Annotated in this window: 70 protein-coding genes, 2 tRNA genes, 3 rRNA genes and 1 riboswitch (1 of these 76 running past the window's edge); of the genes, 47 read left to right on the top strand and 28 right to left on the bottom strand. The window is 34.2% G+C overall.

The window, feature by feature from the left end; all coding sequences use genetic code 11:
- Positions 1–377 precede the first annotated feature (377 nt).
- Positions 378–1,457 (top strand): protein kinase domain-containing protein, encoded by a 1,080-nt coding sequence (locus tag LNQ49_RS22700; RefSeq protein ID WP_229991218.1) that lies wholly within the window; start codon positions 378–380, stop codon positions 1,455–1,457.
- A gap of 188 nt (positions 1,458–1,645) precedes the next feature.
- Here the strand turns inward: LNQ49_RS22700 and LNQ49_RS22705 are convergent, their stop codons facing one another.
- Together LNQ49_RS22705 and LNQ49_RS22710 are read right to left on the bottom strand one after the other, a co-directional pair.
- Positions 1,646–2,026: a hypothetical protein gene (locus tag LNQ49_RS22705; RefSeq protein WP_229991219.1), complete on the bottom strand. Its 381-nt coding sequence runs from the start codon at positions 2,024–2,026 to the stop codon at positions 1,646–1,648.
- Positions 2,027–2,050: 24 nt separating this feature from the next.
- The gene (locus tag LNQ49_RS22710; RefSeq protein ID WP_229991220.1) at positions 2,051–2,764 is read right to left on the bottom strand and encodes a helix-turn-helix domain-containing protein; all 714 of its coding nucleotides are present in this window, start codon (positions 2,762–2,764) and stop codon (positions 2,051–2,053) included.
- 476 nt (positions 2,765–3,240) lie between these two features.
- Between LNQ49_RS22710 and LNQ49_RS22715 the strand changes: the two genes are divergently transcribed.
- On the top strand, positions 3,241–3,816 hold the full coding sequence (locus LNQ49_RS22715; RefSeq protein WP_229991221.1) for a Crp/Fnr family transcriptional regulator: 576 nt from the start codon (positions 3,241–3,243) through the stop codon (positions 3,814–3,816).
- Positions 3,817–3,879: 63 nt separating this feature from the next.
- Positions 3,880–5,004 (top strand): serine hydrolase domain-containing protein, encoded by a 1,125-nt coding sequence (locus tag LNQ49_RS22720; RefSeq protein ID WP_229991222.1) that lies wholly within the window; start codon positions 3,880–3,882, stop codon positions 5,002–5,004.
- A 96-nt stretch (positions 5,005–5,100) separates the two neighbouring features.
- Here LNQ49_RS22720 and LNQ49_RS22725 read toward each other — a convergent pair whose 3' ends face one another.
- Complete coding sequence (locus tag LNQ49_RS22725) at positions 5,101–6,135, bottom strand: hypothetical protein (protein WP_229991223.1); 1,035 nt, start codon at positions 6,133–6,135, stop codon at positions 5,101–5,103.
- Between the two features lie 539 nt (positions 6,136–6,674).
- Here LNQ49_RS22725 and LNQ49_RS22730 point away from each other — a divergent pair.
- The 11 genes from LNQ49_RS22730 to rrf all read left to right on the top strand — a co-directional run bounded on the left by LNQ49_RS22730 (position 6,675) and on the right by rrf (position 31,465).
- Positions 6,675–14,096, top strand: coding sequence for a SpvB/TcaC N-terminal domain-containing protein (locus tag LNQ49_RS22730; protein ID WP_229991224.1), 7,422 nt, complete (start codon positions 6,675–6,677; stop codon positions 14,094–14,096).
- Between the two features lie 18 nt (positions 14,097–14,114).
- The gene (locus LNQ49_RS22735; protein WP_229991225.1) at positions 14,115–14,348 is read left to right on the top strand and encodes a hypothetical protein; all 234 of its coding nucleotides are present in this window, start codon (positions 14,115–14,117) and stop codon (positions 14,346–14,348) included.
- Between the two features lie 365 nt (positions 14,349–14,713).
- Positions 14,714–14,965 carry a hypothetical protein gene (locus tag LNQ49_RS22740; RefSeq protein WP_229991226.1) on the top strand — a complete coding sequence of 84 codons (252 nt, stop codon included), beginning with the start codon at positions 14,714–14,716 and terminating at the stop codon, positions 14,963–14,965.
- A gap of 72 nt (positions 14,966–15,037) precedes the next feature.
- Complete coding sequence (locus tag LNQ49_RS22745; protein WP_229991227.1) at positions 15,038–15,466, top strand: hypothetical protein; 429 nt, start codon at positions 15,038–15,040, stop codon at positions 15,464–15,466.
- Positions 15,467–15,599: 133 nt separating this feature from the next.
- On the top strand, positions 15,600–16,073 hold the full coding sequence (locus tag LNQ49_RS22750; RefSeq protein ID WP_229991228.1) for a hypothetical protein: 474 nt from the start codon (positions 15,600–15,602) through the stop codon (positions 16,071–16,073).
- Between the two features lie 29 nt (positions 16,074–16,102).
- Positions 16,103–25,330, top strand: coding sequence for a Tc toxin subunit A-related protein (locus LNQ49_RS22755; protein ID WP_229991229.1), 9,228 nt, complete (start codon positions 16,103–16,105; stop codon positions 25,328–25,330).
- Between the two features lie 972 nt (positions 25,331–26,302).
- Positions 26,303–27,816: ribosomal RNA gene (locus LNQ49_RS22760) — 16S ribosomal RNA — on the top strand.
- Between the two features lie 123 nt (positions 27,817–27,939).
- Positions 27,940–28,013: transfer RNA gene (locus LNQ49_RS22765), tRNA-Ile, on the top strand.
- Positions 28,014–28,121: 108 nt separating this feature from the next.
- Positions 28,122–28,195, top strand: a tRNA-Ala gene (locus LNQ49_RS22770).
- Positions 28,196–28,325: 130 nt separating this feature from the next.
- Positions 28,326–31,209: ribosomal RNA gene (locus LNQ49_RS22775) — 23S ribosomal RNA — on the top strand.
- 146 nt (positions 31,210–31,355) lie between these two features.
- Positions 31,356–31,465: ribosomal RNA gene (gene rrf / locus LNQ49_RS22780) — 5S ribosomal RNA — on the top strand.
- Together the 16S, 23S and 5S rRNA genes with 2 tRNA genes alongside form the textbook arrangement of a ribosomal RNA operon.
- Positions 31,466–32,169: 704 nt before the next feature.
- Here the strand turns inward: rrf and LNQ49_RS22785 are convergent.
- The 6 genes from LNQ49_RS22785 to LNQ49_RS22810 all read right to left on the bottom strand — a co-directional run bounded on the left by LNQ49_RS22785 (position 32,170) and on the right by LNQ49_RS22810 (position 41,262).
- Entirely contained in the window at positions 32,170–33,594 is a 1,425-nt protein-coding gene (locus LNQ49_RS22785; protein ID WP_229991230.1) for a SusD/RagB family nutrient-binding outer membrane lipoprotein, read from the bottom strand.
- Positions 33,595–33,606: 12 nt separating this feature from the next.
- Positions 33,607–36,786, bottom strand: coding sequence for a SusC/RagA family TonB-linked outer membrane protein (locus tag LNQ49_RS22790; RefSeq protein WP_229991231.1), 3,180 nt, complete (start codon positions 36,784–36,786; stop codon positions 33,607–33,609).
- A 608-nt stretch (positions 36,787–37,394) separates the two neighbouring features.
- A complete protein-coding gene (locus tag LNQ49_RS22795) occupies positions 37,395–38,423 on the bottom strand; it encodes a rod shape-determining protein (RefSeq protein ID WP_229991232.1) in 1,029 nt (342 codons plus the stop codon).
- Between the two features lie 228 nt (positions 38,424–38,651).
- Entirely contained in the window at positions 38,652–39,419 is a 768-nt protein-coding gene (locus tag LNQ49_RS22800; RefSeq protein WP_229991233.1) for a LytR/AlgR family response regulator transcription factor, read from the bottom strand.
- Positions 39,419–40,441 carry a sensor histidine kinase gene (locus tag LNQ49_RS22805; protein WP_229991234.1) on the bottom strand — a complete coding sequence of 341 codons (1,023 nt, stop codon included), beginning with the start codon at positions 40,439–40,441 and terminating at the stop codon, positions 39,419–39,421. Before LNQ49_RS22805 ends, LNQ49_RS22800 begins: the two co-directional genes overlap by 1 nt.
- Positions 40,442–40,515: 74 nt before the next feature.
- A complete protein-coding gene (locus LNQ49_RS22810; protein WP_229991235.1) occupies positions 40,516–41,262 on the bottom strand; it encodes a hypothetical protein in 747 nt (248 codons plus the stop codon).
- Positions 41,263–41,536: 274 nt separating this feature from the next.
- On the opposite strand from LNQ49_RS22810, the gene LNQ49_RS22815 reads away from it, so the two are divergent.
- The 8 genes from LNQ49_RS22815 to LNQ49_RS22850 all read left to right on the top strand — a co-directional run bounded on the left by LNQ49_RS22815 (position 41,537) and on the right by LNQ49_RS22850 (position 50,984).
- Positions 41,537–41,848, top strand: coding sequence for an ArsR/SmtB family transcription factor (locus LNQ49_RS22815; protein ID WP_229991236.1), 312 nt, complete (start codon positions 41,537–41,539; stop codon positions 41,846–41,848).
- A 5-nt stretch (positions 41,849–41,853) separates the two neighbouring features.
- Entirely contained in the window at positions 41,854–42,354 is a 501-nt protein-coding gene (locus tag LNQ49_RS22820; RefSeq protein WP_229991237.1) for an SRPBCC family protein, read from the top strand.
- Positions 42,355–42,698: 344 nt separating this feature from the next.
- Positions 42,699–43,286: a hypothetical protein gene (locus tag LNQ49_RS22825; RefSeq protein ID WP_229991238.1), complete on the top strand. Its 588-nt coding sequence runs from the start codon at positions 42,699–42,701 to the stop codon at positions 43,284–43,286.
- A gap of 381 nt (positions 43,287–43,667) precedes the next feature.
- Positions 43,668–46,490: a TonB-dependent receptor gene (locus LNQ49_RS22830; RefSeq protein ID WP_229991239.1), complete on the top strand. Its 2,823-nt coding sequence runs from the start codon at positions 43,668–43,670 to the stop codon at positions 46,488–46,490.
- Positions 46,491–46,518: 28 nt separating this feature from the next.
- The gene (locus LNQ49_RS22835; protein WP_229991240.1) at positions 46,519–47,727 is read left to right on the top strand and encodes a DUF4876 domain-containing protein; all 1,209 of its coding nucleotides are present in this window, start codon (positions 46,519–46,521) and stop codon (positions 47,725–47,727) included.
- Positions 47,728–47,737: 10 nt separating this feature from the next.
- Positions 47,738–49,249 (top strand): DUF6850 family outer membrane beta-barrel protein, encoded by a 1,512-nt coding sequence (locus tag LNQ49_RS22840; protein ID WP_229991241.1) that lies wholly within the window; start codon positions 47,738–47,740, stop codon positions 49,247–49,249.
- Between the two features lie 123 nt (positions 49,250–49,372).
- Positions 49,373–50,422: a cytochrome-c peroxidase gene (locus tag LNQ49_RS22845; protein ID WP_229991242.1), complete on the top strand. Its 1,050-nt coding sequence runs from the start codon at positions 49,373–49,375 to the stop codon at positions 50,420–50,422.
- 415 nt (positions 50,423–50,837) lie between these two features.
- Positions 50,838–50,984 (top strand): hypothetical protein, encoded by a 147-nt coding sequence (locus LNQ49_RS22850; protein WP_229991243.1) that lies wholly within the window; start codon positions 50,838–50,840, stop codon positions 50,982–50,984.
- Positions 50,985–51,047: 63 nt separating this feature from the next.
- On the opposite strand, the gene LNQ49_RS22855 is transcribed toward LNQ49_RS22850, so the two are convergent.
- Together LNQ49_RS22855 and LNQ49_RS22860 are read right to left on the bottom strand one after the other, a co-directional pair.
- Positions 51,048–53,741, bottom strand: coding sequence for a carboxypeptidase-like regulatory domain-containing protein (locus LNQ49_RS22855; RefSeq protein WP_229991244.1), 2,694 nt, complete (start codon positions 53,739–53,741; stop codon positions 51,048–51,050).
- A 48-nt stretch (positions 53,742–53,789) separates the two neighbouring features.
- On the bottom strand, positions 53,790–54,638 hold the full coding sequence (locus LNQ49_RS22860) for a GLPGLI family protein (RefSeq protein WP_229991245.1): 849 nt from the start codon (positions 54,636–54,638) through the stop codon (positions 53,790–53,792).
- A gap of 118 nt (positions 54,639–54,756) precedes the next feature.
- Between LNQ49_RS22860 and LNQ49_RS22865 the strand changes: the two genes are divergently transcribed.
- Together LNQ49_RS22865 and LNQ49_RS22870 are read left to right on the top strand one after the other, a co-directional pair.
- The gene (locus LNQ49_RS22865) at positions 54,757–56,229 is read left to right on the top strand and encodes a sensor histidine kinase (protein WP_229991246.1); all 1,473 of its coding nucleotides are present in this window, start codon (positions 54,757–54,759) and stop codon (positions 56,227–56,229) included.
- The gene (locus LNQ49_RS22870; protein WP_229991247.1) at positions 56,219–56,902 is read left to right on the top strand and encodes a response regulator transcription factor; all 684 of its coding nucleotides are present in this window, start codon (positions 56,219–56,221) and stop codon (positions 56,900–56,902) included. Before LNQ49_RS22865 ends, LNQ49_RS22870 begins: the two co-directional genes overlap by 11 nt.
- A 131-nt stretch (positions 56,903–57,033) precedes the next feature.
- On the opposite strand, the gene LNQ49_RS22875 is transcribed toward LNQ49_RS22870, so the two are convergent.
- The 4 genes from LNQ49_RS22875 to LNQ49_RS22890 all read right to left on the bottom strand — a co-directional run bounded on the left by LNQ49_RS22875 (position 57,034) and on the right by LNQ49_RS22890 (position 64,472).
- Complete coding sequence (locus tag LNQ49_RS22875) at positions 57,034–58,542, bottom strand: efflux transporter outer membrane subunit (protein ID WP_229991248.1); 1,509 nt, start codon at positions 58,540–58,542, stop codon at positions 57,034–57,036.
- Positions 58,543–58,551: 9 nt separating this feature from the next.
- On the bottom strand, positions 58,552–61,665 hold the full coding sequence (locus tag LNQ49_RS22880; protein WP_229991249.1) for an efflux RND transporter permease subunit: 3,114 nt from the start codon (positions 61,663–61,665) through the stop codon (positions 58,552–58,554).
- Positions 61,666–61,698: 33 nt separating this feature from the next.
- Complete coding sequence (locus LNQ49_RS22885; RefSeq protein ID WP_229991250.1) at positions 61,699–62,805, bottom strand: efflux RND transporter periplasmic adaptor subunit; 1,107 nt, start codon at positions 62,803–62,805, stop codon at positions 61,699–61,701.
- A 1,028-nt stretch (positions 62,806–63,833) separates the two neighbouring features.
- Positions 63,834–64,472 (bottom strand): peroxiredoxin-like family protein, encoded by a 639-nt coding sequence (locus LNQ49_RS22890; RefSeq protein ID WP_229991251.1) that lies wholly within the window; start codon positions 64,470–64,472, stop codon positions 63,834–63,836.
- Positions 64,473–64,814: 342 nt separating this feature from the next.
- On the opposite strand from LNQ49_RS22890, the gene LNQ49_RS22895 reads away from it, so the two are divergent.
- A complete protein-coding gene (locus tag LNQ49_RS22895) occupies positions 64,815–65,729 on the top strand; it encodes a DMT family transporter (RefSeq protein ID WP_346432489.1) in 915 nt (304 codons plus the stop codon).
- Positions 65,730–65,804: 75 nt separating this feature from the next.
- Here LNQ49_RS22895 and LNQ49_RS22900 read toward each other — a convergent pair whose 3' ends face one another.
- Together LNQ49_RS22900 and LNQ49_RS22905 are read right to left on the bottom strand one after the other, a co-directional pair.
- Positions 65,805–68,057: a T9SS type A sorting domain-containing protein gene (locus tag LNQ49_RS22900; protein ID WP_229991253.1), complete on the bottom strand. Its 2,253-nt coding sequence runs from the start codon at positions 68,055–68,057 to the stop codon at positions 65,805–65,807.
- Positions 68,058–68,087: 30 nt separating this feature from the next.
- Positions 68,088–69,299: a cell surface protein gene (locus tag LNQ49_RS22905; protein WP_229991254.1), complete on the bottom strand. Its 1,212-nt coding sequence runs from the start codon at positions 69,297–69,299 to the stop codon at positions 68,088–68,090.
- Positions 69,300–69,427: 128 nt separating this feature from the next.
- Positions 69,428–69,611: riboswitch (cobalamin riboswitch) on the bottom strand.
- Positions 69,612–69,872: 261 nt separating this feature from the next.
- On the opposite strand from LNQ49_RS22905, the gene LNQ49_RS22910 reads away from it, so the two are divergent.
- The 6 genes from LNQ49_RS22910 (at position 69,873) to LNQ49_RS22935 (ending at position 79,476) form a co-directional block, all read left to right on the top strand.
- Positions 69,873–70,250 carry a hypothetical protein gene (locus LNQ49_RS22910; protein ID WP_229991255.1) on the top strand — a complete coding sequence of 126 codons (378 nt, stop codon included), beginning with the start codon at positions 69,873–69,875 and terminating at the stop codon, positions 70,248–70,250.
- Positions 70,251–70,334: 84 nt separating this feature from the next.
- Complete coding sequence (locus tag LNQ49_RS22915) at positions 70,335–74,714, top strand: CusA/CzcA family heavy metal efflux RND transporter (RefSeq protein ID WP_229991256.1); 4,380 nt, start codon at positions 70,335–70,337, stop codon at positions 74,712–74,714.
- 4 nt (positions 74,715–74,718) lie between these two features.
- A complete protein-coding gene (locus LNQ49_RS22920) occupies positions 74,719–75,849 on the top strand; it encodes an efflux RND transporter periplasmic adaptor subunit (RefSeq protein WP_229991257.1) in 1,131 nt (376 codons plus the stop codon).
- Between the two features lie 550 nt (positions 75,850–76,399).
- The gene (locus LNQ49_RS22925) at positions 76,400–77,380 is read left to right on the top strand and encodes a helix-turn-helix domain-containing protein (RefSeq protein ID WP_229991258.1); all 981 of its coding nucleotides are present in this window, start codon (positions 76,400–76,402) and stop codon (positions 77,378–77,380) included.
- Entirely contained in the window at positions 77,381–78,385 is a 1,005-nt protein-coding gene (locus LNQ49_RS22930) for a helix-turn-helix transcriptional regulator (RefSeq protein ID WP_229991259.1), read from the top strand.
- A 155-nt stretch (positions 78,386–78,540) separates the two neighbouring features.
- Positions 78,541–79,476, top strand: coding sequence for a PorP/SprF family type IX secretion system membrane protein (locus LNQ49_RS22935; RefSeq protein WP_229991260.1), 936 nt, complete (start codon positions 78,541–78,543; stop codon positions 79,474–79,476).
- A 93-nt stretch (positions 79,477–79,569) separates the two neighbouring features.
- Here LNQ49_RS22935 and LNQ49_RS22940 read toward each other — a convergent pair whose 3' ends face one another.
- Complete coding sequence (locus LNQ49_RS22940) at positions 79,570–80,628, bottom strand: linear amide C-N hydrolase (RefSeq protein ID WP_229991261.1); 1,059 nt, start codon at positions 80,626–80,628, stop codon at positions 79,570–79,572.
- A 186-nt stretch (positions 80,629–80,814) separates the two neighbouring features.
- Here LNQ49_RS22940 and LNQ49_RS22945 point away from each other — a divergent pair, with 186 nt between their 5' ends.
- The 7 genes from LNQ49_RS22945 to LNQ49_RS22975 all read left to right on the top strand — a co-directional run bounded on the left by LNQ49_RS22945 (position 80,815) and on the right by LNQ49_RS22975 (position 87,465).
- Positions 80,815–81,708, top strand: coding sequence for a helix-turn-helix domain-containing protein (locus tag LNQ49_RS22945; RefSeq protein WP_229991262.1), 894 nt, complete (start codon positions 80,815–80,817; stop codon positions 81,706–81,708).
- A gap of 104 nt (positions 81,709–81,812) precedes the next feature.
- The gene (locus tag LNQ49_RS22950) at positions 81,813–82,730 is read left to right on the top strand and encodes a DUF6268 family outer membrane beta-barrel protein (protein ID WP_229991263.1); all 918 of its coding nucleotides are present in this window, start codon (positions 81,813–81,815) and stop codon (positions 82,728–82,730) included.
- A gap of 71 nt (positions 82,731–82,801) precedes the next feature.
- On the top strand, positions 82,802–83,215 hold the full coding sequence (locus LNQ49_RS22955; RefSeq protein ID WP_229991264.1) for a DUF2141 domain-containing protein: 414 nt from the start codon (positions 82,802–82,804) through the stop codon (positions 83,213–83,215).
- Positions 83,216–83,253: 38 nt separating this feature from the next.
- A complete protein-coding gene (locus tag LNQ49_RS22960) occupies positions 83,254–83,976 on the top strand; it encodes an ABC transporter ATP-binding protein (protein WP_229991265.1) in 723 nt (240 codons plus the stop codon).
- A 14-nt stretch (positions 83,977–83,990) separates the two neighbouring features.
- Positions 83,991–84,956: an HlyD family secretion protein gene (locus LNQ49_RS22965; protein ID WP_229991266.1), complete on the top strand. Its 966-nt coding sequence runs from the start codon at positions 83,991–83,993 to the stop codon at positions 84,954–84,956.
- 10 nt (positions 84,957–84,966) lie between these two features.
- On the top strand, positions 84,967–86,106 hold the full coding sequence (locus LNQ49_RS22970) for an ABC transporter permease (RefSeq protein ID WP_229991267.1): 1,140 nt from the start codon (positions 84,967–84,969) through the stop codon (positions 86,104–86,106).
- 15 nt (positions 86,107–86,121) lie between these two features.
- Positions 86,122–87,465 carry a TolC family protein gene (locus LNQ49_RS22975; protein WP_229991268.1) on the top strand — a complete coding sequence of 448 codons (1,344 nt, stop codon included), beginning with the start codon at positions 86,122–86,124 and terminating at the stop codon, positions 87,463–87,465.
- Positions 87,466–87,701: 236 nt separating this feature from the next.
- Here the strand turns inward: LNQ49_RS22975 and LNQ49_RS22980 are convergent, their stop codons facing one another.
- From LNQ49_RS22980 to LNQ49_RS23025, 10 genes are all read right to left on the bottom strand, one after another.
- Positions 87,702–88,913, bottom strand: a complete 1,212-nt coding sequence (locus LNQ49_RS22980) for a hypothetical protein (RefSeq protein ID WP_229991269.1) — start codon at positions 88,911–88,913, stop codon at positions 87,702–87,704.
- Positions 88,914–88,956: 43 nt separating this feature from the next.
- A complete protein-coding gene (locus LNQ49_RS22985) occupies positions 88,957–89,391 on the bottom strand; it encodes a hypothetical protein (protein WP_229991270.1) in 435 nt (144 codons plus the stop codon).
- Between the two features lie 128 nt (positions 89,392–89,519).
- Positions 89,520–90,233 carry a hypothetical protein gene (locus tag LNQ49_RS22990; RefSeq protein ID WP_229991271.1) on the bottom strand — a complete coding sequence of 238 codons (714 nt, stop codon included), beginning with the start codon at positions 90,231–90,233 and terminating at the stop codon, positions 89,520–89,522.
- Positions 90,234–90,251: 18 nt separating this feature from the next.
- Positions 90,252–90,656 carry a hypothetical protein gene (locus LNQ49_RS22995; protein WP_229991272.1) on the bottom strand — a complete coding sequence of 135 codons (405 nt, stop codon included), beginning with the start codon at positions 90,654–90,656 and terminating at the stop codon, positions 90,252–90,254.
- Between the two features lie 219 nt (positions 90,657–90,875).
- Complete coding sequence (locus LNQ49_RS23000) at positions 90,876–91,649, bottom strand: TIR domain-containing protein (RefSeq protein WP_229991273.1); 774 nt, start codon at positions 91,647–91,649, stop codon at positions 90,876–90,878.
- A gap of 334 nt (positions 91,650–91,983) precedes the next feature.
- Positions 91,984–92,715 carry a YARHG domain-containing protein gene (locus LNQ49_RS23005; protein WP_229991274.1) on the bottom strand — a complete coding sequence of 244 codons (732 nt, stop codon included), beginning with the start codon at positions 92,713–92,715 and terminating at the stop codon, positions 91,984–91,986.
- A 132-nt stretch (positions 92,716–92,847) separates the two neighbouring features.
- Positions 92,848–93,480 (bottom strand): hypothetical protein, encoded by a 633-nt coding sequence (locus tag LNQ49_RS23010; RefSeq protein WP_229991275.1) that lies wholly within the window; start codon positions 93,478–93,480, stop codon positions 92,848–92,850.
- A gap of 147 nt (positions 93,481–93,627) precedes the next feature.
- Complete coding sequence (locus LNQ49_RS23015; protein ID WP_229991276.1) at positions 93,628–94,428, bottom strand: DUF5694 domain-containing protein; 801 nt, start codon at positions 94,426–94,428, stop codon at positions 93,628–93,630.
- A gap of 450 nt (positions 94,429–94,878) precedes the next feature.
- On the bottom strand, positions 94,879–96,426 hold the full coding sequence (locus tag LNQ49_RS23020; protein WP_229991277.1) for a hypothetical protein: 1,548 nt from the start codon (positions 96,424–96,426) through the stop codon (positions 94,879–94,881).
- A 439-nt stretch (positions 96,427–96,865) separates the two neighbouring features.
- Positions 96,866–97,603 (bottom strand): hypothetical protein, encoded by a 738-nt coding sequence (locus LNQ49_RS23025; protein WP_229991278.1) that lies wholly within the window; start codon positions 97,601–97,603, stop codon positions 96,866–96,868.
- 504 nt (positions 97,604–98,107) lie between these two features.
- Between LNQ49_RS23025 and LNQ49_RS23030 the strand changes: the two genes are divergently transcribed.
- From LNQ49_RS23030 to katG, 9 genes are all read left to right on the top strand, one after another.
- Entirely contained in the window at positions 98,108–99,628 is a 1,521-nt protein-coding gene (locus LNQ49_RS23030; RefSeq protein ID WP_428978347.1) for a catalase, read from the top strand.
- A gap of 102 nt (positions 99,629–99,730) precedes the next feature.
- A complete protein-coding gene (locus tag LNQ49_RS23035; protein WP_229991279.1) occupies positions 99,731–100,255 on the top strand; it encodes an ankyrin repeat domain-containing protein in 525 nt (174 codons plus the stop codon).
- Positions 100,256–101,257: 1,002 nt separating this feature from the next.
- Positions 101,258–107,716 carry a T9SS type B sorting domain-containing protein gene (locus LNQ49_RS23040; RefSeq protein ID WP_229991280.1) on the top strand — a complete coding sequence of 2,153 codons (6,459 nt, stop codon included), beginning with the start codon at positions 101,258–101,260 and terminating at the stop codon, positions 107,714–107,716.
- A 61-nt stretch (positions 107,717–107,777) separates the two neighbouring features.
- Complete coding sequence (locus LNQ49_RS23045; protein ID WP_229991281.1) at positions 107,778–108,707, top strand: PorP/SprF family type IX secretion system membrane protein; 930 nt, start codon at positions 107,778–107,780, stop codon at positions 108,705–108,707.
- A 12-nt stretch (positions 108,708–108,719) separates the two neighbouring features.
- Positions 108,720–110,657 carry an OmpA family protein gene (locus tag LNQ49_RS23050; protein WP_229991282.1) on the top strand — a complete coding sequence of 646 codons (1,938 nt, stop codon included), beginning with the start codon at positions 108,720–108,722 and terminating at the stop codon, positions 110,655–110,657.
- 214 nt (positions 110,658–110,871) lie between these two features.
- On the top strand, positions 110,872–111,522 hold the full coding sequence (locus tag LNQ49_RS23055) for a response regulator transcription factor (RefSeq protein WP_229991283.1): 651 nt from the start codon (positions 110,872–110,874) through the stop codon (positions 111,520–111,522).
- A gap of 218 nt (positions 111,523–111,740) precedes the next feature.
- Entirely contained in the window at positions 111,741–112,682 is a 942-nt protein-coding gene (locus tag LNQ49_RS23060) for a hydrogen peroxide-inducible genes activator (protein WP_229991284.1), read from the top strand.
- Between the two features lie 284 nt (positions 112,683–112,966).
- Entirely contained in the window at positions 112,967–113,395 is a 429-nt protein-coding gene (locus LNQ49_RS23065; protein ID WP_229991285.1) for a lipocalin-like domain-containing protein, read from the top strand.
- A 390-nt stretch (positions 113,396–113,785) separates the two neighbouring features.
- Positions 113,786–115,343, top strand: partial view of a catalase/peroxidase HPI gene (katG, locus tag LNQ49_RS23070; protein WP_229991286.1) — the 5' portion only. 659 nt of this gene lie beyond the right edge of the window; 1,558 of the gene's 2,217 nt are visible here — the first part of the coding sequence; the start codon lies at positions 113,786–113,788; the stop codon falls past the right edge of the window.

Consider the following 115,343-nt stretch of genomic DNA (forward strand, 5'->3'; position numbering starts at 1 on the left):
GCAAAATCGTGGCATTTAAGTTTTTAAAAATTAAAAATGCAGGGAATTGTTTAAGGCAATCAGAGACAGACCCTACATATAGCTAAGCCAATTTCTTCAAATCTTCCATAAAATTATAGAAATTTGTATCGTGGAGCTCATAGGGATTGAAGGTAAATTTAACAAAATATACCTTTTTTATGCATTTTTCTTCTATTTAACAAGTAAATATTTCAAAAAAAAAAGTAATGGTGTCCGTAGAATTACTTTAGTGCCCAGCTTATAAATTTCATGGAGTCCACTTCTCAAAGGTTTTAAACGATTTTTCCTATATTAGCTATTGTATACTGACAAAACCAATTTGGAAATGATTTTTAATTAAAAAATTAAATTTAATTATGAGTGAAATAGACTTCTACGACCAGCCCTTGAAGTATAAAAAAATGTTGATCGAAAACAGAACAGAAATTAGGGGTAAATTTGATAGCCTTCTGGGTGGGATATGTGGCGAAATTTATGTCTATGACCAAGGAAAAGTAACCTATCCGCGTTTCATATGTGTAAAGGTCCCTAAAAAACTGAAAAATGACCCCGGCTATACACAGACTATCAGCCGTTTTATTCGCGAACTGAAACTCCAGCACTCTTTTTACGGAAGTTCTTTTGTCTGCTGCGCTTTTGACTTTCATACCGTTGCAAATACTCCAAGCGCATCTTACCGTTATTGGACTGGTGATTTAGGTTATTTTTTAAAAGAAAGACTGCTTAGCCGCATAAGCAGATTATCACTGCTTGCCTACGCCTGCGAAGGCCTGATCCACTGTTACAGCAAAGGCCTCACTTCTCACCAGGATTTAAAACCAGCCAATATTTTAGTTAAAGAGATGAAAAAAATATATGAAGGACTGGATGATCTCGATATCCATCAACTTGCTCTTATCGCAGATTTCGGACTGGCAAATGCTTCGGTTGATGATGAAGTCTTTCAGGGATCAAGACCTTACATGGCACCCGAACAATGGAACCTGCAAACGCTGTCAAGCGCTACAGATGTATTTGCCCTTGGGGTAATTTTTTATGAGATGATGACTGGCGGGCTGCATCCGGTTGGGATAGAGCTGGAAGACTACTGGCCGGAACCGCAGGATGGAAACAGCACAAAATGGATGCGGGATGATTCTTGGAAAAAATGGATAAAAAATGGTTGTGCGATAACTGAAACTGATATTGCTATTGAACCTGAAATTCAATCGTTCATCAGCCAGATGCTGTCTTTTGATCCTTTGCAGAGGCCCGCAATCGAAGATGTACAGCAATTTCTGCTGGAATGCATCAAATCTGAGTGCATTCATAGCTTTGCAGGAGCATCAGGCTATATAAAGGGCAGCAGGCAGCAGTATTCAGACAGTACCGAGCAGGAGGGTTCTGTCTACCTAAATTCCAAGTTCGAGGCTTTAATGAATGAGTTCAAGAACTAAAAACAAACGATTCTTCAACAACGTGGATCGCTCCATTTCTAAAATATAAAAGAAGACCTCCAAAGTCTTCTTTTATATTCAGGGAGCGGGATTTATGTTATAAATCATAGTGATAATAGCACCACCGAAAGCTTCGTTTGCCCCTGTAAAATTGCTAAGATTGGGCATACTGCATCATTTCTGCAATTTTATTCCTCTTCATATTCCCTTAGTTTTTCCGCAAATTCTGCATTCATTTCTCTAGTCTTTTCATCCACTTTTGCTTTTGAAATTGTTTGGATCAGCCCTGAAACAGAATTTAGAATAACAGCATCACTTGCATTATTTTGAAGTTGATCCAATATTATATATGCTCCGATGACTGAAGCATGTTTGCAGTTAGCCTTTAAGGAAGAAATCATTACCTTATCAGGGAATTTTTCCAATTGTTGGTCCGTGTATGCAGATTCCAAGTTTTTCATTTCGCTGATTAACTCAACTCGAGATAACGAAGCTAATTTCTCTTCGACAGTTTTCAAGTATTCTTCCAGCCATACATTGACATCATTTCCTAATTCTATTCTATCCATTGTATTTATTTGTTATTCTTTAATTTAGCTTGCAGTACTGCTTTTTTGAACTTCGGTCATTTTCTCTTTAATGGATTCTTTAAGTTCTTTAACCGCATCATAAAAGCCTGTCCCCTTCATTAGCTTAAAGACCTCTTCTTTTAATGAATCGAGATAATTCCCTTTGAGGGAATATTCAAACTTGTCCTTATTCTCTGACTGTTCATATACATCATAAACGATTGCTTTGTAGTGGCTTATTAAACTATGGAGCTCACCTAAAAATTCTTGATTTTTGGTAATAATATCGTAATAAATGTGCTGCAGCTCCCTTTCGATAAACTGTATAAAGTCTCTGTTTAAACCATACTTTCTCCTTATTAATGAGGTTATTTCCAGAAAGGACATGATATCTCCCCTTCCACCACACTTTTGCTGTATGCAAAAACAATCCTCAAAACCAACATCAGCATCCTTTAAGAATTCCTTTAAATACAACGTTTGAAAAACACAGCCTGAAATCAGCCCTAGTAGTGCAAATGAAGTTTTATCATCATCTTGAAGCAATACTTCATACTTGATCGAAGGAAGCATCCTGATTCCTCCTTCCCATTTATGCTCGGAAATTGCGATTTTATGATAATTCACCCATAAGTCATCTACGAAAAAATCAGGACTGTCTTCAATTTCTATAAGGTCAATACATAGATGTCCTATCTCATGCCACAAAACACGCTCTAAATCAGTTCTAATTTCCATTTGATGATCTTTAAAGTGACTAATATAGGAATTTTACACTATCGATCTGTAAAATATACCAAAATACCAACTTTAAAAGCATTCGCTGAAATTCCATTGGCTAATACCAACAAATAGGTATCAGTTTGTACATTTTTAAGCTTTTGATACCTTTCTCACTTTTTCTTATGCGAATTTTACATTTAAATAATTCAAATCACATTTTATAAAAAAGTTTTTATTACTAGCTGTTGTTGAAAAAACAACATCATTGACATTGTTTGTCTTTATAATGAGATTCAGTTTTTTATTATTTTAGAACAATTGTTTCCAAGTGATTCGGCTATTAACCAGATAAAAGTATAAAGTTGTAGATGTTGCAGGATTGCCATGTATGAGCTTCGTCTGTAGAATGTTGTTCCAAAGGGAGAATTACATTGAGGTAAGGTTTCAGGGTACAATGTATTTAAGTAATTCATATTTTTCTAAAACAAATAATGTATATCAATCCACAAAATCAATTAAATAAGGCTATGAAAAACCCTAGAGGAGTGCTAATACGATTATTGATGGATTTAGGTACAGAAATGACAATAAAGGCAGGTGAACCTGTGATAAAAGCTGGCCAGCGGTGCAATTTCTTTTTTATAGTGTTGTCGGGAAGCTTCAGGGCCTACCGGCTTGTGGAAGATAAGGAAATGATTATCGGGTTTAGTTTTACCGGAGACATCGACACTGCTCCTTACGCGTTTATTACCGATACCTCCAGCACAGAAACTATTGAGGCTATTACAAACAGTACGATCATCAAAGTAAATCGCAGTAAGCTCGAACACCTAAAGAGTATGCATCCTGAAATGAGGGATTTTATAGAAAATCTTTTGGCACATTACATTGAGGTACTTGTAAGCCGGCATATTGAATTTAAGACCTATACGGCCGAGCAGCTCTACCACCAGTTGTATCGCAGGCAGCCTGAGAAGGTACAACAGATCCTGCTTAAATATATTGCCTCGTATTTGGGAATCTCGCAGGAGCGGCTCAGCCGTATCCGCGCAAAATCTTTGAGTTGACTTAGGTCAATTTTTATGGGTAAACGTTAAAGTACATTTGTGATCAATCAAAAAATGAATATCATGAAAATCGCAAAATTATTGGCAGTCGCCTTATTATCTTTTATCACCTCATGCAGCAATGACGATTCAAAATCCTCACCTGATAAAAAAATCCTCACACAGCAAAAACTTGATGCAGCATTGTCCAACTTCCCCGGCGTAAGCCTTAGTGTAAAGACAGCTTCCGAGAGTTATACACTAGTTGCAGGAGATGCGGTAACTAATGAAAAGCCGATGGCCACTTCTGCACTTCACTATATGCAGAGTATTTCAAAAACCTTTACTGCAGTTGCTGTCCTAAAACTGAAAGAGGAGGGCAAAATTAATCTCGATGCAAAAGTAAATACCTATCTTCCTAACATTTGTAATAATCTGCCAAACGGAAATATCATTACGGTAAGGCAACTGCTTAATATGACATCAGGACTTCCTGATTATTTAGATAACGATCAGTTTTTAAATGATGTTGTTACAGGGCCACTGCCTATGACGAGCGAACAAGTATTGAGCTATGTATACGATCAACCAGCAAAATTTGCACCCGGCGCCTCATTTGGTTATTGCAATATAAATTATCACTTGCTGGCTATTATTATTGACAGGGTTACTCCAAACGGGCATCGAAGGTATATTACGGACAAAATAATTAACGCCATTGGACTTTCCAACACATATTATATAGCAGGCTCGGCAAGCACTGTAGCTCCCGAAGGGACGACAGATAACTATCTAGAAATAGACGGCACTTTTAGTGATGTGAGCGAATTGCAGTTGGGTACAGTACTTACCTTCATTGGCGATGACGGTATTGTTGCTTCCGTTCAGGATATAGCTGGATTTTACTACAAGCTACTCCATGACAAAACGGTACTGTCACCCGCATCGTTGGAAGAAATGAAGGCTGCGGTTAGTTATCAGAGTACGCCGATATATGGCTTAGGGCTGCATTTTTATAAAACCAATGGCGGCCTGCAGGCAGTCGGCCACGAGGGTAGTGGTGCTGGTGCCGGTGCCTATGCTTTTTATTTTCCTTCCAAAAATACCAGCGTCGTCCTGTGTACAAACGTGGGAACGCTTACCGATACTAAAAAAGAGGAACAGTTACTGGCATTGTGGGAGGAAATTATAGGTATATTGCTTGAGTAAAAACTAATTTAAACCGTCGCATCGCGTTCTTGTCTGAATAAAAAAATTGCAGAGTATAGATGTATGTCTTCTGGAAGAATGTACTACAATGCAGTTTTAAATTTTGACAGGGGGATTTTCAAATTTAATTTTATTCAAATCGATAGTATCAGTCTTTTGGACATTCATTTCGTATGATATCTCTATTTCATTTTCTGATACAAATTCTATTTTCTTGTCACATCCTGTAGCGCAGGATTCTACGGTAATTGGGAAATATAATTTTTTATTCTTGTCATATCCTATAATGTTATTACGAAAATAGGTGACAATTTTAAAATCTTTATTTTCAATGACTTCATCATTATCATAATTTCCATTATATTGAAATAGATTTTCAGAATAATAAGTACTTTTAATAATAGAGGGATAAAAAGATTCTGCACCTTTAGGATAGTTATCAGAATGCCATTTTTGCTCAAAGTTCCTATAGTGATTGATATCTTTTTCTTCTGAAGATGGGGTATAAATCCATTTACTTTTTTGAGCAAACAGATATAATTCTTTTTTGATTGTAATGTTATGATTTAATACTGTGTTGTCTAAGAATTCACCTTCAACAGCATTATCAGATCTTAAAGTAGGTTCTCCATCATACTTTAATGTATAAAATTTCAGGGTATCCATGTTTAACATTATAAAACTTAAGTATAATCCAGGATCTCCATTACCTAAGGGGGATTCCATTAAGGCAAATAGAAAATAATCTACATTTTGAATCTTTTTTCTTAAAATGTGTTGTGGGTCAATCGTAACATGATTGTATTTAGCAACTAGCAAAGTATCATTCTGAATCAATTGTAGATTCTCTTTGTCTTTTTTATACTTTGAAACTATCAATATATTTTTATCTCCAACAAGTAAAAAACTATCCTCATCGCTAACATCACTACCTGATATTTTAATTATTTCGGTATTATCCTCATTGTTGAAAGAGAATATAATAGCTGTTTTTTCTCTTTCGTCGCTATTTTCTTTGGTATTTTTACTTTCTTCCTTTTCTTTATCAGAAATCTTTTCAGCATCCTTACAAGAAGAAAAAGCAATGAGGCATAGAAGAATTACAACTAGTTTACTTTTAATTATTTTCAATTAGTTTTTAGTTTTAAGATTATTAGCAAGATAAAATTTATTTTATAATTTAATTAAAAATAGAGAATCAAAAAGTTCTTCGATTGAATACTAAAGGGCATTGGTTATCCTGAAGTCATTATTCTTTAAGCTGTTTATTTGATATTAAGATAATAGGGATTTTATGTTGAGGAAATAATAGAAATACGGGAGTAGAAGTTATGTAATTTGGGTAGATATTAAAACAGGTATTTTTACGTGATTTTATATAGTTTTCTTTTTTTAAATTTGATAAGTACTTATTTGTTAAATGGTTATGCCCTTTGTTCTTCTAGGAACTCTTTTTTACACTATTTAATTCTTGTAATTTTTTTTTATTCTTTATTTGCCAGCCCATTATCAATAAGTTAGTCACGATTAAGGAAGTGCACAAGAATTAATAACAATACAATGAACAGCCATAACAACGCATTAAAAAAATATAACGTGTTGTAATTCCATCTACAAGTCGATAAAGTTATTCCTCATTTATTTCTGCCCCAAAACTTAAATAAAAAGAAATGAAAGAACAGACTCAAAAAAACTCTGGCAATGAATTCTTCCAAACAGATGGAGGAAAAACCAAATCCAATGCAATAGAAATACCATCAATTACTTTACCAAAAGGAGGTGGTGCTTTAAAGGGAATCGATGAAAAGTTTACTGTTAACGCTGTTAACGGCACATCTTCATTTTCAATTCAGCTTCCGTTTTCATCTGCAAGAGGTGCATCACCTTCATTAAGTCTTTCTTATAATTCAGGTGCTGGTAATGGTATTTTTGGATTAGGTTGGAGTTTAAGTTTAGGAGCAATTAAGCGAAAAACAGACAAAGGACTGCCTCAATATCTCGATTTAATAGATTCGGATACTTTTCTGTTTTCGGATGCGGAGGATTTAGTTCCTGAGTTTACAAAGGATTTGAATGGAAGTTTTCAGTTAGATGTTAATGGTGATTATATTATACACGAAAGAATCTCATCTGATGGACTATTTATTATAAGAAATTATAAACCAAGAATTGAAGGTCTCTTTGCTCGAATTGAGCGCTGGACAGAAAAGGCGAACAGAAGAATTAAATGGCGAGTAATTTCAAGAGATAATGTCACGACTCTTTACGGATGGACTGATAATTCGATTATTTCAAATCCAGAAGACTTGACAAAGATTTTTGAATGGCTCCCCGAATTCGTTTTTGATGATAAAGGAAACTGTAGTCAATATATTTATAAAAAAGAAAACGACATTGGATTTGATGATTCTTTATTGCATAACAAAAATCGATTTAAAGATGGTAAAATTACTTATACCAATCTTTATTTAGAAAAAGTATTGTATGGTAACAAAACACCATATAAAAAGTTTGATGATGTATTCCCAAGTAAATCTGATTATTTGTTTTCAACAGTTTTTGATTATGGCGAGTATAATGATGTTGCCCCTTTCGATAAAATAAAAGATTGGGCCTTCAGATTGGATGCTTTTTCAGATTACAAATCAGGATTTGAAATTAGAACTACAAGACTATGTAATAGGGTTTTACTATTTCACCATTTTACCAATTCTGGTGAATACGAAGGTTTGGTTAAATCCCTCAATATGGGATATGACACTGCAACAGAGCAGGATTTTACATTTCTGAAATCCATTACTTCAATTGGTTATATCAAAAAAATAGATGGTTCTTATTCTTATAAAAAAATTCCTCCTATGGAGTTTGATTACCAAAGACATGAATGGAATGATGTTGTTAAATCCATTGATGCAGGACATTTAGTTCATGCACCATCAGGTTTGGACGAACAGCAATATCAATTTACCGATTTATTTAATGAAGGGTTATCAGGTATTCTAACAGAACAAGCGAATGGATGGTATTACAAACACAATCTGGGTGATGGAAAATTTGAACATGCAAAATTAGTCTCTCCAAAACCCACTTTTTCCGGATTGGGAGGTCAGATGCAATTGGCAGATTTAGATGCTGATGGTGGTAAACAATTAGTCAGTTTCAATGCCGGACCTAAAGGGTATTTTGAATTGGATGATGATGATGCATGGCAGGGATTTCGCTCGTTTAAGTCAATTCCAAATATTGATTTTAATGATTCCAATACCCGAATGCTGGATTTGAATGGCGATGGTAAACCCGAAGTGATTATTTCAGAAGATCAGGTTTTTACATGGTATGCTTCTGAAGGTAAAAAAGGTTTTTCAGCTGCACGAAAAACACCCAAGTCGTTTGATGAAGAAGCTGGCCCTCACATTGTTTTTGCAGATGCAAAGCAAACGATTTATTTAGCGGATATGTCAGGTGATGGTATGACTGATATTTTACGGATTCGAAATGATGAAATCTGTTATTGGCCAAATATGGGTTATGGAAAATTTGGTGCAAAAGTAGCGTTGGATAATCCACCAATTTTTGATAGTGAGAACGATTTTAACCCTTCCTTTATAAAACTAGCGGATATTGACGGTTCTGGAACAACAGACATCATCTATTTGGGTAAAAACAAATTTACTTGCTGGAAAAACCTAAGTGGTAACCGTTTTAGTACAACCCCGTTTGAAATCGAGTCTTTCCCTGAAATCCATTCTCATGCTAAAATTACAGTAACTGATTTGTTGGGCAATGGTGTTGCTTGTATTGTATGGTCGAGTGCATTATCAAAAAACACTTCATCTCCATTAAAATATATTGATCTAATGAACAGTAAGAAACCACACATCATGGTTTCTTATAAAAACAATTTTGGGAAAGAAGTTTCATTGGAATACACACCCTCTACTAAATTTTACATCGAAGATAAGTTGGCAGGAAAACCTTGGATAACCAAATTACATTTCCCTGTGCATTGCGTTTCCAAAACCACAACCGAAGATAAAATATCAGGTTGTAAATTAGTAAGTGAGTACAAATACCATCATGGTTATTACGATCATTCGGAAAGGGAATTTAGAGGTTTTGGCATGGTAGAACAAATTGATGCCGAGAGTTTTGAACATTGGAAAAAGAGTAATGCCACTAATATTGTAGAAAAGTCATTACATCAAGAGCCAGTCGTTTCCAAAACCTGGAATCATACTGGGGCTTTTTTGCAAAAGGATAAAATCCTGACTCAATTTTCGAAAGAATATTGGTATGAAGAAATGCTTCGAAATGGATTTGATGTTATCCATCATGAAATAGCCCTGCCTGATGCCAAATTGATAGTTGCCCCTGAGATTGAACCAGCAGTACTTAATCATCTTTCTGCTCATGAATGGCGTGAAGCATTCCGAGCTTGTAAAGGCATGAGTTTACGATCTGAAATTTTTGCAAAAGATGCTGTTAAATTTGAGAACACAACCGAAGCCAAAAGGAAAGAGCTTATTCCTTTTTCTGTAGCTTCACATAATTATGTTATCGAATTACTACAGCCAAAAGGAAAAAACAAACATGCTGTTTTTATAGTTAAAGAAAATGAAGCTATAACTTATAACTACGAACGAAACCCAGAAGATCCACGAATTGCTCATAACTTAAACATTAAATTAGATAAATATGGCAATGTATTAGAGTTTGCTGCGGTTGTTTACCCACGATTGCTAACCGATGTAACGCTTCCCGCTGAAACACAGCAAGAGCAAAGTAAAACGGTTATTATCTATACACAAAATCAGTTTACAAATGATGTCATAAATGTTGATACGCTCCGATTGCGATTACCTTCAGAGTCTAAAACATACGAACTAAAAGGTGTACCAAAATCAAATGAATTTTATATTCTAAATGATTTTGATGAAATACTGACCGAGGCAAAATCAGCAACAGCTTTATATCATGAAATAGATAAACCAACAATTTCTGGTTTATCGCAAAAAAGATTGATAGAACATATAAAAACGATTTACAGAAGTAATGATCTGAAAAGCCCTTTGTCTTTGTATAAATTAGAATCCTTAGCCATACCTTTTGAAAGTTATCAGTTGACATATACTCCCGATTTATTGCGACATATTTACCATGAAAAAGCAGATGACTGGGCATTGCAAAATTTAATGTTAGAAGGCAAGTTTTCGCATGCATTAAATGAAAGTGGTTTAGAAGATGCTAATTGGTGGGTACGTTCTGGTACGATACAATTTCTTGCAGATTTAGAAGCTGTGATAGATGCAAGCAATAGATTTTATGTTCCAATATCATACACTGACCCTTATAACGCAATAACAAAAGTAAAATACTATGGTAGTTATTTTCTGTTTATAGAAGAGACTGAAGATGCAATAGGAAATACTGTTAAAGTGAACTTGTACAACTTTCGAACGCTATCGCCTCAGCGAATGAGTGATATAAATACTAATTTAACAGAAGTAATAACAGATGAATTAGGTTTGATAAAATCCGTTGCAATAATGGGTAAAGGAAATGAAGCCGATTCACTGATGGATTTAACTGAAACAACGGATGCAACTGAATCAATATTGATTAATAACTTCTTCCAGACTTCCGACTCTACTGACTTAACTAATATTGGAAAAGATTTATTAAATCGTGCAACGTCAAGATTTGTTTATGACCTTGACACTTATATAAAATCAGGTAAGCCTGTTGTAGTAGCATCCATAAGCAGAGAGCAACATTATAAACAAAATAACAATTCACCTGTTCAAATCGGCTTTGAATACTCTAATGGTTTAGGTGAAGTAATAATGAAAAAAGTACAGGCAGAACCTGGACTCGCTAAAAAAGTTATTGCCCTTCCAGATAATACTATTACTATTTCGGAAACAGATACATCAGTCAGCATTCCTAAGCAACTTCGTTGGATAGGTAATGGTAGAACCATCAAAAACAATAAAGGCAATGCTGTAAAACAATATGAACCTTATTTTTCGGTAACCCATCAATTTGAAGATTTAAAAGAACTGGTCGAAACTGGAGTAACACCAATCATGTATTATGATGCAGCTGGACGATTGATAAAAACAGAAATGCCAAACGGTACATTGTCAAAAGTTATTTTTGATAGTTGGAAAGTAAGTAAATATGATCCTAACGACTGCATATTGGAATGCGAATGGTATAAAAAAAGAACCAATATTTTACATCCAGAATTTATCAATGACTCCAAAGAACAGCAAGCGGCATTAAAAGTCGAAAAGCATGCAGACACTCCAAGTATTCAATATTATGATACATTAGGAAGACCAATTCTATCTGTTGAAAATAATAGAAACGCAGTAACTAGCATTGATGAATTACAATATACCCAATTAAAATTAGACACCGAAGGAAACCTGCATTCAGTAACCGATGCGCGTGGTAATGTAGTAATGCGCTACAAGTATGATATGCTGGGAAGCAAAGTATATCAACAAAGTATGGATGCAGGACAGCGCTGGTTATTAATAGATGTTTTGGGCAATCCATTACGCACTTGGGATGAACGCAATCATGAATTTCAATATTTTTACGATACACTACAAAGACCCTTATATAATAAAATTCTAGGAGGCGATGGAGATGTAAGTTTAAATCACGTATTTGATAAAATAATTTATGGAGAAACACAACCTAATGCTCAACTCAAAAATTTAAAGGGACAGGTTTGGCAACATTATGATACAGGAGGTGTAATGGAAACACCAAGCTATAATTTTCAAGGCAAACCAACAAGTACAAAAAGAACACTTTTTAAAAAATATAAGGAAGTTGTCAATTGGATCGATGATAATTTGGTTGATGATTTAGAAAATCAATCTTTTACTTTTATTACAGAAATTGATGCCTTGTCACGTATTACAAAGCAAATTGCACCCGATGGAAGTATCATTACTCCTTCTTACAATGAATCTGGTTTATTAGATGGCGAAAGTGTATTGCATCCCGATAAAGTACAGGCAAATACCTATATCAAGAATATTGATTACAATGAAAAAGGGCAACGGAATAAAATTGTTTACGGAAATAACGTAACCAATAAGTTTTATTATGATAAAGAAACGTTTTACTTGAAACGTTTGGAAAGTAAACATCAAAATAATGACCCTTTACAAGATTGGTTTTATACTTATGACCCTGTCGGAAATATTACTCATATCGAAGACAGAAACATACCTACTGTATTTTTTAACAACCAAAAAGTAACTGGTGTTTCAGAATACACTTATAATTCGTTATATCAATTGATAACAGCAAGTGGAAGAGAAAATAATGCAGCACTTACACTTAATGGGCAAGACAACTGGAATGATGCTCCTTTTATGCACCAATTTAATCCCGGTGACCCAATGGCTGTTCGGAATTACACTCAAAACTACCGTTACGATAAAGTCGGGAATATGATGCAGATGAAACATGTTGCTGCGGGTAATAATTGGACACGCGAATATACTTATGAAACGAGTAATAATCGTTTGAAAATGACACAGGTTGGTAGTGAAATGTTTACTTATCCTCATCATGCGCAACACGGTTTTATAACCACATTGCCCCACTTACAGGAAATGGGATGGAATTACAAAGAAGAATTAATCAAGACCATTAAACAAAAACGTACCGATGGTGGTACACCAGAAACGACGTATTATCAATACGACGGACAAGGACAACGTATTAGAAAAATAACAGAAAACACTGCCAATGAAGGAGAAACACCTAAATTAAAAAATGAGCGTATTTATGTATCGGGTTACGAATTGTACAAAAGCCATAGTGGTTCCGATGCCGGATTAGAAAGAATCAGTTTGAGTTTAATGGATCAAGGGCACCGTTTTGTAATGGTAGACATGGAAACTGAACCAAAGTACATACTTGGTATTCCCTTTGGTAGAACATCAACTCAATTTACCATACGTTACCAATTGTACAACCATTTGGGTTCCTCAGCTTTAGAACTTAACGAAACAGGTGATATCATCTCTTACGAAGAATACCATCCCTTTGGAACAACCGCGTTTCAAGCTATGAACGCAGCCATTAAAGCGGCAGCTAAACGCTATCGTTACACAGGAATGGAACGTGATGAAGAAACGGGATTGGAGTATCATAGTGCACGATACTATTTGTCTTGGCTCGGAAGGTGGCTTAATCCAGATCCTATTGGAATTGGGGGAGGAATAAATGTATTTACTTACTCATATAACAATCCAATCAAATATAATGATGTCGGAGGAAATCAAGCTTCAGCTCTTTGTTTAGCAGGTGGTCCCGAAACACCTTGGTGCTGGGCAGGGATTACAATTGATGCTTGGGATCTTTTATTTGGAGCTGCTGTTGTAACAACAGTCGTGGTCGTCACCACTCATCCTCCCGAACCATTGCGTTTGCAGGGACCAGAAATAGAAGATTTTCCACCTTTTGTCTGGCCAATACCACCAGCACCACCGGTTGCACCGCCTAGACCAGCGCCACCAGTTGCTCCACCAAGTCCTGCACCACCAGTTGCACCGCCTAGACCGGCGCCACCAGTTGCGCCACCAAGTCCTGCACCACCGGTTGCACCGCCTAGACCAGCGCCACCGGTTGCACCACCTAGACCAGCGCCACCAGTTGCACCACCTAGTCCTGTACCTCCAGTAGCGCCTCCACTTCCTGTACCACCGATAGCCGGACCAAGCCCAACATTGCCAAGACCTCGTACTAGTCCTCGTCCTAATCCAAATCCGAGACCTGTACCGAGAATACCTCCAAGAGAAGATGACGGTAGACAATGTCTTCCTTGCACTCCTGTACCCGTTGGGGGAATTGCATTTGAATATCATAGTCAAGCAGCTGGTAACGACCCACATAATGGAATGATAAACCATACGCATCATTTCAAAATGAACCAAAGCCCCCCTATTGCAGGTTGTAGATGTTTTTGGAAAAGAGATTTTGTTGAGCCAACACTAAATTATTCACCATTACCTGGTGCAGTACCTGTTCAACCCGCAGGAGGAGGAGGAATAGCACCTTAATCCTAAGAAATAATTATTATGAGATATAAGAAAAATAAAATTCAAGTTAAAGACGGAGATAATGTCAGCATTTACATTGGCAATTTTAGAAGACTTGGTAAGGTTATAAAAATTATTGAGCCAAAATCTGATGATAGCCGAATTTGGTCATTGGAAGAAGGAGGAGTATTAATCGAAGTGGAAGATTTTGGTTTAGTTTCAATTCATTTGCTCGAAGATGATAATGATATACAATTTGAAAGTCGTGAATAATTATGACTAAAATAAGAGTTAAATATTAGCATTTCGATAATAAAATTCTATGGCGTGGATTTACAATCCGTGTCTACAAGCAAAACATATTAATAATTAAACTTAAGAAAAATGAAGTGCAAAAAACATAAAATGATGAATTCAGAAGATTAAGATTTAAAACCAATTAAACTAATACAAAAATGAGTTAGTATCAATTGATTATTGTAGAATGATTAGGCATAATGCTAATAAAAAAAATCTTCTTTAATCTTTTAGAAAACACAATATGCAAAACTATTAAGAATTCATAATTACATTCTTAGTTAAGTATTTGAAAATGAATTTTTTAATATAATTAATCAATTAACTTAAATTATTTAGATATGAAAACAAATGAATTACAGAATGATGCCTTCTTTACTGTCTCACTTGATGGTATAAAGCTTACAAAAGAACAAATTAACAACATCGACAAGGGAATAAAACGAGTTGTTATGAGCGAGATTGCGCAAATAGATCATGAAGGAGATTTAATTGTGAACAGAAAATTAGAATTAAATCCACGATTAAAAGGGCTTAAGCTTCCTATACTTTTGGGTATTTGGATGGAACCATTCAATAATTTGCGAAAATGAACTATTGATGGTTTTTAATAATTAATCACTCTTATCAGAACCAGTGTTCTGATAAGAGTTAAAATAGAAGATATGGAACCTACTAATAATTCTACACCAAAGGAAAAACAAAATTTAACGTGTCCCAGTTACGTATGTAAACCCGGAGCGAAACTATATGGGATAGTTAACGCAGATGGTCTTATCGACTATCTAAAAGAACCGATAGAAATTGATGAGACTTTCATAGCTATGGCTCTTAAGGGCAGAGAACCGGAAAAACGATTTCGATTTTCTGGTACATGTGCCAAATCTGGTTGTAAACAATGGGATTCAGGAGAACATGAATGCGGGCTTATTAATTCTGTAATAGATGTCATTGGTAATGATGAATCGTCAGAATTACAATATTGCGGAATCAGGTCTAAATGTAGATGGTATGAACAAAAGAAAGGCCTTGCTTGCTCGCAGTGTAATGAAGTGATTCGGAATATAGAAATGAAAATTGTTGAGGCTGATTGATAATCAATAGTCTTGATGTATATGCTAAGGTAGATCCGATAGCGCGAATTTGTAATTCGTGTCCAGAAACAAAGCACTTCCACTAAGTCCTATGATTTAGCAAAACGGAGAATAATTTTAAAACCTGAAAACGATGAAACCAACAAACGACAAAAAAACGCACCAAAATACATTACCAGTAAATGACAAAATATTCCAGGCAGTATATGATTCACCCTCTTCATTACCGGGAAAGCAAAAATGGATAACAAAAGAAGAAGATGTCCGTATGATAGAAAAACTATTAGGCATGCCAGACAAGACCATTGGCGCTCCGCTTTGGGTAAGTGGAGATACTAAAAAATGTCCAAAATGCAGGCGCGAAATCAATTGGTTAGACATTGTTTCCTCCGCAGTAGGTAGTATTCATGCTAAAGAAATGATTGCACAAGTTATTCTTGGTGAAACCAAATTTGTGAATGTTGAAGTTCCAAGAGCTATAGCAAACCTGCATTGCTTCAAATGTAAAACGGCTATTGAAAATATTCGCAGCTTTAAATGCCATAATTGGGCTTATGCAAAACCTGCGTTGCTTAAAGTGTTGCAGGAGATGGAAAAAAAGCAATAACTGATTCAGAAAACATATAAAAAAATATCATGGCAACACAATCTGACAACCAAAATTCAAATAAAAAAAAACTTGATTTTTTTAAATTCGATTTAAAAGCCGGAAACCAACTCAAAACATTCGATGCTATTTATAAAATACATCATGCGAATTGGGATGAGGTAAAAAGTGAACTATCCAAAGACAAAAGTTTTACACCAGTAATGGTAAAAAATCTTGAGTTTACACACTATTTGTCTAAATGGAGTAATGATAATAAAGCTGTTGTTGAGTTTTTTCAGAAAGATGATAAGTTGCTTTCGATGCGTGATATTGCTTTGAATTTTAATGAAGAGACTTTTATCCAAAAAGTAAAAAGTATTTCACCAGCAAAATCAAATGAGGATAAAAAAGCATTTGCTATCGATTTACATCATAAACTTTTTGAATTTGAACCTACTGCGGTTGTCGTTAACATGATAAAAGATCCACAAGTGGCTGTATTAAATACAGCTGTGGGGACAAAAGTTGCTGCATTGTTAGAAAAAAGTCCAAATTTTAATATCAGAACCACTTCAATATATGAAGTATTCAAAAATAATGAGGCATTCAAAAAAATACCAGCCGACTTGCAACAACCTATTCAAACTGCATTAAAAACTTTACAAAGAATTGTTGCCATTAGTCCCATCGCGAATGCTATTCCAGTTTTGTATGATGCCAAACTCCATACTGCATTTCAAATTTCAAATGTACCACCTGCTCAATTCAAAATCGCAATGAGTGGTAAAGGATTAGATGAAACAGTACTGCTACAAATTCATACGAATGCGCAGCATTTGCGTGTACGTAATGAACATGCCTTAATAGCGTTAAAAGAAGCCAGTCAGAATACTGGTATTGACATGCTTGACCGAAGCATGCGTCTTGGTAATGGGGCTGAAATAAACAAAGGATTGGGGGCCATGAAAACAGAAAGTAATTCCATTATATATTCTCCAGAGGAAGCTACAAAAGAGATTATAGAAAAAAATAATTTGTCATGGGATATGCTTTTTGGTGATGCTGATATTTGCGAATGTGGTGAATGTACTTCAGTCTATAGTGCAGCGGCATATTATGTAGAATTATTACAGTATTTACGCAACAACAATCTTGATCCTCTTGCCGTAGATGATATTGCTATAAAATCCAATCCTAAAAATATTTCTGGAACCCCATTAGAAAAATTATTTAATCGACGTCCAGATTTAGGCTGTTTGGAATTGACTTGCAAAAATACCAATACTATTTTACCTTATTTGGATTTGGCAAACGAAGTCATGGAGAGTTATGTAGCATTCAAGCATTTAAAACCTTTTAATGTGGCTGATGAGACCAGTAGTGAGTTGCTTGCAGAACCACAGCATACAGAATATCAAGCCTATTGCATCTTGAAAAATGAAGTATATCCATTTACACTGCCATACCATCAACCAATTGATGCCACAAGAATATATTTGGATTATTTAGGAACAAGTCGTTATGAAGTAATAGATACTTTCCGAAAAAACAATAGTAGCAACAATGCTGAATTAACTCAATTAAAAGACGAGGCCATAGACAGGGCTTATGATTCCGAATTTTTAAATATTACTAAAGAAGAATATATCATACTCACAAAGGAATGCTTTGAAAGCAAAACTCTGATGAATAAGCTCAAAAATAAAACATTCACTGATTCGGAATATCAAGAATTGATTGGTGTGAAATTAGTTGGCGAGTATTATGGCTATGATAATGATGCAGCAATGTTGAGTGATAACGGACTCACATTAATCAAAAAAGAGTTTTTACGACGCACAGGAATTGATTATTTCAACCTCGTAGATTTACTTAAAACAGAATATATCAATCCGTTTTTACCCAAAGGGAAATCAAAAAATATAACAGAAAGCTTGCATTTTAGTTATCGGTTTTTACAAAACTACGCTAAAATACATGGGATTGATAAAATGGCTGAAGATTTGGTGAAATTGGAAAAATTTGCTGATTTATTACCAATGATTATAGATCAGATAGAAACATTAACAAACAAAAAATCACTCAGCTGCCCTGATACATGCAAAGATAAAGTAGAAATAAGCGACAAAGATATTAGCTGTTGGGTGAAATGTCATTTTGAAAAAATAGGCAAAATGATAGTCATAGAAAGTGGTAGAGGATGCGTGAATGGGAAAATACTTCTTAAGAATAATGCTTTATTTGATAGTGACTTCAGTATAAGGGTTGAAAATTGTAAAATTCTTTATGATACAGCTAAAGAAAAACTTCCAGTTGGTCAAATAGATAAAAAAACAGGAAAAGTCACTTTTTTGGATGAAAATGAAGAAACGGATCCTAAAAACTGGGAGCAAATCAAATTCTTAGGAGATAAGGGCGAAAAAGGCATATTCTTAATAATAGACGGAGAGGTGTATCTCATTTTCTTAGAACAAAAAGACAGTTGTGATTTAAATACCGCTCTACTTCAGCATTTAGATGGAACACCGTTGACTGTTGATGAATATGATCGTATACATCGTTTTATACGTTTGTGGAGAAAATTAGATTGGACAATTGATGAAATTGATAAAGTAATTGTTGGATTAAGTATCCAAAAATCATTAAATAATGAAGAAGATTTAAGCGACGATGATTCTATTTGCGACGATTGTGATGATGATTGCAATAGTGCTGATTGTGATGAATGTGATTGCGATGATTGTAGCGAAGAATGCCATCATGATTATGATATTTCAACAACCCTAATACATCAATTGGTAGCAGTAAAAAAACTATTGGATAAAACAGGTGTTGAATTAATAAAATTACTTGCTTTTTGGACAGATGTTAGCACAGCAGGTGAAAAATCACTCTATAAAAACCTTTTCTTAACACACAATGTGTTAGGAATTGATGAGGTTTTTAAAGCTAATGCAAATGGCAATTATCTCACTGTAAATACTACAATTACAGAGCATTTCCCAGTATTAATGGCTGCTTTAAATTATACAGCCGACGACTTGCAAACCGTCATGCTGGCAACAGTAATGACTGATGAATTGACTCTCAGTAATCTATCAATACTATATCGCTACCGATTACTTTCAAAAGTTTTAGGCTACAAGATTCCTGCATTTATGGATATTGTTCCGCTATTAGGTAATATATTTAATGATGCCTATAGTACACTTGAATTTATAGAGAATTTATCCAAAATTGATGATGCAGGTTTTACACCACAAGAACTTAATTATATCATTAGTGATTTTGACGATATTAAAAAACCGTTTAAACCTACACAGAAATCGATTTTAATTTTGGCAAAATCTATATATGATGGGCTAAACGCAATCGACGAAACGCAACAGGATTTAAAGTTTGACGACACAATTATCGATGTAGTATTACAACAAATCAATCTCAAAGAAAAAGCAACGTCAGAATTAGTAAGAGCTAAAGCAAGTTTACTGTTTGAAACGGATATTGTTGAAAAAGTCATCGGCATACTGGAAGGTACGAATGTATTTATAACCAATGCTCCTAAAAACATAGAGTTTATTCTAGGCGAAGATAAAACGCTTCAAAATAAATTAAAATACGATAAAATAAATGGAAGTATTCAAATTACAGGTATCTTAACCGAAGCTGAAACTATTGATTATAAAGCACTCAGTAATGACCCTAATTGGGCATCTGCGTTAAGCAGGGTTGAAAAACAACAAAACAAACAATTCAAAGAATCATTGTCTAAAGTTTTTGAGACTGAAAAAACAAAAACGGATGCTCAAAAAGAAGCTTTGGAAATAATAATTAAAGCAGGTGACATCAGTTTACCTATTGATAAAATACTAGAAGGAGAGCCTGATATTAATACAGCTCCTCAAAAAAGAGTAGCCTTTTTAGAAATCTTCATGCCTTACTTGCGTCAGGAGCTGAGTCATCGTTTTATTATAAACACGCTGTCTGGTGTAATGGGGTTGCAATCCAATATTACTGATATATTGGTTTCCGATATATTAAAAATTGGCAATATACCAGTTTCGTTATACAGTATTTTTGAAAAAATAAAAGAGAGTAGTAAGCCTGTTGAAAGCAATTGGAATGGATACCTAATTCCTGCAACAACAGCTACATTTACTTTTGTTATTAAAAACAGTGATGCTCAACCTGTACTCAGTATTGATGGAACAGCATTGAGTTTTACAGTTCAGGAAGATCCTACGAATGAATGGTGGAGTAATGATATTGTGCTCCAATCTGGCAAATTATATAAATTATCAACTACAGGTGTTGAATTAAAGAATATCAATTGGAAAACAACTGCCTCTGCCATTACAGCTGTTCCGTCATCGGCATTAATTCCCGATTTTGCTTCTCAGCAATGCGAACCGGCATTAATTGCATTAAAAAAAGCAGCCATGCTGGTTACGGGTTTTGATTTGAGTGCCGATGAAATCCAATTTTTAGAAAAAAACAAAGCTCATTTTGATAATCTGGATTTTAACAAATTGACATTAATCCATTGGTTGCGTTTGGAGGCCTATACACGACTTCGAAACTCTTTACCTCAATCTGAATTCAATATATTAGACTTTTGGAATTGGATTTACGATCCATTATCTGATGTAACACTATTGAGTGACAAAATTACTGAACTCACAACATGGAAAAAACAACGAATTGATAAATTGATTGCACTAAATCATTTCAATATAACTCAACTACAAGAGTACAACAATGAAAAAAATCTATTAAAACTGCAGTCAGCTCTAGCTGTTGCCGATAAGATAAGTGTAGACATCGATTTGCTTTTTGAATGGGCAATTCCTACCTCTAAATTCAATAAATGCAGGATAATTGCCGATAGTATAAAAAATGCAATTCGCGCCAAGTACAACCAAACCGACTGGGAAGTAGCTGTAAAACCATTGAGCGATAAATTACGCAATAACCAGAAAGAAGCCTTAATTGGATTTTTGTTGCAGCAACAAACATTAATAGATTGGGGGGTAACAGATGCTGATAGTTTATTTGAATATTTTCTGATAGATGTTCAAATGGATGCCTGTATGGAAACTTCACGTATCAAACAGGCTTTGTCATCAGTACAATTATTTATACAACGTTGTTTCTTGGGATTGGAAGAAGAATATAGCGGAATTGCGCCAGATATATTAGATAGAGAGCGTTGGGATTGGATGCAGCGTTACCGAGTTTGGGAAGCCAATCGTAAAGTTTTCTTATATCCCGAAAATTGGATTGAAAGTAACCTACGAGATGATAAGAGTCCGTTTTTTAAAGAATTAGAAGGCGAATTACTGCAAAAAGACATCAACAAGCAAAATGTCATTGACGCGTTAAAATCCTACCTCTACAAAGTTGATGAAGTGGCTAATATGGAAGTAGTAGGATTGTATATTGACGTAAAAGCATCAGAAAATTGGAGTAAAGGAGAAAAATTGCATGTGTTTTCCCGCACTCGGAATGCACCTTATTTTTTTTACTATCGCTATTTGGCCTTGGATGAAATGAATTGGTATCCTTGGGAAAAAATGCAGGTGGATATACCAAGTTATGATGTGGAAGATGAAGGTGGTGTTATTACTGGTAATGGATGTTATTTGACACCAGTAGTATGGAGTGGCCGCCTACTCATTTTCTTTCCACAGATTGTAAAAAAGACAAAACCAAGTCAAGATCCCAACGTTAAAAATCAAAAAATTGCTGATATAGGAAAAAATGCAACAGCCGAGCAACTAAAACCTATTGAATATTATGAAATAAAAATGGCATGGAGCGAATACCGAAATGGCAAATGGACTCAAAAGCAATTATCAACCAGGGCTGCTGACACATCTTGGACAACGAAACTTCCTGCTATAGAAAACTTTAAGTTTATTCCGAATATAAATGACAAAAAAAGTATCATTATTCAAGTAGAGGATGAAACAGATACTGATTTGAAAGTTTTTGAATTCGAATTTAATGGCAGTCACATAAGATATTTGAATAATACAGGTATGTTGCCTACGTTGCATCCAGATATTCCTCTGCCAAAACACTTTCACAAAAATAATTCAGATAATTTGTTTTTGGAGCCATTACTAATTAAGAACGGTGATTGGATAAAATCTACTGTGTTGTATGATGATAATGCAACTTCGTCTACAATCAAACTAACCAATATTACAAACTTTTATCATCCAGATACTAATAACTTACTTGGTGAAATCAATTTGGGACAATTAGACCAATTTTTTCACTACAATTTAAATATTGGTACCGATAGTGCATTAACAGAAATGCAAAAAAAGGAATTAAAAAATGATGCTTTTGGCTTATATGATGATAATGATCCTTCAACGTCGAATATTTTTCATGAACTCAAACGTCCTTATTCTTTATACAATTGGGAATTGTTTCTGCATACACCAATGATGTTGGCTGATACATTAAGTAAATCGCAACAATTTGAAGAAGCTATGAAATGGTATCATTTTGTGTTTAATCCTATTGCTGCAGGTTCTGATGATAAACGCTTTTGGCAATTTGCGCCATTTAAAGAAACAAACAGCCAAAGAATTTTAGACAGTATTTTTAATAATCTGAAACCAAATAAGGCTGATCAAACCATCAGCGAATGGCGTAACAAACCCTTTATGCCGCACTTGGTAGCTCGTAATCGCCCAGTGGCATACATGAAATGGGTCGTAATGAAATATATAGATAATTTGATAGCATGGGGGGATTATCTATTCCGACAAGACACTATAGAAAGTATTAATCAAGCAACGCAATTGTATATTTTGGCCATGCATATTATGGGACCTCGTCCAATGATTATTCCAAAACGCGGTATTACAAAGCCGCAAACCTATATTGGTTTATTAGATAAATGGGATGCTTTTGGAAATGCTATGGTAGAACTAGAATTGGCGGCTCCATTTAGCAATCAAACCCCCTTACCTTTTGGCGCAGTAAATGGTGAGTTGGCGTTTGCAAATATATACGGTTTAGCTTCTTCACTTTATTTCTGTATCCCGAACAATCCTAAACTTATGGGCTATTGGGATACCATTGCCGATAGATTATATAAAATACGTCATTGTGAAAATATCGAAGGAGTATTCCGAAAATTACCATTGTTTGAACCGCCAATAGATCCTGCATTATTGGTAAAAGCTGCGGCACAAGGATTGAGCATTGCTTCGGTAATAAATGATTTAAATACTCCAATGCCTAACTATCGTTTTTACTATTTACTCCAAAAAGCATTGGAATTGTGTGGAGAATTAAAATCTATGGGGAATGCTTTGCTTTCTGTAATAGAGAAAAAAGATAATGAAGCCATTGCACTTATCCGTTCCAGACATGAAAATGCCATGCACAATCTGGTAATGGAAATCAAAAAAATGCAATTGGAAGAGGCGCAAAAAAATATGGATGGCTTGGAACAGAATCGTAAAAGTCCAGAACATCGCATGAAGTATTATCTCAAATTAATAGGGGAGGACTTAGGCAAAGTACCAGGATTGGATGCTGAATTTGCTGAAATTGCCAATAGCATAGAAGTACCTGTGGATGAAAGCGGATTGAAACTCATACCTTTTGAGAAAGAAGATATGGATAAGGCCAGTGCCGCTGCCGATTGGCAAACAGGTATTGGAATAGTAGAGACATTGGCTTCGGTATTTCATGCATTACCAACTATAAACGGTCATGGAACGCCTTTAGGAGTAGGGGTTGCTGTATCTTGGGGGTTTCCTAACTTGGCAAATGCTACATCAGCAGTTGCTAGAGGTTTGCGAATTCAAGCTGATCATCTTTCTTACCAATCTTCATCAGCTGGTAAAAAAGGAAATTTCAAACGTGCTTTACAAGAACGAGTTATGCAAGCTAATTCTGCAGGTTATGAACTAAAACAAATAGACAAGCAAATAACAGCTCAAAAAATTCGAATTGCCATTGCCAATCAGGAAATTACCAACCAACAAAAAATGATTGATAATGCATTGGAAATAGAAGATTTTTTAAAAAATAAATATACTAATGAAGAATTGTATACTTGGATGCGTGGTAGTCTTAAAACATTGTATCATCAGGTATATAGTTTAGCGCATGAGCTGTCTAAAAAAGCAGAAAAAGTATACCGTTTTGAACGAGGTATAAGTAATTCCAATTTCATACAATCAGGCTATTGGGATGCCGGACGAGATGGCTTACTCGCTGGAGAACAGCTTTATGTTGGATTAAAACAAATGGAAGCTGCTTATCAGAACGAACGCGGTTACGATTATGAAATCACAAAACATGTTTCTTTATGTTTATTAAGTCCATTGGCACTTATTCAACTTAGGGAAACAGGCAAGTGCGAGTTTGAAATACCCGAAGTATTGTTTGATATGGATTATCCTGGGCAATACAAACGTCGTATTAAATCGGTATCAGTGTCAATGCCTTGCATTGCAGGACCTTATACAGGAGTCAATGCCAAATTTAGTCTATTGGAAAATAAATTCAGAAATAATGCGATTGGAGGCAAGACATATGAAGAGAATACAGAAAATAAAGAGAATACAGATGATACCGATGATCGTTTCAGCACATACCGAATTCCTATTAATGCTATTGCGACCAGTACTGGTCAAAATGACAGCGGTATGTTTGAATTGAATTTTAAAGATGAACGTTACATGCCATTTGAAGGTGCTGGTGTTGTTAGTAAATGGCGTCTTGAATTACCAGAGATTCGTCAATTTGATTATGCAACAATTGCTGATGTTATTGTACATATTAGATACACAGCTTGTGAAGGTGGAGAGCGATTAAAACTAAACGCTACAAAGACTGTATTCAAACAATTAGAAAATATTAAACAGCAATTGAATGAAACTGGTTTGCATTTGGCGCTAAATATGAAACATGATTTGTCAAACGAATGGTATTTACTTAAGAAATCAGGTGCAGTTGAATTGAATATTGACAAGGTACGATTGCCGTATTTGGCTCAGTCTATTAATTCAGTACATATTGAACAAGTTATGTTCTTGGCAAAAGTCAAAGGCAATCCGGTAAGTTTTGTACTTAATATGAATGAAACCGAAACAATTGATCTTTCCAAAGTAAATGAATTGAATATGTGTCGTGGTATCAATTCAGATATTAAACTGGGTATTCCATTTAGTCTATCAATTGAAGAAGCCGATAAATTAAAACTGGAGGAATTAATAATGATGGTGAAATATGGTTTTTAAAGTTAGATAATTCCATTGGTATATAAATTTACTCCAATGATGCCATTATATATAGACTGTTGATAAAGCACATCATACAGCTAAACTTGTCGTTCCTCTAAAGTAGCGCTAGTTTTGGATGTTTTGATAAAAGCGACTCCTACTATATAGGAGTCGCTTTTTTTATGATGCTATATATAGGAGAGGATTCGTGATACTATATATAGGTGCATGTTTTTTGCTATACTATAATAGGAGAGAAGAACCAAAAAGAAGCAAGCGCTGCAATTTTCGGGAGCTTTAACCTGCTATTCGCTGTAATCTTTCTCTTTTTAAAGAAAAAAGAGAAAGGATTTCCGCTACTATCAGGGCTAGGGGAGCAAAACAGAAACAACCAAACCCCCGAAACCCCAGCAAAACCAAAGACAGTCTAAACACTCCAGAAGAAAAACCCCACAAAACCCAAAAAGGGAGAGTTTGTAAAGTTGGTGTTATCAGATGGTTAAGAATTAAAGGTAAAATAAACTAAAAATAGTGATTGAAAAGTATTGTTTATCTAGATAAAGGTGGTAGTTTTGCACCCGCAACAAACAAAAACGTTCATCTGAAATACTGACAAGAGACTTTAATCAAACGAAAAATTTTTTCTGAAAAAAGATTAAAAAAAGCTTGTGAGTTTGGAAAACGAAAGTTACATTTGCACCCCGCAAAACACGGAGTTCTTTGAAATACTGCTAAGATTTACGAATGATTTTTGAGAGAAAAATTTCTTAAAAAAAACTTCAAAAAAGTCTTGCCAGTTAAAAACAAGTTCACTACTTTTGCACCCGCTTTGAGAAACAAGCGACACAAACAAAAAGAACACGTTCCTAGACATATTGAATTGACAGCCGTTTCGAAAGAGATTTCGAAACACAGAATAAAGAGTAATAGAATCGCAAGATTTGAATATAACCGATAGAATCATTAGTCGCAATATAATATAAAAAATATACGATGAAGAGTTTGATCCTGGCTCAGGATGAACGCTAGCGGCAGGCTTAACACATGCAAGTCGAGGGGTATGCTTCTTCGGAAGCAGAGACCGGCGCACGGGTGCGTAACGCGTATGCAATCTACCTTTTACAGAGGGATAGCCCAGAGAAATTTGGATTAATACCTCATAGCATAGCAACTTCGCATGAAGTCACTATTAAAGTCACAACGGTAAAAGATGAGCATGCGTCCCATTAGCTAGTTGGTAAGGTAACGGCTTACCAAGGCTACGATGGGTAGGGGTCCTGAGAGGGAGATCCCCCACACTGGTACTGAGACACGGACCAGACTCCTACGGGAGGCAGCAGTGAGGAATATTGGACAATGGGCGCAAGCCTGATCCAGCCATGCCGCGTGCAGGATGACGGTCCTATGGATTGTAAACTGCTTTTATACAGGAAGAAACCCTGGTTCGTGAACCAGCTTGACGGTACTGTAAGAATAAGGATCGGCTAACTCCGTGCCAGCAGCCGCGGTAATACGGAGGATCCAAGCGTTATCCGGAATCATTGGGTTTAAAGGGTCCGTAGGCGGTTTAGTAAGTCAGTGGTGAAAGCCCATCGCTCAACGGTGGAACGGCCATTGATACTGCTAAACTTGAATTATTAGGAAGTAACTAGAATATGTAGTGTAGCGGTGAAATGCTTAGAGATTACATGGAATACCAATTGCGAAGGCAGGTTACTACTAATTGATTGACGCTGATGGACGAAAGCGTGGGTAGCGAACAGGATTAGATACCCTGGTAGTCCACGCCGTAAACGATGGATACTAGCTGTTGGGAGCAATCTCAGTGGCTAAGCGAAAGTGATAAGTATCCCACCTGGGGAGTACGTTCGCAAGAATGAAACTCAAAGGAATTGACGGGGGCCCGCACAAGCGGTGGAGCATGTGGTTTAATTCGATGATACGCGAGGAACCTTACCAAGGCTTAAATGTAGTTTGACCGATTTGGAAACAGATTTTTCGCAAGACAAATTACAAGGTGCTGCATGGTTGTCGTCAGCTCGTGCCGTGAGGTGTCAGGTTAAGTCCTATAACGAGCGCAACCCCTGTTGTTAGTTGCCAGCGAGTCATGTCGGGAACTCTAACAAGACTGCCAGTGCAAACTGTGAGGAAGGTGGGGATGACGTCAAATCATCACGGCCCTTACGCCTTGGGCTACACACGTGCTACAATGGCCGGTACAGAGAGCAGCCACTGGGCGACCAGGAGCGAATCTATAAAACCGGTCACAGTTCGGATCGGAGTCTGCAACTCGACTCCGTGAAGCTGGAATCGCTAGTAATCGGATATCAGCCATGATCCGGTGAATACGTTCCCGGGCCTTGTACACACCGCCCGTCAAGCCATGGAAGCTGGGGGTGCCTGAAGTCGGTGACCGCAAGGAGCTGCCTAGGGTAAAACTGGTAACTAGGGCTAAGTCGTAACAAGGTAGCCGTACCGGAAGGTGCGGCTGGAACACCTCCTTTCTAGAGCCTTAGTGTTAGCATTTATGCACGCTAGGGAAAGAAGACGAAATGTCTATTTGTTACATCTCTAAAGATTATATTACTCTGCTGTTAGTTCAAATAATACAATTTAAGTAAAAACAGAGTCTCGTAGCTCAGCTGGTTAGAGTACTACACTGATAATGTAGGGGTCGGCAGTTCGAGTCTGCCCGGGACTACTATTTTAAACTTAAAAAAAAGGAAATTCTAGAAGTTGGAATTCACCAAAAGAAATTGAATCTGAAATAGGGTTTAAAATCTGAATTCAAAATTCTAAAATTGAAATTGGGGGATTAGCTCAGCTGGCTAGAGCGCCTGCCTTGCACGCAGGAGGTCAACGGTTCGACTCCGTTATTCTCCACTATTCCGAAAGGAAAAAAGTTCATTGACATATTGAGATAAGAAAATAATAAAAAGTAGAAAGCATTTTTTATTGACGGTAGTAATACTGTAAATAAAGAAAACGGTCTTAATTAATTTTAAGGCTGGTACAATAAGCAAAATAAGGGCGTATGGGGGATGCCTTGGCTCTCAGAGGCGATGAAAGGCGTGATAAGCTGCGAAAAGTTACGGGGATCGGCACACACGAATTGATCCGTAAATACCTGAATGGGGCAACCCACTATGTTGAAGACATAGTACACCGATAGGTGGGCAAACCCGCTGAACTGAAACATCTAAGTAGGCGGAGGAGAAGAAAACAAAAGTGATTCCGTAAGTAGTGGCGAGCGAACGCGGATTAGCCCAAACCAATGTTGTTACGGCAATGTTGGGGTTGTAGGACCACGACATTTCTTGCACAAAGAATTAGAATCTACTGGAAAGTAGAACCATAGAGGGTGATAGTCCCGTATAGGTAATGAGTGTAAAGGATAGTGGTATCCTGAGTAGGGCGGGGCACGTGAAACCCTGTCTGAATTTGGCGGGACCATCCGCTAAGGCTAAATACTCCTGAGAGACCGATAGTGAACCAGTACCGTGAGGGAAAGGTGAAAAGAACCGTGAATAACGGAGTGAAATAGATCCTGAAACCATACGCTTACAAGCGGTCGGAGCCCTTTCGTGGGGTGACGGCGTGCCTTTTGCATAATGAGCCTACGAGTTAACGTTGCTGGCAAGGATAAGTGGTTAAGCCACGGATCCGTAGCGAAAGCGAGTCTGAATAGGGCGCTTTAGTCAGTAGTGTTAGACGCGAAACCGTGTGATCTACCCATGGGCAGGTTGAAGCTGTGGTAACACACAGTGGAGGACCGAACCGGTTGACGTTGAAAAGTCTTCGGATGACCTGTGGGTAGGGGTGAAAGGCCAATCAAACTCGGAAATAGCTCGTACTCCCCGAAATGCATTTAGGTGCAGCGCTGAATTTAAAGTTATATAGAGGTAGAGCTACTGATTGGATGCGGGGGCTTCACCGCCTACCAATTCCTGACAAACTCCGAATGCTATATAATGTTTCTCAGCAGTGAGGGCTTGGGTGCTAAGGTCCAAGTCCGAGAGGGAAAGAACCCAGACCATCAGCTAAGGTCCCCAAATATATGTTAAGTTGAAAGAACGAGGTTTGTCTGCCCAGACAGCTAGGATGTTGGCTTGGAAGCAGCCATTCATTTAAAGAGTGCGTAACAGCTCACTAGTCGAGCGGACGAGCATGGATAATAATCGGGCATAAACATATTACCGAAGCTATGGATTTTGACTTAGGTCAAAGTGGTAGGGGAGCATTCTAACAGGGTTGAAGGTGTATCGTAAGGTATGCTGGACTGGTTAGAAAAGAAAATGTAGGCATAAGTAACGATAATGCGGGCGAGAAACCCGCACACCGAAAGACTAAGGTTTCCACAGCTATGCTAATCAGCTGTGGGTTAGTCGGGACCTAAGGCGAACCCGAAAGGGACAGTCGATGGACCACGGGTTAATATTCCCGTACTACTTATTACTGTGATGGGGTGACGGAGTGATGAAAGCGCCGCGAACTGACGGAATAGTTCGTTGAAGTACCTACCTATAAGCTGTGCAGGCAAATCCACACGGCTTGGGGAAATACGATAGTACTCGGAGACTTCGGTCAAAGAGATAGTGCGCCTAAGGGCTTCCAAGAAAAACCTCTAAACTTCAGGTAATAAGTACCCGTACCGCAAACCGACACAGGTAGTCGAGGAGAGAATCCTAAGGTGCTCGAGAGATTCATGGCTAAGGAATTAGGCAAAATAGACCTGTAACTTCGGGAGAAAGGTCGCCAGCAGCAATGCTGGCCGCAGTGAAGAGGTCCAGGCGACTGTTTATCAAAAACACAGGGCTCTGCAAAATCGTAAGATGAAGTATAGGGCCTGACACCTGCCCGGTGCTGGAAGGTTAAGAGGAGATGTTATCTTCGGAGAAGCATTGAATTGAAGCCCCAGTAAACGGCGGCCGTAACTATAACGGTCCTAAGGTAGCGAAATTCCTTGTCGGGTAAGTTCCGACCTGCACGAATGGTGTAACGATCTGGACACTGTCTCAGCCATGAGCTCGGTGAAATTGTAGTAGCGGTGAAGATGCCGCTTACCCGCAGTGGGACGAAAAGACCCTGTGCACCTTTACTATAGCTTAGTATTGACCTTGGATAAATGATGTGTAGGATAGGTTGGAGACTGTGAAGTGGCGTCGCTAGGCGTTGTGGAGTCATTGTTGAAATACAACCCTTTGTTTATCTGAGGCCTAACCCCGCGTTGCGGGGGACATTGCTTGGTGGGTAGTTTGACTGGGGTGGTCGCCTCCAAAAGAGTAACGGAGGCTTCTAAAGGTTCCCTCAGTACGCTTGGTAACCGTGCGTAGAGTGCAATGGCATAAGGGAGCTTGACTGAGAGACATACAGGTCGATCAGGTACGAAAGTAGAGCATAGTGATCCGGTGGTTCCGCATGGAAGGGCCATCGCTCAAAGGATAAAAGGTACGCCGGGGATAACAGGCTGATCTCCCCCAAGAGCTCATATCGACGGGGGGGTTTGGCACCTCGATGTCGGCTCGTCACATCCTGGGGCTGGAGAAGGTCCCAAGGGTTGGGCTGTTCGCCCATTAAAGTGGCACGCGAGCTGGGTTCAGAACGTCGTGAGACAGTTCGGTCTCTATCTACTGTGGGCGCAAGAAATTTGAGTGGATCTGATTCTAGTACGAGAGGACCGAATTGGACAAACCTCTAGTGTATCTGTTGTTCCGCCAGGAGCACCGCAGAGTAGCTACGTTTGGAAGGGATAAGCGCTGAAAGCATATAAGCGCGAAACCCACCACAAGATGAGATTTCTTTTAAGGATCGTGGGAGATGACCACGTTGATAGGCTATAGATGTAAAGGCAGTAATGTCATAGTCGAGTAGTACTAATAATCCGTAAGCTTATGTACGCTTTTCCCCACACTTCGGTGTGGGGGAGAAACTTTCTAATAGTATTTATGTTTCTTTATCTCAGTATGTTAAGATATTGTTTGATTGGTTGTTATCCTAGATGATAACAAACGATTGAAAAGTTGTCCAAAGCAACTAACGACCTTAAGGTGGTTATTGCGGCGGGGCTCACCTCTTCCCATCCCGAACAGAGAAGTTAAGCCCGCCTGCGCAGATGGTACTGCAGTTATGTGGGAGAGTATGTCGTCGCCTTTCTTTAGAAGCCCTTCACTATTGTGAAGGGCTTTTTTTATTTAATGGATCGACGTGTTTGGCTTTCAGCCTCGGTTCGTCGCCTTTCTTTAGAGAATCCTCATCATGAATTTGATGGTTTTTTTTTTTGTTTTATACTTTTTTTAGAAAGGGACAAAGGTTCAGAGTGACAAAGGAGCAAAGGAATCTAGATTATGGAGCTACTTTAGGCGCAAACTTGTCTTTCCGACGAAGGAGGAATCGCATTTTTTAAAAGTGACAAAGGTTCAGAGTAGCAAAGGTTCTTTTAAGGCTCTAAGATGCTAAGTTTTATAAGCATAGTGACAAAGCTCTCTCCCCAAACTTGTCATTCCGACAAAGAGGAATCAAATAAAGTGTATTAATTTTAAAAGGCTCAAAGGCTCAGAGTAATAAAGGTTCAAAGGAATCTTGATTCTGGAGCTACTTTAGACGTAAATTTATCATTAATACGTAGGAGGAAACGTATAAAAAACTAACTAAAAGTGCTTGTTATGGTGAATTTCTAATTGAATTTCAGAGGTATTTATTCACTTATAGTTTGCTTTTTATTCGGAAATGCTGGTGATTTGGTAGGATTATGGCTAGTTTATAAAAAAATAAATCAGGCTAATAAATCACCTATTTGTAATTTATTAGCCTGATTATTTAAGCGTCTTTTAGATCGTTAATAGCGCTTGGTATCCTTTTTATTTTGCATCAAACCATAGTTTTGTTGTAAGCAAATCTTGTCCTTGAGCAGTTACTGCCGCTTGGTAGCTAACTCCATTCAGCGATTGTTCTGTACCTGGATAAAAAAAGCGATATGGTATTTTTCCATCCAAAACTGTAGCTGGACCAGCTTTTAACACTGGATAGTCGAGTCTTCTCCACTCAGCAAAGGCATCAAGACCTTGTCCGAAGAATGCAATCCATTTTTGCGTTCCTATAGATTTGGCATAATTTGTAGCATCGTATTTGACACTTGTTTGATTGAGATAATTAGAAATAATTGCTGAATCGGTAATACCAAATTGGTTGAATGAGGCAGTAATTGCATTTTTATACAGTTGCTCAGCATCTCCATCAATATAACCACGTGCTACTGCTTCAGAAAGATTAAACAATACTTCAGAGTAAGATACAATTACAGCTGGTGATGAAGAGGTTAGGAAGTAAGTGCCTGGTTTTGATGTTTTAGCAAAACCTTGACTATTGGCATCACTGTTTGATAATCCATTGGCACCTCCAACATATTTACCTATGCTTGCATCAGATGGTAACTGTGCATAAACAGCTAAACGGGGGTCAGATAATTCATTTAATTTATCAACTAATGTCTTTGAAATACGAAAATCATCACGCGTTTCAAACCAAGCCGAGGCTGGATTTTGTTGAGGCGAACTAGTGTAAATAAATTTAAAAATTTCGTTATTACTGCTAATTACTCCTGCAGGATCGGTTGTTGCATCTATTGCAGCTTGCTTGGCTAAAGCAGGTTCTTTGTCTGAGATTCTCAGCGCTATACGCAAACGAAGCGAATTCACCAGTTTTTTCCATTTTGAAATATCTCCTTTATATGCCAAATCTCCAGTAACAGTTCCGTTTGTTGAACTTAGTAAAGATTGTGCTCGTTTTAAATCTTCAAGCAATCCGGTATATACTTCTTTTTGAGTATTATATGCTGGTGTAATTTTCTGACCTGCTTCTTTATAAGGAATGTTGCCATAAGCATCTGTCAACAGTAAAAAGGTCCATGAACGTAAGGTCAATGCAATCCCTTTGTAATTTGAATTTGCCTGCTGTTCAGGAAAATTCAGAACTGTATTTAAATCTGTAATTAAGGTTGCATATCCAGTATTCCATAAAGAGGAGAAAGTAGTATTAGATACATCATATCTGTCTGGTTCAGTATATTGGACTTTAGCCCAATGCTGAACAAATAGCAATGATGAATTGAAGTTATTGTCTGATCCCCAGTATAAGTCGGCACCCTGCTTTAATGTTCCTGTTAATAGGTAAGGAGCCAATGGTGTTTCGGTTGCATTTGGATTTTTATTAATATCATCCAAGCTATCACCACATGAAGTGGCTGATAATGCAAGTAGAGTTATATATAATATTTTTTTTAGCATGATTCTGAGTTTTTAAAATTTGACATTAAGATTAAGGCTAAAATTCCTAGTAGTTGGCAAGGATAAACTTTCTAAGCCTTGTGCATTTCCGGTATTGAAAGCCGTTTCAGGATCAATATTTGGAGCATCTTTATAGATAAATAGCAGGTTACGACCTACAGCAGTAATACTAGCTGCTTGTAATCCTAATTTCTTAGCAAATGTTTTATTGAAGCTGTAAGCCAATTTAATTTCTCTTAGTTTTACAAAGGTCGAACTGTATACATACGCTTCGCTGATATTATATGATGCTTTGTAATATTCCTGTGCGCTTATCACTTGATTATTAGGTGTTCCATCAGAAAATACTCCATTAAAGATCATTCCGTCATCATATACTGGTGCACCACCTGGAGCAGCTCCACCAGTAACTAAGGTTTTAGTAGTACCATTATTATAGTAACTTAATCCGCCATTGGCAGCATCACGGCCGGGTAGGGTTTGAGCTAATACACCTGTATAATTTCCTGTTCTGTTGGTTCCTGAAAAAAGTTCTCCACCTACACTAGCATCAATTAGGAATGATAATTCAAGATTTTTGTATGTTAATGTGTTTGTAATACCCGCTATATAGTCAGGAGTATAATGTCCTAATACTTTTTTCTGCGGATCTGCTTTTGGTAATCCATTTGCACCAACTACTATATTTCCGCTTGCGTCACGTAGATAAGCAGTACCATAAAGCGCTCCATAAGCTTGTCCTACTGATGCCAATACATCGACACCTCCTGATGAACCAATTGTGTAGTTTTTAATTTGTTTGTCATAATCAAGAATCTCTACCTTGCTTATATTCTTTGAATAATTAGCACCTACATTCCATTTGAAATTTTGAGTTTGAATAGGGCTACCATCCAATTGAATTTCTATACCACGGTTGTTTATTTTACCAGCATTAATTAATTGCGAATTATAACCACTTGCAGAAGTTGTTTTTATCTCCAGAATCTGATCAAAACTATTGGTGTTATAATACGCAACATCAAGATGCAGTCTGTTTTTCCAGAAAGAAGATTCTATACCAATTTCGGTAGAGCGGGTTGTTTCTGGTTTTAAGTTCTCATTGAGTTTTTTTTGTGAAGAAGTTTGAATTGGATTTCCATCAAATGCAGTTTGAAAATTATAAACTGTAGACAATTGATATGGATCTGCATCATTACCAACTTCTGACCATCCACCACGTAACTTTAAGAAGTCGAGTGTATTACTTTTCAGATTTAAGGCTTCAGATAGTACTAAACTACCATTAAATGAAGGATAAAAATAAGAGCGGTTACTACTTGGTAATGTCGATGACCAGTCGTTACGAGCTGTTACGTTTAAGTAGGCAAAATTTTTATAACCAAGTTGAGCTGAAGCATATGCACTATAAACTTTTAATTTTGATAAATAGTTTGATGACGTCAACGGATCTCGGGAATTGTTTAGTGTATATAAATCAGGCACGGCCAAGCGTGGTGCTTTTTGATAATTGTTTGCATCGCTATGGTTACGAATATTGAATCCAGCAAGAGCATCCAAACTAAAATCACTACTTAGTTTTTTTGTGTATTGAAAAATACCCTCAGTATTTCTTTCGTTTACGGTATAAGCATCCTCTGCGTATGATCCGAAAGGAGTTCCATTTGTACCATATTTAATCTCATATTTTCTACGATCGTTGTAGTAGTCAATTCCAGTACGGAATCTAAAATTTAGTCCATCGATAATCTTTGCTTCCAAATGAATATCACCAATTATACGGTTGCGTTGCTGGCTGGTAGTATTATAATACGCATTCCAATATGGATTACTATAATAGCTATTGTTCCAGTTAGCCTCTCTATTGTTTCTAAGTTGATCGACATCTACCTGACGTCCGAACCAAAGAAACTGAAGCATTACACCAGCAGCACGATTACCTGAAGGACCTCCGGGTAGAGCAGGAGCATCCGTAACAATATAGTTTCCTGTTACACCTACTTTTATACTTTTGGATATTTGGTAATTGGTGTTAATAGTAAAATTTGTTTTGTTGATTTCACTATTTGGTACTGTTCCTAATTGTTTTTGATGATTTACTCCTAAGCGGAAATCTGATTTGTCGTCTGATTTTGCCACAGCAATACTATTATCAAAGGTAAGACCTGTATTGAAGAAGTTTTTTACATTATCTGGATGAGCTACAAAAGGTACTGCTTCGCCATTTGAATTAAATTGAGGGATAAGACGTCCGTCTAATTTAGGTCCCCAGCTTTCATCAACTCCATCATTAATACCGCCTCCTTTACCATCTACATAGCTGAATTTTCCGTTTGATCCCTGTCCAAATGAATTTTGGAATCGAGGTAAAGTGGCAACTTGAGAGATTGTTATACCAGAGCTGAAGCTTATTCCTAATCCTTGTTGACCTTTTCCAGATTTAGTAGTTATAAGGACAACACCATGCGCAGCACGTGACCCATAAAGGGCAGCAGCGTTAGGCCCTTTTAGTACTGTTAATGTTTCAATGTCTTGAGGATTTAAATCAGCAACTGCATTTTTGAAATCACGAGTTGCTCCTCCAAAGCTTCCCAATTGTGAGTTATCTACAGGAACTCCATCAACTACAAACAGTGGTTGATTGTTTCCTGCTATTGAGGTTTCACCACGAATGACGATACGCGAAGATCCCATATCACCTTGTGAATTGGTGATACGTACACCTGCTAATTTGCCAGAAAGGCTATTCAGAAAATTTGTCTCTTTTGCTTCCACTAAATCTTTGTTCTTAAGGGATTGGGTGGTGTATCCTAAAGATTTCTTTTCTTTTGTAATACCAAGTGCCGTAACTACAACTTCAGACAATACATTTTGTTCTTCAGTAAGACTAATGACAACTGAATTTTGATTGACTACAGTTTCAGTTCTTTTGTAACCCATATAGCTTACTATCAATGTATAAGGGAATTTTTGACCTGTTTGGAAATAAAATTTTCCGTCAAAATCTGTTATAGCCCCATGGGTAGTACCTTTAATGTTTATTGAAGCACCAATAATTGGTTCTTTTGTGACTGCATCAATTACAGTTCCGTTGAGTTTGGACTGAATTAGTGGTTTGGTTTCTTGCGCTTTTATTCCTATGGAAATCAATAAAATACATAACCATATATATCTATTTATTATTTTTTTCATTACTTTGTTTTAGTTTAATAAATAAGGGGGCTGTAAACGGATTTACTCCATTCACACTTTCCTTTTAGAGATGAACAATTTCTTTAAGCTTTACCATTTCTGCTGCAACAGAAATGGTTTTTTTATTTATCTGCGTTGCATTCGTTTTTCCATTTTTATTTTTTTTGATTACTATTATTTGAATTTGATGAGGAGTAGCTTGCCAAATGGTTCTTATATCTTCAAAGAGGAGAAGCGTATTTGGGAGCCTTTAATTTTCTTTTTTTAATATATTTTAATTCTACTAATTTGATAGAACAAAAGTATATTAAAAATGTTAACTCCCAAATTTTAACTGTTTTTTTTATAAAAAAATGTTAATTAAAATGGGGTTTAAAATAGCAATAGAGTGTAAGTGAGGTTATTAATTAATAGAGACTCTTTTTATTTTGTCAGATTTTTTTCTAAAGCGATCATGTATGATTGACTTATAGACACTATTAATACTATTTTTAAAGTGTATAAATGGTATTGTTGGCATAAAAAAAACTCCATTATTTCTAATGGAGTTTTTTTTATGCCTTTTTTCAAAAAAGATAAAGCTTGTTTTTAGCTATTACAGAGTCAACTTATTTTATTAGAACACTTTTATATTTAGCTATATCTTTTAAGACAATACCTGTGCCTATAACCACAGCCTTTAAAGGATCCTCAGCAATATAAACTGGTAATTCAGTCTTCTGTGATATTCTTTTGTCTAGGCCACGTAACATTGCGCCGCCTCCTGCGAGATACAATCCTGTATTATAAATGTCAGCAGCCAGTTCTGGTGGAGTCACCGAAAGGGTTACCATAATAGCATCTTCAATTCTTTGGATTGATTTATCCAAAGCTTTTGCAATTTCTCTATAATTAACTCCTATCTCTTTAGGTTTTCCAGTGAGTAAATCTCTACCTTGGACCATCATGTCGTCGGGAGCATCCTCAATTTCTTCCGTTGCAGCACCAACCTCAATTTTTACCCTCTCTGCAGTACCTTCTCCAATATGCAAATTATGCTGTGTTCGCATATAATACAATATATCATTGGTAAAAACATCCCCAGCAATTTTTATAGATTTATCGCAAATTATTCCACCTAGAGCGATAACTGCAATTTCTGTTGTTCCTCCTCCAATATCGACTATGATATGACCCTTTGGTAACATTACATCTAAGCCAATTCCAATAGCAGCAGCCATAGGCTCGTGAATTAAAAATACTTCTTTTCCATTTACTCTTTCGCAAGACTCCTTTACAGCTCTCATTTCTACCTCGGTGATACCACTAGGAATGCATACTATCATACGGAGGGAGGGAGTGAAAAAACTTTTCTTTAATTCAGGTATATTTTTTATAAACCAACTAATCATTTTCTCTGAGGCATCAAAATCTGCAATCACTCCGTCTTTTAGCGGCCTGATTGTTTTAATATTTTCGTGTGTCTTACCTTGCATTAAGCTAGCTTCTTTTCCTACAGCAATAATTTTCCCAGTTCTAATATCTCGGGCTACAATTGAAGGGCTATCTACTACAATTTTGCCATTATAAATTATTAGAGTATTTGCTGTCCCTAAATCCATAGCTATTTCTACCATCATAAAATCAAATCTGCCCATAATATAGTTTTCTTTAGATAATGAACGCTTTTGTCACAGTTTTATTCTTATAAAGGTAGTTGAGCTATGCTAAACTTATCATAAAATATTGAGAAAGTATTAAATCTTATTTGCACACTAGAAGAAATTCCTAAATTTTATTTTTTAGCTTATTCATAAAAAAACTCCATTATTTCTAATGGAGTTTTTTTATTTCTAAAGACTATGATTGTTTTGGATGCAATAACTTTATTTTTCTATCCATTCACGGAAACTTGAAGTAGTGCTTTGGCTAGTTTTAAGATAATCTTTATTGCCTGTTATTTTTATGGCTAATGTATTTTTGGAGTAGCGTTCCATTTTTTCTACATATTGTTTGCTGATAATTTCACTGCGGTTGATTCTAAAAAACTCTAAAGGATTGAGCTGTTCTCCAATTTCTTTTAATGTAGGTTCGTTTAGTAGGTATTTTTTACCGATTGTGTCAAATGCATAAACCCCCCCTTCAGAAGCCTCAAAAAGAGTAATGTTTTCTATGTTTAAAAAGTAAGTTCCTTTATTTGTTTGTATGGTAAACCTTTTTTTATAAGACTTACTAGAAAAATTCTTTTCGATAATTTCTGTCAGATTGATTAATTGCCTATTTTCATTAGTTGCCAAATTTTTAAAGAGTAGAAACTTGTCCCAAGCTTTTAGGAAACGTTCTTTTGAAAAAGGCTTTAGTAAATATGCTATACCGTTGCTTTCAAAGGCATTCATAAAGAATTGGTCATAAGCCGTTGTGAAAATAATAGGGCAGGAAACAGTAACTTGTTTGTAAATCTCAAAAGCATTGCCATCTAATAATTCAATATCAGAAAATATCAAATCGACATTGTTATTTTGAAGGAACTCAATAGCCATTTCTACGGTATCAATTTCGCTTACTATTTCAGTTTTAATAGCAACTTCTTCCAGAAATCTTTTCAATTTTTTACGTGCTGGGATTTCATCTTCTATAAGTAGTACTTTTATCATTAGAGGTCGATTATAGGAATAATTACTGAAAATGTATTATCGGTTTTATTTATTTTAATTGGCATACTAGTTAATAATTTATATTGCTCTTTTAAATTATTTAATGCTCGTCCTGATACTGTTTTTTTATTTCGTTTGGGAATATAATTGTTTGATATACATAGTTTTCCTTGGGTGTTTATTTGTATACAAACTGGATTTGCTATTGTGCCTAAATTATGCTGAACAGCATTTTCAATCAGTAATTGCAAAGTTAGAGGTACAATATAACCATTACAATCTTGATTTTCAATAGTCAGCTGATATGCGCTGCCGTATTTATGCTGTATTAATTTAAAATACTGTGAAGCAAAAAACAGTTCTTCTTGTATCGTTATAAATTTTTTGTCTGAGGCTTGCAAAACATATCGGTAGATTTCTGCAAATTCATTTAAAAATTCAGATGCTTGATTTTTATCTTCTTCAATCAGTTGGTCTAAAACATTAAGATTATTGAATAAGAAGTGAGGATTAAGTTGTACTTTAAGTTGATTAATTTTGCTTTCTGATAGTGCCTGATTGGATAAAACGAGTTGCTCTTGTTTTTTATTATTCTGATGAAAATAATAATAGGTTAGAAAAAAACTGCAATAAATAAATCCGTCCAACAGATAAGAAAATGTAGAAAGCATAAAAGTTTCTCGATTAAAATTTCTTTCGATATTATTAAATAAAAATGCAATAACAAATCCGATGAATTGTATTATAAAGAGATAAGCAATAATCGAAGAGCCAAATATCTTTAGCATTACTTTCATACTGATAAAGTCTGATTTTTGCCAATATTTAATAAAAAAACGGATTACCAAAAATAAAATACTAGCTGCAATCAGTTTGGCTATGGCGGCATCAGGAGTAAAGACGTATATATTTATTTCTTTTCTAATTATAATCCGTAAATGGATGGATTGTACATAAGCAAAAAGAAAAATAAACAGCGCAAACTGTCTATTTAAATATATCTGACGGAGCATTTTTTTCATTACAAGTTTTGATAAAAATAAAAAACAAAAATAGTTCTATTGCGATACCAATAGAACTATTTTGATAAACTATATTATTTTGTTTTTTCGGGAAAAGAAGCAATGGTATTTCCTTGCTCATCAAGAAAGTCAAGTTTAGCATTATTATTTTTATCAACATAAAACATTGCTCTTCCGATTCCTTTATCATCAAAAAGAAATAACCCGTTATTTTGGCTTCTTGTTTTTCCAAGGATTACACGAGGTACTCCTCCTAATAATTCCTGTTCTTTGTATTCTTTATACTTTTGTTCCATTATTTTTGGATCTTTCTTGCGAAGCTCTTCCAGTTCTTTCCACAGTTCAGCTGTTTTTTGCTGTGATTCTTTACTAGGTCGGTCATTAAATGCTAGGTTAGTGCTTACAACTCTTTTGCCTTCTTTTTGATAATCCTGTGTTAATAATTGCATTACTTGATCACCATCAAATTGGTCATAGGTTAGCGATAATCCTGAACTGTGTCCGTTTGCCGTTTTTTGCCCATCATAAATAAATCCACCACATTCTATTCCATCTTCATTAAAGAAAAGCATACCTGAGCGTTTTTTTCTGCTTTCATTTGTTGCTTTGTTGTTTATTTTATCTTTTCCATTGGGGAATCGTTCAACATTAGTAATAATCATTTTTACAGTACCATCTTTTTCAACAATATTGATTCTTTCTACATCAATCTCACTAAATTTTTGATTTCCATTCTCTTTAAATGCTGATGAGATAATTAAAATTACTCCAATTGCGACTACTCCCGCAAAAACTCTTAAAAAAACTAATTCTTTGTTCATCTTTTCTACTTTTTTAAATATTACTGTAAAACTATGATTACACTATTTTTTTTTCAAGATGAAAAAAATGAGCTAAGGAAAATTAAAAATAAACCAAGGAATTTCTTGATTGAATAAAAGTAGTATTGACAAGTTTGTAAAATGGTTGTTATGAACGACGGGTTTTTTATTCCTTATTTTTAGACTATTTAAAAAAAAAATGAAAAAAATAATGCGAAACTGAAAAGTTGCACGTATATTTGCAACTGATTGGTTTCATATTAAAACTTTTATAATGAGAAGAGATGTTTTTCAAGCTGTTGCAGATCCAACTCGTAGAGCGATAATAGCTCTTGTTGCTTTGCAGGCAATGACACCAAATGCTATTGCTGAACATTTTGACAGTACCAGACAAGCTGTTTCTAAACACCTTCGTATTTTGACAGAATGCGAACTTGTAAAGCAGGAGTATAGAGGGCGAGAAATTTATTACTCGCTTGAAATTGAAAAAATGAAAGAGATTGATAAGTGGTTAAGCCAATATAGAGACATTTGGGAAACTCGATTCAATCAACTTGATGTAGTATTATCAACAATTAAAGAATAGAAAAAATGAAAAATGATTTGCTATTTGATTTTACCGTTGACAAAGCAACAAAAACGGTATGGATTACTAGAGAGTTTGCAGCCAACCTTCCGCTGGTGTGGGATGCATATACTAAACAAGAAATTTTGGATCAATGGTGGGCTCCTAAGCCTTGGTCATCGAAAACTAAATTCATGAATTTTGAAGTTGGAGGACGAAGATTTTATGCCATGGTAGGTCCAGAAGGACAAGAACATTGGGCCATTCAGAAATTTACTTCTATTAGTCCGAAAACTAATTTCAAAATATTGAATGCTTTTGCAGACAAGGATGAAAATCCTGAGCTACCTGGTTCTGAATGGGATTTAAATTTCAGTGAGCAAAATGGAATAACAAAAGTTAGTATTTCTATTTACAATGATTCGCTTGAACGCTTAGAGAAAATGATTGAGATGGGCTTCAAAGAAGGATTTACAATGACATTGCAAAGCTTAGAAGAGCTATTACCAACTTTATCAAAAAAATAATTTTCTACTTAACTAGTTTCTTTTAATTCTAAAGAAATTAGTATTGCATTGAGCAAAAAAACTCCATTAGAAATAATGGAGTTTTTTTTGTGTAATTAATTGGTTTTTAGTAAAATAATATCTTTTGAATAGCGCCATTTTCATCTAATCTTCATCTTGGATTTATAAATTTACTATAGAATATGTAAGTTGAGTAAGAACATATAAATCTGTCGTATAATAAGCAAAGACAGCGTGTTAAAAAATGACCTATTTATGCAGCGCCTTAAAATTCATCTAAGGGAGAAGGAGCAGGCAGTAAATAGTAAGATTCCTTTAAATTATTAATAATAAAAACAACAATTATGAAAAATGTAATTTTATTGGTAGCTGCTATAATGGCAACTGTATCTATTTCGCAGGCTCAAACTGCACAAGAAGCACAAGTAAAAAATGAAATAAAAGCTGTAAGCAAAAGAGATCCCAATGCAAAAGCAGAAAAAAAGAATTTAAGAATGGAGCTTCACAAATTAGAAGGACAAGATGTTAGTAATAGTACTAAAAATCAATTTGCAACTGATTTTGGAAATATTCCTAATGCAAAATGGAAACGATCAAATTATTATGATGAAGTTGCCTTTATGAAAAACGGCGTTTCTTCTACTGCTTTTTATGATTTTAAATCACAATTGGTTGGAACAACAATGCATGAAAAATTTACAGATCTACCTGCAAATGCTCAGAAAGCAATCAACGATAAATATAAAGGATACGCCAAAGGGGAGGTGTTGTATTATGAAGATAATGTAAACAACGACACTGATATGATTTTGTTTGATCGACAGTTTGATGATGCTGACAACTATTTTGTTGAGATTTCTAAAGATGGAAAAAATAGTGTGTTGCAAGTTACAAAAGGTGGTAATGTGAATTATTTCACTGCTACTAAATAGTAAAGTATAGGTATAGAGAAATTTTTATTTAATTGGTAATTAGTATATAAACAAGTATTGATAAAAGAGTTAAGAATTGTATTTTCAATTTCTTAACTCTTTTTGTTTGGTATTGGGTCGTACTATTTTGCTCCTTTTTGTCCAAAGAAATAAAAAAAAGACTGCTCATTCTACCTTTTATTTTCTAAAATAGCAAGTTTTTTTCCTGTTGCTATGCTATTGTAAATGAGTATTTAAGGAGCCGTTTTGGCTCTTTTGGTTGCTTGTTAGTGGCATTTTTTTGAAAGAAATTATTTTTAATGAGTCTAAATTAAGTTATATTTGCACCATAAAATAGAATTTCTGTTACAAATATCACAGTTGCCATTACAATTAATTACAATGACTTATTACAATAGTCTTACAGTAATAACAAAAAATACTAAATCTATTATTTTGTTATTATTCGTTTTATTTTCCAATCTAGGATTTACTCAAAGTATAAACAAATTAACTATTCAGATTACTGTTAAAGACTCTGAGAGTAAACTTCCAATAAAAGGAGGTGTGCTAGCTGTAGAAGGGGTATTTGAGAAATATAAATTAGAATCAAACGATTTTGGTAGTATCGTTTTAAATTCTATTCCAAGTGGTAGCTACAAAATAAAATTATCGCATGTAGGTTATGTTACTATCGAAAAGAACCTTGAACTTACAACCAGTAAGCAACTCTCTTTTGAGTTAGTTCCGATAAGTGTTGAGTTAAATGAAGTGGTTATTACTGCTACAGAATCTCGTGGAATGACAAGTACTTCTGTCATTGATAAAAAAGCAATGCAACATTTGCAACCTTCTAGCTTTACCGATTTACTGGAATTATTACCTGGTGGACGTTCAAAAGATCCCGTATTTAATGCTTCTAATCACATTAAACTGAGAGAAGTTGGAATAGCTGATTCTAATTATGATATTTCTTCTCTTGGAACTTCTTTTGTAGTTGATGGTATTCCTATTAATACCGATGCAAATTTGCAATATACCACTGGTTCTAATATGTCTGTTACACCCGGTTCAGGATATGCAAATACACGAAGAAACACTACATCCAAGGGAGTGGATATGCGTTCTATTTCTACAGACCAAATTGAGAAAGTAGAAATTATTAGAGGTATTCCTTCTGTAGAATATGGTGACTTAACGAGTGGACTTATCAAAATTAAACGGAAAAGAGGGCGGACTGATTTAGAATCTCGTTTTAAAGCTGATGAATTCAGTAAGCTATACTATATCGGGAAAGGTTTTGAATCTGAAGAAAAACAATTTGTATTGAATGTTGGACTTGATTATTTGAATGCAAAACCAGATCCCCGGAATAGCTTTGAAAACTACAAAAGAATCACTGCATCTATACGTGCTCAAAAAACTTGGGAGAATGATTCTCACGTGCTTCAATGGGATTCCAGTTTAGATTATAGTGGTTCAATGGATAATGAAAAAGCAGATCCTGATGTTGGTTTTGCAAAAGTAGACCGTTTTAGTTCTTCTTATAATCGCCTTTCATTGGCGAACTCTTTCGATTTAAAATTTAAAACTTCCCCATTTTTTAAGTCAATTAATGTGGCTACATCAATTAGTCAGCAATATGATAAAATTGAACAAACCAAATGGGTACAGGTTACCAATGCTACTGCAATACCTAACAATACCGAGCAAGGGGAGTCTGATGGTATTTTTTTAACTCCTCAATATACCTCTAATCTTTTGGTTGACGGAAAACCATTTGATGCTTTTTTTAAAGCAATGGGAGAATTTGAAGTAAGTTCTTTTGGAATCACACATGCTTTAAAAGCAGGTACTGAGTGGACGTATTCAAAAAATAATGGGAAAGGTCAGGTTTATGATACGACTCATCCACCTTCTCCTGATATGACTACAAGACCAAGATCTTACAAAGATATTCCAGCTAGTACGGACATTGCTTTTTTTGCAGAAGACGCAATTACAATTCCATTAGGTTTGCATAAACTAAACATTGCAGGAGGACTTCGAGCGATGTCATTATTAAACATACCATCGGCTTATGCTATTCATGGGAAATATTATTTTGACCCTCGAATTAATGCACAATGGGCACTTCCATCTTTTAAAATTGGAAAACATGCGCTAAAAACTGACTTTACTGTTGGTACTGGTCAGTATACTAAATTCCCAACCTTGGGGCAGCTTTATCCTGATTATGTATATAATGATTTAGTACAGCTTAATTATTATCACAATACTCCTGAATACAGAAGAATCAATTTAATGACTTATAAAACGTCTGCTATTAATTATGATTTAAAGCCAGCAATCAATAAGAAATGGGAGGTTCGCACAGATTTCTCTTATGATAACAATCGATTCTCTGTTACTTATTTTAAAGAACGAATGGATTCTGGATTTAGAAATAATTCTCAATATCATGCACTTTCTTATAAAAAATATGACAGTTCTTCTATTGATCCTTTGACTTTGACATCGCAACCAGATCTTGCTCAAATGACCTTTGTGATGGATACCTTATTGACTGCCTACAATACTACAAACAACGGAAGTAAATTACTCAAAAGCGGAGTTGAATTTCAATTTTCATCTAAACGTTTTAAAGCTATAAACACTCGTTTTACTGTAAATGGCGCTTGGTTTAAGACAACTTATACAAATAGTAGTCCTGTTTATAAAAGTGGACAAAAAGATATCATTATCAACGGAAAACGACTTCCTTATTTAGGGCTTTATCAATGGGACGATGGTTCTGAAAAACAGCAATTAAATACAAATCTAATTGTTGATACCTATCTTCCTTCACTGGGCTTAGAGTTCTCAAGTTCATTTCAATTTATGTGGTTCAGAAGTAATCAATCTACACCTATGAACGGAACTCCTATTTCTTATATTGATCCTACAGGAAAGCAACATCCGTATCTTGAAGCAGATAAATCAGATCCTATTTTGCAATGGCTGGATATAAAATATAATGATGCTTTGTTTGAAAAAAGAACTGTCCCGATGTCCATGAACATGAATTTAAAAATCTCTAAAGATTTCTATAAGAAATTTAGAATATCAATGTTCGTTAACCGACTCTTTAGTTACTATCAAAACTATGAGATTAATGGTCAAAAGATTGAACGTAGAGGACTTACTTCTCCTTATTTCGGAATGGAATTAAACTTGAATTTATAACTTTTAATATTAAATAAATACCTCGATTATGAAAATTAAATTACTACCTATTTATCTAACAATAGCCATAATGGCACTATTACAATCCTGTTCAAAAGATGATGATAATTATAGCGGTAAGCAAACTGCTTTAACTTTAAAGCTTACTAATCCTGAAGATTTAAATAATGTTTTGCTTTCTAATCTTTCAGTATCTTTTAAAGAACTTAATACAGGAAAAGTAACAGAAAGTAGTTCGTTTGCAAATAATGAACTTTCTATTTCATTAAGCGAAGGTTCTTATGAAGTTTCTGTTAACGGTAAGATTAAGTATTCGGCTGGCGAAAGCACTGTTGATGCTTCTGTAAGCGGTTATAAAGAATCGGTTGTTATAACTGGTCAAACTGCTGCTGTTTCTTTGAACCTATTCTTAAAAACTAGCCAATCTGATTTTATTATCGAGGAAGTATTTTTTACTGGTACAAAAACTGCTGAAGGGAAACAATACCTAGGTGATAAGTACTTTAAAATCTATAACAATACTGATAAAGTGTTGTATGCTGATGGATTAATGATTGCACAATCGGAATTTATGACTGTTGAAAAACAAAGTTATACTCCAAATATTATGGACAAATCGTTTGCTGCTTCAGCTATTGCGATTGTTCCGGGTAATGGAACAACTTATCCTATTGCTCCTGGTGCCTTTTTTATTATTGCTGAGGATGCAATTAATCATAAAGAATACAATGCTACTTCAATTGATTTGAGAACTGCTAATTTTGAATTTTATACAGAAGATGCTGATGATGTTGATAATCCTGCTGTTCCTAATATGGAGAGTTTATTCTCAACGATGGTTATTCATAACAGAGGTTTCAAGAGTTTTGTTATCGCTCGTTTGCCAATAAACAAGAATGCATTTTTAGCTGATTACACTTACGATTATGAGTATAATATGGTAATTGGTGGAGAGAGTTACCCAATGGGTGAGAGTGTTTACTCTATTCCAAATTCATGGATTATTGATGCTGTTAACTTAAGTGTTGCTTCTGAATTTCAATGGATAGTTACAGCTCCTTCATTAGATATGGGATGGACTTACTGTGGTAAAGTTGATGCTGATCAAAGCCGTTATGGAAAAAGCGTTCGTCGTAAAGTACTTTCTACTAGTTCTAACGGTAAAAAGACATTGAAGGATACTAATAACTCTACATTAGATTTTAGCCCTGAGGTTAAACCATCCTTAATGAATTAATAATTTTATCATGAGCTTTCGTTCCATTTTCATATTTATTATTTTCAGTTCTGGTATGCTGCATGCACAGGACAGTACTTCGGTTCTGCTCCGTATTCATGAGGATTTATCTCCTGCAAATAATTTTTCTAATAAAATTTATGCCAATCCTGCAAATCAGCAGTATGCTCGCCGTTATTCTTTATCCGAATTTAGTGCGGGTTATGATGCTAGTTCGCAACAAACCAATATTCAACAATTAGGGAATGGCATTAGTCAATTCCTGATTAATGCACAGTCTTTTTATAAGATTGATCCTGAGAATACAGTTTGGGGAAATGCCTATTATAAGAATGGTCAACGTAAAAATGTACGTTGGAACGAAAGCTCTGATTATCAAGTAATATATCCGTATGTAACTGCCGATTCTATTGGTGGTGATCTCTCTTTTGAGGAATATTCTTTTAAAGGTGGGTATTCAAAAGCTTTCCGAAAAATGACCCTTGGAATTGTTGCAGATTACCGTGCTTTATTAGAATACCGTGATATAGATCCTAGACCTAAAAACACTGTATCTGATCTTAAGTTAGGCGTAGGACTCTCCCGAAACATTGGAGGGCATTATGCTATTGGATCGGGTATTAATTTCCGAAAATACACCCAGTCAAACAATTTAAAGTTCTTTAGCGAACTAGGTGCTCCAGCAGTTTTTCATATGACTGGTCTTGGCGTATACAATAACCTGCTTACTGGAAATAAATTGAGCTCTTTTTATGATGGAAAGGGATATGGCGCAAACGTGCAATTATTCCCAAAAGATCAAAACGGTTTTGCTGTATCTGTTGGATACAATCATTTTGATTTTGAAAAAATAATGACTGAATTTCAAGATCTTATTGCGTCTTCTATTTTGGAAAAAGGATATGAAGGGGAGGTTTCTTATTTAAAAAAATCTGCTGAAAAGGCTTGGGGTGCAAAAGTAGGATTTTCATATATTGATCGGGCAGGTACTGAGAACATATTTGACAATCAGACTTCTACATCTTACGTTAAAATAGCCGAAGACACTAAATATACAAATCAGGTTACATCGGTTGTGTTTTCTGGATTGTATAGTATTCCTAATCCTGAATTATCATGGTCTATTGCTCCAAGTTTTAATTTGAAAAAAACGGAAACAAAATATATTGATCCCTTACGAGTAATTGATATTCAGCAGGGTATTGGTCGATTGGATTTCTCTATATCAAAATTGCTATCTCAATTATTAATAAATGTTTCTACTTCGGTTGAACATAGCTGGGCATTGGATTCAAATATGAAACTTACCGATGGCATAAAATCGAATCATATTTTTGAAATGTTAGATCACAATTTTGCTTATTTATCATCTGCTTATACTAAAATGAATTTGGGAACGCGATGGGATTATAAGTATGAAAAAGATCTTAATTTTTTCGTCAAAACAGATTTGGATTATTACAATTATTCTAAAAACAAAAACAATACTTATTTTCAAGTGTCACTAGGTTTGACATTTTAGAATGTATTACAAAATTTCTATTGCTTTATAATGAAGTCTATTTTATTTAAAACCCTTTTTTTTATTCTCTCCATCGGAGTTGTACATTCACTATTGAGTTTTAGCGCTACGCTTAGTGAAAAAATGGCAAATACGGATTGGCGCGAACTTTACAGTAAACCAATAAATCAATGGCCACAACCCACTATCGACAAAGGTGTTGTTTGGCAAGAATTTGAGCCCTTAGCTGTTGATACTAGTTATTATGAAAGGTTGGATGATCCTAAAGTTATATTAGGGCAGATGCTTTTCTTTGATCCAAAACTTTCTGGTTCTAATCAAGTTTCTTGCAGTAGCTGCCATGATCCAGAATTGGCATGGGGCGATGGGCGTGAAGTATCATTAGGTAATGATCATTTAAGAGGAAAGAGAAATACTCCCTCTTTGTATAATATCGATGCGCGAAAATCATTCTTTTGGGATGGTCGAGCAACTACTTTAGAAGAGCAGGCACAGGGACCAATTACAGCTCATCATGAAATGAATATGGATCCCAAAAATCTGGCTAAAAAGATAAATAAAGTAAAAGGCTATGCCGTTTTATTCCAAAACGCTTATGGTAGTACTGATATCTCTTATGAGAAAATCTTGCAATCATTGGCTACTTTTCAAAAAACAATACTCAGTAAAAGAAGTCGATTTGACGCTTTTATAGAAGGAGATTACTCCAAGTTATCCGATCAGGAAATACAAGGGTTGCATCTTTTTCGTACCAAGGCGCGTTGTATGAATTGCCATTCTGGGAAATATTTTACAGATGAATCATTTCATAATATTGGACTTACTTATTACAAAAGAGAGTATGAAGATTTAGGACTGTATCATATTACTAAAAAGGCGGATGATGTTGGAAAATTCAGAACTCCTTCTCTTCGTGATGTAATGCACACAGGCCCATGGATGCACAATGGTTTATTTGATAATATGACTGGAATAGTCAATATTTATAACAGCGGAATGCACATGATTGATCCTGATGAAAGTGAAAAAGCAGCAGACCCTTTGTTCCCAAAAACAGACGTGCTATTGCAACCTTTAAATCTTGATGATGACGAAATTGTTGCATTGGTTTCTTTTATTAAAACCCTATCAGGCAGACAGTACAAAATGGAACGTCCGCAAATACTAAGATAAATCCAGTATTAACTTATTTATGTTATTTTCAATTTGATTCTTCGTTTTTAGAGTATTATTTTTGAATTAGTGGTAGATGATTTTTTATGTCTAATGCGTTGAAAAAGAATTACTATTGGAAATAAATGAGAAAAGGATGAGCAATTGCTCATCCTTTTTGTTATTAATACTATCATTTTGAGTGGCTTATCGTATCATTTTGATAAGCTTATATAAGTTAATTAATAATAGATTTTTTATAACTGTTTATTATTTAGTTTGTTGGCTTTTTTAAAACATTTTGGCATGCCATTTGTTTTTGAAAGTATAAGCTAATATAACTTTTTAACATAAATCATTATGATAAAATAACTATTGGAAACTATAATAACATTAACAGTAGACGTAAAACGTTTGAGAATTAAAACCCAAAAATATGAAAGCAAATAAAATTAAGAAAAAATATACAACGAGTTTAGATGTATCAGAAAAATCGATGAAGAGAAAAGACATTATTGTCAACTCTGTAGTGTTTGCTGTAGTTTCATTTATTACTGTTTTGATGATTTTTCAAATTGTATAAACTCAAGTATAATTTTATACAAAAAACCTGTTTTAAATAAACAGGTTTTTTTGTTTTCAATCTTTAGAGATTATAGCTAATATGCAACATCAAATATCTTGGTTGTACTATGTATTGTGAGGTTCGCAAATAAAATTGTGAAAAACTATCATCATTCAATGATTTTGTATTCAATAAATTAGTTGCTACTACTTTATATTTCCATTTGCTGTTTTTCTTTTGATAAATCAGGCTTGCATCTAGAAAATCATATTTATTATTTACTGTTTTTTTGGTATCGGAATAATGGTAATAATTGTATTGTGTATTAAATGTAAAACTATCTAAAAAGGAATAGTCAAAACTAGCAAAAGGCTGTTGAGTAAAGAATGTTGTCTTATTATAATCATTCATTGCAAGAGTATATCCGACTTCGAGATTAGGCCATTCTTTATAATTTGTAGCTACTTTACTAGTGTATGATTGTGTAAATGATTCGGTACTATTAAAATTTTCCTGTTGCGTATTCTGATCAATTCTAACGTTATTGAACTTTGACCAAGTTAAATTTAAGCTAACAGATGCTTTGTACATACCGAATGAACGTCCGTAACCTCCTGAACCTGTTAAACTCTCATCTGCAAAGTTCGAGTTATATGGTGTTGACGATTGGTTAATTCCTGAAAATTCTGCTTTGGTTTTTACAGCATCCATTCTTTTATTGTAATTAATAGAGGCAAAAATATTCGTAAAATTGAACAAATTGTATTTGAAATAAGACAATGAATGATTCTGTGACAATGCATTTTCCAAAAATCTATTACCTCTGAATAGGCTATTGTAACTTGTAAAGGTATATCCTTGTGCTAATTGATTAATATCCGTAAAATCATTTGTCATACTATAATTATACGTCAATGATTCCGATTTTTTAATCTGATATTGTGCATATGCATCTGGAAGTATACGAGTAAAATTGTTTTTGTAGGTACTTCCTAATTGTTCATTGTTCATCATGTAAGAATGAATACTAAATCCAGGATTAAATGTAAATTTACCTGTGATGAATTTATAATGTACTCCTAAAAAAACATCATTAAATTTATAATCTACATTATTTTTTTTATCCTCATCTTCTAATACATGAACTTGTTCATTGTCTAATATTTGAAATATTGATGAATTAAAGTTTTGATGAGAGGATGTATTTCCTAAAGTGATATTGATATTACTTTTAGATGTTAGCATGTAATAATAATCCAATTTTAGATCTGTTTTATTCGTTTTTACAAAGCGATTTTGATTCAGATTATAACGATTTTGATTAATCAGATTCAGAGATGAAAAAGGGTTCTCTTCTAGGTTGGCATTATAAAACGGGTCTTCTTCTTGATATAAATGTTGTAATGCAAAAGCAAATATATTCTTCTTATCCATCGTATAGAATGCGTTTAGGTTTTGATTCACAGAGGTTGGATTTTGTCTCTTTTTAGAGAAAATACTGCCTTGCAAATCAGACATTAAATCAAGATCTTCTACTTGTGATGATTTCTTTAAGAAGATATCGTAATCTAATTGCAATTTCTCATTTGGATTATAACTTGAACTCAGTTTCAGTAATCCAAGGTTACTTTTTATATGTGAAATATTCTTGCGATTCTCTGTGGTTTCAACTTCTGTGGAATTATTTTTAAATACCTGAGTTTTTGTTTGGGTTTCTATATCAGTTCGTGTTGACGATAGAATTCCAAACCCACTTACATTCCATGCTTTATTGATATTATATGAAAAATTTGTAGCTCCAAATTGAGTTTCTATTTCCTTTGCTCTATTATTTCTTATAATTGAAATTCCTAAATCATTAGTATTAATATTAAAATTTGTCCCACCTTTTCTCATCATATTTTTAAATCCTCCCGTGAATTTAAGGTAGTCTTGAGGTGTGAAAGAAACCTCTCCATTATTATTAAAATTTCCAATAAAATTCAAACTGTACTTTGGACTGTAATAAAACAATTTTGGATTAACAATATAACGATCTCCATCGCCTATGCTGGCTCCGGCTGTTAAATCTCCAAACCAAAAATTCTTTTTTCCTTCTTTCAGTTTTATATTTATTGCTATATTATTTTCATTATTTTCGAGTCCTTTCATAGCGCTTACTTCATTGTAGTTTCGTAAGACTTCAACTTTATCTACAGCATCTGCTGGGATATTCTGCACTCCCAATTTTGTATCTCCATCAAAAAAATCTTTTCCTTCTACAGTTAGTTTTGTTACTTTTTTGCCTTCAACTTCAACTTCACCATCGGCATTTACTTGAATACCAGGTAGTTTTTTTAATACATCTCCTAATTTTATTTCAGTACCTGTTTTAAAAGAATCGGTATTGTAGGTTATAGTATCTCCATTAATCGAAACAGGCATTTCTCGGACAATCTCGACGCCGTCTAATTCAATACCACTTGATTCCATTATAATATTCTGAATTATATCTTCAGTACCAGTTTTTAGGGATATTTCTTTTGCTTTGTACCCTAGATAACTAATTTTAACTGAATAATTTGAGTTTGATTTTAAAGAAAGTTGAAATTTGCCCTTATCATTGGTTATTCCATAGGAATCCATGACTTTAGTATTTTGATTCACTACCATTATGTTAGCCATTTCAAGTCCGTGTCCAGTAGAATCAATAATAAATCCTTCAAATCTTATGGTTTGGGCTTTGCCTATTGAAAATAAAAATAATAGCGCTAGTGTAATTAGTGTTTTTTGCATAATTGAGGTGATAATTGATTAAAAATGTAAAGCAAATTTTAGGCTATGTTATCTTCTTATTTCAATCGTATTAGCATTGCCTCTAGCATTTTTCATTTTTTCTAGTTGTTTTTCCATTATCACTTTATATTCATCTTTCGTAATTTGTTTGCCTTTTGTAGGCTTTTTAATTGCTTTTTTTTCTTTTGGATTCAAAACAATTTTAGAACATAACATTATTGTTGTACCGTCATTCACTTCTAAAATTAATCCTGGTAATCCCCAATAACTAGCGGGGCCATGTCCTATTGGTATTTCTGGTGTATACCAAGCAGTGATAAGTTTGTCTTTCGATGCTTCGTTTGATACACCGAATTGCAAATTTGTATTTTTATCTTCTTTTTTTCTATCTTCATTATTTTCTGTTTTTTTATTTGAAGCAGGGATAATGGCAGTTGCTTTATAACATGTATACGCTCCAATTTTCTTTGTTTCAGTTCCCATTTGCCAATTTAATGTCTGTAAAGAATCGGTAACAAGAAATTCTTTTCCAAAAATATCTTCTTCTGAAATTTCTATTTTTTCTTTAATATTTTTATAATTTTTAGTTTCACCTGAGTTTTGCACTGCAAAGACAAATCCTTTTGATTCTGACTTTGGGGTTTCCAATTTTTGTTCTTCAAAAAATATAGATTCAAAGCGGTTAAAGTTTAACGTAAAGGTTTTTTCTAAAGCTTTCTTCATTGCTTCTTCAAACTTTTTCATGCTCTCATCATCCATTTCCTGATTCTTTTTAGTAATCTTACCAAGATCTGTTTTGGTTTGATAGGTTGCTTGGCCATAAAAATCTTGTGCCTTTATTAAGTTAGAGCTTAGTATTACAATTATAAAATTGATTTTAATTGCTAATTTTATCATGATAAATAGTTTTATATTAGGTTACAAATTACATGACAATAGATTTTATTCTTAGTTAATCTATGTTAACGATTGTTAACGCCAAAAAAGCAATGCTTTTTGTTTATACTTTTGAAATATGAATTCAAAGACTAATCGATATATTTTACTTTTTATCAGTATAACCATTCTAGCAACTATAGTGTTGCAACTACATTGGAACATAAAGAACTATAATGAGAATAAAACTCGGTTAACCAATGAAATACAAATTGCATTTGACAATAGTGTAGAAAAGTATTATGCTGAAAATGCTAAAAAAGATATGACTACTTTGGCTAATCTTATTCCTGCAACTGGTAACATAAACATAAAGAAGAGAACTAATGTTAATCATACTAAAAGTAAGATTGATAGTTGTGTTACTAGTGTTTATCCAGAAGGAAGTATTTTTTTGCAAAAGAATGATTCTGGGAAGAAGAATAATATGGTAATGAAATTAAATGCTGATAGGGTTCATCCTGGTGGTATTTCTATCATGAAAATTAAAAAACCTGACTTTAAAATTAATTTAAAAAATCTTGTCAATACTATTGTAGTCTCAATGGTGGAAGACTCACTTGATTTAAAAAAACTAAGTACCTATTTCGTTAGTGAGCTTACTCGAAAAGAATTAAGTCTTAATTATAAAATTGATTTAATTAAGGATAAAGCCATCTTAAAAACCTTTCCTAAAAATAATAATCAATCGTATCCATTAGCAACCTTTTCTACCTCATCGTATCTACCTTTTCAACAAAAACTAAAATTATCTTTTGATGATTCATCATTGCTTGTTTTGCAAAGGAGTATGATTGAGATTATCCTTTCACTTTTACTTTCACTTTCTATTATAAGTTGTTTACTCTATTTGTTGAAAACAATAAATCGACAGAAAAAAGCTGATGAAATTAAAAATGATTTGATTAGTAATATTACACATGAGTTCAAAACACCAATCACGACTATTTCTTCTGCCATTGAAGGTATTCGAAATTTTAATGCTATAAACGATGCCAAGAAAACAATGCGTTATTTGGATATTTCTAGCCAACAATTGGGTAAACTAGAGAATATGGTAGAAAAACTTTTAGAAACGGCAACACTTGAAACGGATCAATTACATATCCATAAAGAATCTGTTGATATAATTACTTTACTAAGAAATAACATTGAAAAATATCGATTAATCGCTCCTAATAAAACTATATCGTTTAAATCTAATATGGAAAGATGTCCTCTAAATGTTGATTTGTTTCATTTTGATAATGCTGTTTCAAATTTGATAGATAATGCTGTGAAATACGGTGGAGATTCTATTTTGGTAGGTCTTCAATATGAAAAAGGAGTAGCTAAAATTAGTATTGAGGATAATGGAGTTAGTATAGAAAAAAGCGAGCAAAACAAAATTTTCGATAAATTTTATCGTATTCCAAAAGGAAATATACACAATGTAAAAGGATTTGGAATTGGATTATACTATGCTAAGAAAATCATAGAGAAACATACTGGAACATTAGAATTAGTTTTAAGCAACACGACTATTTTTAAAATTACTTTATATGATGTCTAATAAAATTAAAGTGATACTTGCCGAAGATGAGCCTGCTTTAGCCGTTATCGTCAAAGAAAGTTTAGAAACTAGAAACTTCGAGGTTTTACTGTGTCGTGATGGAAATGAGGTTCTTAAAGCTTTTAATAATCAAGCTCCTGATATTTTAGTTTTGGATGTAATGATGCCTATATTGGATGGTTTTAGCGTGGCAAAAGAAATACGAAAATTAGATAAAAAGATACCTATTATTTTTCTAACTGCGAAATCTCAAACACAGGATGTAGTAGATGGTTTTAATGTTGGAGGTAATGATTATTTAAAAAAGCCTTTTAGTATGGAAGAACTAATTATTCGTATCCATTCGTTACTAAATCGTATCAATAACAATAAAACAGAAGAAGATATAAAAATTGGAACTTATAGTTTTAATTTGATTAAACAAACATTACATCATTCAGATACTAAGATATTACTAACACACAGGGAAGCTTCATTATTATACTTTTTGATTGAGAATAAAAACGAAATCTTAGATCGCTCTACCGTTTTAAAGAAAATATGGGGTGATGATGATTTTTTCAATGGGCGGAGTATGGATGTTTTTATCTCAAAATTGAGAAAAAAATTAAGCCTTGATTTAAATATACAAATTATAAATGTGAGAGGCTACGGATATAAATTAATTGATTAGTAGTTTTAAAATTGATAAAGCAAAAAAGAGGAAGTCTCAGTATTGAGACTTCCTCTTTGTATAAATAGGGTTTTTAAATATAGCTACTTTATGTTTTTTATAGAAATTTAAAAATAACCTGTAATCTAACCTTAATTTATTCCTCCGCCTAAAGCTTTGTATAATAAAACTTGCGAGTCAGCATTTTTTAATTGTATGTCTACAAAGTCTAATTCTGCTTGAAGTTTGTTTTTTTGTGCACTAATTATTTCGAGGTAATTAGCATAGCCACTTAAATACAAATCATTTGAAACATTCACAGCTATTTCAAGATGTTCAATTTCTTTTGATTTATAGGTTAAGACATCCTGAAATGCTTCGGTTCTATGTAATAATGCACTTAGCTCATTATACGCTACAGTTATTGTATTTTGATAAGTTAGGAAGCTAATCTGTTGTTTTTTGTTGGCAACAAAAAAGTCTTGCTTGATTTGTCCTTTGTTAAATATCGGCGCTGAAATTCCTCCAAGTAATTGCCAAGCAAAAGATTGGCTGTCAAAAAACGTTGGGAATGAAAATGAGTTAAGACCTCCATAAGCACCTAAGTTTATAGTTGGGAAAAAAGCAGCACGAGCAGCCTTTGCATCTGCATTGGTAGCTAACAATTCAAAATAGGCTTCTGATACATCAGGTCTGTTGTGGATTATTGAATCGACACTTATTTTTTGATTTAATACTTCAAGATGTCCTGATAAAAAATCACTACTTCTGCTAACAGTTCCGCCATATTCACCCAATAGGTTTAGTATTGCTTTTTCTGTTTGGTCAATGCTTAGATTTAATTGTTCTGCCTCGGCAAGGATATTGTTGTTTTGGGCATTAAACTGCTGTACTGCAAGTTCTGTTGCTTTCCCGACAGATCTTTGAGCAGAAATTATATCAAGAGCACGTTGCTGCGTTGCTAGATTTTTTTTATAAATAACCGCTTGCTTGTCTAGTGCTACAAGTTTGTAATACAGTGTTGCAATATCACTAAGTAACCTTGTTTGTAGCAATCTCATTCCTTCTTTTGAAGCAAAATACCTTTGGCGAGCCGCTTTTTTTCGATTGCTTAGTTTTCCCCATATATCTGCTTCCCACGAAACTTTTCCTGCTAGGAATAAGTTAGGAGTTAGATCTGTGGCTATCCTTTGTTTCTCTGTTATATTCTGAGATAAGTTTGTATCAAAGTTTCCTACACCATCCATGGTGTATTTACCATAACGTGTGCCTGACATATCTGCCTGAATATCAAATGAGGGTAGTAGAGCTAGTTTTGCTACTTTTAGATTAGAATTGGCTATTAATATTCTCTCCTGAAGAATTAAATAATCAGGATTTTGAAGAATAGCCTTATCTAATAATTTTTCTAATTCTGGGTCTTTAAAGTAGCTAGCTGTTTTTAAAGGAATAAAAGCATCTTGATTATCAGTAGTTTTTTTGCGTTTAGTATCAAAACTCTCAGGTAATGTTTTTGCTTTTTGCGGTTCTGCCACCCTAGGGGCAGAACACGCTGTTAAGAGTAAAACAAATGCTAATACTAGCATATAATTTGAGTTAGTACTCCTGAAATATAATAATCGATTTTCTCTTTTTAGAGCGCTATTAAGTGATTTTTTCATTGTTTAAGTTTATTTTTTCATTGCTTTTTCCATTTTTGCAAACAGGATATAAAGTCCGGGTATTATGATAAGCCCGAAAATAGTTCCTATTAACATTCCTCCTGCAGCAGCAGTACCAATAGAACGGTTACCAATTGCACCAGCTCCTGTAGCAATACACAATGGTATAAGTCCTGATATAAAAGCAAATGAAGTCATTAAGATAGGTCTAAAACGAAGTCTAGCACCTTCTATCGCTGCTTCGGTGATGCCATGTCCCAGCTTGTTTTGTGCCATGGCAAACTCGACTATCAAAATGGCATTTTTGGCCAGTAGTCCTATAAGCATGACTAAGGCTACCTGAGCATAAATGTTATTGTCTAATCCTACTGCTAAAAGAGCAAGATAAGAACCAAAAACACCCACAGGAAGCGATAAAAGTACAGGGAAGGGGAGCAGTAAGCTTTCGTATTGAGCGGCAAGCAGTAAGTAAACAAACAGCAAGCATAAAGCAAAAATGTATATCGTTTGGTTTCCTGATAAAATCTCCTCACGAGTCATACCAGACCATTCCAGTTCAAATTTGTTAGGGAGTTTTTCGGCTGCAAGTTTCTCTACAGCGGCAATGGCTTCTCCTGAGCTAAAGCCTTCTGCTGGCTCACCATTAATCATGGCGGACATATACATATTGTAACGCGTTAATACTTCTGGTCCAAAAACACGCTCTAATTTTACGAATGTAGAAAAAGGAACCATCTCGCCAGCATCATTTTTAAGATACATATCGAGTATGCTTTCTGGGTTTTTTCTGAATTGAGGACTTGCTTGCACCATTACTTTATACATCTGCGAAAAGCGAATAAAGTTTGTAGCATAAAAAGATCCCAGCATAGTCTGCAATGTTGACATAGCATTGTCAACAGAGACTCCTTTTTTTGCAGCCAAATCATAATCAATATGTATTAGATATTGAGGGAAAGTAGCATCAAAACTCGTAAATGAATTTTGTACTTCTGGTAAGGCATTTAGATCTTTGATAAAGTTTTTTGTAACTTCATCAGTATTGTTAATTGATCCTCCTGATTTGTCAAGCAAACGCAATTCAAAACCACTAGTATTACCAAATCCAGGAACGGTAGGAGGTGCAAAAATTTCAATCTGTGCATCCGAGATTCCTTTTGTCTTCTCAGTCAGTTTTGCAATAAAATCGGTTACAGATATATCTCTATCGCTCCAATTTTTCATATTTATCATTCCCATTCCGTAAGAAGCTCCAGCGATTTCAGTAACAATACTATAACCAGCAAGGGTTGTAACGTTATCTACTCCTTCAATTTCTTTTGCAATGCGGGTTACTTCATCAAGTACTTTTTCTGTACGTTCTACAGTAGCTCCTTGTGGTGTAGTTACATTCACATATACCATTCCTTGATCTTCTGAAGGGATAAATCCTGAAGGTAAAAAAACTGATGTACCCCAAGTAAGAAGACAAAACACTACTAACATCCCTATGGTTATAGAGCTGCGGTCTGCAAATTTTGAAAGTACTTTGATGTATTTTGAAGTGATGCTATCAAACCATTTATTGAATCGTACAAAGAAGCGATCTAAAAGTGATGTTTTCTCTTTGTTAGGATCGTGTGGTTTTAGCATTATAGCACACAAAGCAGGCGTTAATGTAAGGGCATTGATACCAGAGATTACAATACTAATTGCCATGGTTAGTGAAAATTGCCTGTAGAAAACTCCCACGGGACCACTAAGGAAAGCTACTGGTATAAATACGGCTGCCATTACTATGGTAATAGCAATAACGGCGCCTGTGATTTCTTTCATGGCACTTATAGTTGCGGGCAACGGATCCATGTGTTCTTCAGTAATTTTTACGTGTACGGCTTCAACTACCACAATGGCGTTATCGACGACAATACCTATTGATAATACTAAAGCAAAAAGGGTAAGAAGATTGATAGAGAATCCCATCATTGACATAAAAGTAAATGAACCAATCAATGCTACAGGTACTGCTAGTACTGGAATAAGCGTAGAACGCCAGTCTTGTAGAAATATAAAAACAACAAAGGCAACAAGAAGGAAAGCTTCTATAAGTGTTACCAGAACTTCATCGATTGAGGCATCAAGAAAACGAGATACATCATACGCAATATTATAATTCATTCCAGGAGGGAATGAGGTTCCTTTTAGCTCAGCCATTTTTTCTTTTACGCTGGCAATTACTTCAGAGGCATTAGATCCCGGACGTTGTTTCAACATGATAGAAGCCGAAGGTTTTCCGTCAGTTTTAGAAACCATTCCATAACTCATTGATCCCAATTCTATTTTTGAGATATCTTTTAATTTTAAGATGGTACCATCTGAGTTTGCTCTAATTGGGATTTCTTCATACTGTTTAGGTTCAAAGAATTTACCTCCGTATTTTATAACATATTGTACATGGCTGTCCAATTGTCCAGATCCTTCACCAACCTTACCCGGTGCAGCAGAAATATTTTGCTTTTGTAATGAACCTATAACTTCATTTGCCGAAATATTATAAGAAAGCATTTTTTGAGGATCAAGCCATACCCTCATAGAATATTCTTTCTGACCCATTATTTCTGCACGTCCTACACCGTCAATACGTTTAAGTTCTTGAAGAATATTAATATCGGTAAAGTTGAAGATAAACTGTTCGTCCTGAATTTTATCAGTACTAGTAACGTTGAGGTACATCAACATACTGTTAACCTCTTTTTCTGTAGTTACCCCAGCTCGAATAACCTCTTCAGGAAGTTCATCTAGTATGGTAGTAACCCTGTTTTGTACGTTGACCGCAGCCAAATCGGGATCGGTTCCTACCTCAAAGAAAACTTGGATAAGGGTTAGACCGTCATTTGATGTAACGGTTGACATATACGTCATTCCGGGCACACCATTGATGGCTCGTTCTAAGGGCAGCGCGACCGCATTGGCAGATACTTCGGCATTAGCACCAGTATATTTTGCAGTTACTGTTACCGATGGAGGTACAATATCTGGGAATTGTGTTATGGGCAGTTGGAATAAAGCTAATATTCCGAGGAGAACTATCATAACCGAAATGATTAATGATAATATTTTTCTTTTGATAAACATCTCTATCATCTTATGTCTTTTTAATTGTAATTAAGGAATTGATTACAAGCTTGCGCTTTGCATTGGTTTGATATTAATCTTGTCTCCATCTCTAAGCGATTGCGTACCTTCTTGTACGATAAGATCATTTTTCTTCAAGCCTTTGTTTAAAATGTATGCATCATCAAGCGTATTTGCAATGGTGATGTTGGTCATTTTTACTATGCCTTCCTTGTTAACTACAAATACAAATTGTTTGTCTTGGATAGAGAAAACAGCTTTATGAGGTATTAATACCACATTGGTTCTTGGTTCAGAAATGATTAATTTTCCTGATGTTCCATGTTTTATGAAGCCTTCTGGATTATGAAATTTAGCTTTGTACTGAATAGATCCTGTTTGTCTGTCAATTTCTCCATCGGCAGTTTTTAATTCTCCTTTTCGATTATATACTACTCCGTTTGGAAGTACCAGTTTTATATCTCCCTTGGTATTAAGGCTGTTGTCGGCCATCATTTGAAAATAAATATTCTCAGGAATTGAGAAATAAGCGTATACATCGTCTAACTGAGATAATGTTGTAAGCAATGAACCATTTTCTACAAGACTGCCTTCCTTAAACGGAATACGATCTATTGTACCATCAAAAGGCGCGCGTATTGTAGTAAAACTAATTTGCTGATTGATGGATTTTTTTTCTGCTGCAGCATGTGCCACTTTAGCCGTTGCAGCATCGTGTTTTGCTTTAGATAATTCTAATTCTTGACTTGCAATTACCTTTTTTGTATAAAGAGTTTGTGCTTGATCTAGTTCTACACTTGCAATTCGAAGGTCTGCCAGCGTACTTTTATAAACTGCATCTGCTTTGATAAGCTGTATTTGAAGTTCTGCATCACTGATTTTAAAAAGAACTTGTCCTTTGTTTACCTTTTGCCCTTCACTAACAAAGACTTTATCTAATATTCCTGGTATACGAACATGGATTTCTACATTGTTTTTAGCGTGTACATCGGCAACAAATCGGTTTGAAACCACTGTGTCTTTTAATGTTATTTTATAGACTGGCAGCGTTTTTATATTGGCAGTATCTTTTTTTGTTTTATCTGAGCAAGCGGTTAGAAATAAGAATGATAAACCGTATAATAGAATATGTTTTTTACTAATAATCATGATTAATTTTTAAAGTATTATATAAATATATCGCCTCCCAAATAGTGATCTACAGGGAGTTATAAAAGGATAAATATTGAAAATAGAAATGTGTCGTATATTCCCAAGTGTGGGAATACCGTTTTTTAAGAACTATGCTTATAGATTATAAGCCCTTATAAACAATACTAAAAAGCATTATTACAAAAGGAAACTATATAAAAATAAGATGTTCTTAGAATCTAGAAAAGTTGATATAAGTGTAGGTGGGCATGTCGTTGATCTTCATATATAGCAACAATACTATATATAATACTTTCTTTTAAAACCTTAAAATCAAATAACTTAGTGTAGTAAGGTTTTTTTAAGATAGTAGTTTCTGAATTAGCAGTACGAGCTTTTACCTTCTTTTTGAGGATAAAATGCATCTCTGTGTCTGTCATATACAGAGAAGAAGAGTCAACCTGAGGTATATCTGAAGCTAAGAACATGTCTTGTATTTGACAATTACTTAGTTCAGAAGGATATTTATAATATTCTACACTGCCGTGAAATGTAAGCAATGATAATAGAATGGCATAGATAAACTTAATAGGTTTCATAGGTAAATCAGAGAGAAAATCTTTTTTTGGGTATCTAAAATGAATAAGCTTATAAGTGATAAGCGGCCAAATATAATAATTGCCTACTCAATGTTTATTAAATTTTCTTTAAAAAAATATTATTTAAAAGCGATGAATAGTAAATGGACTTATTTATAGTGGTTTAGCTTTTTTTAAAATGCAATTCACTTGTATTATTTTGTAGTCTTATTTTACAATACTGGTGTTAATGATAGATAGAAGTGCCAATATTAACAGAATTTAATTCAGAAAAGGATCCAAAATAATGAAGTAAAGGGGAGTGAAAACAATATTAGAGTAGGCGAGAGAGATATCAGATTGTATTTAGAAGATAATTTAGGTTTTATAATTGATTAGGATATCAACACTAAGCCCAATTCATGTGAATTGGGCTTAGTTTTTTTGATTTAAAGATGACTTTATTAATTATAATGATTGTATTAACTCATCAATATTAAGTCTGTTTCTATAATCGGTATCTACAAATTTATAAATTACAACACCATCAGTATCTACTACAAAAACTGCTGGAACTGGCAGTGTGTTTTCATCATCCTGATTAAAATCTTCTAGATTAATTCCTATTGCCTGATAAGTAGGGATGGCAAATTCTTGTAGTTTAAAACTAATTCCGAGTTGTTTGGCTAGCTTATTATTCTCATCTGTTAAGACTTCAAAAGTCAGTTGATGTTTTTCTGTAAGTGCCATACTGTGATCTGGACTTTGTGGCGAAACAGCCAGAAGACTAACGTTGTTATCTGTGATTTTTGCTATATTGTTTTGTAATGCTCGAAGCTCTAAATTGCAATACGGACACCAGCTACCACGATAAAAAGCAAGAATCATTTTGCCCTTTTTCAGCACGTCTTTGGAGTGAATCAGTTGGTTTTTGGTATTTGGTAGTGAAAATGGTGTTAGTATATCGCCAATTTGGATACTTTTATTTTCGATATTTTGTGTTTTTAAATCGTTGATTGATTTTTCGAATACCTCTGATACTTCCTGTGGAATCTGTTGTGACAATTCATTATTAAGGCTTTCGATTTGTTTTGCTAAACTATTCATGGCTTTTCTATTTGATTATTTTGTAAAGATTTGAAATATAGTCTACATGGGCAATAACGCATAATATTGCCTCATAGCGGTAAAAAAGTCACTATTGTGTAAACAAAGGGGAGGGCAGATGAAAATAAAATCTGTTTATTTGAAAATTAATACGAAAGCAATCTGCTTAGGGCTTAAATTCTCTTGTTCTATTAACGAAAGGCTGCAAGTTTAAGGCAGTGTAGAGGCAAGTACTAAAGTGAAATTTATAATAGCTCAGAATGTGAGCTATTTTTGGTAGTTTTGCCTAGCAAATGGCAATGTGAGTCAATAAAAAATGTAGATAAAAAAACATTCCAATTAATAAGTTATAGAATAGAATACATGAAAATTAAAGGATATTTATTCGCCATTATCTCGGCAGTTTCCTATGGATTAATTCCATTGTTTATTTTACCAATCAAAGCGATTAATTTTCCGATGGATACCGCGCTTTTTTATAGGTTTTTCATCTCGGCATTGTTTTTATTAGCTTATTTGATGTATAAAAAAGAAACCATAAAAGTTGATAGAAAAGAGTTCTTTATCTTATTATTACTAGGTGTTTTTTATGCACTTTCTGCCGAATTTCTTTTCCTCGGATATGACTATCTTTCTCCTGGAATTGCTTCGACTATACTTTTTGTTTATCCTGTAATTGTAGCTTTAACCATGGTGTTTTTCTTTAAAGAACGGATTAATAAATTGACCATTGTTTCTTTGTTTATAACAATATGTGGTGTTTTTGTATTGAGTACAAAAGATTCGGTTTTCAGTATTAATTTTTTAGGTCTTGCAGTTACATTAATATGTGCTTTATTCTATGCTTTATATATTATTGTGGTCAATAAAGCTAAAATAAGAGGTTCTAGTATAAAAATTGCATTCTATTCCCTCTTGTTCTCGTCTCTTTATTATTTGAGCAAAGTAATTTTATTAAATGAACCATTGGTCCTTCCAGATGTAAAGTTCCTTCTGGATATTACTGTATTTTCGCTTGTAACCACAGTACTTTCTATGTCTACTTTGGTATATGCTATAAAAACTATAGGGTCAACACCTACATCGATTATGGGTGCATTAGAGCCTGTGGTAGCAGTAGGAGTGAGTGTGATTTTGTTTCATGAAAACCTAACATTAAGCTTGATTCTTGGAGTATGTTTTATTATTTCGGGAGTAATTATCAATATTGTTTCTGAAGCGGTAGAAAGAGCTAAATCTATTGAGAAGCAAAAATAATAAGTCTTTTTTTATTTATATACCAAAAAGCCCTTTAACTAGTAAAGGGCTTTTTTGGGGTTTAGAGGTTAGTATTTATTTCTTAATGAATTTCTGCTGGTAACTGGCTCTATCAGTAACCACATTGATGATATAAAATCCTTTTGTTAAGGCACTCACATCAATTTGGTTATTATTAATTCTAGTATTGATTAGTTTTCCTGAAATATCATAAATAATCACATTTAATACTTCATCTTGAGTTTTGATGGTTAGAACATCAGAAACAGGATTAGGATAGATCGTAAATTCTATTCTCTCAAACGTATCAGTTCCTAAAGTATTTGTGACAGTGACCGCAATTGATTTTTCTACTACTTTTCCATTAGAATTAAAGCTAATTACAACAGTTGCTTCTCCTTCTAAGTGTTGAGGTGTTAAAACCAACTCGTCTTTAGTATTAATAACAGCAGATATTAGTGCTGGATTATTATTTGATTTAATCGATTTTACAATAGCAGCAGACAAGTTATCAGTATCAGAAACAACAGTTTTCAAATCTATTATTGTTGCACTTTTTATTGACACTTGAGAGGGTAGCGTAGTACTCACAACTGGAGCGCTATTGTCTGGGAATACGGTTACTGATGGAAACCAGTAATAGTCATTTAAGATTTTTGTATTTGTCAAAGTTCCAGTGCTAGCATAAGTATGAATCCAGTTTTTCTGAAAATGTGACGAGAAACCACTTTCTGTAGTATTTAAAATTAATTCATCCGAAATCGGATCGATACGCAATGCCGAACCATAAGGAATCTGTCTGTAAGGAGTTGTTTGCCCCGGAATTGCCCCAAAATTTTCATTAAATGTTTTAGAGGCAACATCAAATCGTACAATCTGTGAGCCTGAAGTAAAAGAACTAATAGAGTTAATCCAGTATAAAGCATTTTGTTGGTTGCTATAGGTAAAACTTCCTGCATTCCATGCTCCCCAAGAAGTAAAATATTTAGTAGTTGGAATGGCATATTCTGTAGTTGCAAAAGTTGTTGCATCAATATTGATTAATTTTTGATTTTGAATAGCCCAAACGCTTCCGTCTTTAGCTTGAACAACCGACTGAAATCCACCTGTAATAGTCTTAATTACAGTATTTGTGGTTGGATCAATTATCAAAATTCCTTTATTTTGTGTAGTGGCAAATACATATTGTGAGGTACGAATCATGCTTCCTATTTGTCCAGCGCCTGTTGTTCCCGAAATACCATTTCCTACCTGCATGTTAGCAATATCAAATAGATAAATTCCGTTTGAAGCTCCTATATATCCTTTGTTTTCATTCACTCCTAAAAAAGAGCGTCCGTCTCCACCGATAGTATTAAATGTTGCAATTTTTTGCATTGTTTTAGCATTGGCAACAACCAATATTCCACTATCTCCAGCTTGTTTCGAAACAAAATAAAATTTATCACCATATATCGTTCCGTGCTGTGTAGTTATTCCAAAAGTTTCGTTATTATTGGCAGTGCTATACACACGATAGTTGATATCTCCATTAGCATTGATAAAATTTACAGATCCATTGGTATGACCAAACCAATCTTCATTTACCATAAAGTATCCTTTGGTAAAATCAGTTGCGCTAACATAAGGAGTTACTGGAGTAAGTGTTGATGCAATAGGAAATTGTTCAAAAGAAGGATTATAAGTCCAAGCATCCCAAGAACCATTTTCTAAAACACGACTGGTAGCTCCCAAAGAAGAATAATCAAAATCTGTATCTGCAGGGTTTTTTACCCAATAAGACCAATATCCATTGCTAGCCCATCCTGATTGCCAGTGATCTGCAGCATCTATAGCTGTGTAACTGTCAAAATCATACCCTGATGTATTTACAATACCATTTTCAGGATAGTGTGGGTAGATTACGTTTCCGTCTTTGTAAAGTCCGATTGTATTTGTGCCGTTTAGGTCAAAACCCAATCCTCCAATAGCAGTTCCAAGATCTGGTCCAGAATAATATTGTAGTGCATAAAAACGATGATCTGCTTTTGCAATTGCTTTTACCATATCTACACCAGTTGCAGTACCATCCCATCGGTAACCCCATACCAAAGCATCCGAGTTTTTACCATCATTCCATTGTATAACCAACGCCGCTTTATTGGCTCCTGTGCCCACCCAATACTTAATAGCGTCAAAATCTGTAGTAGTGGCTACACTTTTATTGTTTACAGTTTTGGCGGTTGGATTTTGCTTTAGATCATATCTAATTACGCCCTGCACTTTTATTTGTGCATTGGTAAGAAATGTAAAAAGCAACAGTATTCTTAAAAAGTAAATTTGTTTCATGTATTTAAGTTGAAATTTTATCGGTTAGTTTTAATTTAGATACAAGTCATAGGCACCAGAAACTTCTGTAGAGACTTCTCCTAACCAGCCAGCTTCCTGATTGATTCCTGTATATACTTTAACAAAATCGATTCCGGGAAGTTTTACATATTTTCCGTCTTTGTCTACTGCCCATGAAATATCAATATTAGATCCTTCATCATTATTTGGAGCATTATCAGCATATCCAAAATCAAACGATTTACCTACCCAATAGTTTCCAGTTCCGCTCTGATCGTAAAAATTGTTTTCGATTTTTGTTCCTGTTAAGTTGTATGAAGCCTCAGCAATCCAAAGCGGATAATAACTTTGACTATGAAACGTGCTTTGTGTTTTATAACCTGAATTTCCAAGGTTGTCTTGCCATTTAATATATTCTATATCAGTTTGCCAAAATTCATTTCCTGCAACAGGCGCTTTGTTGGCATCAGGTTTAAAATAAGTAATCGTGTAATTCTTGATTGTAGTATTTTTAAAATATTCACTTCCTGCGATTTCGTACCATTCGTCTTCATCAGGTTTTCCGTTTTTATTTTTGTCATAAGCTACTAGAATAATCCCCGGTTCACAAGATCCAGAGCGCGACTCATTGGCTGCGTTTCCCCAAAAAGCATTCCCTAAAATCTTAAAATCTCTTCCATTCATATTCGGAATGGTATGATCAAAACCAAATACGACGTAACCTCCAAAACCACCTAGAGAAATCATGGTTGCTTTTGACCCAACAAGTGCATTTTTTGCTGCAGTGATAAGATTGGTTGCTGTATTTCCAGGTGAATAAATCGGAATTTCATTAGTGAATTGACCCACAGCAGGGCGGAAGTCAAATACATTAGCGATGTATTTGCTGTAACTTTTTGATTCTTTGGTTACATTGATAGTTGAGGTGTATGTTTTTACAACTCCATTGGTTACTACCTTTAAAGTTAACGGATAGTTTTTTAAATACGGACTAATAAAATCGAGCTGTGCGCTTTGTGAGATTATAGAATCCTTAATACTCCATGTAAGCTGAGAATTACTAGATAGTTTTGGATCAATATTCAGAACGTTGAAACGGTTGATAGTGTATGATCCTACGAGTACTTCAGAAGGATTTTCATTTTCCAGACTTTCTTCTTTATCAGATTCACAAGCAATAAAGCCGAGCAAGAGAATTGATAGTAAGGCAGTTTTTAAAATTTTAGAAGGATTTTTTTCCATATTTAATTGTGATTTATTTGTGTAAAAGCAAATAATTACAACGCCAATGGAAATAAGAGAACAATGATACTGTTCGCATTAAAGCGCACAAAATCAGTATTGTCCTTAGCTTTATTCCACGAAAGCGTCAAACATTATAGTATCTGGCAGGTCTTCTGACTTGTTCCATTTTTGAAATCCTTCCCATTAAAAACAGTGGATATACTTTTCAAAAACTTTGTTGTGGAGCTTACAGCAGCGGGTCTGTTTCGGATTCTCACCGAATTCCCTATTAAGTGCTTTTTATGGCGCACCAGATTTCGGCAAATGTAAAGAAAATATAGGTAGAAACAATTTTAAGAGAGAAAGCGAAAATTGCATTACCACCAAATTCATTTTGGATGTAAGACTTTAAAATATTTATGGTTGAGATAATTGTGTTAAAATGTTTTTATGAGTTGTAATAATGTATGTTTTTATGAATTTATGTATTGAAAAAGTAATTTTGTTTTGTTTGTCTTTGTGGAATGATAAAAATTGCTCATCTATGACTATTGCTAAGAATCATTTAGGTATAAAAGCTAAATTTGTGATGTGAAAAAGATTATTACTTACATATTCATTTTTTTAATAGCCTCTAATATTGGTGTTTTTCAGCAGTTTTATAAATTGCCTGTCTTATTTCAGCATTTTAAAGAGCATACAGAAATAAGTAAAGTAAGTTTTATTGATTTTTTAGAAATGCATTATTGGGGTGACGATCTAGATGATGATGATGGTGACCGTGATATGCAACTTCCTTTTAAAAATATAAGTGGTTATTCATTACACCTTGTATTTATTCCTACAGATAAACATGCCTGTTACATCCCTTTTGTTAGTAGTCTAACACAGACTAATAGCATTCCATATACATGCAATTTGTATTCTAACCCCGCTTTATTCTCTTTATTCAGGCCTCCTATAGTATAATTTGATTTTCAAATTTTTTATTGTGGTTAAGACATGTTCTATGTTTTAGCCATAGCATTATTATTTCTAAAATTAAATCAAATTATGCTTAATAAGATAATACAATTTTCAGTTAAGAATAAACTGGTAATTGGCGTCTTTACATTGCTATGGATTATCTATGGTGTGTATGAAGTGAGTCGTTTACCTATTGATGCCGTTCCAGACATCACAAACAATCAAGTACAAATTATTACAACCGCTCCATCCTTGGGGGCAGAAGACGTAGAGCGTCTTATAACTTTTCCGATAGAGCAGGCAATAAGTAATATTCCGCAGCTGAAAGAAAGCCGTAGTATTTCTCGCTTCGGACTTTCGTTAGTTACTATCGTTTTTGATGACAATACCGATGTGTATTGGGCACGTCAGCAAGTTGCTGAGCGTTTGCAAAAAGTCGAGATAGATGAAAATGCCAGCACACCCGAAATGGCACCAGCTACAACTGGATTGGGCGAAATATATCAGTATGTTGTAAAACCACAACCGGGTTATGAAGCCAAATATTCTCTCGAAGATTTAAGAACCATTCAAGATTGGACTATTAGAAGGCAGTTATTAGGAACTCCCGGAATTGCCGATGTAGCTACTTTTGGTGGGAAATTAAAACAATATGAAATTGCAGTAAATCCAGCACGATTAAAGGCTCAAAGCCTTACTATAAAAGAAGTGTTTACAGCATTGAGTAGTAATAACGAAAATACAGGTGGGGCTTATATTGAGAAAGGTCCCACAGTGCTTTATATTCGAAGCGTAGGTCTTACTAAGAATATAAGTGATATTCAGAATATTATTGTAAAAAATACCCAAGCAGGAACCCCAATTCTTATAAAAGATATTGCCGATGTAAAAATGTCTTCGGCGATACGATATGGTGCTTTAACCACAGATGATCTTGGAGAGTCTGTAGGTGGAATTGTGATGATGCTTAAGGGGGAAAATGCCAATAATGTTATTGTAAATGTAAAGAAACGTGTTGCCGAAATAGAGAAAATTTTGCCAGAGGGTTTAAAAATAGAACCTTTTTTAGACCGTACTAAAATGGTTGATAATGCTATTGGTACAGTTCAAAAAAACCTTATCGAAGGAGCTTTGATAGTTGTTTTGGTACTGGTATTATTTTTAGGAAATTTAAGAGCAGGGTTTATAGTAGCATCAGTTATTCCTTTGGCGATGCTGTTTGCAATTATCATGATGAACACCTTTGGAGTAAGTGGTAATCTAATGAGCCTTGGTGCACTTGATTTTGGTTTGATAGTAGATGGAGCTGTAATTATAGTCGAAGCCATATTGCATCATTTGCACAGTACTAAAAAGTATAAAGGCATAGATAATATCTCGCAAGAAGATATGGACAAGGAAGTTACAGGATCAGCAGGGCGCATGATGAATGCTGCTGTATTTGGACAAATAATTATCCTTATCGTATACCTTCCTATACTGTCATTGGAAGGAATAGAAGGTAAAATGTTTAAGCCAATGGCACAAACCGTAGCCTTTGCTATTTTGGGTGCTTTTATACTCTCACTTACTTATGTGCCAATGGTTAGTTCGTTGTTTATAAGTAAGAAAATGAACCACAAGCCAAATCTTTCAGACCGTATTATGGCAAGGCTAGAGTTTTATTATGAAAAGTGGCTGAATAAGGCTTTACGCATAAGAAAAGGGATAGTGATTTCGGCATTTGTTTTATTCGGAATTGCAATGCTTGTGTTTTCAAGAATGGGAGGAGAGTTCATTCCGCAATTAGAAGAAGGAGATTTTGCTGTAGAAACCCGATTGTTGTTAGGTACAAACCTATCAACAACTACAGAAACAATCCAAAAAATATCAGCAGCGCTTAAAAGCAGTTATCCAGAAGTAGAAAAGGTAGTTTCAAGAATTGGAAGTGCTGAGATTCCTACTGATCCAATGCCTATAGAAGGAGGGGATATGATTATTGTTTTAAAAGATAAATCAGAATGGACTAGTGCTTCTTCATTTCCAGAGTTGGCAGATAAAATGACCAAAACAGTCAAGCAAGTTGCTCCCGGAGTTACTACAGGTTTTCAGTTTCCGGTTCAAATGCGTTTTAACGAATTAATGACTGGTGCAAAACAAGATGTTGTATGTAAAATATATGGTGAAGATCTTGAAAAGCTTGCTGAATATGCTGAGAAATTAGGAGCAATTGCCAAAACAGTAGATGGAGCTACAGATCTTTATGTAGAGAAAGTTACAGGAATGCCACAAATAGTTATTGACTACGACTGGGCAGAAATGGCTAAATACGGCATCTATGTTTCCGATATAAACAAAACTGTAAACGCGGCATTTGCTGGAGCGGTAGCAGGAAGCATTTATGAAGGTGAGAAACGTTTTGATATGGTCGTTAGAGTAGAGGATAGCGGTCGAAAAGACATTTCGGATGTGCGAAACTTATTAATCGCAACCCCAACAGGAACGCAAATTCCATTGTATCAAGTAGCATCGGTAAAAGAAATAGAAGGTCCCAACCAGATACAACGTGAAGATGCGAAAAGAAGGATAATTGTAGGTTTCAATGTTAGAGGTCGAGATGTGGAATCTATAGTTGAAGAATTGCAGAAAAAGGTAGATACCCAAATAAAATTTGATCCGGGGTATTATATCACCTATGGAGGAACATTCGAAAACTTGCAAGAAGCAAAATCACGTCTTGGTGTTGCCGTTCCAGCAGCATTATTAATGATTTTAGCCTTGTTGTACTTCGCATTTAGATCTTTAAAAGAAGGGATTATCATTTTTACAGCAATTCCTTTATCGGCTATCGGAGGAGTATTCGGACTAGCCTTGCGTGATATGCCATTTAGTATCTCGGCAGGAGTTGGGTTCATTGCCCTTTTTGGAGTAGCGGTTCTAAACGGAATTGTTTTAATCTCTGAGTTCAATCGAATACAGAAGCTAGGCGAAATCACCGATGCTGTACAAATTATCATTACAGGAACAAAAAACAGATTGCGTCCCGTATTGATGACTGCTGCTGTAGCTTCGTTAGGTTTCCTACCAATGGCTTTAAGTAATGGCGCAGGAGCAGAGGTACAACGTCCGCTGGCAACAGTAGTAATTGGAGGGCTTATAACCGCAACATTGCTTACGTTGTTTGTACTTCCGTCTATTTATTTAATGACGTATCATACCAAAGTATTTAAGAAAAAAATGAAAAAAAATAAAATTGATAAATTGGCATTACTGCTTGTTGGTTTATTTATTACAACCACTGTTCAGGCACAGCAGTTGCCTACCTCACTAGATCAATCTCTGTCTATAGCTATTCAGAATAATAAAAGAGTAAAATCGGCTCAGTTGAATGAAAAATCAAAAGAGCAACTGCAAAAATCGGCTTATGATATTCCTAAAATTGCACTAGATGCAGATTATGGTCAGTTTAATAGCCGACTGAACGACACTCGTTTTGGTGTTAGTCAAACTTTTGCTTTTCCTACGGTGTATAGCAATCAGAAGAAAAATCTAACAGAGAACTACAATGTTGCTAAGGCAGAATCGCTGTTAACGACACAGCAAATTAAATCAAATGTTCGAAATCTTTTTTATTCTTATATCTGGCTAAACAGCAAAAAAGAATTATTGATATATGCAGATTCTATTTATAGATTAATGGAGCAAAAGTCGGATTTGCGCTATAGAGTTGGAGAAACAAATGTGCTTGAAAAAAGTGCCTCACAATCTGCCAGACAATTCTATACCAATCAGCTGGCAATGGTAAACAGAGATATCGATATAACCATTCGATCATTTAATGCAGTGCTTCAGGATAGTATAACTCATATTCCAGTATCAGAAAACGTTAAGAATGATTTTGCGATTGCGTTAAATGATAAATCGAGTATTGCAGAATTACCACAGATTAAGCTTTCGAATCATATTGCGGAGGCTGCAAAGTGGAAGTGGAAAACCGAACAAGCAAAGATGTTACCCGATATTACATTGGGGTATAATAATTTAAGTATTATTGGTACACAAACGAATAATGCAGGACAGGATGTTTATTATGATAGTAATAATAGGTTTAGCTATGTTAATCTAGGAGTGTCTATTCCGTTGTTTTACTCGAGTCAATCAGCACGTAATAAAGCAGCCAAAATAGAATATGAAAATTATCAAACAATTGCAGAAGCAACAAAAATTGAAATTAAAACGGAGATTACAAATGCTTTAAGCGAGGCCGAAAAGTACAAAGAGAGTCTTCATTATTATGAACGTGATGGGCTTAAAAATGCATCGATTATTATTGATGCAGCCAACAGTCAATTAGAAAATGGAGATATTGATTACCTCCAATGGGTATTGGTAGTAAACCAAGCAATAACCATAAAAAATGAATATCTCGATATGGTTAATAATTATAATAAAGCAATAATTAACCTTCAAACCCTTAATAATCTATAGCATAATGAGAACATATATAACTGCAATTTTAGGGATGTTATTAATAGTATCCTGTAAAAGCGATAAAAAAGAACAACAAAATACTACTGAAGCAAATAAGCAAGAAAGCAGCATTCAATTAACGAAAGAACAGGCAAAGAATGCAGGATTAGTAGTAGGCAATCCACAAGAGAAAAATGTAAAAGGAATCTTGAAACTTCAAGGAACGGTTACTGTACCACCAAAAAGTGTTGTGAGTATAAGTATTCCATTAGGAGGATATATTAAGAAAACGGATTTAATGGCTGGAATGCACGTTAGAAAAGGGCAGTTGCTAGCAGTAGTAGAAGATATGCAGTACATACAGCTTCAGCAAGATTATCTTACTGCTAAAGAAAAGTTTCAATTATCTCAAAGCGAATACAACAGACAAAAAGAGCTTAATGCTAAGAAGGCAAGCAGTGATAAGTTGTTTGAACAAACAGCAACAGAAATGCAAACGCAGCGCATCAACATGGCATCATTGGCGCAGAAACTAACGTTGTTGGGGATTAATGTAAAAACGCTTACAGCCTCAAACATTAGCAAAACAGTAGCTATAACTTCACCAATTAATGGTTTGGTTTCTAAGGTAAATGTAAACGTAGGTAAATATATTTCGCCAACAGATATGCTTTTTGAATTAATGGAAACAAGCGATATTGTACTTGTTATGAATGCTTTTGAGAAAGATGTACACTTACTTTCGGTAGGACAAGCAGTAACAGCTTTTACGAATAGTAATCCATCAAAAAAGTATACTGCAAAAATCGCCTATATAAACCAAAGCCTTAATGGAGACAGAGCGGCTGAGGTAGTTTGCAAAATGAACCAATACGATAGTTCATTACTACCGGGACTATTTATTAATGCCGAAGCTGAATTTGAAAATGAAAAAGCACTCACGGTACCAGAAGATGCAGTGGTGAGATGGCAGGGAGAGTTTTTTGTCTTTTCGGATACAGGAAATAATAATTATAAGATGATTGCTGTAGCTCCGGGAACAACTAATGATGGTTACCGTCAAATTAAGTCGGCTCTAATCAATTCATCATCAAAAATCGTTACAAAAAATGCTTACACACTTTTAATGACATTCATGAATAGTGGTGAATAATAGCATTTTATAATGGAATAATAAAAGGGTAGTCTAGATAATAGGCTACCCTTTTTTGATGCAATATAATAGGAAGACAACATTGAAAAGGAATTATTATTTCTAATAGGATAGGGTATATTCTTTAGCGATTTATTCTATTTTTAAAGAGAAATTGTTAAACACAATAATCGATACTTTTATGTTCTTAATTATCAGATTTAAATATTGTACTATTAGTAGTGTTAAAAAATAAACTATTGGTTTTACAGGCTGTTTTAAAGTTCATGTTATGTAGTTTTTCTATATTTTTTTTTATATTTACTTTAAAATAAGTATGACTTTAAACATATTTTAAATGTGTTGTAAGGGCATAATTTCCTTTAAGCTTCTAGTGTTTTAAGAATAATAAATAAAGCAACTCGGTTTAAAAATCTCCCCCTATGATTTTTAATGATAGCTATTCCATGAATACTATTAAATTGGACTACACCATTAATAATCAACTTTTTTTGAGATTATAGTAATGCAAAACGAGCTTTGTTTTGTGAAAAGATTTAAACAGAATACGATGAAAAAAATTACACATCATTATGGAGTAGAGCTCGATTGGATTGAGCCGCTCGCAAAAGAATTAGAAGGAAAAGTTGATGGTAATTTTATTTTAGTTCCAGATTATATTCACACAGGAAATAGGTATGTTTTAAATTGCGATCCTAATATTTCAGTGCAATATTTAGATGTTGAATATAATTCAGAAATTCATTTAAGCCAAGATAACAAGACAGATGATTTTATAGGAATCTATTATGACCTTACAGAGGGGAGAGCCGCCTTATTAACAGATGATGTTGTAAATCGCATCGGAAGATGGAGCTACAATATGGCTATTATTGATAGCGCGTTGCGTTCAGACTATATTGTAAAACCCGGAAGTAAAACATTTGCCCTTTGCATATTTATAAAGAAAGAAGCTATTAAAGGATACTTTCAAAACAACGCTCCATTTAAAAATCATATCGACAATCTACTGAACTCCGAAATCAATAAGATAATTAGATTCACAAGGATGAGCAATAAAAGCTATAATCTTCTGATGAATCTGAGAGCTAAAGACCTACGAGAAGTATCGTTTGAATTTCATTTAAGAGGAACGGTACTAAATCTTATAGCAGAGTTTATAGAACAAATGGTCCTTGATGAAATGGTGATTGATACTGTTGATGAAAATGACTTAGCTAATATTATAAGATCCAAAATTTATCTAACAGCAAACATAAAAAATGCTTTTCCTAGCATTCCCTTTTTGGCACAAGAAGTAGGTATGTCAGTGTCAAAATATAAAAAACTCTTCAAAAAAATTACTGGAATGACTCCAAATCATTTTTTTATGAATAACAAATTACTAGAATCCAAGAGACTTTTGGAAGAAAAGAGATTAACAATCAATCAGGTTTCAGAAGAATTAAATTTTGCTAGTAGCTCGTATTTCATTACAAAATTTAAAGATTCATTTGGGATGTCTCCAAAGAATTTTATTAAACAATTGTAGATGATAGAACTTAATCACACCTATACTTTAACAGCTGATTGGCAAAAACAATTTACTAAACAGCTAGTTGAACGGTTTGGAGCGGAGTTAATTGATGACAAATTGCTACTCATGCCTAAAAGTATTGCAGATGGAAGTTTCTATTATACGGAAGTTGTTCCTGGGTTGTCAGTTGTAATTTGGGATTTAAAATTTAATAGGCCAATTAAAATTAGAAGACATAAATCAGAAGACGATTTGTATATAATTCATTATAATTTTAATGATGCCATGAATTTGGTTGATATTCAAGAGACAAATAATGAAATTGGATATAAGGCTGATTTTGGAATTGGCGTATTTGATAATGCTGAAGACAAAATCCTTCAGCCGCTAGTAGGAGAACGTATTTTTGCAATGCGAATAGTGGTTGCCAAAGATTTATTAAATTTTTCGGTTATTAACGATGCGAAAAGTGAGTTTGATAAACGAAAAGCAAAAAAGAGTAAAGACGGCATTTTTTTTTATGACACTATTGATAGTGAGAGCATGCTTATTTTGCACACTGTTAAAAACAAATCTTTTCAAGAGCCAGCATTTGATATCTATTTAAGAGGAATCGCACTTAGATTGTTAGGAATATTTATCGATCGCTACTCTAATCAAGATTCAAGCCTTCATTATATGCCCGTAAAAGAAGTGGAGTTCTTGAATATCACCAAAGAATATTTATTAGATAATTTATCTGGAAATTTCCCTGGAATCCTTTTTTTGGCAAAGATGGCAAATATGTCTGTTTCAAAATATACAACATCATTCAAAAAAATGTATGCTACTACACCCAATAATTTCTTTATAAGAGAGAAAATGATTTTGGCAAATGAGCTTGTTAAAAGTGGGAATTTCGAATCATTAATGAACATCTCAAAAGAATTGAATTTTTGCTCATTAAGTTATTTTTCTTCAAAGTATTTTCAACAATTCGGCAAGAAGCCTTCTGAGAATTTTGTAAAATATACCTTTTAAATTTACTTCTATAGTACTGTTTTTCCTAGTGTTTACTTGGCTTCCCCATGTTTATTTACCTCACAATGTGATGGTGAAAAAAGGACTTATTGTGGTATTTTTTAACCGTATTCTTTTGTTTAAAAGTCGTTAATTGCACAATTAAAATTATTTAAATGATTAAAAAAACAAAATTAGGGGTAATACTACTAATTCTATTTATATACAATACCACTTGGGCGCAAAGAGAATCTCAGTTTACACAATACATGTACAATACCACATCTATTAACCCTGCTTATGCAGGTTCACGCGGAGTAATGAGCATTTTTGGCACGCATAGAAACCAGTGGGTTGGTTTAGATGGTGCCCCTATTACGAACGTAGTATCAATTAATGCTCCTATTGAATATAGCAATATAGGATTGGGAGCATCAATTATTAATGACAAAATTGGACCAATGACTGAGAATTCTATTTCAGCTGATTTCTCCTATACTATTAATACTTCAGATGAATATAAACTGTCCTTTGGATTAAAAGCTACAGCTAATTTATTAAATGTAGATTTTACAAAATTGAGTGTCTATGATCCTTCAGATCCAAGGTTTCAAGGGAATATTGATAATAAGTTTTCTCCAAATATAGGAGCAGGGGTTTATTGGCATTCAGATGTATCTTATGTAGGACTTTCGGTTCCAAAAATGTTAGAAACAAGTTATTATGACAAAAGCGCCGACAACACTGCATCGAGTTTTGTAGTCAAAGAGCGCATGAGTTATTATTTAATGGCAGGGTATGTTTTTGATTTGGATTACAATTTAAAATTCAAGCCCTCTATGCTGACAAAAATAGTTAGAGGAACTCCCTTGCAAATGGATTTATCCGCAAATTTCATCTTCGATGAGGTATTTACTGCTGGTATAGCCTATCGATGGAGTGCAGCTATAAGTGGAATGGTTGCCTTTCAGGTATCAGACAATTTGTCAATAGGGTATTCTTATGATGCTGAAACAACCAAATTAGCCAATTATAATTCGGGTTCACATGAAATTTTCTTTCGTTACGAACTGTCTAAAAAACGAAAAATTACTCGTTATCGTTGTTTCTAATTTAATAGCATAAAATAAAAACAAGACAGTTTTATTACACCTAATATTATTTTGAATTCTTAAAGAGCTCAAAATAATATTAGGTGTTTTTATTTATATACCAAGGAATATAAATGGTTTTGTAGTGATAAATTTCTGAGAGCTTTCTCCAGCGTAGGTCTCATTTTTACTCACACTCAATTTTTTGATTGGAGCTTTCTTATTGAAATTAATTTTCTTTAAATCAATCCAAAAAGTATTAGGAGTTTGAACAGTTTCAAAGTAATAAACTAGGTTTTTTTGATCAGAAACAGTTCTCCATCTTGTAGAAGAAATATTAGGTTCCGTTTCAGAGGAAATTCCAAAAGGAACAGAGCAATTTCTGATAACACTAAAAACACTAGCTATAGATGTACGCACATCTGAAGTTTGTGGAATTGCATTGATATAAAATGAAGCTCTGGCAAATCTATCGGCAGCGCGGTTGGTTCCGGGTAACATGATGGTTCCGGGTATGCTTTGCCAGTATTTATTGATGGCTAATTGTTCTTCAAATATAGGTGAGTTTGTCATTACAGTATAAGAGGCATCGTGATGAATTACCAATTTTCCACCTATATATTCAAAAATAGCATTATCACCCGAAGCATCCGAAATAGAAAGATGTAAGGTTGCAAACTTAGTTGTACCTGGGATATAATCAGAAACAATTACAAAATCTTCTTTCCTAAGTTCGTCTACAGCCTCTTTAACGGTGGCAAAGTTATCTAAGACGTATTGTGTCCATGCCGAGATAGCAATTCCTTTTGCACTGCCTTGAGGGTTGTATTTTGGATATTGAGTCTCTGCCAACCATAAGAGATTTGCAACGAGTCCCTTTTCATTGATACCATCAGTAGTAGCAATGTCCCAAGCACTGGTAATGACACTTCCATATTTAGAGGTCCACTTAACGGAGTTTTTGCCTACGTTTCCATCTCTTTGAAATCCTCTGGGGAAAATCCAAATATTGGGATCAATTTCATCTTTCCAGTCCATTGATCGTGCTGTAATCACATTGTTGTTAGGACCTTTATAGACCACTCTTGTACAAGGGTAAACTTCCGTTATCGATGCAGTTAAAAATAGTAGAGAAAGTACGATACTATTTTTTAGGTTTTTGTGTCTTCTCATAAAATGGGGGTTTGAGATTAATTAATAGCTTGATTATAGCTAATTTAAGCAAAAAAAAGAAGAACTTTCTTTTTTAATATTTTACTGCATATAACAATGTATATTTGGCAGTGGTAACCAAAAAAATGTACCTTGGCTGTAGAGTTTAGAAGCAATCACTTAATTTTAAAATCAATATAATCTGCTATGAATAAGGATATTAAAATAGTTTCGTCAGAGGATTTTCCTAGTCAATTCATGACCGAAGCGTCTTTAGATTTCGATTTCTTAAAAACTTCTATTCAGATTTATGATTTAAATGCGACTACAGAGTATATAAAAATTCCAACTCCCCTTTATAGACCCAATTACAATTCGATAGTTCATATTACAAAAGGCAGTGTGAAGCAACAAATTGATAATGAAACAAAATTGATTACAGAAAATGATATTCTATTTATCAAGCAAGGGCATATAACGGCGATTAAAGAGATTGATAAGGACATAACAGGACATTTTGTTTTATTTGAAGAAAATATCCTAAATCACATTCTCTCAAAACAAGAACTGATTCAAATTTTTGCTTCTAATGCAGTAATCAAACTACCAAAAGAAATAAGTGTCTGGCTGAACTCTTTATTTTGCCTATTGGATCAAGAATTCCGCAATGAAAATTCCAATCTTGAAATCTGTTATTCGCTGATGCAGGCAGGTTTACAAAAGATTATTTCTTCAAACAAAGACCTTGGAAAAACAATCAATCGAGGGAGCGAAATTACATTTACTTTTAAAGAACTAGTGTATAAGTACCATGCGCATAATAAAACGGTTTCTTTTTATGCCGAGAAGCTAAACGTTTCTATCAACTACCTCAATAGATCGATTAAGCAAACCACAGGAATTGCTCCAAAGGAATGGATTAATAACATTAGCATTCTACAAAGTCAGATACTTTTACAAGACCTAACAAAAGATATCTCTGAGATTGCATTTGAATTGAATTACGAAGACCCTTCATATTTTGGGCGTCTTTTCAAAAAAATAACAGGTACAACTCCTTCTCAATACCGAAATTCACTTATGCACGATTTGTCCGAGTAAAGACAAATTACGTCCTAGCATCAATTAATGTTTTGATAGCATCTTTGCCCTAAGAAAATCTTAGAGGACTTAGGTTCTAGGTGTAAACATTAATAACTATTATTTTGAAAAAATTATCGTATCTGGTTGTATTAATCGTACTTATTTGTGCTCACAATCGAGTTTCGGCTCAATTAATTACAGATGCTATGGGAGTTTCTGTGACAAAACACTTCAATAGCAATTTCAAAAATCAATCTCCTGATAATCAGTATTCAGAAAACGATTTCAGTTATACGACCTATGATGCTTGGCTCCCCATACCAGTTTTTAGAATCGGGAAAGCGAGTATAATGGGAACTATAAATTATCGATTAATGGATTTTGATTTTGACAAGGATATGTCGATTAATCCGAATTATTTGAATAAAATCAATGAGATTAAACCCACCATTGTCATCAAGTATCCTGTTGCAAACAGATGGGCAGCTTTTGGGGTTCTTATACCCATTGTTGCTTCTGATTTTAAGGGAGCATTCACAGCAGACGATGTGGTGTTGGATGGCATTTTAGGAATATCAAGAAAGTTCGGAAGAAAATCAAATCTTGAAATCGGGATTGGTCCTCATGTAATGTACTACTTCGGGAATTTTATGGTAACACCTGCTGTGTCTATAGATTATAAGAGTAACAACGGCAAATGGGTTGCTCAAGCCTACTGGCCTAGAGTAAACATTCTTCGCAATATTGGTACTAGTACTCAGTTTGGTCTGGCAGGATCAATAGATTGGACAATACACAATCTAAAAAACTACAAAAACAGCGAAGGAAAAGAGATCGATTACGCTCAGTATTCGGCTATTCATGGCGGATTGCAAATTAACCAGCGTCTTTTTGATAGTTTCTGGCTTCAGTTGCAAGGCGGACTGTCTTTTGCAAACAAATATGAGTTGTTTGATTCTAACAATAAAACAATCAGTAATTACAAGGCTGACGAAGCGCTGTACGGAAAACTCATGCTGACTTACCGATTTGGCAAATAACAATTGCTAAGGAAAAAGAGCTCACTTCTTAGCTCTCCAAAATAATTTCAATAACTAATCCATTTAAAAAAATGAAAAAAGCAATTCTAACTGCCTTAGTAGTTGGCACGACCTCTTTGGCTAGTGCGCAACAGTTAAAAATGAATATTGATGTTACCAATGTTCAAAAAGACAAAGGAACCGTTGTGGTAAATGTGTATGACAAAAAAGACAACTTCCTAAAAACGGCCTATCTCACAAAGGTTCAAAAAGCCAATCAATCGACTTTAAAATTCCAAGTTGACTTGCCTAAAGGCACTTATGCAATTACCGTTTTTCAAGACTTGGACAACGACAAAAAACTGACTACTAACTGGATAGGTATTCCGAAAGAGCCAGTAGGGAACAGTACTAATTTTAAACCAGATGGTGGTGCACCTACATTTAAGGATTGTGCGATACTAGTTTCAAAAAATGATTCAACGATTGCAATTAATCTAGACTAATTATTTAAAAATAAGGGATATAAATCCCGGAATTAATTATGGAAGAAGCAATTTTTAAAAAACGAATTATTGCCGAAATAAAAGGGGCTTGCAAAGAATATCAAACAGGCGATACGCTCATTACCGCTTTGCAAGCCACTACGTTGCAATTCAGCACTAGCGAACTCACATTGATTATAGGTCCTTCGGGCTCGGGTAAAACCACTTTATTGTCTCTTTTAGGCTGTGTTATTTATCCAACCAGAGGAGCTGTTTTTATTGACGGACAACAGGTAAATACGCTTTCAGAGAAACAGTTGTCTGTTATGCGATTGAATAAAATAGGCTTTGTTTTTCAAGGGTTTAATTTATTATCACCGCTTAATTCGTTAGAAAACGTGATGATGCCTTTACAGCTTATGAATATAAAGGATAATCAAGCCAGAGCACAAGCTATGCAAGCCTTAGAGTTGGTAGGAATGCAGGACAGAATGAAAAACTTGCCTAAAATGCTTAGTGGTGGACAGCAACAAAGGGTAGCCATTGCGAGGGCATTAGTTACCAATGCGCCAATTATACTTTGCGACGAACCTACCGCAGCTCTAGACGTAAAAAGCGTAAGTGTGGTTATGGACGAATTAAAAAAATTAGCGCTAGACGGAAAGAGTGTAATTGTGGTTACACACGATATGCGACTCAAACAATTTGCTGACCGAATTATTTATGTTGATAACGGAATCGCAACGGAGAATATAGATTTAGCGCACACAGACAATCATTAACCAAAATAAAAATAATGAAGCATATAGTAATGTATTTGATGTTTCTTGTATTCCTGATTTTAGGAAGTTGCAATAAGAAAGAAGAAGAAAATTTAGAAAAGAACATACAACATAAAGAAGCTGTTCCAACAGAAATTGTTGGTTTAGGGCGAATTGAACCTGAAGCGGAAATAGTGCCTTTAGCCACAGAAATAGGAGGGATTGTTGTAAAAGTTAACAAGAAAGAAAATGATTTGATTGCAAAAGGCGATTTGATTCTTGAATTGAATCACGCGGTTCAGGATGCAAAAATTAAACAAATTAAAAGTAGAATTGCGACCCAAAAAATCGAAATTAATATCGCACAATCCAACCTAAAAGAGCAAAAGATAAACCTATCAAACAAGCAGTTGGAGTTGCAACGATTGAAAAATTTATATTCAAAAGGAGCAGAGACAAAACAAAATGTTGATAATCTGGAAACAGAAACCAAAATCTATCAAACCAATATAGAGCAGCTACAATTGCAAGTTGGTGCTACAACCGCCCGACTTCAGGAAATCGAACAAGAGCTACAAGTACTAAATAAAGAGCTAGAGTATTATTTTGTAACCGCATTAAGCGATGGGCAAATAATGACCATGAATGCGCTAAAAGGAGCAGCTATAGAATCACATCAGGCATTTGCAGATTTTATTCCCAAAAGTAAATTGGTTGCTACTTGTGAAATTGACGAACTCTTTGCCGATAAAATCAAAGAAGGACAAAAAGCTACTATTCGCCAAATTGGTTCTAATACCACTATTGGTTCAGGTGTTGTAATTTTTACTTCATCAGCACTCAAGCGCAAATCGCTTTTTTCTGAAAAGGCAGGCGATCAAGAGGATAGACGAGTTCGAGAAATAAAAATTCTATTAGACAATCAAACCCAATATTTAATTAATGCTCGAATAGAATGTGTAATTCAGATATCGAGTAATATGACTGTTGAAAAACAATAAATAACCGGATATGAAATCAATCATTAGTACTGCTTGGAAGTTTATTCGTTTTGATAAAACAAAAAGTATCGGTGTTGTTGTTGGAATTGTAATAAGCACGTTTCTTATTGGTCAACAAATAGGAACTTTTAATTTTTTAACCGGATTGATGAGTGTTTTGGTAAAAAACACCCATGCCGATATTTGGGTTATTGATGACAAAACAAAAGATGTTAACCAATTGAGCTTATTGGACACTCGAAAAGAAAAAGAAATTAAGAGTTTGCCTGGTGTACAAGAGGTTTTTCCTATTGTGATAACAAGCGGGAAAGCAAAATTCCCTGATGGCACAAATGCCAATGTAAACCTTATTGGCAGTGAATATCCTAATTTTAAAGTAGGACCAGATCGTACTAAAATAGTGCAGGGGAAATTTTCGGATTTGCTACAAGAATCAGGCGTATCTGCCGATTACTTTGATCGTAATAATTTTGGAGGCTCATCGGAGGTAGGAACAACTTTTGAAATCAATGGAAAAAGAGCTGTTATTACACTTCAAACCAAAGGCGTAAGAGGCTGGGGAGGCTATTTAATGTACACTACAATAGATAGAGCACGGTATTATGGCAACATTCCCTCAACCAACGTAAGTGCGCTAATGGTCAATGTAAAAGAAGGTGAAGACGTAAATCAGGTAATCAATCAGATTAATAATTCTATTTACGGAGTACAAGCTTGGAGCACCTCGTCATTGAGTTCATCCACCGTCGAAAGTGTTTTGGCTTCTACAGGATTGGGCGCTAGCACAGGCTCATTGGTAGGGTTTGCTATCATTGCAGGCTTTTTTATCATTGGTTTAACCATGTATTCATCTGCCTTAGACCGAATCAAAGATTATGGAACTCTCAAAGCCATAGGCGCTACCAATTCATACATTCGAAAGCTTGTGCTTACACAAGCCACCTTGTTTGCTATCGTTGGTTTTTTGATTGCTTTCATTTTCTTAATGGGTTTTAAAAACGGAATGTATCAGGTAGGAATAGTGATTGATTTTACTCCAATATTAATCTTTTCGATACTCCTGATTACCTTTTCAATTTCACTTTTCGGTGCCGTATTCGCCATTAAAAGAATCAAAAATGTAGAACCCGCTTCAGTATTTAGAGGCTGATAAAAATAATTTATTATGATAAAAAACAATTCAGTACATCTCTGTTTTATTGTGTTTATACTGTTGGCTTCTGTTTTAAAAACCAATGCACAAACCACAGTCTGGACTTTAAATACGGCTATTGAAGATGCCAAAGCCAACAGGAAATCACTACTATCATTAAAAACAGCTCACGAAATTCATCAGCTAAAAACCAAAGAGCTCAATGCAAAATATTTACCAAGAGTGAGCTTCGATTACAAGTATCAGTATAATCCTATCATTGCATCAAATATTATTCCGGTAGGGGAGTTCGATTCTAATTTGCCAACAGCTGCAAAAAAAGCCATAAAAATGGGAGCAAATTATACGCAGCGAACGGGTGTTATTGTACAACAGCCTTTGTTGGATCTATCGATTTCAAAATTAATTAAAGAGTCGAAATTACAAGAAAAATTAGCTATACTCAATGAAAAAGAAGCTGTTTTGGAATTGACTTACGAAGTAAAAAAAGCATATTTTAATGTATTGCTTGCCGAAGAACAAATAAAAACAGCTATTACAGATACTATTAGAACTGAATTAACTCTGAATACAGTAACTCAAAAATACCGCAATCAGAGGGCTTTAAAAGCTAATTTAAACGATACGAAAGTAACACACAACAATACGATTCAAAAATACCGTAATGCGGTTAATAACGCCTTGGTTTTAAAACAATATCTGTTGTACCTAACAGGTAAGGAGTCTGCTCATGCCGCATCATTGGAGTTAGAAAAATTTAGCATGAATCAAGGTATTACTGCTGTAGATGAAAATTTAATCGAGTGCTTACCACAAATCGAAATGCTAAAAACCGAAAATGAAGTTTTGCAGAACAAACAAAAAATGGAACGTATAAAACACAATCCAATAGTTAGTTTTGAGGGGTATTTGGGAGCCGATCAGTTTGCAGATAACCTAAATCCGTTTAAGCAAAACAGTTGGTATGGCAATAGTTATGTGGGCGTTTCGTTAAAGCTTCCGATTCTTTTTGGAGAAAATTCAGCGAAGAGGATTCAACAATTAAAATTTCAGCAAGAACAAAATAACTACCAAATCATTGAGGAGGTTAACAAACAAAAATACAATGCACTAAATGCTTCTACTGCACACAACAATACGTTACAACAGTTAAAAACGGTGTTAGAGAACTGTAGGCTTACCTCTGAAACATTAACCGTTTATAAAGAGCGTTATGCGTTTGACCAAATTTCACTTAATGAGCTAAACGACAAAGAGATTCAACTGCAAAATTTAAAACTAACCCATAACGAATTGCAAAAAGAATTACTCCTTTCATGGCTTGATTGGGAAAAAGCTACGGGGAGTTTAAAGTAAGTATGACTGTTTTCTTGAAGTTAAGATGATGAAAAACAAACTTTTGGGTTAGGTTTAATGAGTGTCTAACCCGATGTTTGTGTTTTTATGGGGGAATGATAGGAGGTATCTGAAATGAATAAAGTAAATACTTTCAGTTATGCTTGGGAATAAAGAAGTGAGAAAAAATCTTTAAATTTAATCTGAAGTCCTAAATCTTGTTAAATGGTTATAGGTAGTAGATGTTTTTCTTTGTTTTAAAGTTCACAAGTTATTTGTTTTATTTTTCCATCTACTTTTTTAGCAATACCAGTTATCTCAAATGATTTTCCGTCATCCATTCCTCTAGTAAAAATTGTATTATCATAATTGCTTTTACCTGTTGCGTGGATAATTATCTTAGAAATTACTCCATTTTCATCCATATAATAAGCATTACCTTTTCCTGATTCGATGCTAAAGAGATAAATTTGTATTTTATATTTTTGAGGACTTTCATCAAAAACTATAATTGGTTTTGTCTCAAAATTACTTAAATCAAACATTTTGTCTTTTACAGATAAAATGAAATCATTGTCTATTATTCCAAAAGGAATTTCTTGTCCAGTATTTGTGATGTTTTGGAATTTTAATCTGTCAAAACTTCCGTGATATTCTATTTTTTCAAGTTCTTTGGAGGAATAGTTTATTAAATCAATTAGTTTTTGTTCAACTCCTCCTTTGGGAAGAACACTTTTTTCTTCATAAATTTTTTCTAATTTATTTTCTAATTCTTTAAATTTTTCAGAATTTACAATTTCGTTTTTGAATATATTATTATTTTCTTCTGGTAATTGATTAAAGAAGTATTTAAAATAATCATTTATGAAATCATTAATGTTTTCTTTTGATACATTTAATAGCGCTATTTGCTGGGGTTCAGTGTATTCAATTTTAAAATTTATTTTAAAACTTCCAGCTTCTAATGCTTCCACATAGATATTGTTTTCAAAATCTAAATCATTTAAAAATGTAGTTGATGACTTTAGGAAATCTGAAAAATGAGTGCTTACATTTGAAAGTTCGTGTGCTTTAGTTTTGTGTGTATCTGCTAAACCACCAACCATACTTAAAGAATAAGTAAAAGAAGGCTCAAATATAAATTCTGGACAAAATGAATTTGATAAGGGTAAGAAATCACTTGGTATTTCATCGATTGATACAATATTTGAATCAATCTCTATCATATTGTAATCTACATCAACCAAAAACGCACTTTGATTAATGTCTAATATATTTCTGAATGAAATTTTCTTATTTATGAATTCACTATATTGTTCTTCAGTGGTTAAAACGTGTAGATATCTTAAAAAACCAATTTCATCATCTTCAAACATAATGCAACATAATAATCTATTTGCATATAAATTTGTTCCTGTAAATATAATATCGTTATCTCCATCATTAAAAAGAACAAGTTTATTATTCACAATTTTATGAAAATCTTTTATTAATGTTTTATGTTTTTTTATTTTAAACATCAGATAATGAGATTATTTTGTGGACTTCAATTTTTTCAATATTGAAATCGTCGCTTTTATAAAAATCGTAATGGAATGGATTTATTTCAATTGGTGTTGATTTAACCATACCACTATTTTCTTTTAATGTGATTATAGCACAATGTGTCCTGTAACTTGGCGAAAACGGAAAAAGTTGTTTGTAAACATTAATTATTTTTTCTAAATCTATTGAATTGTTTACAATGGATAAAGATTGTCCTTTATGAGAACAAATTTGAGTACAATTCATCAATTCAGGTCTTCTACCTTTTTCCCAATATGTTTTAAAATCATTGTCTCTCATCATTCCTTTATTCATTTTTAAAGCAAAATTTGAATTATTATCTATAATTGCATCAATTGTGCAATTGCAAGTAATATCGGAGTTTAATGTGTCAAAATTCATTTAATTTCTAATTTAATACTAATATAGAAATATTTTTTCTATAGATGTATATTTTATAAGTATAATATCAATTTTAAATTTAGCCTAAAATTTTTAATATAGTTTAATGGTCGTTGGCTGTAGCTCTTTTATCGAGTTAGAGCTTTAATCAATTCTGTTCTTAAATTTTCTTGTAAGTCTCCATAGCTTTTGTAAATTAAAAAGCGTTTAGATTTAATGTCAATTGGTAAATTTTCAGGTTCGCGAGAAATCAAAATTACTGGTTTATCTAATGCTTGAGCAATACCTAATTCATATAGAACATTTGCATTCCTTCCATTAATGTTTGCAATTATAAGATTTGCTTTAACAATGTAGCGAAGCATTTCTGAGAAAATATCTGATGAAAAGTATTCTTCATCTCCTCGTACACACTTTAGACCAACATCCATGCAAGTATCTTTTACAATAGAATAATCTATTTCAAATTCAGGATGAAATGGTGTAAGAACAAAGACTAACCTCTTGTCAATAATCATATCCTCGTTTGTGATACCATTTGATTTTAGGAAATTATTTAAAGTGATTTTTGGATTATAGTTAGGTTCCGTAGCTTCATTAATATACTCTTTTCTTATTAACAAATGATTGATATCTCTCCATCTCTCTTCATTTCTAACTAGTTTGTCATTCAAAGAATAGATTTGTGTTTCAAATGATTTTCGCATCGATTCAAATAGAGCACGATTATTATCTTTGTCATATCTTGCTTGTTTCATATTGCTATATATGACAAATACAATCAAAGTAATTAGCGCACTTGATGCGATTGTAATTACTAATGTTAGAGTTTCTGAATTCATTTATATTTTTATATTAGATTATTTTTGGCCTAAATCTTTTTTATTTTGGACTAATTCTGTTGGCATAATTAAATCTACAGATTTTTTAATAGTATATCCTGAAATACATAAATTAATAAAAAATAGAAGTATCCATATTTTGTTATCCACTAAAAAATATTTTAAACTTTTTCTCCATAAAACAACTACAATAATTGCGCACGCAATTCCTATATAACAAAATACTAAACCTTCATTAATATTATTTTTATTAGCAATTGTGTGAGCAACTACAAATGATAATGCTAAAAAAAGTATATCAACGGGAAGTTCACAAATAGCTTGAATGGCATTTGGAACGTCTAAACTTCTATCGACTAACAACTTTAGTAAAAAAGCAATTAATAATAGTATTCCAGGAAGAAGTATTTCTAAGTGATTCATACAGTCAATTTTGTTATTTAATCGTAGGATTTCAAAACTAAGATTTTTATTAGTATAGTCAGGTTTTATTTTAATTTTTGTGAATTACAGCTAATGTTTTGGGAAGTGGATTTTGAAGTATTAACTATCCTATCTGCAAGTACCTAGATACGATAAGAAGTACAAAGTTTTATTTAAACACTGAACTCGCTTTTTTTACTGAGCGTTCGTTAGTAGATATTATTTTATCAAGCCTAGTTTTTTTAATTTTCGTTGCAATTCATAAAAACATTGCTCAATGTTTTCTCCTGAAAAAGGAATATATTGTAAACCGGAAATATTTGTAAATTCTTCAACTCCTTCTTGTTTTAAAATAATAACTTTATCAAATCCTAAGCGTCCTTGAAATAAGCCAGCTTCATGTATCACATTTTGTCTAGCTCTTGTTTTTCCTTCAGGTGTTTCATCTTCGGCTGTCATTACTAAAATTGCTAAAGATGAATTATCTAAAAATTCACCAAGTATATTAACAATACTTTCACTTGTTCTTGATTCATCTTCAAAAGTTAATGTTTGAAGACTCAAATCATCTTTTATGAAAATTTGAAGTCTTGCCCAAAGTTTGCTTCTTCCATGACCTATAAATATTTTACCTAACCCGCTAGATTTTAATTTGGGTTTAGGTTTTATAGATTCGAATTCAGTTAACAGCTCTTCTTTAGATAAAGTGTTCAGTTGTTGAACAATTTTGTAAATTGATTTTACGGTTGTATCGTTAGTCGAAGTTTGAGCTGGTGGAAAATACAATTCGACACTGGCTGTGGGTCTATATCTTTCGAAGAATTCTTCAATTTTATCTGAATATATTTTTATTTCAGGAAGGCTTGTTGGGTCAGAGTAATCAACTTCAGAGAGCTTTTTAACAAACACTTGGATTGGAGCGAAAAATTTCAAGTCACTTTTTACACTTTCAAATAATGCTTCTGAAAGTAGTTGTAATTCTCTTAGTTTCATTTAAATTCGATGTCTTGTTTATAATATCTGTTAACTTCTTTTTTACGAAATACGTTTATTGTAAAAAAACGCAACAGACTTATTTAGTAAAAATACTTTTACAAACATATTGAATAGTTTGTTAATATGAATACGGGATCCCGTAAATAAATTAATACTGTGATGTAATATTTTTAATTATTAACATAAAAACAATAGATTTATAATAATATTTAACTCTCCGATAATAACAATCATTTTTAAGTCCACAAAAAAAGCCTAACCAAAGGTTAAGCTTTTTTATACTATTGTAATTCAGCTCGACAGATGCAAAGCCTTTGTTTGTGGTCGTTTTTTACCCTGCAACGGCTAATCTGATAAATTTCAATTTACCGTTTATAAATTCGAATTGCCAATTGTACATATATTCCTCTTCAGAGTGATAATCTGTAAACTCGTCAAAATCTTCAATTATTTTTGAATGACTCATATAGTTATAGTAGAAGTTTACGCTTTTTCCTTCTATTGAAAGTTCATAAACAATTTTCACAAAGCCATTATCTTGCATTACGCTATTCAGACCTTTGTTTTTGTAATAATTGATATCGTCTAAATTTATTTTATTGAGAACCTTTTTGAGTGATTTTGGCTCATCATCTCCCGTTTGGTTTTCATAGAAAAAGCCAAACTGTGATTTTAGTTCGTTTGTTTTGTTGGCTAGAACTAATTCTTTAAATGACTTTATCTGATTAATCAGTTCGCTTTGTTTTGTTTTTAGCGATTTTGTAGTTTCTTGTAAAAACTTTATGTTTTGTTTTTCTGTTTCATTAAATACAACAGCCTTGTTGTCATTTTTTGATTTGTACCAAGATTTTTGTTCAAAATAATTTTGGAATCTAGAGCTTTCAAATTGATACCCATTTCGTGCAAAAATAGTATTGGTTAACAATCGTATTTCGTCAACACTCAAATTTTTTATTTGTTCGGCTTTGATGATTTGCGTTGAGCAAGTGGAGCAGTCTTTTAAGGCTTGTGCTGTTCCTTTAAAGCAAAGAAGTAAAAAGAATAGGTAAAAGATTTGTTTCATTTTAAAGTCCGTTTAAATGATAATTAAATATAGGGGGAAAGAGGAGGGGGTTCCTATTTTGTACAAATTTGATAAGTACAAAGTCAAGTTTAAATTTATTTGGAAGTCCAAATTTCGTTATATAAATGTAGACTACAATGATTTTCGTTTTTTTAGTTTTATTAATTCCTTTGTTATTAAATCGTTAGAGTCTGTAGTAATGGCTTGATATAAATTGTCGAGCCCTCGTACGATTAAGTATACTGATGCAGGCATAATAATGAGATATAACTCAGAAGCATCTTTATCTTCGAAATTTTTTAAAAAATTTGAATTGCCTATATATATCCCAAGTAGGATTTCTATTAATCCGTATATACTTTTTATATATAATCTGAAATAGAAAAATATTATGGCGATTGCGAAAGTTGATGTTGAAGCGAGTGGAGTTAGCCAATTTCGATTATAATGAAAAAATTCTAGTTGTTTATATTTTGATGAATCTTCAAGAACAGTTCCAAAACAATAAAAAATGAACCCTAAAATAAATGCACCAAGAACACATTTTAAAAAATTTTCTTTTCTGAACTCAATAGTTTGATCTCTTAAATAAATAATAAACAATGAAACAATCATGATTAACAAAATTGTGCTTGAAACATAAATTGAGTTTTCTAAAATTATTTCCTCCCTACGGTTAGAAAAAGCATATATACCCGAGAAGATAACTAATATTAATATTACTATTTGACCAATTGTAGGGAGAGATTCTTTTATTTTTTTCATTTTATATTCTTTGTTTTGGGCTTATTGAAGCTAACATCCAATGATATTTTCGCATCTGATTTTATATCGAAATTCGGAAGTTTGTTTATAGATGAATATTGGGTTTATAATGGTAGTCAGCTAGCTCAAAATGGCTGTTGGTGGCTATTATTTTAATACATTTTTAAGTTCCACAATATCAAAGTTATCATTGTTTTCTAAAAGATGCCTTAAAATTGGAATGTGTCCTTGTCCAAAAATTAAAACAACATATTTGTCCGAAGGTTCAATTTGATTTATAATATTTGAATAAATAGCAAGATTTCTTAAATACCAATCTGATACAGCTTCTGCTCCTGCAAAATTTTTACCTGCTCCAACTTTTGCTATATATTTTAGATAAATTGATAAATTCTTTTTTAATTCTTCGGGTTTATTGATGTGTTTTAAAACTTCAGTTATTGTGCCGTTTTTTAATTTATTATCATAATCATTTAGCATTGCATTAGCCTGAGTCCCTAAATCTTTTAGCAAATAAAGTTGATTATCTTCTTTTGCAGTCTCAGCCATTGATTTATAGTGTGTCATTCCATAAAATTTGTCGATACAGTTTACTTGATTTAATTTTAATTTTTTAGCTAACCTAAAACCAATTTGTTCTCTTTCTGAAACTGTAATTTTATTATTATCTGTTAAGTATAAATTGTACAAACTATCGCTAGAACGTTGATTTTCAATTGGTCTTTCAATCATTACTTTAGTTGCTTTTGTTTGTGATAGAACATTCGTTAAGTCTTCTAATTCACTTTGTCGCTTTGCACCAAAAAAATCGTCTACTTTTAATTCAAATGTATCTGTATGCGGGGTTTCAAAATGGATAGTCCCAATTAGTAAAATTTTTGTTTTCTGAGTTTGTCCAGATACTATAATTCCAAAAGTTAAAGCAAAAATTAACGTTATTCTTTTCATATATTTTATTTTGGTTGTTACTTTTTTGTTTCTGCGGTATGGTAGCCGCTTACGCTCGATTGAAACTTAGCAAAGTTGTTTGATGTGATGAAAGGGGCACTAGCGAATTTCATTATATCTTGTTTTTTATAAAGCTTCTCCTGCGGCTATTACTTGAAAAAAAGCAATAAACGTATTTCTCAAATTAGCTCTGCAAACATAATTAAATAAGAATAAGTTGCGAGTTTTTAATTAAATTATTTAGAATAATGAAGTGAAATAGCAAAAAACTCAAAGTTTTGGTATTTGATAGCCTTTGTGTTGGTAGGATTTCTTAAAGAGTATAAACTCAAAAAAAACTTGGGTTAGACTTTAATTAAAAAATCTAACCCAAGCTTGTATCTTATTTCAATAGAAATTATTCCGAGTATCCTTTTAGCTTATCGACAAAGCCTGAAAGAATTTGGTATTTTAAACCAATTCGAGGTGCATTTCTATTGGAGTTGTTTTTTGTAAATGCTTCTCTATTTGGAATTTATTGAAATTATCCCATTTAGGTGGAGTACTTGTTTTTTGTCCGTACATAGCATCCAAACAAACATTGTTGTCTTTGTATGTATCGTGTAAAACTGCTAAGATTTTAAAGAAAAATTGGTCTAGCATTACGATAGCCTCAAATTCAGATTTTAGTGTATTATAATTGCTATCTGATGGATTTAATAGTTGTAGCAAATCTAGTATTTCGTTCTTTTCAGCTTCGTTGATTTCGGTTAAATAGCCTGTTTTTAAAGATCTAACAACTAGGTTGTTCCAAGCAATGCTATCGTGTCCCCATTGTACATTAGGCAGGTTTAATGAATGCTCACAAATTAAAAGAATTGACAAAAGAACATCGTTTAGGTATTCTGTTGGAAATTCATCGAATGTTCTGAATTCGAAACCGCTTTGGTACATTTTTTCCTGATTAAAATCAAGACCTAATTCCGAAAGCATTTCGTATTGCATATCTTCTTCAATCTGATCGCGCCACCAAATATTTTCTTCTTTTCCGAATTTTAATAGTTTTCTGAAGTCATCTACATTATAGGTTAGGATTTTGCCTTTTGGCATCGCTTTATTATAAGTTCCAACACCGATATAGCGAGACATGGCATTTCTCATAGAGCCTAAAGTGAATTGTTTGTCCAAATTGTGTTGGTCACTAATCACACCCATAATGTCTGGGCTACCAAGAGTTGCTATAAAAAATGGCTCAAACCATTGTAGCAAGTAAATAGCGTTGGCATGTGTTTTTTCAAAACCTTTGTAATCAACAATCCTACTGTCTTTGGTTAATGTTGGTAACGTAATATGAAAATGGTAGGTTCCATTATTAAACATAACCAGGTTTTCCTGATTGGTCATAAACATATTAAGACCATTGTTGTAATCTGGGAAATCTAATTTTTCCTTTAGTATCTCTGATTCGTTGATTTTATCAATGAATAGTTTTTTGGTTGCTTTTAATTCTTTGCAAGAATCAACTACTGTTCTGTTTTCAAAATATTTGGTTACAAACTCGATAGAATCCCCATCAAAATGCACTGAACCCATTGTTTTATTTCTTTGGGTAATCATGCTTTGAATATTGTATGGTTGATCTTCAAGGAAAAGCTCCATGATTGATTTACCAAGGTATTCAGGATTCTCAATTGCTTGTGGGTTTGCTTCAGTAGTAGCGTCTAATGGAGCTGTTTCTACTAATGTTTTATGCTGAAAATTGATGTCTAGTTTTTCTAGCGAATGACTGTTCATCATTCGGCTTACTTTATAATTTTCATTTAAGTCAAAAGCTTTCTCCAATACAGAAGCTAAGCTATCAGGTTTATAGCATTTTCTGTAGTCAATACTATATCTCTCAAAGCCAATCTTTTCTTGTATAAACGCACCGGTGACTATTAAGGGGTCAGCAAATTGTAAGTAGGTTTCATTCTCTAATCCTATGCCCCAATAATACTTTTCTGTCGGTGTGTTTTTCATTTATACTAATTGTCTTTTTTATGATTAATTAAATTTTTTAAAGTCATTGTTTTTATTCGGAAATACGAACTTAATCTGCGTTGAGTCTGGGGCAAAATAGCTTGTAACGGATTAGCAGAATGGCTGCTTCCATTAAAAAGGTTTTATTTTACTTTTAAAAGTATCGAAAATTATATTTTGACCCTAGAAATTTGCATTTGTATCGACTGAAAGATTGATAAAAAAGTAAGATTTTATAATGAAGTTATAAAATTACGATTGTCATTAATTGCTTTTATATCAATAATTTAAGCGGATGAATAGCCCAAATTGTGTTTGGACTATTCATGTTTTTTCCAAGAAGCGAAAGTAGTTCTTTTTTATGTGATTTCCAATTATATAACTAATTGATAATCAGTGGTGTTTTTATTTTTTAAGCAATTGAGGTAATTGTTTTTGCTTAATCGTGGTAATAAAGTACATAAGAGGAGTATAATTCATCATTCCACCAATCTTTTCTAACTTCAGAAAAGTAGTTATAGTTTAATTTTCCTGCTTGCGATTGGAGAGGATATACTACGATGCCATTCTCACGATAGGCTTTATTTAAATCTGTTTCGGGAACAATAGGAACAATATGTCCAGAAAGTCCTTTTTCTCTTCTTTTGGCACAAATCATTCCGATTCCGCCATTGGCATTTACTTTATTTTGAACTTCATCAACGGTGTGCATTCTTTCCCAACCAAAGCTAGCGCCCCATTCTAAAAACCAATCGTGTAGCGCACTAGAATAGATACGGTCTACGGTTTTTTCAAAAACGGCTTCCACTTCTTGTCCTTGCAATACTTTTTCTAAAGACTCGTCTGTCCACCAAACTGTTGGAAGATATACTTTACTGAAGTAGCAATAATCGTATGAGTAGACATTGCAATAGGTATCTTCAACGGTTCTTTGGTATCTAATATTTGTTTCTACATCTAGTTTATCGATAAGGCGACCAATACTTTCTTTTTTGCTGGCAGTATCAGTTAAATCTCTATATGGAATGCTAGAATCTTGAATAGGAGATTCCTTTTCTTTTATAGAATCTAATTGCGATTCTGGATTAGGTAATAAATCGACTTTCTTTATTAGGCTATTGGGGATTGGATTATTATCCAATATTATTATTTCTTCTTCTATGGTATGTTTTCCCATCTTGACTGCTTAAAATTAATAGGCTTTATGTTGTAGAAATTGACAATTCGTGCAACATAACGTTGTGTGCTAAAAAGTAAATATAACAATTTTAACTTTTGAATGGGGACAAAGAAAAGACAAATTATAGAAAAATTGTGATTAATTTAATTTTTAGAAAACCTATTTTCTTGTGTGTTTTCCTGCTTTCAGCGTGACTTTACTTTTTATTTTGTTCTGAATTAGAACTGTAATTTATTGTTTTTCAGAAGGGTTTGTGGATTTTGTCATTTAGGAAGAACTATTTTATTTGATGCCATTTTAGACTATAACTTGCTCTTATTTTGTTAAGTGATTTTTTTTTGAAAGAATTTAATTCACATTATTTTAAGTAGAATTAGTACAGTACTGAGTTGTAATTATTACACATCCAAGCTGTTAGTTTTTGCCTATGTTGTCATTGTTTTTATCAGTTTGATTTTACAAAAGTGCCCCTCTACATTTGCCCTATAAAACAAAAACATTATGAAAAATAAATCAATTTTGTATGTATTGGTTATGTCGTCTATGACTATGATAGCACAACAAAAACAGATTACAACCAATACGGGTAGTCCAGTTGGTGATAATCAAAATTCGAAAACAATAGGTCAGAATGGCCAAGTTTTATTAGAGGATATTCACTTAATCGAGAAGTTGGCTTCTTTTGATAGAGAACGTATTCCAGAAAGAGTGGTTCATGCAAGAGGTACGGGAGCGTATGGGGAGTTTACAGCATCGGGAGATTTTTCAAGCCATACAATGGCATCTTTATTTGGGAAAGGAAAAACAACACCAGTTTTTGTACGTTTCTCTACTGTTGTACACGGAGTAGGTTCACCAGAAACATTGAGAGACCCAAGAGGATTTGCTACTAAATTTTATACAGACCAAGGGAATTATGACCTAGTAGGCAACAACCTGCCTGTGTTTTTTATTCGTGATGCGATTAAATTCCCAGATATGGTGCATGCTTTCAAGCCATCTCCTGTTACAAACAAACAAGATGCCGCTAGAGTATTTGACTTTTTTAGTAATGTTCCCGAAGGAACTCATATGCTTACTCGTGTTTATTCAGATTATGGTATTCCTGCTAACTACAGACAAATGGATGGTTCTGGAGTGCATGCTTTTAAATGGGTAAATAATGCGGGCGAAGTAACGTATGTAAAATATACTTGGAAGTCATTGCAGGGTGCGAAAAACCTAACTGCTGTAGAAGCTACTGAATTACAAGGGAAAGACTTTCAGCATGCTACTGTAGATTTATATGAAAATATAAAAATGGGAAAATACCCATCATGGGAATTGTATGTGCAATTATTAAAACCTGCTGACTTTGATAAACTGGATATCAATCCGCTGGATCCTACTAAAGTATGGCCTGAGAGTATAGTTCCGTTGCAGTTGGTTGGAAAAATGACATTAAACAAAATGCCTGATAATTTCTTTCAAGAGGTTGAGCAGTCAGCATTTTCACCAGGGACATTAGTTCCAGGAATTGAACCTTCAGAAGACAAACTGTTGCAAGGGCGTTTGTTTTCTTATTTTGACACTCAACGATATAGAATTGGAACAAATTTTCAACAATTGCCTATAAATGCATCTAAAGTTGCAGTAGTAACGAACAATCAGAATGGGGCTTTTGCGGCTAAGAAAACGAATGGAGATATTAATTACGAACCTAGTGCCTCTAAAAACGGGTTTATAGATAATAAAGAATTTAGCTATTCAAAATCAAGCTTTGCGAATACGACAACAGTTCAGCAAAAAATTAGTAAGCCAAATGATTTTCAACAAGCAGGTGAATTTTACCGTTCGCTATCTGAAAAAGAAAAACAAAATCTAATAAGCAATCTATCGGGTGATTTGAAAGGAGTTGCTAATAAAGATGTAGTAAAGAAAATGGTAGGCTATTTTTATATGGCAGACAGTGATTATGGAAAACGTTTAGCAAAAGAACTAGGTTTATCTAGAGAAGATGTAGAAAAAATGTTTTTAAGATAGGGGGAGTTATACTTTGTGAAATAGTATCATTCTACAACAAAGGAGTTCAATTTTTAATTAAAATGAACTCCTTTCTGTTATTTCAATTTATACATTACGAATATGAAAACAATATGCCATATGATTCTTTTACTTTCTATGTTATTTACGTCTCTTCTAACTTTTGCTCAAGAAGATGTTTTTGCAGCTGCCCGTACTAATAATGTCAAACTATTGAATGAATTATTGATTAAAAATAATGATATTGATAAGATTGACGAAAGGGGGAGTACTGCATTAGTGATAGCATGTTATAACGACAATTTTGAAGCCGCCGAATTGCTATTGAAAAAAGGTGCAAATCCAAATGTTCAAGATAAGATGGGGAATACGGCGCTTATGGGAGTGTGTTTTAAACGCCTGGACAGAATGGTTCAATTGCTGTTGAGTTTCGGTACAGCCATTAATCAAAAAAATTATAATGGAGCAACTGCGCTACTATTTGCTGCAACTTTTGGTGCTGATACCATAATAAAAATACTATTGGATAAAGGTGCAGACAAAACAATACGGGATAGATTTAATAAGACTGCTTTAGATTATGCCATTCTTCAAGAGAACGAAACTGCCGTACAACTTTTAAAGTAGGTTTAGGGAAAGTGTGCTTATTATTGCCACTGAAAACTTAAATAATTTTTATAAAAACGACTTGCAGTACAGCAGTTAATTATAATATATCCATAGCTCAGCTCTATTTAGTTTGAAAAAATTAAATGGAGCTGCGTTGTTTTTAAACGGCATTAGATCGATAAGGTAATGCTACATCATTCCGTATTTATTGCCTATTCAAAAGCATTCGGTTGCCATTCTTTCTCTCTTTTTTATGAGATTAGATTAAAGTAAATACATGTTAATTGAACAGGCTTTAAAATGTTATCATAATTGTAAGAATCACTTCTTTATAGTTGAAATTTTATAAAAAAAAGGACTCAAAAACGATGGTTTACTATAATCTAATTTGGATATAAAGTAGCCATTTTCTTTTTCTAATTCCCAAAAGCTAAATCTCGATATACTTTGTCATTTTTTTGATTGTAAAACATTAAGTATCTGTTTTATAGATGGATGAGTACCTATGTGGTATGTGTTTTTTAGGTTAATAGCTAGGCTTTACAATAAATTTGCTCAACATTTTTATCAAGTGTGATTATTGTTCCCAAATCAATTTCACATTATAAAATGTTTACTTAACCTCAAGATTTTTTGAAAATAAAAAAGACTATTTTTCTTGTTAAATTATTTTAAATTAACTTTACAAGTATAGAGTGCAAATTATTTTCAACTAAACAATTACTAGTTATTAATGCAAACTACGATTTGAGATACTCATTTGGGTATTGAATTATTGCAAAAAAATCGCAAAAGTTTTTGTCTTCCATTCTGTTTTTATGCAAGATGCAATAACAGATATTTCACGCTAGATCAAATCTTAATCGGGTAACTAATACATGTAATTGTTCATTAACCTGTAATATTTAAACAACTTATAATTATGAATCATTTTTATTTTTTGAGGCGCTTTAGGCCTTGAGCAAAATTATTTTATGGAATCTTTTTTAATCAATTAAAAAATAGTAAAACAGCGAAACAATGAAGAAAATTACTTTAATTAAAAAAAACTCTTTTGAAAAGGTTTTTCACCGTACATCGGTTTTATTGTTATTCCTGTTAGGAAACTTTGTGATGCAAGGACAAGCAACCTTGCCTACATTTTCCTTCAGTGTAACACCTACTGCAGAGAGTTGCAGAAACAATGGGGCATTGACATTTAGTACTACGGGAACTGATCCTGGTGCTACTGTAACCTATGCCATTTATAAAGCGCCAAATTTTACAACTGCGATTTCTACAACAACAAACAATTCTCTAACGGGACTTGGTGGAGGAGCGTATCGAGTTTCAGCAACCCAAAGCATGGCTGGACACACCAGCAACTCTCAAGTTAAAGATGCAGATATAAATGGGGATGTGAGTCCGTTAAGCATTACGGTTAATAAAACGGATGTAACCTGTCCAAACTCAGGAACAATTAATGTTGCAATTAAAACAGGAACTCCTGCAGCTACTAATGCCTATAAAATTACTGGTCCTATGAATGTAGGTCCTCAATCGAGCAGTACTTTCACAGGGCTTATAGGTGGTTCTTATATTGTATATGTTACCGATGATTGTGGAGAAACTAAAGCTGAAAATACGACCCTTACTGTGTTTACACCTAAAGTTGTATTTGCTGATGGGACTAATGGTAGTAGTAGTTACAATTCACAAAGAAGTACTTGTAATTATGCTGATTTTCGTCAGTACTTAACAGCAGGTGATAATGATAATGTAATGGTGTACCCACTTACATTTGAATATATTGTTCATCCACCAGATGGAAGTGCAGCTATAGTAGTAAAAGAGACTATTACTGGTCCAAATCATCATGGTAGTACTGTGGCTGATATAACGACTTCTATACCTTTTTACACGGATCCTTTTGTTTTAGATATGAAAGTAACGGATGCCTGTGGAAATGTATTTCCAGCTACAAGAAATATTAATAATCCAGCAGAAGTAAATGCTCAAGTTTTACCTGCAGATTGTTCAGGATCTTATTTTTCCTTAGGGACTAGATATATGGTAAGTCCTTTGACGTATGTTGTTACATCGGCACCAGCAGGATATCCTACTGGCGTTGCCTCTTCTTCTAATCTTGTAGGTGGAGTTGGAAACTCTGTTCCTAATGGAGTTTATGTGGTTAACGTAACAGATGCTTGTGGTGTTAGTATTGATGAAACAGTTAATGTATCTAATCCAACCCCTGGCTTATGGGTATTTCAGGGAATAGGTTGTGGAGCAGGAAATGGTTCATTTTCCGTATCACAAAATATTTCGACTTATACTTTTAAAAAGGCAATAATTACGGCAGGTCCTTCTGCTTTTTCTACTACTTATCCTTATGATGCAGCATCTTATATTAGTGCTGATGGTTATAATGTTGTTTTTAATGATGTTGCAGGAGGGAAGTATACTGTTGAAACGACAGATAGTTGCGGACATATTCTAATTACTGAAGTAACTGTAATTGGTTATAATCAAGGAACAGTAGTGGCGGATAAAGTTCAAAAATGTGGAAGCTTTGATGTTAACTTAAGTGTTACTGGAGATAATCTTATTGCATCTAGCCAAAGAGTTAAATATTGGCTGCAAATAAAAGATCCTGTAACAGGGGAGTGGGGACATCCTCAATCTGGAAAACACTCTAGTGGTATACCTAATGAGACGTATGCTGAATCTTTGACAAATGGCATCCAACAAGGTTCATGGACTGCTCCAGGAACGTATAGAATTGTAAAAACTTTTGGAACACTAGAGCTAGGAGCTGGTGTGGCTAGTTGGGGATATGGAAGAGATTGTTATGATGAACTTTCTGTTTTTGATTTTGAGACAATGGGTTTAAAAGTGAAAGATTTATATTCGTTTGAATGTGCTGATGGAACAAATTACAATGTTTTTCTAACAGGTTACGATGGTGTATTGCCTTATAAATATGCTATCACTACCAAAGATGGTGCACCTTTCCCAGTAAACAATGATACTAATAATCTTTTTACGGGTTTAACTAGTGGTATTTATAATTTTACTATTACAGACGCATGTGGTAATGTGGTTAATTATTTACTTGATATTGAAAAACTGGGCTTGCCTAAACTTACAGCTGTGAATATATGTAATGGTTCTACAACAGGAAAACTTTCTGTAGATGGAGTTCCATATCTTAATTTTAGTTGGACAAAAGACAATGATCCTACTGTATTGAGTACTAGTTCAACATTGACTTTTCCAACATTTAACACAGCTACTGATACGGGTACTTATCATGTAAGACTTACTTCATCTTCTCCCGGATCTTGTGTTAATGTTGTTTTAGACTATCAAATAACGTCTAATTTAGATAATCCAAATTCTGGAGCAAATACGTCAACATTTGTTTGCCAGTCGGTTACTAATTTAGATTTAAATACATTGCTTCCTGCTACTGCAGATCCTTATGGAACGTGGGAAGAAACGACAAGTCCGTCAAGCGGAAATTTAAATGGTCATCTTTGGTCGCCATCTGTATCTGCAACGGGATCATTTACATTTACTTATTCTGTGAACGGTTTATGTTCAGGAACTTCGGTATCAACGTATACTATTGCCAATACAGCAACGCCAGCCGCACCAACAGCTGATATAACTCAGCCTACATGTGCTTTAGCAACAGGTACTATTACGGTTACAGCTCCTGTAGCAGCTACAGATATTACCTATACGCTTACAGGAACAAATCCTATGACTCCATCTGTTAGCAATACGACAGGTATATTTTCAGGATTAGCAGCTGGTACTTATGATGTTACAGCTTCTGCTAAAACATGTGAATCTAAAGCAACTAGTTTGACTGTGAATACACAACCTGTAACGCCAGCTGTTGCTTTGTTTAGTACAGTAATTCAGCCAACATGTTCTACAGCAACAGGTGACTTTACAATTACGAATTATGATGCTACAAAGACCTATACTTTTACACCAAATACAGGAGTAAGTATATCAACTACAGGAGTTGTAACAGCACCAGAAGGTACTTATACTGCAACAGTTACCGATGCAATTTCAGGATGTACATCAGCAGCTTCGGCTAGTTCAATCATTAATGCACAACCTATAACACCAGCTATACCAACATTAGGTACTGCAATACAGCCTACTTGTGCAGTGGCAACAGGAAGTTTTGCAATTACCAATTACGATTCAAATTACACCTATACAGTTACACCAACTACAGGAACGAGTATCTCGGCAACAGGAGTTGTAACAGCACCTGAGGGAAGTTATACTGTAACAGCAACATTAGGAGTTTGCGTTTCGCCATCTTCAGTAAATGCTGTTATTGATGCACAACCAGAGACTCCTGCACAACCAATATTGAGTGCTGTGGTACAACCAAGCACTTGTGCAAATCCAACAGGTAATTTTACAATTACTAATTATAATGCAGCTTATACGTATGAAGTTACACCAACTATTGGGGTAAGTGTGTCAGCAACAGGATTTGTAACTGCTCCAACAGGGACCTATACAGTAACTGCAACATTGGGAGCTTGTACCTCATTGGCTGCAAGCGCAACAATTGATGGGGCACCAGCTGCACCAGCTATAGCCTTGTTTAGTACGGTAATTCAGCCAACATGCGCTACAGCAACAGGTGACTTTACAATTACGAATTATGACGCTACAAAGACCTATACTTTTACACCAAATACAGGAGTAAGTATATCAGCTACAGGAGTTGTAACTGCACCAGCAGGTACTTATACAGCAACAGTTACTGATGCAATTTCAGGATGTACATCAGCAGCTTCTGCTAGTTCAATCATTAATGCTCAACCTATAACGCCAGCTATACCAACATTAGGTACTGCAATACAGCCTACTTGTGCGGTGGCAACAGGAAGTTTTGCAATTACCAATTACGATTCAAATTATACCTATACAGTTACACCAACCACAGGAACAAGTATCTCGGCAACAGGAGTTGTAACAGCACCTGAGGGAAGTTATACTGTAACAGCAACATTAGGAGTTTGCGTTTCGCCATCTTCAGCAAATGCTGTTATTGATGCACAACCAGAGATTCCTGCACAACCAGTATTGAGTGCTGTGGTACAACCAAGCACTTGTGCAAATCCAACAGGTAATTTTACAATTACTAATTATAATGCAGCTTATACGTATGAAGTTACACCAACTATTGGAGTAAGTGTGTCAGCAACAGGAGTTGTAACTGCTCCAACAGGAACCTATACAGTAACAGCAACATTGGGAGTTTGTACTTCATTGGCTGCAAGCGCAACAATCGATGCAGCGCCAGCTGCACCAGCTATAGCCTTGTTTAGTACGGTAATTCAACCAACATGCGCTACAGCAACAGGTGACTTTACAATTACGAATTATGATGCTACAAAGACTTATACTTTTACACCAAATACTGGAGTAAGTATATCAGCTACAGGAGTTGTAACAGCACCAGCAGGTACTTATACAGCAACAGTTACCGATGCAATTTCAGGATGTACATCAGCAGCTTCGGCTAGTTCAATCATTAATGCACAACCTATAACGCCTGCTATACCAACATTAGGTACAGAAATACAGCCTACTTGTGCAGTGGCAACAGGAAGTTTCGCAATTACCAATTACGATTCAAATTATACCTATACAGTTACACCAACTACAGGAACGAGTATCTCGGCAACAGGAGTTGTAACAGCACCTGAGGGAAGTTATACTGTAACAGCAACATTAGGAGTTTGCGTTTCGCCATCTTCAGCAAATGCTGTTATAAATGCGCAACCAGAGACTCCTGCACAACCAATATTGAGTGCTGTGGTACAACCAAGTACTTGTGCAAATCCAACAGGTAATTTTACAATCACTAATTATAATGCAGCTTATACCTATGAAGTTACGCCAACAGCAGGAGTAAGTGTGTCAGCAACAGGATTTGTAACTGCTCCAACAGGAACCTATACAGTAACAGCAACATTGGGAGTTTGTACTTCATTGGCTGCAAGCGCTACAATTGATGCAGCGCCATTAGCTCCAGCTACGGCATTGTTTAGTGGAGTAACACAACCAACATGTTCTACAGCAACGGGTAGTTTTACAATTACCAATTATGATGCTACAAAAACATACGACTTTACACCAAATACAGGAGTAAGTGTATCAACTGCAGGAGTTGTAACAGCACCAGCAGGTACCTATACTGCAACTGTTACCGATGCAATTTCAGGATGTATCTCATCGGTATCTAATAATGTAGTAGTACAATCTATAATTTGTGCTAAAGTTGATGATTACACAGCAACTCCAATTAACGGAAAAGATGGAGGAACCACGTCAAATATATTATTAAATGATACTTTTAATGGATTGCCAATTGTTCTATCAGAAGTAGACTTAACAGGAGTAACAGTTCCAACTGGATTGACATTAAATGCTAATGGAACTATCACGGTAGATCCAAATACACCAGCAGGAAGTTATGTAGTTACGTACCGTATTTGTGAGAAGTTGAATCTGTCAAATTGTGATACAACAACAGCTACAGTAGTTGTTGAAGCAGCTATAATTGAAGCCATTGCGGATGATTATACTGCAACGCCAATTAACGGAAAAAACGGTGGTACGACTACAAGCGTATTGACAAATGATACTTTAAACGGACTTGTTCTTGTTCCATCTGAGGTAAACTTAACAGGAGTAACGGTACCTACAGGATTGACATTAAATGCTGACGGAACTATTACAGTAGATCCTAATACACCAACAGGTAATTATGAAGTTACGTACCGCATCTGTGAAAAGTTGAATCCGTCAAATTGTGATTCAACAACAGCAACAGTAGTTGTCGCTACAACGGTAATCGAAGCTAATGATGATGATTTTACAGCAATTCCAATTAATGAAAAAGACGGTGGTACAACGCCAAATGTATTAGAAAATGATACGTTAAACGGATTAACAATTGTGCCTTCTGAAATCAACTTAACGGCAGTAACTGTACCTACAGGATTGACATTAAACCAAGACGGAACAATCACAGTAGGTCCTAATACTCAAGCAGGCAATTACGAAGTTACGTATCGTATCTGTGAGAAGTTGAATCCAACAAATTGTGATACAGCGACTGTTACAATAGTTATAGAACCATCTTGTATTATAGAAGTTTTTAATGCTGTTTCACCAAATGGAGACGGAGAAAATGATCTGTTTAAAATCGATGGATTAGAGTGTTTCCCTGATAATACAGTAGAAATTTATAATCGTTGGGGAGTTTTAGTGTTCGATCGCGATCATTATAACAATTCAGACAGAGCATTTAGAGGAATCTCTGAAGGGCGAGCAACGATTAATAAAAGTGCAGAATTGCCTGTGGGAACTTACTATTATATTTTAAAGTATAAAGACAACGCCTCAAATGGACATTCAAAAGCAGGGTACTTGTATTTAAACAGATAAATTTAAATTAATCCCTGAGGGCAGAAAAGCTTCTCAACTCAGGGATTTAAATAAAAAACAGATGAAAAAAACAATAATAAGATTTGTTTTGCTACTGGCAACAATCACAAGTTATGCACAACAAGATGCTCAGTTTACGCAGTATATGTATAACACTATAAACGTCAATCCAGCCTATGCAGGATCTCGAGAAACAATGAGCATTTTTGCTTTGCATCGTACACAATGGGTAGGTTTAGATGGAGCACCAGTAACAAATGCAGCATCGATCAATACACCAATTAATGGGAGTAATTTAGGATTAGGAGTTTCTATTGTTAATGATAGAATCGGACCTTCAGACGAGAACAATATTGCTGTAGATCTATCCTACACAATTCACACATCAAATCGATTTAAATTATCTTTTGGAGTAAAAGGAACAGCTAATTTATTGAATATTGATTTTAATAAATTGAATCAATACGATAAGAATGACTTTGTTTTTGAAACCAATATCGATAACAAGTTTTCGCCAAATATAGGAGCAGGGGTGTATTTGCATTCAGATAATAGCTATATAGGTTTATCGGTACCACAATTGTTGGAGACCAAGCATTTTGACCGTTATGCAGGTGCAGGATCGAATAGCCATGTGGCGAAAGAGAATATGAATTTATACTTAATTGCGGGTCATGTATTTGATTTGAGTTATAATGTAAAATTCAAACCAGCTTTGCTAACCAAATATGTGCAGGGAGCGCCTTTGCAAGTAGATGTATCTGGGAATTTTTTAATCAATGAAAAATTCACTGCTGGTATTGCCTATAGATGGAGTGCTGCATTAAGTGCAATGGTAGGATTTCAAGCAACCGATTCTTGGTTTATTGGGTACGGATACGACTTAGAAACGACCCGTTTAGGAATGTACAATTCAGGATCACATGAAATCTTTTTGCGATACGAATTGTTCAATAAATACGACAAAATGATTTCTCCAAGATTCTTTTAAAAACCTACTATTATGAAAATAAAAACTCTCCTTTATAGCACTATTTTTAGTATTCTAGCTTTACAAAGCTATGGACAAAAGGCAGGAATAGATGCTGCCAACAAGAAGTATGAAAGATATGCCTACGTGGATGCTATTGCTACCTATGAGCGCATAGCCGAGAAAGGGTACAAAGACGAAAAGATGTTCCAGAAGCTGGGTAACGCTTATTATTTTAATGCCGAATTGTCTCAGGCTGAAAAATGGTATAGTGCACTTTTTACCATGAACCAAAACCAAGAACCTGAATACTATTATCGTTATTCTCAAGCATTAAAGTCTGTTGGTAATTATGCTAAAGCAGACAAGATGTTGGAAGAATTTAAGACCAAATCGGGAAATGATTTAAGAGCTAAATTATACGATAATAATAAAAATTATCTAGAAATAATCAAAGCCAATTCGGGTCGTTTTGATATAGCCGATGCTAGTATTAATTCAGCATATTCTGATTATGGAAGTTCTTTTTTAGACAACAAATTAGTTTTTGCTTCAGCCAGAGATACTGGAGGAGTTTCTAAAAAAGTGTTTAAATGGACCAATCAATACTTTACGGATTTATATACTTCTGAAATAAAAGCTGGGGGAGAAATGGGAAAACCAGAACTCTTCAGCAAAACAATCAATTCAAAGTTCCATGAGTCTACGCCAATATTTACCAAAGATGGTCAAACAATGTACTTTACCCGAAACAATTATTTGGATCATAAAAAAGGAAAAGACAGCAAACAGGTAACCTTATTGAAATTATACAAAGCAACTTTAACTGAAAAGGACTGGGGTAATGTAATCGAATTACCATTTAATAGCAATGATTATAGCGTTGCCCATCCAGCATTAAGTCTTGATGAGAAAACGTTGTATTTTGCCTCAGATATGCCCGGAACATTAGGACAATCAGATTTGTTTAGTGTAGCAATCAATAGCGATGGCAGTTATGGTGTTCCTATGAATTTAGGGAAAACGATTAATACCGAGGGAAGAGAAACCTTTCCGTTTGTATCTGGTGATAACGAACTCTATTTTGCTAGCGACGGACATCCTGGGCTTGGAGGTTTAGATGTGTTTGTATCAAAGATGAGATATGACAAATTTGGCGAAGTACAAAATGTGGGTGCACCGATAAACAGTTCACAAGATGATTTTGCATTTTTAATCGATAGCAAAAACAGAAATGGATTTTTTAGCTCAAATAGAGCGGGAGGAAAAGGCTACGATGATATTTATCGTTTCTTAGAAAGACGCAAACTTACTTGCGAACAATTGTTATCTGGAACTGTCACTGATCAAGAAACGGGTGCTATTCTTGCCAATTCAAAGGTGAGTTTGTTCAACGACCAATTGGAATTAATTGCTACAGTAACAACCAACTTTAATGGAAAATACGAGTTTGATGTAGCGTGTGGAAAAACATATTCTTTGCGAGCAGAAAAAGAGAAGTATGAAACCAAAGAAGAAAAAATTACAATAAGAAACATTACTGGAAAAACAGAGTTATCCTTAGAGTTGGAGCAACGAGTTAAATCTATAGAAGTAGGAACTGATTTAGCCAAAACGTTCAATATACCAATTATCTATTTTGATTTAGATAAATCATTTATTCGTAAAGAGGCAGCCTTTGAGTTAGAAAAAATACTTGCAGTAATGCAACAATATCCAAAGATGAAAATCGATGTTCGCTCACATACAGACAGCCGTGCAACATTTAAATACAACGAGGCTTTATCAGACAGAAGAGCCAAATCTACAATAGCTTGGTTAGTGAAAAACGGAATTTCTTCGGATAGACTAACTGGAAAAGGATATGGTGAATCGCAATTGGTGAACCATTGTTCTGATGGTGTAAAATGTACTGAGCAAGAACATCAAGCCAATAGACGTAGTGAGTTTGTAGTTATTTCTATTGATTAATCAAGACAATATCAAAGAAAAAAATGCCATTAAAGCGGAAAGATTTTCAATAAAAATGGCATAAATAATAAGAAGGGATAAGGTGGTTTTGAGCAACAGTTTTTGGTTCTTACGCCAATTCCCTTCTTCTTAAATCAGATACAAATCGAATCCCTATTCTCTGCAATAGTCCCCTTTTTTGCCCCTAATAAATGAATATAGTAAAACGCTTAAAATGAAACAATCAAATAATTATTCCTTTCTGATTGCAGATCGTCACTGTGTAGTTCGGCATGGTCTTTCTCTAATTATTAAAGAGTCATTCTTAAATGCAGAAGTTTATCAAACAAAAAAGTTTAGCGATATCATTAAAACCCTTAGAGAAACTAAAATTGATTTATTAATTCTAGATGTAAATTTTCCAGAAGGGAGTAGCCTGAATATTTTAAAAGAGATAAAATCAATTCAACCAAATGCAAAAATTTTAATCTTCTCAATCTGTGATGAAGATTCGTATGCAATACGATATTTAAAAGCAGGAGCATCGGGATTTCTGAGCAAAGAATGCTGTGAAGATGAAATAAAACACGCCATAAATACAATGCTTTTTACAGGGAAGTATATTACAACTAGTTTAAAAAACAAAATTTTAGATTCCTGTATTTTAAAAAAGCCAGTTAATCCATTAGACCTTTTATCAAATAGAGAACTTGAAGTAGCCCGCTTATTAGTAGATGGATATGGGAATTTAGAAATAATGAGAACCCTAAAGATTAAGTCAAACACCATAAGTACTTATAAATTTAGAATTTTTGAAAAGTTAGAAATAGACAATCTGGCAAAACTGATAAAACTCTATTTTCAGTATTCAGATGCCGAGAACTAGTTTAGCAAATCATTTATTTCCTAAACTTCAAGAAGCCAGTTAGGGCGCAATTGTTGATTACTTATTCAATTGATTTGATGATAAAATAGTGTTAATCAATAGATTTATAGAATTAATATATCCTATAAAGTTTCATTTTTTAAAAGACAACGGTATATTTGCATACATATATGCAAAAACTAACAGAATTAAATATAATATAGACCAAATCTAATATTTTGAATATACAGCAATTAGAATACATCGTTTCATTAGACAAACACCGTCATTTCTTAAAAGCTTCCGAAGCTTGTTTTATTACGCAAGCAACTTTAAGCGGAATGATTAAAAAGCTTGAAGAAGAGCTAAATGTTATTTTATTTGATAGGAGCAAGCAACCCGTTAGGCCTACTGATATTGGTGTAAAAATAATCGAACAGGCAAAGATCGCACTGCAGGAAACCAATAGAATAAAAGAAATAATAAGCGAAGAAACAGGAGAGGTAAAAGGAGATCTTCGAATAGGAATCATTCCTTCACTGGCTCCCTATTTATTACCGCTTTTTATAAAAGATTTCATGGCAGACTATAAAGAAGTTAAGTTGGTCATTAATGAGTTAACAACCGAAAAAATTCAGGAGAGGTTAAAGGATGGTACAATAGATGTTGCCATATTAGCGATTCCATTGTTAGATAAAGATTTAAAAGAGGAAACCCTATTTTATGAAGAATTCTATCATTATGGTGATTTAAATTCGGCTTCAGCTAAGAAAAAATACATTGTTCCTGAGGACATAGATGCCAATAAATTATTATTGCTTGAAGAAGGGCATTGTCTTCGAAATCAGATTGTAAACTTATGTGAATTGCGAATTAAAGGTACTTCGGATTTAAAAATAGATTATCAGTCGGGTAGCATCGAAACCCTCAAGCAAATGGTAGATTTGAATATGGGAACGACAATCCTTCCAGAATTAACCGTATTGGCTTTAAATAAAGAGCAAAAAAGCAAAACCAGCCGTTTTGTATCTCCATATCCTGTTAGAGAAATCGGATTGGTATATTACAATCTTTTTGTAAAAAAGAGACTGATAGAAGCTTTAAAAAAATCAATTCTTGGGACTATCCCAGATACCATGTTACTAAAGAAAAACATGTCTATTATTCCTGTAAAACAGTAATACAACCTACTTCAAAATCAAAAAAGTTATCCTCTAAACGCATAACTTTTTTGATTTTTTTTTATATTTATCTCTTTCGTTTTGTATTTATCAATTCTAATAAAAAGCTACATTTTGTAGATATTAATCCATAATTCATGCAGGATTATTCTACACGATATTTTAGGCAAAGAAATTATTTTTGATTCAAGTAAAATTTACTCCAAATGGGATAATAGGCATTTGGACGCTCTGATTTTCTTACTAATTTAAATAACGTATAATAACAAATTAAAAAAACGAGTATGAAACACAATGGAAAAATTGTAGTAGCTATTTCTCTAATGGCACTAATGACAGCATGTAAAAAAATGGAAGACAAACAAATTCAGGAAAACAGCAATGAGCCTACAAAAATGGTTGAATCAAGTCATTTTTCAAAAGAGCAACTTGTAGGTGATTGGGTACAGCCCAACCCAATTAACAGCAAAGAAGTGCAAGGATTTAGTTTGCTAGAAAACGGAACAGCCCAATCGATTAATATGGCAACACTGTTATATGAAAAATGGTGGATGGATAATGATGAATTATTTCTTGTAGCAAAAAGCATTGGAAACCGTCAGCAATCAGTAGATACATTGGCATATAAAATCATCAAATTGGATAACAGCAGCTTATCTATAAAATATAAAAATGGTAATGATCAAGTTGTAGAAGAATACAGCAAGAAATAAATGCACTGTTTAAACAATAAATAATGGAATCAAAGCGGATATTAGTATATGATAATCAAGATGGTTTTTCTAGATTTTTAAAAAAGGAATTTGGAAAACAAATTTTTATTTATGCATAAATGCTACGCAAGCTAGGGTAGTAATGTCTCATTTTGAGGTTGTTCATATGACTGTTAGTTTTTAACTATATTATCATAGAAAATACCAGTTTGATTTAAATATACAAGTTTTGTAAATTTGCAAAGAACTTGTTTACTGAGTGTTACGAAAAAGTAGTTGTAATTTCATATTTTAAGAATATGTTCCATCAAGTACTTGCATTCTTTGATTTACGGGTTACACTTAATGTTCTGAAAAATGTAATTATTAATAATAAATTCATTAAAAAAAATGGAAAACAATTCAAACGACATCAGTAAATGCCCATTTCATAATGCAAGCCAACAGCAAGCAATTACAAATGGTGGTACTAAAAATCAAGATTGGTGGCCAAACCAACTAAGAGTTAATATACTACGCCAGCATTCCTCTTTATCAAACCCAATGGGGGACGATTTCAATTATGCAGAAGAATTTAAGAGCCTTGATATAGAAGCACTAAAAAAAGACCTTCATTTTCTGATGACCGATTCACAAGATTGGTGGCCTGCAGATTTTGGACATTATGGTGGTTTGTTTATCCGTATGGCATGGCATAGTGCTGGTACTTATAGAGTAGGTGATGGACGTGGAGGTGCAGGAGCTGGGCAACAACGTTTTGCTCCGCTTAACAGCTGGCCAGACAATGTGAATCTTGATAAAGCAAGAAGATTGCTTTGGCCTATCAAACAAAAGTATGGAAGAAAAATTTCATGGGCAGATTTAATGATTCTTACAGGAAACGTTGCATTAGAATCTATGGGTTTTAAAACCTTTGGTTTTGCAGGAGGTCGTACTGATGTATGGGAGCCAGAGCAAGATGTGTACTGGGGATCAGAAAAAACATGGCTTGGAGGTGACGAAAGATATGCGCATGCTAAAGATACACGTGATTTAGAAAAACCACTTGCTGCTGTTCAAATGGGATTAATCTATGTTAATCCAGAAGGACCAAACGGAACTCCTGATCCAATCGCAGCTGCCAAAGATATCCGTGATACTTTTGGACGTATGGCAATGAATGATGAAGAAACAGTTGCGCTTATTGCAGGAGGTCACACTTTTGGGAAAACTCACGGTGCTGCTTCAGCAGATTTAGTAGGGAATGATCCGGAAGCGGAGGATTTAGAGATGCAAGGTTTAGGATGGAACAATAGTTTTGGTACAGGAAAAGGAGCAGACACAATTTCGAGTGGTTTAGAAGTAATTTGGACTAAAACACCAACGCAATGGAGTAATAACTTTTTCGAAAATCTTTTTGGTTTCGAATGGGAACTTTCTAAAAGCCCTGCAGGTGCACATCAATGGGTGGCTAAAAATGCAGAAGCTTTTATCCCAGATGCTTACGATAGTTCAAAAAAGCATCTTCCAACGATGTTAACTACCGATTTATCATTGCGATTGGACCCTGAATATGAAAAAATATCACGACGTTTTCTAGAAAATCCAGATCAATTTGCTGATGCATTTGCTAGAGCATGGTTTAAATTAACTCACCGTGATATGGGACCACGCGCTTTATATCTTGGAGCAGATGTGCCTTCGGAAGAATTACTTTGGCAAGACCCAATTCCGAGTGTTAATCATGAAGTGATAAATGAAAATGATATTGCTTCACTTAAAGAAAAAATAGCAGCATCAGGATTAAACGTATCCGAACTGGTTTCTACTGCATGGGCTTCGGCATCAACATTTCGTGGTTCAGACAAACGTGGTGGAGCAAATGGGGCTCGTATCAGACTAGCACCTCAAAAAGACTGGCAGGTTAATAATCCTGTAAGATTGCAAAAAGTATTAGATGTACTAGAAA

The sequence above is a fragment of the Flavobacterium pisciphilum genome (assembly GCF_020905345.1).
GTDB lineage: Bacteria > Bacteroidota > Bacteroidia > Flavobacteriales > Flavobacteriaceae > Flavobacterium > Flavobacterium pisciphilum.

Coding starts and splice junctions, on each gene's coding strand:
- LNQ49_RS22700 (WP_229991218.1), top strand. CDS start 378: ATGAGTGAAATAGACTTCTACGACCAGCCCTTGAAGTATAAAAAAATG.
- LNQ49_RS22705 (WP_229991219.1), bottom strand. CDS start 2,026: ATGGATAGAATAGAATTAGGAAATGATGTCAATGTATGGCTGGAAGAA.
- LNQ49_RS22710 (WP_229991220.1), bottom strand. CDS start 2,764: ATGGAAATTAGAACTGATTTAGAGCGTGTTTTGTGGCATGAGATAGGA.
- LNQ49_RS22715 (WP_229991221.1), top strand. CDS start 3,241: ATGTATATCAATCCACAAAATCAATTAAATAAGGCTATGAAAAACCCT.
- LNQ49_RS22720 (WP_229991222.1), top strand. CDS start 3,880: ATGAAAATCGCAAAATTATTGGCAGTCGCCTTATTATCTTTTATCACC.
- LNQ49_RS22730 (WP_229991224.1), top strand. CDS start 6,675: ATGAAAGAACAGACTCAAAAAAACTCTGGCAATGAATTCTTCCAAACA.
- LNQ49_RS22735 (WP_229991225.1), top strand. CDS start 14,115: ATGAGATATAAGAAAAATAAAATTCAAGTTAAAGACGGAGATAATGTC.
- LNQ49_RS22740 (WP_229991226.1), top strand. CDS start 14,714: ATGAAAACAAATGAATTACAGAATGATGCCTTCTTTACTGTCTCACTT.
- LNQ49_RS22745 (WP_229991227.1), top strand. CDS start 15,038: ATGGAACCTACTAATAATTCTACACCAAAGGAAAAACAAAATTTAACG.
- LNQ49_RS22750 (WP_229991228.1), top strand. CDS start 15,600: ATGAAACCAACAAACGACAAAAAAACGCACCAAAATACATTACCAGTA.
- LNQ49_RS22755 (WP_229991229.1), top strand. CDS start 16,103: ATGGCAACACAATCTGACAACCAAAATTCAAATAAAAAAAAACTTGAT.
- LNQ49_RS22785 (WP_229991230.1), bottom strand. CDS start 33,594: ATGCTAAAAAAAATATTATATATAACTCTACTTGCATTATCAGCCACT.
- LNQ49_RS22790 (WP_229991231.1), bottom strand. CDS start 36,786: ATGAAAAAAATAATAAATAGATATATATGGTTATGTATTTTATTGATT.
- LNQ49_RS22795 (WP_229991232.1), bottom strand. CDS start 38,423: ATGGGCAGATTTGATTTTATGATGGTAGAAATAGCTATGGATTTAGGG.
- LNQ49_RS22800 (WP_229991233.1), bottom strand. CDS start 39,419: ATGATAAAAGTACTACTTATAGAAGATGAAATCCCAGCACGTAAAAAA.
- LNQ49_RS22805 (WP_229991234.1), bottom strand. CDS start 40,441: ATGAAAAAAATGCTCCGTCAGATATATTTAAATAGACAGTTTGCGCTG.
- LNQ49_RS22810 (WP_229991235.1), bottom strand. CDS start 41,262: ATGAACAAAGAATTAGTTTTTTTAAGAGTTTTTGCGGGAGTAGTCGCA.
- LNQ49_RS22815 (WP_229991236.1), top strand. CDS start 41,537: ATGAGAAGAGATGTTTTTCAAGCTGTTGCAGATCCAACTCGTAGAGCG.
- LNQ49_RS22820 (WP_229991237.1), top strand. CDS start 41,854: ATGAAAAATGATTTGCTATTTGATTTTACCGTTGACAAAGCAACAAAA.
- LNQ49_RS22825 (WP_229991238.1), top strand. CDS start 42,699: ATGAAAAATGTAATTTTATTGGTAGCTGCTATAATGGCAACTGTATCT.
- LNQ49_RS22830 (WP_229991239.1), top strand. CDS start 43,668: ATGACTTATTACAATAGTCTTACAGTAATAACAAAAAATACTAAATCT.
- LNQ49_RS22835 (WP_229991240.1), top strand. CDS start 46,519: ATGAAAATTAAATTACTACCTATTTATCTAACAATAGCCATAATGGCA.
- LNQ49_RS22840 (WP_229991241.1), top strand. CDS start 47,738: ATGAGCTTTCGTTCCATTTTCATATTTATTATTTTCAGTTCTGGTATG.
- LNQ49_RS22845 (WP_229991242.1), top strand. CDS start 49,373: ATGGCAAATACGGATTGGCGCGAACTTTACAGTAAACCAATAAATCAA.
- LNQ49_RS22850 (WP_229991243.1), top strand. CDS start 50,838: ATGAAAGCAAATAAAATTAAGAAAAAATATACAACGAGTTTAGATGTA.
- LNQ49_RS22855 (WP_229991244.1), bottom strand. CDS start 53,741: ATGCAAAAAACACTAATTACACTAGCGCTATTATTTTTATTTTCAATA.
- LNQ49_RS22860 (WP_229991245.1), bottom strand. CDS start 54,638: ATGATAAAATTAGCAATTAAAATCAATTTTATAATTGTAATACTAAGC.
- LNQ49_RS22865 (WP_229991246.1), top strand. CDS start 54,757: ATGAATTCAAAGACTAATCGATATATTTTACTTTTTATCAGTATAACC.
- LNQ49_RS22870 (WP_229991247.1), top strand. CDS start 56,219: ATGATGTCTAATAAAATTAAAGTGATACTTGCCGAAGATGAGCCTGCT.
- LNQ49_RS22875 (WP_229991248.1), bottom strand. CDS start 58,542: ATGAAAAAATCACTTAATAGCGCTCTAAAAAGAGAAAATCGATTATTA.
- LNQ49_RS22880 (WP_229991249.1), bottom strand. CDS start 61,665: ATGATAGAGATGTTTATCAAAAGAAAAATATTATCATTAATCATTTCG.
- LNQ49_RS22885 (WP_229991250.1), bottom strand. CDS start 62,805: ATGATTATTAGTAAAAAACATATTCTATTATACGGTTTATCATTCTTA.
- LNQ49_RS22890 (WP_229991251.1), bottom strand. CDS start 64,472: ATGAATAGTTTAGCAAAACAAATCGAAAGCCTTAATAATGAATTGTCA.
- LNQ49_RS22900 (WP_229991253.1), bottom strand. CDS start 68,057: ATGAAACAAATTTACTTTTTAAGAATACTGTTGCTTTTTACATTTCTT.
- LNQ49_RS22905 (WP_229991254.1), bottom strand. CDS start 69,299: ATGGAAAAAAATCCTTCTAAAATTTTAAAAACTGCCTTACTATCAATT.
- LNQ49_RS22915 (WP_229991256.1), top strand. CDS start 70,335: ATGCTTAATAAGATAATACAATTTTCAGTTAAGAATAAACTGGTAATT.
- LNQ49_RS22920 (WP_229991257.1), top strand. CDS start 74,719: ATGAGAACATATATAACTGCAATTTTAGGGATGTTATTAATAGTATCC.
- LNQ49_RS22925 (WP_229991258.1), top strand. CDS start 76,400: ATGAAAAAAATTACACATCATTATGGAGTAGAGCTCGATTGGATTGAG.
- LNQ49_RS22930 (WP_229991259.1), top strand. CDS start 77,381: ATGATAGAACTTAATCACACCTATACTTTAACAGCTGATTGGCAAAAA.
- LNQ49_RS22935 (WP_229991260.1), top strand. CDS start 78,541: ATGATTAAAAAAACAAAATTAGGGGTAATACTACTAATTCTATTTATA.
- LNQ49_RS22940 (WP_229991261.1), bottom strand. CDS start 80,628: ATGAGAAGACACAAAAACCTAAAAAATAGTATCGTACTTTCTCTACTA.
- LNQ49_RS22945 (WP_229991262.1), top strand. CDS start 80,815: ATGAATAAGGATATTAAAATAGTTTCGTCAGAGGATTTTCCTAGTCAA.
- LNQ49_RS22955 (WP_229991264.1), top strand. CDS start 82,802: ATGAAAAAAGCAATTCTAACTGCCTTAGTAGTTGGCACGACCTCTTTG.
- LNQ49_RS22960 (WP_229991265.1), top strand. CDS start 83,254: ATGGAAGAAGCAATTTTTAAAAAACGAATTATTGCCGAAATAAAAGGG.
- LNQ49_RS22965 (WP_229991266.1), top strand. CDS start 83,991: ATGAAGCATATAGTAATGTATTTGATGTTTCTTGTATTCCTGATTTTA.
- LNQ49_RS22970 (WP_229991267.1), top strand. CDS start 84,967: ATGAAATCAATCATTAGTACTGCTTGGAAGTTTATTCGTTTTGATAAA.
- LNQ49_RS22975 (WP_229991268.1), top strand. CDS start 86,122: ATGATAAAAAACAATTCAGTACATCTCTGTTTTATTGTGTTTATACTG.
- LNQ49_RS22985 (WP_229991270.1), bottom strand. CDS start 89,391: ATGAATTTTGACACATTAAACTCCGATATTACTTGCAATTGCACAATT.
- LNQ49_RS22990 (WP_229991271.1), bottom strand. CDS start 90,233: ATGAATTCAGAAACTCTAACATTAGTAATTACAATCGCATCAAGTGCG.
- LNQ49_RS22995 (WP_229991272.1), bottom strand. CDS start 90,656: ATGAATCACTTAGAAATACTTCTTCCTGGAATACTATTATTAATTGCT.
- LNQ49_RS23000 (WP_229991273.1), bottom strand. CDS start 91,649: ATGAAACTAAGAGAATTACAACTACTTTCAGAAGCATTATTTGAAAGT.
- LNQ49_RS23005 (WP_229991274.1), bottom strand. CDS start 92,715: ATGAAACAAATCTTTTACCTATTCTTTTTACTTCTTTGCTTTAAAGGA.
- LNQ49_RS23010 (WP_229991275.1), bottom strand. CDS start 93,480: ATGAAAAAAATAAAAGAATCTCTCCCTACAATTGGTCAAATAGTAATA.
- LNQ49_RS23015 (WP_229991276.1), bottom strand. CDS start 94,428: ATGAAAAGAATAACGTTAATTTTTGCTTTAACTTTTGGAATTATAGTA.
- LNQ49_RS23020 (WP_229991277.1), bottom strand. CDS start 96,426: ATGAAAAACACACCGACAGAAAAGTATTATTGGGGCATAGGATTAGAG.
- LNQ49_RS23025 (WP_229991278.1), bottom strand. CDS start 97,603: ATGGGAAAACATACCATAGAAGAAGAAATAATAATATTGGATAATAAT.
- LNQ49_RS23030 (WP_428978347.1), top strand. CDS start 98,108: ATGAAAAATAAATCAATTTTGTATGTATTGGTTATGTCGTCTATGACT.
- LNQ49_RS23035 (WP_229991279.1), top strand. CDS start 99,731: ATGAAAACAATATGCCATATGATTCTTTTACTTTCTATGTTATTTACG.
- LNQ49_RS23040 (WP_229991280.1), top strand. CDS start 101,258: ATGAAGAAAATTACTTTAATTAAAAAAAACTCTTTTGAAAAGGTTTTT.
- LNQ49_RS23045 (WP_229991281.1), top strand. CDS start 107,778: ATGAAAAAAACAATAATAAGATTTGTTTTGCTACTGGCAACAATCACA.
- LNQ49_RS23050 (WP_229991282.1), top strand. CDS start 108,720: ATGAAAATAAAAACTCTCCTTTATAGCACTATTTTTAGTATTCTAGCT.
- LNQ49_RS23055 (WP_229991283.1), top strand. CDS start 110,872: ATGAAACAATCAAATAATTATTCCTTTCTGATTGCAGATCGTCACTGT.
- LNQ49_RS23065 (WP_229991285.1), top strand. CDS start 112,967: ATGAAACACAATGGAAAAATTGTAGTAGCTATTTCTCTAATGGCACTA.